A 115,343-nucleotide genomic window follows, 5' to 3' on the forward strand; every position below is an offset into this window, starting at 1 on the left:
ACTCAACGTCTAAACCCTTACCTGTTACTTTTTTTAGCAGTTCCAGTCCACACTTTGCACTGTATATATTTTGAGGTAACCAACTGATAAGTAAACTAAAATCTCCTTTTATTATAGCACTTAATGATTCGTAATGATTCTTTTTAACGAAAGAGAAAATCTGCACAGCAGCAATTAAAGCAATAATTTTTATAGGAAAGTAGCCCATAACACCGCTTGCCCAATATTCATCTTGAAAATAAGTGTCCAGCTCATTTTTAGCTTTTACTGGAATTTTATAGTGCTTCATACCTTCCAGCCACGCATCGTGCAGATCCTTAACTTCCAGTGTACCATTTATTATATCCTGTTCTAACCTAGTTCTCAACATAATATGAGCTAACAGACTAAATTCATCTGCGTTCTTTAAAGAAGAGGAAAGGTTTATTTCATTGAAAACCAAGTGCAAATTTTCAACACTGCTATTAGTTTTGCCTTTTATAGCAAATTTCTCTTTTATGTGTGGTTGAATGAACTCAATAAATTCTCTGGATGTTCCAATCATCCTTTCCATGAATAACCCTTGAGTTTCATACATAACATGTCTCGTAATTGGGCTACTTATAGAATTTTGCGCTAAACATTTTTGATAAATCGCATAACCACTATGCCGTAAAAGTGAAAATAAACCATAACAAAAATCAGATTCATCATAATCTATAGGGTAGTAATAAGAAGTACGAATCTCATTTAGTGCAATACCCATTTGCTGTAAACATAACGAGCCAAGTTCAATCTGCTTCTGAGTAGCAACTCTTTGTATATTAGTAACCTTATCCTTTTTCTGCTTTTCAATGATTTCATCCACATTTTCGCTAAAAAATTTGCCTACCTTGGGGAATACTTCCCTTATATTCTTTTCTGTGATATCAGAGTCATAGTCAGCAAGCAGTGAGTCGTATTTTGAGCATTTTAATTGCTGCGATTTTATAGAAGCTACTTCGCGAATGAGTGTGATTAAATCAGTAAAACGTTCTTTTAGTTTTTCTAAGTTACTGGTTTCAGAATGAGATAGTTTCCATAAATTTTGGCATTCAACCTTAGCTTTGGATAAAGACTTTACTAAATCAATAGGAACAGCACTGTTGCTTTTATGTATTCTCTCTATTAACTTTAGCTGCTGAGTATTTGCACTTTTTTTGTTACCAAGAGCATCTGCTAATGATTCCTTTATTGCATCATGAGAGATAATTTCATGTCTTATTTCTTCTAGAAGACTCATTTGTTCAACTTTGTCCTCTATATTCAATTGGCTTTGGTTTAGTACTTTTAGCGTATTTTCGATATTCTTTACCCTATATAATACTTCCTCTAAAAACTTATAAGATTTCATAATTTGTTCATTGTTTTAGAAAACATCTCTTTAATATCGTAATAGATTAATAATAAAGTTAAAAGTATATTTGCTTAAAGTACAATAAAAAATTGTACTTTTTATTCCTTTATTGGATTTTTCTACTCAGAGTCCAGCATATTATAAGAAAATTAATTGTAAGGGTGTAGAAAAAGTATTTAGTATTTTATTTCTCTTGACTATATTACAATATGGAGAGATTATTAGCTACTGAAATTAAAGTTACGCACTATTTTAAAATTTATGGAGGTTTAGTAATGTGGAGTAGACTGGTTATAATGTGCTGTTTTTGTTTGCTACTTACTGGTGTAAGTTCTTGCCCAAAAAAAGGAGCAAATACAACAAATAAAATGAATTCTGTTGTTAAGCAGATAGGTGATAAAAGAGTTTTCTTTGGTTATGATGAATCTAGTATTACTGAAGTAAGCGCAGATGCATTACTTAACGTAATGGAGGTGTTACAAGATAACCCTGACGCGAAGGTTACTTTAACTGGTCATACTGACAACCGTGGTTCTCATGAATATAATCTTGCGCTAGGCGCTAGAAGGGCAGATGCAGCTAAAAAATTTATGGTTAGTTGTGCACCCTACATAGAAAACAGAATAAAAACTGCTTCTAAGGGTGAAACTGAGCCTTTGGTTAATGTAAAAGATGATTCTAGAAATTCTAAATATGAAAAAGAGCATGCTAAAAATCGTAGAGTGGAATTTTCATTTTCTGGAATAAAGAAATAGTTTCTTGCATTAAAACCTGGATCCCAGTGTCAAGCACTGGGATGACAAAAGAGAGCAATTCCGCTGCTTGTTAGTGGGATCTATATATACCACAAATAAGTCGCTGTATGACGTAGAGACTATCTTGCCATCAAGAAACATAATGAAATTAGAGTTATTATTTCAAAATATAGCTAATAGCTTTGCTTTCTATAACCAAATCGCAGTTGCAGTATCAGGTGGTGTAGATAGTATAGTCTTACTGCACTTAATGACTAACTGGGCAAAAAAAAACAAGCTTTCACTTCCTATAGTATTAACAGTAAATCATGGGTTACGTTCAGAGTCTCAAAAAGAAGCTGATTTTGTTACAAGTTATGCAAAAGAACTTGGAGCAAAGGAATCGTTCATATTAAATTGGGAGAAGCAAAATATTAAAGGTAATATTCAATTACAGGCACGAAAAGCACGATATAAGTTACTAGCAGAGTGTTGTAAAAACAATAATGTTAAATGTTTGCTCGTTGCTCATCACAAAGATGATCAAGCAGAAACGTTCTTATTAAGATTGGAGCGAGGTAGTGGCTTAGATGGATTATCATCAATGGATTACAAATCTTTCTTAAATGGTATTTATATATTTAGGCCATTGTTAAATTTTAGTCGTAGTGAAATAGAAAAGTACGCTAAGCTTCATCGGTTAAAATGGATCGAAGATAGAAGCAACTATAACTTAAAATACAGGCGAACTTTATACCGTAGCTTACTTAAAGCAAGTGACAATCAAGAGATTTTAACAGAGCGAATATGCCTCACAGCCCTCCATATGAAAAGAGCTGCAAAAGCGTTGATGCACTACACACGCCTTGCATTTAATGACTGTGTTAATGTTCATGATCTTGGTTATATTGAAATTAAACTAAGTGAATTTTATCAATTGCCAGAGGAAATAGCCTTGAGGCTTCTTCTTTACTCTATAATGGCAATTGACAGTAAACATTATAAACCAAGGTACAATAGCCTTATTGCGATATTTAATAAAATATTGCAAAAGGATAGTAATGTTAACTGTACACTTTCTGGATGCAAAATAAGAAAATATGGAGAAAATATCTTAATAATTAGAGAATCGTCAAAGATACAAGAAATTACCGTAAACCTACCTTTAAATGAACCTACTCAATGGGATAACAGATTTAGCTGCACAATACTCGGAAATCAAGAGTATCCAGTTATCATCGCTCCATTAAAAAAAACACAAAAAGTTCCTGAATTTCTGAAGGATTACAACTGCTGCCCTGAAGTTTTCTATTCTTTGCCTACAGTACAAAAAGATGGAAAGGTGCTTGCTTATCCTGATGTAAATTATAACGAAAAAAATACCAATGACGATAAGGTTCAATGCATTATTAATAGCACGATAAAACAAAATTTGGTAAGCTTGATTAGTACTTAGTTAGAAATGGAAATGAAAAAATTTTTAGAAGGCTTATTGATCTGGTTAGTAATTATTGTTCTTATTTCAGTTGTTTATATTCAGTTCAGCGGAAATGTAGGTAGAAGTAAAACAACCATACCTTTTTCGGAATTTTTAACTAGACTAGAAGACAATGATGTAGAAAATATTGTCATAAAAAACCAGAGCATTGAGGGCAAGTTTAGGGATGGTTCAAGTTTCAACTCAAGCGGTGTTATATATAGCGACCTAATAAAAAATTTACATGATAGAAAAGTGAGATTCTCCTTTTCAACTGGAGATTCTGCCATGAGCGTAATTGGTGGATTACTTATCTCATGGGTCCCAACATTTATCTTTATTGGCTTTTTGCTATTCTTTCTTAAACAAACACAAGCGGGGGGCAACAGAACTATAAGCTTTGGCAAGTCAAGGGCTAGACTCATGACTAGTGGGAAAAAAGTAACATTTGATGATGTTGCCGGAATTGATGAAGCAAAAGAAGAGCTAGTAGAAATCGTTGATTTCCTTAAACAAAGGCAAAAATTTCAAATATTAGGTGGAAAAATACCAAAAGGGTGCCTTTTAATTGGCTCTCCTGGAACTGGTAAAACTTTACTTGCTCGTGCAATTGCAGGAGAAGCTAATGTGCCATTCTTTAGCATTTCTGGATCTGATTTTGTTGAGATGTTTGTTGGTGTTGGTGCGAGCCGTGTTCGTGATATGTTTGATCAAGGCAAGAAAAATGCTCCTTGTATAATTTTTATAGATGAGATAGATGCGGTGGGTAGACATCGTGGCATTGGTCTTGGTGGTGGTAATGACGAAAGAGAACAAACATTAAATCAGTTATTAGTTGAGATGGATGGCTTTGAGTCTAATGAGGGCGTAATAATAATTGCTGCGACTAACCGTCCGGATGTCTTAGATCCAGCACTGCTTAGGCCTGGTCGTTTTGACCGGCAGATTACTATTTCTTTACCCGATATAAATGGGCGCGAAAAAATATTAAATACGCATATAAAGAAAATATCAATGGCCCCTGATGTAAATGTGAAAACAGTTGCAAGAGGAACACCTGGTTTTTCAGGGGCTGATTTAGCAAATTTAGTGAACGAATCTGCGCTTATTGCTGCAAGAAGAAACAAGAAGATTGTTACCATGGATGATTTCGAATATGCACGTGATAAAGTGATGATGGGTGTGGAAAGGCGATCTCTCATTATGACAGAAGAGGAAAAGAGACTGACTGCATACCATGAAGCTGGCCATGCGATGATTGCTGTTAATATGCCTGCTTCTGATCCTATACACAAAGCAACAATTATTCCACGCGGTAGGGCACTCGGTTTAGTTATGAGACTACCAGAAACAGATAGAGTGTCCCTCACAAGAGAAAAGATTCTAGCAGATATAACTGTTGCAATGGGTGGACGTGTGGCAGAAGAGCTAATTTTTGGCTATGATAAAGTCACAAGCGGCGCATCTTCAGATATAAAACTAGCATCAGATTTATCACGTTCTATGGTAACAAAATGGGGAATGAGCGACAAAATAGGTCCGATCTATCACAATCGCGAACAAACTATGCATGGTTCTGAGATAATTTCTGAAGATACATTAAAACTTATAGATGAAGAAGTGAAGAAAGTTGTGTCTTCTTGCTATGAAAAAGCGAAAGACATTTTGACCAAGCATAAGAAAGGCTTAGATCTCATTGCCGAAAATCTACTGGAGTTTGAAACTTTAACAGGAGGTGAAATAAAGGACATATTAAGCGGAAAAAAAATTGTTAGAGAGGAAAATGAGAAGAATGAGAAAATAAAAAAATCCTCTCTCTATTAGATCTGACCCTAGCTTAAAATGCTAATCAGCTAACGCTGCAATAAAACATTCAGAATTGTAACTGTCAATATAAATTGTATTAGAATATTCATAATGTTGCATTTTCATCACGATAATGCTATCATTCAGTTAGTATTACTGTTTAATGAGGTATGAGTAATGGTTGACGTAGCTTCTATTGGTGTAAATGCAGTCATTGATCATAAGTATAAAAAAAGAGCGCAATTAACTTTATTAGGGCTATTTCTTGTTGTATCAGCAGCAACTGCTGTCTGGTTTATCTTTCCTGTATCACAAAATGTACTAGTGCCATTTTTGCTCCCAGCCGTATTCTTGTTCTTTACTCTATCTATGGGTTATTACATGTTCATATTTAGTTGTGAAAAAAAATCTTTGGTAAAGAATGTTCTTGGTATGGTTGAACCAGCTGAATCAGTAAAGAGAGTGCATTGCCAAGAAAATATTAAATCCTTATTAGCAGAAGTGAGAAGTACTACGAGAGATAGGTTTTGCAACGCGCTTGTTAATCTTTGTTTTGAAGATCGTAGTAAAGCACACAACCTTGCATTATCTGTGAAAGAAATTGACGATATTGTGTCTTCAATAAAAAATAAAGACCTCTTAGACCATTTTGATCAATTTTTTACTATTACTGAAGTAAGTAATAAAAAAAATAGAAGTGAATTAATGAACCTCACAAGGGCATATAAGATAATAAGTGAAGAAGATCCAGACAAAATACAGGATTTTTTAGCTACTCAAACAAAAAGTTATTCATGTGAAATAATGTTACCTAAAATTAATAATTTTCTATCACAAGTTAAAGGTTCGGTTTAAATTAGTAGAGGTTAAATAAATATAGTTAAGTCTTTGCAATAGTGATTTTATCAATAATCTTAGTGTGTACTTGATTATCATTTTTTGTTTCAATTTCAGTGATGACATGGCACCTAACGGGCTCTTTTATGGCGATTTCTTTAAACCCTTTTCCAACTTTATTATAAAAATTAACATCCATTTCTTCATATTTATTCTTGTCTTTCGCTCTACTTAACCCAACTTTAACATCAATATCTAGAATAAATGTAATATCTGGATATCTAACTCCAGCCAACCTGTGCAAATCTTCTATTAGTTTTAAATCAACTCCAAACCCATATCCTTGGTATGCAATGGTTGAATCAATAAACCGATCACAAATCACTATTTTCCCTTCTGCAAGAGCTGGTAATATTAATTTTTTCATATGTTCGTGCCTCATCGAGATAAGTAGCAAGAGTTCAGAAATAGGATCAATATTATTTGTTAACAACACTTCTCTTATCTTTTCTGCAAAATTAGTGCCACCTGGTTCTCGAGTCGACACTACATTATTTTCGCCGTGAATTTGCTTAAAATGATTTGCAAGTAGCTTAGATTGTATTGTTTTACCAGAGCCGTCTATTCCTTCGAAAGTTATGAACATAAGTTTTATAATACTAAAAAAGAATATGCAAACAGTATACATAGAAACCGTTTGACATTTAAATAATAAGACCGTAAATTACATATGGTATAATAATAGTCTATGGTTGCTCTGAATACTCCTAAAGTCGATTTTAGTTTTACTGCAAAAGATTTTAATCTTTTGGGAGTAGACAATAAATACTATACATTAAGTGACTGTTGTGGAAAAAATGGTCTTATTGTAATGTTTATATGCAATCACTGTCCTTACGTTCAGTCAATTATTAGCAATCTGGTAAGCGATGTTGATCAATTGAAAAAAGATTATCAGGTAAACACTGTTGCAATTATGTCAAATGATGTAAATGAATATCCAGAAGATTCCTTTGAAAATATGATTAATTTTGCCAAGGAAAATAAGTTTACATTTCCATATTTAATTGATAGTACACAGAAAATAGCTAAAGAATACGGGGCTGTTTGCACTCCTGACTTTTTTGGCTTTAATTCCAATTTAAACCTTTGCTATCGTGGACGTTTTAATGACACAAAAAAAGAAAAGGTTCAAAGCTATGAAGTAGTAAGTAGTGACTTATTTCAAGCTATGAAATTTATTGCAGAAACTGGTAATTCTCCAATTGACCAAAAATCAAGTATTGGCTGCTCAATTAAATGGTCTAATTCTACAGGTTAAATATCATGCACAGTGGCTCTCAGCATTTGTTTGATATTATAATTTTACTTTCTGCTGCTGTGTTTATAGTCATAGCGTTCTGGAAAATGAATATTAGTCCAGTGCTCGGTTACTTCGTTGCAGGTGCAGTTATTGGTTCTCATGGATTTAATCTGATACACTCAGCTGAAGCAATGGATAATCTTGCAGAATTTGGTGTAGTTTTCCTATTATTCATTATAGGCCTTGAATTGACATTTGAACGCCTGATCGCTATGCGTATTCATGTATTTGGGTTCGGTTCTCTTCAAGTTATAGTTACCATGGTAGCAATATGGTGCATCGCTCTTGCTTTCGGAGTGAATACGAGTATAGCAACAGTTATTGGTGGTGGGCTTGCGCTATCCTCAACAGCAATAGTGTTGCAGGTTCTGCAAGAAAAAGGTTCTCAAGCAAGTCAGGTTGGTAGGTTGTCAATAGCAGTACTATTAATGCAAGATTTTGCAGTGGTACCATTAATAGTATTGGTACCTTTACTTGCTGGCAATTCTGAGCACAGCCTGATAAGCTCATTGGCAGGTTCATTGGTGCAAGCAGCTATTGCATTAGTGCTGATATTTATAACTGGTAGATTATTGCTTAGACCTTTATTTGCGGTTATTGCTAAAATGGAAAGTAATGAGGTCTTTATATCAACAACGCTTTTAATAGTATTAGGAGCAGCATTTATTACTGAGCAATTCCATTTATCGTTGGCATTAGGTGCATTTGTCGCTGGATTGTTAGTTGCAGAAACAGAATACAGACACTCAGTAGAACACGCAGTATTGCCATTTAAAGATTTGTTTCTTGGCTTATTTTTCATGACTGTTGGTATGTCTATCAATACCGAACTTTTACTCAATAAGTTACCACTAATTACTTTATTATCGATTATCCTTATCGTTTTAAAAACATCTATCATATATATATTGTGTAGATTTTTTGGGTTTAAGAGTGCACCTGCTATACAAGCTGGGTTACTGCTTTCACAAGGCGGTGAATTTGCGTTTATTTTATTTCGCTTAGCAGATGAGCTAAATGTGCTACCAAGTGAAATTGCTCAAGTACTTATGATGGTAACTACAGTAACCATGGCTTTCACTCCTCTTTTATCGGGGCTTGGAGATTGGATAGCAAACTCATTTAGCACTGAGAAAATAATATTAGATGATGAAGCTGTTGAAACAGATACACAAGATCTTTATAACCATGTAATAGTTGCTGGATTTGGTAGAGTGGGATATATGGTAACAAAAATGCTTACTGCAGAGCATTTAAGTTACGTTGTTGTAGATATTCAATCAAAAATAGTCAAAGAAGGAAAAAGTGATAGTTTTCCTATATATCTTGGAGATGTTACAAGATGTGAAATTTTAAAATCAGTAGGAATAGAAAGAGCTCAAGCTCTCGTTATTTCAATAAAGAATGAAGTTACTATAAAAAAAGTTGTTTCCTTAGTTGCTGCAAATTTTCCGCATGTAAATATTGTAATACGCTTACCAGATCTGAGTAATGTGGAGGTTTATAGAGATCTAGGAGCTAGTAAAATTATTCCTGAAACATCTGAGATAGGATTGCAGCTAGGTGGAGCTGCACTGAGCCTCAGTGGTATTAGCGAAAATGGAGTTACGTCTTTAAAAAGTAGATTTAGAAAAGGCAATTACAGTATGTTAAAAGACCTTGGTAGTGATAAAGATGAATAACTACTTTTCTAATTTTATGTACAGAAAGCTTCAAGCTTTATTGAGGTTTTGCCTATAGTAAATTACGCACATAATTAACCAAGTTAAGGAAAGTGCAAACCAAGTGATTGCATATTCCAAATGCTTCATTGGCTGTATAGCTACTTTGCTGCCAAAATTGTTCGGCCACAATACACACTTCTCTAGCTTAATACCTAACTCATTGGAAATTTCCTCTGTACTCAGGGTAAACCATGTATTCGAAGCAGTATCGTTTTTGATGAACCAATTTTTGCTTTTATTGCTATCGCAATATAAAGTTCCATCTGCAACTACTTTTTCAATTTTTACTTTTTTCTCCTTTTTTTCTCTGACTATTCCTTTATTCACCAACATGTAACGTCCAGTGGTGAGCAACATAGGAGACAGCACGTGATAGCCGTGTTGCCCTGCAAAAACATATAGTTCTATGTCACTTAGAATCCCATCGATCTTGACATGCCTATAGTTAAATTTTTCAAGGTCGTTATTGGGCAATAGATGAACAACTGGAAGACTCATACTTTTAATAATATTATTCTTCCAGTTCAATCTGAATACTTGCCATAATCCTAATAAAAAAAGAAGCAAGCAAGGTATAATTAAAATAAATACTGTTTTTTTTAACACTCTATATTTGTGTTCTTAAATAGTTTTCAACACCCATTAGTTCAATAAGGTCAATCTGTTTCTCAATCCAATGGAAGTGCTCTTCTTCATTTTTTAACATCTCTTCTAATAACATTACACTAACAAAATCTTTTTCTTTCTCAGCGATAGAAATCGTTTCTTTGATATCCTTAATACCTTTTCCCTCTAATTTCAAATTAGCTTCTAAGATTTTCCGTATTGTGTCTTTTGTAAATTTTCCATCATGCTTTGATATTTCGTTTGTATCCTGAAAATTTGGAACTCCTTTGAATAACAAAATTCTTTCTGCCAACTTGTTTGCATGTTCAAGTTCTTCGTTAAGCTCATTTTTTACCTTTTCTGCAAGTCTATTAATTCCATTGTTTTTGAGAACCGCAAAATGCAAAAGATACTGACGTACAGAAGTCAGCTCATTGGTCAATAATTTGTTCAAATGTTTTACTATCTCTTCATTCATAATCTTCCCTTAGTTCAATTTATCAGCATAATTTATATGATAACGATGATTATAGCAACTCATTTAATAGTTCCTTTGATAACAACCGTATTAAATAGCATGTCGTGGTATGTCTGTTTCTTTTTAGAAAAACAAGCAACTAGATACCAGCAGAGAGTGAGCAGCATTATAATTACTTTCAATGCACTCAAGACATTCACTAATACCTCCTGATCTTGCAAAAATTCAGTAAGGACAACTACTACACTGTTTAACAAAGGAAGAAAAAACTGGGAAGTGCTTCTGTCAAACGCTAAATTCAAGTCTATTTTAGAATTATCTAAATTGATAGTACATATATTCATTAACTGTTGACCTGGAGTTGCTTGGGCCTTTGAAGATATAAAATATGTGAAGTAACTACAATTTACACACATGTATGATAGATGTAAGATCAACGGAGAATCCTCTAATAGCAGTATAATTAATAAAGTTGGAATTAATAAAATTGCTACATCTATTAAATATGCGCAAAAGCGTCTTATTATACTGGCAATCTCTGTAACAGCGGTCATTACCTATCTTCCAAATATTTTATTATGAAATCTGTAAGCTTATCAAAATGTTGAAAACATAACAAATCTTCATAACCGCTTATTGATTGACCGTATATAATAGGTAAACAATTGGCATTTTGTGCACACAGAACATCTGTGATGCTATCACCAACGAAAAACACATTTTCTCTATTTATAGGCAACGTACTCTCTTCTAGTGCAAATAGCAGTGGGGTTGCAGATGGTTTATCTTCCGCGGTATCGCATGACCCAACCACTCTTTCAAAGTAAGAATCCAGTTTAAAATAGGTAACTTCTTCACGTAAATTAGTATTTTTCTTATTACTTACTATTGCTAGATAAATATTGTGGCTTTTTAGTGTCTGCAACATTTTCTCTACTCCTTGATTCAGAGCAATGTTTTGCAATAGTGCATCGTCTAAATATTGTTGATATATCTGGTTCGCTTTTTTCCACTGATCGCCAAATAAATTGACCATATAGCTCTTTCTCGACTCATGGGAATTTCTATCAGCAGCTTTATTACTATACTCCATTGAGTTTATGGTATGCTTAATAGCATTAAAAATGTTATCTTGAGTGTCAACTAAGGTATTATCCCAATCGAATACTACTGCTAATGGGCTATCTTTCATCTCTTATATAATTATACATTTTAACTTAAGTAAGTAAATAGCATTTTAATAAAAAAAATATAAATAGGACGCTCTTACTCTTTACCACAAGTTATGTTAACTGTTTTTTATATAATTAGCTAATATACTGGTTATATGATATGTTTTAATAGGTAACAGGTATGGCCCAGACATCTAAAGAAAGTGTTGAAAAAAAGTTTAAAGGTGTCTTTGAACGTTCTCCAGGTGCTTTTCCAGAAGGCACCTCATTAGAAGAGAAGGTTAATTATATTGCAAAAGGAACCAAGGCTCTAAAAGCTGTAAAAAGTAAGGAGCTTGAGAACAAAATGGAAAACGTTGCAGAATTGAATCAGAAATTTGAAAGTCAAAAAAGGCGTACAGATGAAAAAATACGTCAAGATTTTGAAAGAATTGCTGAGCTTGAACAACAATATAAAGGGAAGGGCATCTTCACAAGTGAAAAAGTTGCAGAATCAAAAAATGACAAAAAATTTCAAGAAGCAGCCAACACTCTTAGAGAAACTACAGCAGAAGGTAAAAGCGTTGAACAGAGTGGACAAAAAAAGACTTCTGAGGCTTCTGTACAAACAGATACACAGCCATCAAAGCATGATGTTAGTCCCTCAGTGAGCAAGAGTTCTGTAAAAGAGAAGCTCAACACTGAGCCAGGCAAAAAAGATAACACACCTCAACCACAAGAAAATCAAAAAGAAGAAGGGTTTTTGAGTCTTCTGAAGCGCTTTGTTAAGAAAATATTAGAAAAACTTTTAGGTGAGGATGAAAAGAGTGTGGAAAATGCTCGTGGCATAAAAGAAGATGCTCAAAGAGATACGTCAAATAACGAAGAGCAACAAAAGAGTAAGCACTTTGATAAAATTTTAAATCAGGACCAAAGTATAAGCAAGGGCTTAGAGCAAGCAACACAACTTGAAAACCCAACGATAACACCTGTTAATACTCCTGAAGTAAATACAGGTCGTGAAAGGTGATCCGCTTTCAAGCTTCATTATACCGCCACGAATCATCATACCGCCGCGGTATCTCATCCGCTAACAAGCAGCGGAATGACGATTGTCAGGGTGTCATCCCAGCGCCTCTATGATGTCATCCCAGTGCCTCCTTCTCCTGTCATTCCAGTGCTCCTTTTTTTGTCATCCGAGTAGCCCCTATGATGTCATTCCAGTGCTCCTTTCTCGTCATCCCAGTGCCTATTTCTTTGTCATCCCAGTGCCCAGACACTGGGATCCAGGAAGAAGAATGATGTCATGCAAGTAGCCCCTATGATGTCATTCCAGTCTGGAATCCAGCTTTTGATCGAAAATGTTGTATAGTACATAATCAATTTTTCTGGATCCCAGTGTCACGCACTGGGATGACACCCTACTAGCAGAAGTTACTCTCAAATGTTTGTTCATGTTGCTATAAATATTAAGAAATTTACCAAATAAAAAAAAGGCAAAAGAAGCCCCGAGTAGCGAGTTTTGACTCTATATTACTGTAAGTGGCGCTGTAATAATGTTCTGACGCTTGGTTTAAGCGCGATTTGGCTGAATGTAGAAAAAATTTAAAAGACATGCAGCCGCTATAATTTTATGTAATCCGCCAATAAATACTCTGAGTTTTTTACTGAATTTTTTGATTGAACCTGCAGGTCAAAAACAAGTTTTGAGTCATAAATACCCTTAGTACTACAGTAAGGGGGCTGGCGGAGTTTGTCAAGGAATTTTTATGCAAGAGATCCCATAAATTGGGTGTCATAATATGGCAGCTACATTAATTTTGGCGTGCGTGACCTTGAAAGATTGCAGTGCAATACTTAGATTATTAGGGTAGTAGGCAAATAATGGAGCTCAAAATGCATAACGTACAAGAAACTGAAAATTTAAAATTTGACGCTGAAGTAGGGAAAGTACTGAATATAGTGATTCATTCACTTTATACTAATAAGGACATTTTTCTGCGTGAGTTAATATCAAATGCATCGGATGCATGTGATAAATTGCGCTATGAATCTCAATCTAATTCAAATTTGCTAGATTCAAGTGATGAGTTAAAAATCACTATTAGCTCCAATAAAGATAAGAACGAGCTATATATCACTGATAATGGCATCGGAATGAACAGACAAGATTTAATAGATAACCTTGGTACAATTGCAAGCTCTGGTACGCAAAAGTTCTTAGATGCGATTAAAAATAGCAAGGATTCAAGCCAAGCTGTGGAGCTGATTGGGAAGTTTGGTGTTGGTTTTTACTCAAGCTTTATGGTTGCATCAGAAGTAATAGTAGAGTCAAGAAAAGCTGGAGAGGAGGAGTCTTGGGTCTGGAAATCCAAGGGAAATGGAGAGTATTCGATAAGTAAACTAGATAATCAAATTTCTCGTGGAACTAAAATTACACTCATTATGCGTCCTGAAGAGAATGAGTTTTTAGATAAATTTCGTGTTGAAAACATTGTCACTACTTACTCTGATCACATAAATTTTCCTGTTGAATTCATAAATGAAGAAGGAAAAAGTGAAAAGTTAAACAGTAAGGCTGCAATTTGGACTAAGCCAAAAAATGATGTTACTCAAGAGGAACACAATGATTTTTTCCGCAGTGTTGCTCACGTTGGCGGGAAGCCTTGGATGATATTGCATAATAAAAATGAAGGTGCAATAGAATATACAAATTTGCTTTATGTTCCTTCCATTAAACCTTTTGATTTATTCCATCCAGATAGACGTTGCTCTGTTAAGTTATATGTAAATAAAGTATTTATCACTGAAGATAATGTACAGATCATACCGCAGTATTTACGTTTTCTGAAAGGTATTGTTGATTCACCGGATTTGCCTCTTAACATCAGCAGAGAAACGCTGCAGAATAATCGTGTTGTTGAGCAAATCAGAAAATCCTTAACTAAACGCGCGATATCAGAGCTCGGTAAAAAGGCAAAAGAGAATTTGGAAGAGTACACAAAATTCTGGACCAATTTTGGTGCAGTATTAAAAGAGGGTCTTTGTGAAGCTATGCCAACTGATGAGAGAGAGGCACTGCTCTCGATTTGCAGATTTCATAGCACTGGTGATGAGAAATTAGTCAGCATTGATGACTATATAAGCAGAATGAAGCCTGAGCAGGAGCATATCTATTATCTCACCGGAAATAGCCTCGATTCAGTGAAAAACAGTCCGCAACTTGAGGGATTCGTCAGTAAAGGACTAGAAGTGCTCCTATTTGTTGATCCAGTTGATGATTTCTGGACTAGCGTGATTCATGAATATAAAGATCAAAAATTTAAGTCCGTGACCCGCGCTGATGTTGATTTGGAAAAATTCTCTTCAGAAGAAGATAAAAAAGATGAGGAAAATAAGCAAGATGAAGAAAAGACTGAAGAAAATACGGACTCTATACTGCAATATTTCACCAAGGTTCTTGGCAATTCAGTGAAAAGCGTGAAAATCTCAAAAAAACTGACTGACAGCCCTGTATGTCTAGCAGTTGATGAAGGTGCTATGGATCTTCGCATGGAGCGTTTTTTGCGTGAACAAAAGCAGCTAAATTACCGCACGCCAAAGGTACTGGAAATTAACACTAAGCATCCTGTAATAAAAAGCATAATGAAATCTCACGCTGAAAATGGTGAAAACCCAACATTGGAAGACATGATTCATTTATTATTTTACCAAGCTTGCATCGTGGAAGGTGAAGAGATGGATGATGTAAGTCTGTTTGCTAAGAGAGTTAATAATTTGCTTGGCAAGATTGTTGTCTAATACTATACTAGATTAGTTATTTATGTGAGGTAATATATAATTAATCTACTTAGAAAACCTATTCCACAAACAGCAGGTGTTACAGGAAAAGGTAAAAGCAGGAATAATTCTAGGAATCTAACTAAAATTGCAGGATTTAACCAAAAGAAGTTATTAGAGATGATCAACTTCGCTATGGTAGGCTATTATGTTAGTAATTGTGGTTGTAAAAACAATGAGTTTGTTAAGCTAAAGAAAGGAGGATATAAAACTCCTGCTCAACTTGAGAAAGAGGGTTACAAAGTTGTTCAATTTCATGGCATTATTTCTGACCAAGAAGTTCGACATACTGGTTATGTTTTCATAAGGGGTAAGGAAGTAACTATAGCATACCGCGGTACTTGTAATTCTTATGACTTCAAGAGAGATGTTGAAATACCTTTAATTCGCCAATATGAACTTCTGCCCAAAGGTGGTAAAATTCACCTAGGCTTCTACTCCGTATTTGAAAATTCCTGGGAGAGCCTTTACGGGATATTAAAAGGATATGCTAACGATCAAGGATTAGAAATCAGAGATTTAAAAATTAATCTTACAGGTCACAGCATGGGAGGTGCTGTCGCTAACATAGCTGCTCTATGTTTAAGTGTAACAGAGGATGCAAAAGATTTGCATATTGCAACTTTTGGTGCACCAAGGGTTTTTAACCGTAATGCTGCTAAAGTCTGTAATGAGCTCTTCGGAAGAAAGACTATTAGAGTAGTTGATCGATCAGATTCCATACCTTCATTACCACCTAATTTTATGGGCTATAAACATGTAGGCAAACAATTAAAAATAGGAAGACATTCCGTGCCGGCGCTACATGACCACAAATTGGAAGTTTATCATGATCTTATTTTAAAAATAAAGCCAAAAAATTTTAAGTCGGATAATAATACATCTGCAACATGCTACATCCTTTCCCGGACTGCTAGGGAAGTGTATGATGTACTAACTGTACCCAGTTGTCTTATTCCAAGCACCCATTCAAGTAGCGATAAACAATATTTTGAACGAGTGAAAGATCAACATAAGAATGCTTCATTCTCTGAAATAATTAATAGATATTCTGAGCTCAGCAATAGAAATGATAAATTTCTTGACAGAGATAGAAGAAATGGTATTATGGGTGACATAAGGGCTTCAATAAAGAAGCCCAGAGGCAATTATAATAAGGAGGGTGTAATGACCAAATTTAAAGAACAAAGTGAAAAGTCAGTCAGTTTGGGAGGAGGACTTCCTAATATTGACAATCTGACCAACTTGAAAGAAAGATCAGTTGGTAAAATGACCAATTTTGAAGAGCAAAATAGAGGGAATATGACTGGTTTGGCAGAATCGTTTGAAAACTGGGACGATTTGGGAGAAATTCCTGATATTGGCAGTCCGAATAATCTTGAAGAAGGTGAAAAGACTGTGGTTGAACGTGTAGAATATTTTAACAAGTATTTGAACAATCCTAAACCTAGTAAGCACAACCGTCTAGGAGTACCTACTATGGGTGTCAATCAGGTCCATTTAAAACAAAGTAAAAAGAAGTCAGTCAGTTTGGCAGAAGGACTTCCCGATGTTAATATTTTGACCAATTCGGGAATAGAAACTCCTGATGCTGACAAGTCGACCAACTCTAAAGAGGAGAGACAAAGTAAAAAGGGGTCGGTTCGGAAAAGACTTTCTCATTTTTTCCGTCCTAAAAAAAAGACACAAAGTAATGAAAGGTCGACCAGTTTGAGAGAACTTTTTACTCTTCGAGAAACGATAAATGAGGCCGAGGCAGAAATTAATGGTTTGCAGGGCGAGGAAAAGAATCAACAAGAAAGCAAACTTAAAGAAATTAAGGAATTGTTTCCGTTTTCTGGGATTCAAACTAACCAAGGAAAGGCCATAGAAGAAATTCTTTATGTAATTCAAAATGATCATGCATAATCAGTAAGTGATGAGCTAGATTCTTCAAGTAAAGATGTTAGTGATACTACAGGTACTCTTGCTAATCAGTCTACTGAATACATAACACTACAAACAAGTGATACGCCAGATTCCTCAAGTGATGAGGAGGATAATCACCAGCGTGAAAGTGAAGATAATCCACAACCAGAAACTTTATTTAACGATACAAACACATTGGATGATAATGCTAGTCTCTCAAGCAGTGATGAGCATAGCAGCACCTCTTCAAATGCTGGCGATGTGTCTACAACTGAAGATATTACTGACAATGAAGGGCCTCTGGTAACTACAACAGATAGTAAAGAGGGTAATGATCAACCTACAGGTAAAGGTGATTCACAAGGTCCGCAGATTATTGTCATCGATAATTCTAATAACGTAGTTGTTGAAGATAACGATGTTGAAACGCACCCACAAAGTACAAAAAGTAGTAAGCTGCCTGTTATAGCTGCTTTTGCACTAGCACTAGCTGGAGTTGCTTCGGGAGCGGCTATTGTAGTTTGCCTAGAGATGTTAGCAGTGGGAATAGCAGTTGGAGCTTGTTGTCTGGTTGCATCTGCAATTACATACTATTGTAATAGGCCTTCAAATTCACTTGAGGGTGGTAATGTTGAACCTGTAGCTAACAGAAAGTTTGTTGAACAACAGTAAGTTGAAGAATAAATATTGTAGTTTACCATTTAATAATTTATTATAATTGTATTAATTATTAGTGAATAAAAACTTGGTAAACTACGAAGAAATATTCTTAAACAAAATCAAAGATATAAAAGATGAGGGGCGCTACCGTGAATTTACGCACTTTGCGTCATTGCCAGGTAGGCTCCCCCACATTATGGACTATGAAAGAAATAGGGAAGTAATAGTCTGGTGCAGTAATAACTATTTAGGAATGTCACAAAATGAGAAAGTTATTGCCGCTATTCAAAATTCATCAATTGGTGCGGGGGGAACAAGAAATATATCTGGTACAACAAAAGAGGTTGTCGAACTGGAAAAATCCTTAGCTTGTTTGCATAAAAAAGAGGCTGCTTTAACTTTTGCTTGTGGCTACCTTGCTAACCAGACAACACTTAGCACTTTATCGTCTATTATTCCAAATGTAGTAATTTTTTCAGACGAGAAGAACCATTCTTCAATGATAGAAGGCATAAAATCAGGAAAAAGACCAAAACATATATTTAAACACAATGATGTTGATCACTTAGAGCAGTTGTTAAAGTCCTTAGACACAAAAACACCAAAGATAATAGCACTTGAATCCGTATATTCAATGGATGGCGATATAGCGCCGCTTGAAGCGATATGCGATCTTGCAGATCAACATAATGCAATCACCTATTTGGACGAGGTGCACGCAGTTGGCATGTATGGTTCACATGGTGGCGGAATTGCAGAAAGAGAAGGCCTGATGGATAGAATAACCGTCATTCAAGGTACACTATCGAAGGCTTTTGGAGTGATGGGTGGGTATATAGCGTCTTCAAAGAGCTTGGTAGATGTAATAAGAAGTTCCGCTCCAGGATTTATTTTCACCACTGCTATGTCGCCTGTTTTAGCAGCGGCAGCAAAGGCAAGCGTTGAACACCTAAAATCGAGCAACATTGAAAGGGAAAAGCAAAAGCAAGTCGTTGAAAAAGTAAAAAACTCACTGAGAAATACAGGAATTAACTTCATTCCAACAGAAACTCATATAATTCCAATAATAATTGGCGACCCAGAGTTATCCAAAGGAGCATCAAAATTATTATTTGATGAGCATGGAATATACGTTCAACATATAAATTATCCAACAGTGCCAAGAGGAACTGAGCGTTTCCGTATTACCCCTACACCTTATCATACTGATGAAATGATAGAACATTTAACAGAATCTCTTATAAAAGTTTTCGAAAAGTTGTCTATCTCTGTAGCCTGTTTATCCTAATTTAATATCGCCAGCAATAATCAATCCGTTGTCTTCCGTTAGCCTTCCACCGCTTTCTTGCAGAAAAAGTCTACCGAGCAAGGCTTTATATTTGTTAACTCCAGAGTAAACTGCTCCTCTGTGCCTTCCTGCTGCAAGGTACGCAAAGCCTAAAATTGTTGAACCGATGGAGCGTACATTACTATTGCCAGGCAGCAATTTATTTAATAAATTACCACTTACATCTATTAGACCCCCTTCACGGCTTTTCACCCGCATTTTTATATGACGAGATCTAAAATCCTCAAGAAAAGCACCTTTCTTTTCTTCTGCCCAAAAAGTTTCTCTAAGAGCCGGAGCATCAATTACAGCTGCCACAACTTTATTTTTATGAATGAGACAGACTGATACTGCAAAATAAACCATGCAACTAGAAAAGTTCTCCCTGCCCTCTATAGGCATAATAAACCAAGTGCAACCGTTATCTTTTATTTCTTGGTCAGTATCATCTTCGGAAATAAACCCATAGTCTCGTTTGTAGTCGTGCAAGCAATCGTATATGGTTTGCTTGGATTTTGAATAAGTTTTATTAATGAAGTCTGCTGATTTAACATTAGAAATTTGCAATTCATTAAAATCGCGCATAAGCTGCCTGGAAGCACTACGCACAGAATCAAGCATCACATTAATTCGTGGTGATGAGATGGACATTCTTCCTTTTACTCTTTCACTCTTTCATAATAGCTGTCATCTGGAGTATATACTACAATTTTATCCTCTTCTTTTATAAACTGAGGCACGTTAACGCGCATTCCGTTTTCTAAAATTGCAGGCTTATAAGAAGCAGTAGCAGTTTGTCCTTTAATAACAGACTCTGTTTCTTTCACAGCAAGTGTAACATAATCAGGTACATGCGCAGAAATTATTTTGTCTTGATAAGTTACTATTTTAACTTTCATATTATCCTGTAGATAAATCTTTTTTTCTCCCAATAAGTCCAAATTTATAGTGATTTGCTCGTAATTACTTGGATGCATAAGATTTACAATGTTTCCTTCAGTGAAAAGGTAAACATACTCCTCTTCATCTAAAATTGCCCTTCTGATTGTTGCATCAGAGCGAAATCTTTCATAGTGTTTTGCTCCGGTTTTAATGTTTTTCATTTCGGCTTGTATGTATGCACCACCTTTACCAGGTTGAGTATGCATAATACCTACAACCAAAAATAATCCGCCGTTATGTTCCAACACCTGACCTGGTCTGATATCGTTAGCTCTTTCTGCCATAATTACATTTTCAGTTCGATCTTACAATTATAAATAGCTTTATATAAATATCAAAGTCTTTATTAGTCAATAAATTCTGGCATATTGAGCACCATATACCTCTCCTTCATGTTTATGTGCGGAAACATTTCTTTGGTAAAAGACAGCATAATGCGTTTTTTTGTGCTGATAACTAAAATTTCTAATATATCCCCTGAGCCGAAATTATACACAGATTTTACATGGCCATATAATTCATCACTTTTCAACCTTACTTCCATATCTACAAGGTCACTTTGGTAAAATTCATCCTCATCATTTAGCTCTGGTAACTTGCTTCTTTCTATATATAGCTTCTTATTCCTTAAAAGCTCTGCTTCATTACGGGAATTTACTCCGCTGATTGTAGCTATTACTAGATTATCACCTATGACGGATACTAAGTCTATTTTATAATTCTCATCACCACTTATTAGCTCACCATATAAGGAGATATTTTCAGGTTTTTCGGTAAAAGTTTTTAATTTAACAGCTCCTTTAATTCCGTGAGGAGAAGTAATCATTCCGAGGCATACCAGATTGTCGTTCATATTAAGATGATAACTAATGTTGGATTTTTTGTCTATAAGGCATAAAATACCTAAAATGTTTATTGTAATTCTATCAATACAATGTATTATGGAATACATTGTATTGATAGTGGGAAGATATGAGTCAATGTATTACTAATCAAATAAAAGAGCTTATCCCTCATTTAAAGGAAGTTCATAGTAAGCTACAAGGTGAATCTATAAAGCTCTTCAGTGACAAAGAATCTATAATAGTAGAACGTCGTAAACCTGTTGTTGAAGAGATGCTAAAGCATCTAGAAAGTTCTTCCATCACTAACTGTAATACTATGATTGATGCAGAAACTGGGTTTGGCAAGACTTATGATATTGGATTGTGGAGTCATGCGCTAGCTCAAGCAGGATATCACCATTTAGTTGCAGTGCCAAATGGTAATTTAGTTGAACAAGCTAAGAAAATGATAGATGGTGCATTTACTGTAGATGTTAAAACACCTAAAACTGTGCAAGAAATTAAAGATGCGCTGAAAGTCACTGAACCTACAACAATTATAGTAACACATGATCTGCTTTTACAGCAAGAGAATGATCGAAAATTTGAAGAGCAAAACGGTGAAAAGCCTAAATTGTGGGTTAGTGTTGATGAAGCAGATAGCATTAACAAGCAGCAGGCCTTTGAAAATATGTGCAAACTTGATGCGGAATATCCTACGACTTACCTAACCGCAACACCAAAGAAAAGGATCTTAAACAGATGTGGAAAAATTATCAGTCCTACAAGATCAAGTAGACGCTGCATTGCAGACACTATCAAAACAGTAAATGTTATTGCAAAAACTAATGAAAGAGAAAAATTCAATCGAGCATTCGTGGTGAATGTTGCTGCTACCATAATACCTTTAATTACATTATTCCCTATTATAAATAGTAATGTTGCTGCAATAATTGGTCTAACTTCAGATTATTGGCTGTATTCCGCTTTAATTGAGAATCTATATTGTATAGTTTCTATGTTTATATTTAGTATAGTAATGTTGCCAATTTGGTGGGTATTGACCAAAATAACTGGAGTAGAATCAAAAGAACTGCTCCTTAGGTTTGCTGCTAACGTGCGCAGCTTATTTACTAGGGAAAAGTCTAGTCCAGCTCATGAATATGTTGAAGAATGTGAAGAAGTTTTTAATTACAATAAACTTGTTGACTCTGATAATCTGCTGGAATCTGTAAGGTGGAACGTACAAAGCCCAATTGGGGAAAATGCTCTTATTCTAGTTGATGATGTGAATAGCATAATTAACCTTAGCTTTGCATTGCAAGGTAAGAATAATTTGGTATATGAAGATGGTACGCGTTATGAAGTTTATAATAAATTTCAGCCTGAAGGGATGTCGTACTAAGATTACAGACTCAAATTACGTCAATCAAACTTTATAAACTGCATTAAAAAGCAACACCCCGTTCTAACGGAAGAACAGATATCTGAATTGAAAGACAAGGTAGATTTTAGCGATACTGTTAAGTATCTAGAATACAGAGTAATGCATTCAATGATCGATCTTACACTCTCGTATTTAATGGGATGCGATAACACCGCTTTGGATAAACAAAGAAGAGACGATTTAGGTGGATTAATAGAAGGTGTTAAAGATAAGGTTAGTACTGCTAATAATGGCAGCATTATAGCTTTCCTAGAGGAAAAAGGTTTTAGTGAGCAATTCGCTAAGGATAAGCTTTTACCACAGGTAAATACAGTTATTAGTGCACTGAAAACAAGCAACGATGATCAAAGTAGATTAATAGTAGACAATTGGCACTTAAGTCAAAAGCTACATGATCTTATAGAAGGTGCACTACGCAATCTCAGCGATTTCTGTGAAAAAAATAAATGTATTTTTGCAGGACTTGGAAAAAATGATCTTGGTATTGAGACAAATAAACCTTTTTTTAAAATAACACGTAATGACGAAGGTGAATATGAAGTTGACTATTGTAATTATGACCAAGGTGATTTAAGTACATTGGCTAAATATGCGTTGATAACAATTATAGACGAGTCAAAAGGCCGTGGTTTCGATAGTGAGTATAATCACGTTGCATCAATATTTAGAGATTCAACTAGTCAGTTCAACAATCCAGCAGAAGCTTTGCAGAATTTGGGAAGAAATAGAGAACGCAATCCTAACAGGCAACCTTGGTTTTTTGCTGCTGGAGGTGAAAAAATTGAGTTATTTGTAGATAAAGTTTTAGCAAAATTAAAAAGCGCACCGCAGGATTTTTGTCAAAAGGTTTTATTTCCAGCCACTGATAGGTACAATAAACTAATAAAAAATAGAATGGGAATAGAGCTTGGAGAAAAAATAGAGATCTATATTAGCGAAAACATGGATGCACTAGGAAATATCGATGACGCAGCTCTGAAAAAATTTTCAAAGGATTTGATAAAAGAGGTGTATGAAAAAGTACATGATATAAATGATTTTGACGTAGGAAAGACAGAAGAAGATTTACGTAAGATTTTAAAAAGCACAGAAAAATATCTTTGTTCATATGAAGACAGAATTAAAAACAACGGTAAATTATCTTACACACGCTCAGTTCTATTTTCTGTGGGAAGTGCTATTGTAAAGTCCATGTATTATCTATGGGCAGGATTTGACTATTTAGTCTTTTTAGCTAAAGCGTATAATGTAGGTAAGTCTGAAAATGCTGATGCAAAGGCATATGTGCACATAATCAGAAACTGCTACTTTGAAAGTAGTGTGAAGGCTAAAAATGTATTAGGTCATGTATTAAAAATTGCCGGAGAAAATGATGATAGTTTTACACAAAATAGTTTGTACGAAGGCAATGGAGATAGGTGTAAAGAAAAAATCATCTCATATTTTCAATCCAAACAATATATACACGCATTAGATAAAACAGTTGCTTGCATTGAAAATGAGCATTTAGCAACAGTTTTGAAAGCCGTAGGTTACGGAGATGATGCTAATAAAACAGCACAAGAAATTAAAGACTTTTTGTGTGATTTAAAGAATTTAAGCTGCACAGACTTTAGAAAAAAGCATTATTGTGGATGTTCATATAAAATGAGCAATTTATACAAGATCAATAATCAAATTAGTATGGTAATTGATGATATTGTAAGTTGCCATAAATGGTGTTATGAAGTAATTTCAGAGTGGGAAAATTTTCTTGACCAGAGCTTAGAGAAAATTTTGATTTAGGACTTAAATTAAAAACTAACCATAATATTTTTAAAGTAAAAGTTAACAATGACTTTTCTGAATTGTGGCGCAAGAACTTGACAGAACGTTCTGGACAAAGGATGGTCTTGGGTACAGCTATGCTATTCATCGGACTTATAGTTTCAGTGAAGCTTATATATGAAATATCATTAGGCTATACTATGCTATTGCCATCACTTTGCGGTTCCATAGCATTTGGACCGCTAGCATTTTTGTGTGGTGCATTATTATGTGGAGTAACGACCTATTTAGTGAAAGGAACATTTTTTCTTTTTGGAATACCAATCCTGTTAGGGGAGTTGTCAAAATGCGTTTTTAGAAACGATTTAGTACAGGATTTATTAGACATAACATTGTCGCTTGGTAATAACGCTTTTTTCTATACTCCGACAAGCATCATACAATCATTTATATTTGAGGATGCAACAAAGTTTGACTCACTAAGTGATATGAATGAGCTTACACTGATAAGAGAGCAGGATAAGGTAAAATACATGAACGAGATGGCTGATGCTATAGCTACTGACCTATCTTCAGTCCTGATACAGCCAATACCTCATGAAGAGAAATCTCCTTATGTGTCTGCATCTGCTTGATACGTAGCACTTAATCAGAAGATTTTTCAGATAAGTATTGTCTAAGAATCTCAATTCCTTCATCAATCTCATTTTCAGTGATAATTAGTGGAGGTAGAATTCTCACAACGTTATCTGATGTTACTCCAACAGTGAGTAAACCACGATGACTTAACTCTTCTGCAAACTTTTGATTGTCTGCTTTCACTTTTATTCCAAGCATTAACCCCTTTCCTCTTACTTCTTCTATTATTGGAAATTTACTTGCTAAGTCTTCTAATTTATTTTTTAAATACTTACCTCTAATTTCAACATTTTTCAAAAAGCCAGGACTGAGCAATTCTTCGAGCACAGCATTACCTACTGAGGTTGCAAGCGGATTGCCACCAAAAGTGGAACCGTGAATACCGACCGCCATATACTTAGCAGCCCTTTCAGTTGCAAGACAAGCCCCTAGCGGAAAGCCTCCTCCTATTCCCTTTGCAAGAGCACATATATCAGGTTCCACTCCTATATGTTCGTATGCGAATAATTTTCCTGTCCTACCAGCACCGCATTGTACGCAATCAAAAAATAACAATATGTCATTTTCATCACACAGCTTTCTTAGTTCTTTCATAAAGACTTCATTCATTACTTTGATACCACCTTGACCTTGTATTGGTTCTACTAATATAACGCCTATACCACTTGAAATTGCTTTCTTTGCGCTCTCAATATTGGGCTCGATATTATCACACCAATCAATACAGGGACTCAGTAATTCAGAAAATTTCTGTTTATCGTTTGCAGCACAAGTTAGGAAGGTTCTTCCATGAAATGCACCATGGAATGTTAAAATTCTGTGAAGGTTTTTATTGCCTTTTCCGTTTTGATAGACCCTAGCAATCTTAAGCCCACATTCTACTGCCTCTGATCCAGAATTTGAGAAAAATACAGTGTCAGCGAAACTGTTGTTTATTAATTTTTCTGCAAAATTATTGGCAGCAGGTATATTATAGGTATTTGATATATGCCATAATTCTTCTCCTTGCAATTTTAGAGCACTAATTAATCGCGAATTGGTGTGACCTAAGCTACTAACGGCTATTCCAGAGTGAAAATCTACGTAGCGCTTACCGTCAATATCATACAAGTAAATACCTTTACCATAAGAAAAATTTATGTTAACAGGAGAATAAACTGGCAAAATAGGAGAAATTGTCATAAAATATTATATGCTAAATTTTATTATTAATAACATAAAAACCGTTGTTTCACAATAAGAAGAATATGTATAAGCTAGGTAAATCAATGTTTTCTGCGCTGGAGAAAAACAAATACACAAAAGTTATTGCATTACTCTCATCGATCTTTATGATTTTATTCAGTGTGATATATTGTAATTATTTACTAAGGAGTAATTTCCTTTCTTCTTACCGTGATTCAAGTGTAAACTTAAAAAGTATACTGGAAAATGGCATAATAAAAAAATACCATTATTTACTAATAGAAAAGCATCACATTAAATACAAAAATTTTGACTACATAAACCAACTGGTAAAACTGCGTGCTGAATTATTACAATCAGTGAGCAAAGTAAAGGATTTCAGCTTAATACTGTATGATCAAAACAGCAGAATAATATTCAGTAATTTTAACACTCAAGATTATGATTATGAACAGTTACTTACAAACGATGAAATTGATGAACTATTAAGTAACCAAGAAATATTTTATACTACAGGAAATACATTAACTTCTATTTTTCCTATATTCCATGAAAATATCGTTAAACCTTCGTTTTTTTTGAAGATTCTTCGAAACTACAATAATTCTTATGTTATAGCATATGGCCTATTTTTAACATTTTTGGGCTTATTATTAATAATTTTAATATTAATAATGTTCTATTTGCAATTTTCTAATACCCAAATGCTAGCCAAGCAACATAAAACTAACATTGAATTACAGCAGATAAAAGAGGCATTAGAGCAAGAAAATGCAAATAAGCTAAAATTTTTTGCAAGCGTTACACATGAATTACGCACACCTCTTAATGCTATTATTGGATTTGCGGAGTTGATCAAAAATGAAACTTTAGGTTCAATGGATAACTCTCAATACAAGGAGTATGCAGACGATATATATAATGCAGGAACACACTTACTTACCTTAATTAATGATATGTTAGATTTTTCAAAAGCTGAATCAAGTAGTTTAACAGTAGAAAAAGTGAAGTTTAACCTGAACAAAATAATAGATTCATGCGTAAATATGCTATTACCTAAATTAAAAGAAGCCGGGATTAATTTAAAAAAAGAGACGACTAATAAACAATTATTAGTCATTGCAGATCCTAAGAGAATGAAACAAGTTATAATAAATTTATTATCAAACTCAATCAAGTTTACTCCCAAAGATGGTTTAATAAGAATGGTGATAAAAGAAAATATAGAAAAAAACTTATTAACTATTGAGTTTCATGACAATGGAATAGGAATAATGCAGCAGGATATATATAAAGTTATGTCTGTTTTTGGCCAAGCAGATTCGGGATATAGAAATGAAGGTACGGGCATCGGATTACCGCTAAGCAAGAAATTAGTAGAGTTAATGGGTGGAACTTTCGACATTAAAAGTGAAGCAAAACTTGGTACTACGATAACATTGAACTTCTTTTATGAAGAACAAACATGTGAAGATTCGATTGATTTTTAATAGGATCTATTTGATATTGTCTTGAAAACCACACTTTATCAAAAGCAGCAAGCCGAGAAGGTAGATACCTTCTGGCTAGTCAACAAGAAAATTATAAAAATTGAATCTCAAGCTGTATTGTAAAATCAAAAAATACTTCTAACTGTGTAGCGGTATACAGATTATAGTTAGTGGATATGTTGATAAGTAAATTAGTTATACCAATTCCCGCTATACAAGCAACGGATAGACAATAATGAAAAAAAAGCCATACTGAAGTAAGTAAAATAGCGAGGTTTAAATGGCATTAAGATCAAAATTATTGGATGAAAAAGTGAGCAAAAGAAATGCTGAAGAAAGTAAGAAATAACACATATGTTGCAAAAAAACTAAATGCTGTAATTGCAGCAAAAAAGCATAGTATAACAGCCGTAGCAAAGATATGTTGCATTTCAAGAAAGGCACTTACTGCATGACCTAAAATTTGGCAGAGAAGAAAAATTATTTGCTCCACCTCAACGCCGTAGAAAAACTATATTGAACCAAAGCCAACTTGAACAAGTTGAAGCATGGATACAAGAAAATCCCAACATTACCATTAAAGAAACGAGAATAAGAATTCAGGAAAAGTTTGGTTTAGCAAGTCTACAGTACACCGTAATATGCAAAGAATGAAATTCTCATATATCACACCAAGACCAGTGCATAACGGACAAGATAAAAGTAAACAAGAGGAGTTTAAAAAAAAATCTTAATGAAACTATTGTCATGTATCCTGAAAAAGAGCTGTTTTTCTTCGATGAATCGCGGTTTGGCACACATTCAAAGATTGGACACGGGTGGTTTAAAAAAGGCATTAGGACACAGGTTAAGGTAAAACTAGGTAGGAAAATTTTTATCTCTATAGTGCACCAGAAATGGAGAGAGTTCTGGCTCAAACGTCAATACTGATTGTATGAATATATTCCTTGAGCAGATGTCACAATATTTAGGAACAAGGGAAGCATTTCTTATCATGGATTGTGCTAGTTGGCATAAGTCAAAAAATTTAAAGGTGCCTAAAAATATTGACATTATATACCTACCTCCATATTCACCTGACTGTTGAGAGGTTTTGGTTATACATAAAACAGAACATTTTGCGCAATAAAATCTATGATACAATTGCTCTGCTTGAGAGCGCTTTGTGCAAATTTATTGCCTCTCTTTCTCACTCCACAATTAAACAACTCTGCAATGCCTCTTATTTGATTCACTAATAATGAGAATTGGTATTAGAACAATTGGGGAGAAATCTTGATAGGTTAAAAGAACAAAACCCTATACCACGAACTTTTGTAGGAAAACCAGTTGTATCTCAAGTTATTGATACTTTACATAAAGTCACTAAAAGCTAGGCTGCTGGCTAGCGCCATTATTGACAACAACTTCATAGAGCTTGCTTGATATCATGTAAGCACCAGCTCCCACTATTAACGCAGATACAACTATTGCCAAAATGGGTAGTTGAACTGAATAACAGACCAAAGCTGTTGCTAGTGCAGCAGCAATACCAACAGCAATTGCAATTTTTTGTTTTCTAGAAAATATTGGTGGCTCTTTTTGAGAATAAACCCCAGAATTAACAGGAGGATGTCCCATTACTGTTTTCTCACTAGCTGCCTTCTCCCTTTTTTCTTTGCTATCAGAATCACCTCCTGTTTTTTTCTTACCGTGCTGTTTTACAGTACCTTTATCAGGCTCTTTTTGTGCAACATGCTGTTTTGTTACATTACCTTCCTCTTTTTTTGTTTCAGTTGATGCTCTTGGTTCACCCCAAAGCTCTCGCTTTATAACATGCAGGTTATCTCTGATATAGCGAAATACCTCATACATTAGATCTTCTTCTTTCCGCTTTTCTACTTCTTGCTCCTTTCTTCTTAGCTGTTCTATAAAACCACACAGCTTTTGTTTTATAGGCACAAGTTCATTATTGAGTTCTGTATAACTGCTTTTAACCGTTTCTTTTTCTAGCGTAATTTCTAGCATTCCTACAAACGTCTGAAGGCCTGACGTTATAGCGTACAGACTACTGTAGTATTCATCATTTAGCGTTTTTTTAAGACTGTTAAGATTACTGAGCTCTTGTTTCAGGTTATTAAAGAATTTCTTATCTGACGTTTCTTTAAAGTTTTCACAAAGCTCTTGCATAGTGACCAGTGTAGACATTAGTTCCTTCGGTGGGCTACAAAATCGTACATGTAGTTTACCGATTACAGGGTTTCCTGGAAATGCAGCAATGATCTTGTCAAATAAATTGTAATATTTAATAAGAGGATTACCTTCAATCTCAATAACAGGCCCTTGAGAAAACTCTTGTTCAACTTCACCGTCAACAATAGTACCTTTAACGGCAAGCTTTATACCTGATATTCCAAGTATTTGAGGTATCGCTTTACTGCAAACTTGAAGGCCCCTTGTACTGATTAGGCCATTTCCTCTTATGATACTAACAAGTGACTCAAGGTCCTTATTCTTATCTACCAACTCAAGTAACTTTCTGTGGTACTCTATTGAATCCTTTTGCTTCTTTAAAAGTTCTTGTATAGAAGTCAAGAACTCTTTATCTCTCACGCTATAGGTACGAAGTTGATTTTCAATATCACTTTCAGGAGTGTAGCCACCAGTGTTCTGAGCATAAATATTAGCCCCATATTTTATAAAAAATTCTATTAAATCAATAAGTTGTTCTTTGAAAGCTTGTTCTCTATCTAATATTTCAAATGACTGACGAATAAGCTGATGTAAAACAGTATTTCCTCTATTATCCACCACTTCATTAATGTTTGCTCCACTTTCTAGTAGAAGTTTTGCTGACTCTGCGTTGAGACTTTCATCAGAATAACGGCATGCTCTGGATAATAGAGTTTTTAAATCATGGACATTATCATCATCATTCATTGCATTTGGATCTGCCCCTGCGTCTAATAATAATTTTACTACTTCTTTATTCTTATCTTCTTCGGTGTAAACAGCTCTACTTAACGGAGTCTGATTATTGCTATCTCTTATATTAATGTCAGCTCACTTTTCCAATAAACATTGAATTAGTAGTATACATGCAGGCTCTTTTTCTCTGCATTCAATTGCCCTATGTAGTAGCGTTGTTTCTTTAACTCTATTTAAACTACTGTATAACTTGAACTTAAAACTTGGATTAAAATTACTATTTTTCCACTCTTCATATACAGTACTAAAATTTTCTCTTAACTGATTTTTTATTTCCTCATAAATTCCAGTATAACTAACCTTACCAGAGTCAATATTATTACTTATTCTTGCAAATATATTCCTAAACTTTTTTAATTGAGACTCACGTGGTGCCATATTACTCTAACCCTAAAATTATTTAATTGTACAATAAAGCTAAAGGAAGTCAAGTCCAGCACTTATTCAGGAAACAATAGCTTAAAAAGAGACTTAGTGTTAAATTTCTAATAGATTACTTATAAAAATAAATCTTATGGAAAGCAGAGCTAAGGCTTGGTTCATTTGGCTGATCAGTAACTTGGTTGTTATATTCAGCAATATTCAGATAGTTTATACTTTTATAAGTGTGAATCTTGAAAAAGAACTTGGACTTACAATCGCGCAAGTTGCGCTAGCTAACTCAGTATATACTTGGACTTTTGCTATCTTACAATTTTTTAGTGGGGCAACGTTTAATGTTTTTTCCAGTAAAAAAATTTATTTTTTCTCATTATCAACTATGATCTTGGGGTTTTTTGTCCTTATTAATAGTGACAATTTTTCCCATTTGATTTTATCTCAAGTATTGATTGCAACTGGAGCATCATTTGGTTTTATTGGTGCTGCTCATACAAGTAGCATATGTTTTTCCGTTGCCCAATTTGGATTAATGTTTTCACTAGTGCAGACAATTTCAAGTCTTTCCGCTTTGGTGATTCAAATGTTGTTCTCTAGCTTGCTTGCCGAAGGTGCAGATTGGAAGAATCTGATTGTATGCATAATACTATTTGGTGTGTTGATATTTGTACTTACGCTTTTTTGTCCAAACACACTTCCAGAAAGCAGTTCAGAAGAATGCACAATAAAAAGCTCTATAAGAACAGTAATGTGCTCTGTACTCACATTGCTAAAATTAAGAGATATCTGGATAACTTCAGTGGTGGGTGCTATTACTTTTGGAACATTTTTAGCACTGAATACCTTGTGGGCTCCAAGGTTACTGAGCAACTCAGAACTTGATGCAGTGGAGTCAGGTGTAGCAACCGCAATATTATGGCTTGGTCTTGCAGTTGGTGCTCCAATTGCAGATCGAATCTCAAATCTATTTAAAAATAGAAGGCATGTAATCTCTGCTTTTGCTCTGTTACAAGGTATTTCAATGATTATTTTGTTGTGCAGCCACTTAACAGTCCACGTTGTGTACTTTTGTATGTTAATGTTCGGGTTTTTTGCGGGAGGACATATGGTTAATTTTACTGTCGGCAGCGAGATTGTGAAACGAAAATACATTAGCACATCATCATCCATTATCAATGGGTTTATGTTTATTGTCAGCGGAATTATAGTGTCAATGCTAGCACTTTTTACAGATCATCAAATGGCGCTTTTTGCAATATTTGTAATGTTGGCAGTTGCTAGTATTTTAAATTATGCTACAGAAGAGACATACCCTAAAAAATAAAGTAGCTGAATCTCGAGTCGATTGCTATATTATATTTACGTATTGTAATATTTATCAATAATGGATCACGTTACAACAAAAGACACAACAGTAACTAAGGCAACGATAGCTGAAAATATAAACCAAGAAATAGGATTATCAAAGGAAGACTCTGCTTCGATAATAGATGATATATTGAACGAAATAAAGACAAGCTTGGCAAAGGATGGAATAGTAAAAATATCGTCATTTGGAACATTCTTGGTTAAGAAAAAGAAGGAAAGACCAGGGAATATACCAAATACATCAGAGAAAGTGATGATTCAGGCAAGAAATTCAATTTCTTTTAGGCCTTCAAAAGTTATAAAAAAATTAATCAATAATTAATGAATAAGGAAAAATTATTTTATACGATTGGGGAAGTAGCTGAAGAGCTACATTTGGAACAGCATGTTTTAAGATTTTGGGAAGGTCAATTTCATCAAATTAAGCCTACAAAGCGTAAAGGAAGAAGGCTATATGATCTTAAGTGTATAGAGGCCATAAAGAAAGTAAAATACATGCTATATGATAAAGGATATACAATAAAAGGAGTGCAAAAAGAATTTGGTAATGATATAAAAGTCAATCGTGATCCAAAGAATTTGTTGCAAGAACTTACCGATTTGAGGGATTATTTAACTAGTAAAATAAATAACGAGGAAAGTAACGAACAGGCGTGAAACACTACGTCTCGCTAAAATTTTGGAGTTTTGTGAGAGTTGATATATCTAAAATGTGGCATATAGCTTCATTTCTTATATTATTAGCAATATTAATAGGCTGTGGCCTGCAAAAACCTGCACCTGTGCTGCTTAAAGGCGAAGAATTTTACGGAAAAAGAGAGCTGGAATATACAAGAGAGTACCATTTAATTAGGGAGCCTTTAATAAAAAAAGAAAATAGAAAAGCCATCATAAACAGGATATACAAAGATAACAATAATGCACAAAACGTGGGGGTAAATTGCAAATTTGTAATGCCAGTTAAAGGTACAGTTATTTCAGCTACCTCTTCTGATGAAATGTGTAAGGATGGCATAAAAATTGCTGCTCAAAATGGAACGAATGTAGTTGCCTCTGCACCCGGCAAAGTGGTATATGTAGGCAAAGGGCTGAGATGGTATGGAAATTTAATTATAGTAGAACACAAAGATAATTACATGACTGTGTACTCCTATTTAAAAAACATACATGTTGAAATTGGTGATAAAGTAAAGCAAGGTCAAGTGATTGGATCTGCAGGTAAATCAAGCACACAAGATAAAGATCCACAGATGTGTTTCACAATACGGCATAATGGCCAAGCGGTTGATCCTTTGATGCATGTGAACTGTAATTGAATTTGGATTTATATGAAATATGATTTTAAAAGTGTTGAAAAATTTTATCAAGATAAATGGGATTTTTCTGTAAGCAAGAATAGTGAACAAGAGAAATGTTACGTATTGGAGATGTTTCCATATCCATCCGGTAAAATTCATATGGGGCACTTACGTAACTATGCAATAGGGGATGTGATAGCGCGTTACAAGAGAGCTCGTGGATTTGAGGTTTTGCATCCAATTGGCTGGGATGCGTTTGGATTACCAGCTGAAAATGCAGCAAGGGACAATAATATTAGCCCTGAAACATGGACAAAAGAGAATATAGATAATATGCGTACACAGTTGAAATCTATAGGTCTTTCTTATAATTGGGAGCGTGAACTCTCCACATGTGAGCCTGATTACTACAAACACGAACAAAAATTTTTCCTGGATTTTTTAAAGCATGGGCTTGCCTATCGAAAAGAGTCATGGGTTAACTGGGATCCAGTGGACCAAACAGTGCTTGCAAATGAACAGGTAGTTGATGGAAAAGGGTGGCGATCAGGTGCAGTTGTTGAAAAACGTAAGTTGTCCCAATGGTTTTTAAAGATTACTGATTTCGCTGAAGACTTACTCAAGTGCCTGCAAAGTTTGAAAAATTGGCCAGAAAAAGTCAAAACAATGCAGGAGCGTTGGATAGGAAAATCTGAAGGAGCAACTATAGAGTTTGAAGTAGTTGGCTTAAATAAGAAATTGAAGGTTTTTACAACTTATCCTCATACTTTATTTGGGGCTTCTTTTTGTGCAGTGGCAGCAGAGCACCCTATTGTGCAGGATTTAAAAAATAAAGAAATACAGGACTTTATCGATAACATAAAAACAAATGGGGAGAATGATGAAAAAATAGGAGTTTACACCGGATTAAACGTTAAGCATCCATTTCTTGATAAGGAATTGCCGCTTTACATAGCGAATTTTGTGTTGATGGAATATGGGGAAGGCGCGATTTTTGGTTGCCCTGCACATGATCAGCGTGATTTTGAATTTGTACAGAAATATAATTTGCCGATTATTCCCGTAGTTCGTGAAGAGGGTGCACAAACTATAGAGACCTTGAAGGTCGTTGATGAGATAATGTTTAACTCTGAGTTCTTAAACGGATTAACGGTAAGTAGAGCAAAGGAAGTAATCATTAAAAAGCTCAAAGAAAAAGGGATAGGTGAGAAAACAACAAACTATCGTTTACATGATTGGGGAATTTCGAGACAACGTTATTGGGGATGCCCTATACCTATAATATATTGTAAAGATTGTGGAACTGTGCAAGTGCCAGAAAAAGACCTTCCTGTAGTTCTACCTGCAGATGTAGAATTTACAAGTGGTGGCAATCCGCTGGATAAGCACCCAACTTGGAAGTTCGTTGATTGCCCAAAATGTGGAAAGCAAGCAGAGCGTGAAACTGATACATTCGACACCTTTTTTGAGTCTTCCTGGTATTTTGCTGCATTCTGTAGTGAAGATAAATCAATAGACAAAGATACATGTAATCGTTTTATGCCTGTTGATTATTATATAGGTGGGATAGAACATGCAATTCTGCATTTGCTTTACTCACGATTTTTCTGCCGTGCTTTAACCAAATGTGGCTATTTTGCTATTAAAGAGCCTTTCTCTACTTTAATCACTCAAGGAATGGTCTGCCATGCAACTTATAAAGACGAAAATGGTAAGTGGCTATTTCCCGCAGAAGCAAAAGAGTTGATTGCACAAGGAGCTAAGGTTCAAGTGGGCAAAGTTGAAAAAATGAGCAAGTCGAAAAAGAACACAGTTGATCCAAATTTTATCATAGAAAAGTATGGTGCTGATACTGCTCGCTTGTTTGTGTTGTCCGACACTCCTCCAGGAAAAGATATGGAATGGTCCGATGATGGCGTGGAAGGTTGTTCTCGTTATGTAAATAAATTGTGGCGTATGGTCATGCAGCTGAGACCTGTAAATATACACTATGATAATGAAAGTATTACGGGTGGACTTCTAGAGTACAGAAAAAAAATTCATAAACTCTTACACGGACTTACAGATGACTTGGAAAACTGCAGATTAAACTGTGTAGTGGCAAAATTTCGTGAGATGACGAACTTAATAGCTGAAATAGATGTAAAAACTGGAAAATCTCTTATTGATGAAGGTATATGTATATTAATCAGAGTAATCGAACCATTCATACCACATCTAGCTGAAAGCCTATGGCAAGAAATAGGAGATCAACCTTGGCCAAAAGCTGATGAATCATTATTAGTTGACGATACGGTAACTATAGCAGTGCAAATCAATGGAAAATTACGCACAACAATAAAGGTAGCAATTAACTTACCTCAAGAAGAATTGAAGAAAATAGCGATAGACTCTGTGTCCAGTAAGATCGGTCAAAGCAAAGTTCGCACTGTATATGCTGTACCAAATAAGATAGTAAATATAGTTATATAAAAAATCCGAGTGTATCTGTTCAGGCAATGGCGTCAACTTAAGGGAAAATATCAGTGATAGTGTATAAAATTTCTCTCTAAAATTTTTACTATTAAATTACCCAAAAGCTGCAATAAACAGCACTTTTGTTTCTGTTTTATAGTATTTTCAAAAGCGAATGATAAAGGTATAATATATTCTATACCGAGAATATGCACAAGCTCCAAGAGGAGAAAAAATATATGCTGATGTTCCAGGAAAAAAGCGGGAAAGAGTGAGTATAATAGGTGGATGGATTGAAAAGAAGTTTATTACACCAATGACCTTCACAGGAGGGTGTAATAATGTATGGTTAGAGCGAACCACAATTGCAGCGTAATACAACCATAGTTATGGATAATGCTACATTCCATAAAACTCCCAAAACAAAGTCATTAATAGAGTCTTTTGGCTGTCATTTGCTTTATCTTCCAACATATTCACCTGATCTAAATCCGATAGAGCATTGTTGGCACACCATCAAAAGTCGCCTCAGACCTCTAATGCATCAATGTACAGACTTACACCTTTTAGTTGGTAATACCATTTTAGACGTTTATCATTCGTTTTAGAAAATACTATAACTGCTAACATTGTTTGCTTTTATGCCTTGCCTCAGGCAACATATCTTTGCTTAGAAAGAAAGCAATAGCTCTTGCATCATGCTTGTCTGTTTTGTGTATAGAGCGGCGCACAACTTCAAACTGTCCGGGAGCGACTATTACCACACGCTTAACGTAAGGTGAAACTGCATCATAAAAGAAACAGTTATTGCCTGTTGCTTCTATAGCCACTTTATCTGTTTCTTGAAGATTTTCGATAAAATTATCCAAGTCTTTTAAGCAAAACGTTTGAATATACTCTGGCTTCCCTTCTTGCAGATAACAAGCAGTAAAGCTATTAGTATAACTCCAATGTGACGCATTTTTTCCTCCAATTGCATATTTCAATATATCAGAGTACCGGTTGTTCCAAACTCCTATACGAGGTCATCACATTTTGTGAGCCTCGCCGGTGGCAGAATCTGGGTCACGAGGTCTTCTTCCTACACTCCATGTAAGAGCAGAAAGTGCCTCAAAAGAAGTACCAACCTGCCACCTATTCACTCTGAAAAGTTATTATCTTCTCTTGCTTTCAACCAAGCAATACTTATTCATATCACCTGGGTAAGGTCACAGTCATATAATAAAAGACCAAGGACGTAAGTATTTCTTTCCTTTTGCAGAAGAATATTGTCACTTATTTACTTAACAATTCAAAAAACTTGAAAGAATAAAGATAGCTATTGAAATTATCTTGATTTACATCAGTTATCCAAGTTTGACATTGAATACTTAACACTTCCTCTATTAACGCCTTTCTGTAATGTTTATCCAGATGAGACATTATATCATCAAGTAGAAGAAGTGGTGCCTTATTGTAATGAATACACCTTGCTTTTACACTGGATAAAATAATAGAAAGCAGTAATAACTTTTGTTCTCCAGTGGAGCACAGATTTATTGGTACGTTTCTTTTTTGACAAAAAACCCGAAAATTATCGTTATGCACACCAAGGGTTACTCTACCAGTCAATGAATCTTTTTCTCTGTTTTCCTTTAGACGATTCTGAAAATATTCTGCAGTATCGTCCAAAGTTAGCTGGCTGCTGAATTTCAAACTTGCCTTCGGAAAAAGCTTACTGGAATGGTTATCAATTGTATCTTGTAATATTTTTAAAACAGACGATCGCATATGTAAAATACTAACTGCATTAACGGCCATTATGTTTTCAAGACTAGAGAACCAGTTTTTGTTCAAAATGTTCTCCCTCAATAGTTTACTTCGCTCATGTTTAGCTTTTCTATATTTCATGTAGCAGCAAGTGTAATTTTCTTCAAACAGTGAAACTATACGGTCTAAAAATTTTAATCTGTCACTTGGAGAATTAAGAAGAACATAGTCCATTTGTGGAATCAGCCATATTACATTGGATATCTTATACAGAAATGAATAACTTGATTGCGTTTTTCCATCAATTTGTATTAGTTTCTTATCAAAACTCTTTGCGATACCAATTGAATTAAAATCCGTTCCATTAAAAAAATCATAGTGCACTACCCAATCTTCATTACTGAATCTATTTTGTATCTCACTGGCTTTTGCTTTTTTCATTCCATTGCTTTTAGCAAGCAACGAGATTGCTTCAAGTATATTAGTTTTACCAATACCATTTTCGCCAGTTATTACAACTGAGCTATCATCTGAATCCAGTTCAAAGTTTGAGTGGCTACGAAAATTATGTAATTTCAGCTTTTTTATGTAGCAATGGGTAGCCATTAACCTATTCTTTAGTTTACATTCTCCTTACTTCTTCCAGAACCTCATCAACATGCCCACTAACTTTTACATTTTTCCAGATCTTCACTACTTTACCTTTTTTATCTATTAAAAAAGTAGTGCGCTCTATTCCCATATACTTTTTGCCAAACATACTTTTCTCTACCCAAACACCATATTTTTCCAACATTTCAGCATTCTCATCAGAAACTAAGGAAAATGGCAGAGAATATTTTGCTTTGAAGTTAGCGTGGCGCTTAACACTATCTTTTGATACACCAATTATCACTGTGTCAAGGGAAGAAAAATCATCTATTTTATCTCTAAAGCCTTTTGCCTCCATCCTACAACCCGGAGTATCGTCTTTAGGATAAAAATAAAGAACTACATTTTTTTTATCAAAAAATTCACTCAATGATAAATTTTCACCAGAATCTGTTGGTAAGCTAAAATCAGGTGCATTATTTCCTACTGCTAATTCCATACCTTGCTCCATTAATAACACTTTTATGGTATTATAGTAATATGGTGCATTATTTCCTACTGCTAATTCCATACCTCGCTCCATTAATACCACTTCTGTGGTATTATAGTAGTATGGTACATTATTTCCTACTGTTAATTCCATACTTTGCTCCATTGATAACACTTTTATCTATAGTAGTATATTGTAGTCAGAGTATCAAATTTTATATATAGCTAACAGATAAGATTCTTGATGGGGGCTTATTGATAAGTTTCTGCCTTGTATCTTGTAAAAAGCATCTAATGCTTTAAGCTTAAGCATTGTAAGTCATGCTCATTAGTTTCCTCATCTCTTATAGTATGGCTAGATATATAATTGGATTTCTTAGGAAACAAAATACAATTTGAAATCGCAATAAAGAAGACCTTCTTTAAATTAGTGTATCTGCCAGACTGTCTTGAGTAAACTTTACCAGCATATGCTTGTGCGCGTTTTTCAAAGCCCTTGTCGCGAGCGAGCTGGATTTCGACCACAAATACAGCCTTGTAGAGAGGAGTATCATCACCATTGGTCTTAGCATTAATATCAGCCCCTTTTTCTACAAAATATTTCACTGCATTTAAATTACCTTGCTTGGCAGCTAAGTGTAAAGATGTGTTGCTATATTCCTCTATAACTTGCTCTTCACCTGGCTCAGGAGACAGAATTTGTTTGAGACCATCTAGAAAATCTAGAAAATCTTCTATATCTTCTATATCACCTAAAAGCTCCCTGGCTGTTTCTAGAGTTTTCTCCTGTCCACGTTTTGTACCTAAGTACCGATTGACTACCTGTAAACCACGCTTCCAACCCAGTTTATCTACCAGCCGATATGCACGATACATAAAGATTACTGAGTAATATATACCTCTTCCTATATCTCGCTTTGAACGACGAAGTTCACCCGTATTATCTTCGCTTAAACTTATAATATCATTTATTAATCTGCTTATTTCTTCATGACTAATTTTATCATTAAGATTTCTTTGCTTTAAAACACCAGACTGTAATAGCTGAAGAATAATGTCTTTTTTAGTAGTACTACTTGATTGTTGTTGATTAATATGCATTCCACCCCCTTAAGTATAACTAAAAATTACCCTCACCGTAAAACCAAATGGTTGTAAACAATTTATGTAAATATCAAATATAGCTTACTTGTAACACAGGTATTTTTAGTGTCAATAGTCTTTTTAATAAATTTTATGCAGATTAGAATTTGAATAGAAAAAAAGTAAGTATAAACCCACAACTGGAGAAGAAATCAGCTTGAAGGCTTATAATCTATTGCCACTGTCTTTGCAATTTTATCATGAAAAAACTGCTTTCGTTTGTCAAATATTGCAGATGTAAAAATTAGTATTATAGCTATAAAGGTTAAGCTTGATAAAGGGTCAAACCACCACTCAGAAGTATACTTATCAAGAGCATCAAAAAATATATTCATAATTAATATAGAAATCAATATGAAGTTAATAACTTCAAACAAAACACACCTAATTATTGTTTGTATTAGAGTAGGATTTTTAAGTGTATTTATATCTTTAATGCAAATATAGCATAACAATTGCCCTAAAGTGCCACTAAGTCTTCTTGTTATAAATGTTCCTAACACTATTGGTAGGAAAAAAAATAAATAAAAGTATATGATTAATATTTGAGATTTATCAGGGTGGAAAGTTGTTTTTACAAGAGAAACACAAAACAAAGAGGCTCCAATAATAATAGAACGATCAATAATATATGCTATAACACGCCTAGTTATTCCCACATAGTTTAAATCTAAGTGATGTTTTTCAGGTTTGTAATCAATTACCACTGTTTTTACAATTTTATCATAAAAAGTCTGTTTATGTCGATCAAGTATTGCAAATATTAAAACTAAAATTGGTAAAATATAGAACCAGTCAGAAATATAGCTAGGTAACAACACAAGCTCTTTAAGAGTACTCCTTATCGCTGCTTGCATTAAAGTAACGTTTTTAAGTGTATTTGCATCTTTTATGTATATGCCAAATAGCAGTTTTCCAGGAGTCCAGCCAAACTTTGTTATCGTTAATGTTTCTAGTGCTATAAACGGTAATGTTCCTAATATTTCCCATTGAACTGACATAGAAGTTGTATCGTTATCAGAAAAGATATAATTAAAAAGTTCAGTAAAGAGTTCATCTGATGATATGAATAAAATGAATAAGCAAAGGACTAGAAATATTATTTGATCAACTACATATGCTGCAACACGTTTAGTAATTCCTGCATAGTTATCCATTCTTGTACCTAACACGATTGCCTAACATACCAGACTAGCAGTTAAATAATAGTAAAATTGTTTGGATTAACCTGCTCCTTTCCTTGTCTTCTCTTGCTTACAACCGAGCAACCTGGGTAAGTTGATCTATTTCATTTATTGGCACAAGTTTAACTTTTGCGTGTCTGCTGACCTGTATAACCCCTTAGCTGTTTGAGAGAGTTCACAGAAATATCGTATATTTTTAAAGAAATCACTCTGAAGCGTGCTTAATTTCAATAGCATCCACCCCATTCTGCTAGTACTCATGTCCTACGATGCCCTACTTGCCTTGAGTGCGTGCTTTTAACCCGAATTCTAGATTAGAAACAGTTTTTAGTTTGAAATCAAATCCTCATATTGCTTGCTAAGCTTGTATTTTCTTCCTCTGTTGGAAAAGTCTACAACCTCAATAAATCCCATTTCTACCCACTTTTTACAAAGCTGAGCACTGGTGCGAGGCTTAAAATTAAATAATTTGCCTACTTGACTAGCTGTAATCATGGAAAATTCTCCAAAGAGCTCAAGAGCCCTACGCTGTTTAGGATCAAGTTTACGTATAAGATCAGTCTGGTCAGTTCTGTGCCCTTCCTCGTTTATACGCTGTAAAACATTCTCAAATGCAATTGCCACACCTTCCACGAAATAATCTATCCACTTGGTAATATCTGCTTCAGCTCTTCCCATGTAATAGTTGTGCGATGGACCTATACTGATTGCTTCATAATACGCTCCTAGATTCTTGGCATAATATTCTTCCAATGAATAAAGTCCTTTTAGGTCATATCCACCAAGGTGTAAAATTAATGTAGTCAACAATCTTGCAGTACGACCATTACCGTCATAGTAAGGGTGAATTGTTACAAATTGATAATGCGCAATACCTGCAATAATTGGGCAAGGCACTTGCTCACTGTCACGAATCCAATCAATCATACTGCTCATGAGCTTTGGTACATCCTTTGCTTCAGGTGGCATATAAATTATTGCACGTGTACGGCTATCACGAATAACGTTTTGACCATCACGATAAGGTGTTGGTTTTATTTTAGATTTTCCACTTGCTATTACTAGAGCATGTAGTGTTTGAACAGCTTTCTCAGTAATGGGTATTCTCCTTGCTGCCCATTGTTCAATTCGAGTTAAGGCTGCATAATATCCTTTAACCTCATTTTCATCTCTCTTATACCTTGGGAAGTGACCTTTATGCTTTAAAATCTCTTCAATCTGTTTAGGTTCAAGTCGATTTCCTTCAATCATAGTAGAGTAGTGTGTTGTATAGAGCCTTGCAGTTTCACGAAGAGATGAAAGCATTGATACAGTGAGTGGTAAATGTAACACTTTTTCCTTTGCTGCTTCAATCCTCATAAGACAACCAGCGATTTTGGAGGTAATTGTATAATTTGGTGTAAATTTTATCGGCATAATATCTGCATTACATTACTTCTATATTATGCTGATAAAATGCAGATAATGCAACATTTGCAAATCTAAATACTGTAGATTACTTTCTGGATAGTTGATCTATTTCATTTATTGGCATAAGTTTAACTTTTGCGTGTCTGCTGACCTGTATAGATTAAATACCCCTTAGCTGTTTGAGAGAGTTCACAGAAATACTGTACATTTTTAATAAAATCACTCCGAAACGTGCTTAATTTCAATAGCATCCACCCCATTCTGCTAATAAATTTGAGCACTTTTCTTCAAAAGGGAAGGAAGAAAGTTTAAGCTAATCAAGTAAGGTTTCTGTTATTCCAGTGTGTAACATTGGAATAACAAGATTTGACATTAACCGTTGATAATCGGAATATTAGTAGAGTAGAATTACTCAAAAAAGCATGCATAAATATGACGTAGTAGTAGTAGGTGGTGGTCATGCAGGGTGCGAAGCTGCTGCTGCGGCAGCTCGCCTTGGTGCAAACACGCTGCTTATAACTCATAAAATTTCAACTATAGGAGAAATGTCCTGCAATCCAGCAATTGGAGGAGTTGCAAAGGGTGTTGTAGTTAGGGAAGTTGACGCTCTTGATGGAATAATGGGAAGAGCAATCGATCAAGCAAGCATACACTCAGTCATTTTAAATAGCAGCAGAGGTGCAGCAGTATGGGGACCACGTGCACAGGCAGACCGAAAATTATATAAGCAGGCAATACAGGAAATTATTCTAAATTATAACAATTTGACGGTAAAAGAAGAGTCAGTTGACAATTTTCTTATAGAAAGTAATGGCAATGGAGAACCGTGCATTAAAGCTGTAATGATAAGCTCAGGTGAACGTATATCAACAAGTAAAGTCGTTCTAACTACAGGGACTTTTCTGCGGGGTGTGATTCATATAGGAGAGCAAACAACTCCTTCAGGAAGAATGGGAGATAAGTCTGCAGTAGAACTTGCAAATACGTTGAAGAAGTATGATTTTAGATTAGGTAGACTGCGTACCGGAACTCCACCAAGGCTTGATCGTAATACTATAAACTGGTCAATATTGCAAGAACAAGTGGGTGATAACCCACCTGTGCCGTTTTCTTATCTCACAGAAAAAATTAACCAACCTCAGGTATCATGCTTTATTACCCATACTAATGAAAATACGCATAAAATAATTAGAGAAAATCTTCATAGGTCAGCTTCTTCGTATTTGGATGACATTGTTGCACCAAGATACTGCCCATCCATTGAAGTTAAAGTTAATAAATTTGCAGAAAAAAGTAGTCACCAAATATTTTTAGAACCAGAAGGGCTGGATGATGATACTGTATACCCAAACGGAATTTCAAATTCATTGCCTGTTGAAGTGCAAAATGAAATGATAAAGAGTATCAAAGGACTTGAAAACGCAGAAATATTGAGGTCTGGATATGCAGTTGAGTATGACTATATTGATCCACGAGAACTAAGCCATACTCTTGAAACTAAGAAAATTAAAGGTCTATATTTTGCTGGCCAAATTAATGGCACCACTGGATATGAAGAAGCAGCAGGGCAAGGAATTATCGCCGGAATTAATGCAGCACTCTCTGCATCTGAAAAAAAAGAAAGCTTTGTTCTTCACCGCACAGATTCATATATCGGTGTAATGATAGATGATTTGGTCACCAAAGGGGTGATCGAGCCTTATAGATTATTTACCTCACGTGCAGAATATAGGCTAGCTATCAGGTCAGACAATGCGGATAGAAGATTAACACAAAAAGGTTATGATATTTCCCTTGTTTCGCATGAGAGATACTCTGTTTTACAGAATAAACTTAAATCCATTAAGCAGCTTGAAGAGAAGTTAGGGAGTCTGACGATTACTCCTGAGCAGCTTAGGTCTTATGGTATTAAAATATCTTATGATGGGATAAGAAAAACGGCACTAGATTTACTCAGCTATCCAAACATCGACTGGAATAAATTACAAGAAATATGGCCGGAGTTAAGCAGCATCACGCGCTGCACAACGGATACTGGATCCTCTTCCGTCATCTCAGGACACTCTCATATCATCCGAGTAGCTGACACTAGGATCCAGGAAAAAAGCAGCGTTACGCGCTGGAATGACGCCGCAATGGGTAGCATAACTAAGAATGAAATATGCGAAGCAGTTGAAATTGAAGCAAAATACAAACCTTATCTAATAAGACAAGAAGCAGATATGAAGTTTTTACGAGAGGAAATTAACACTCAAATTCCAATTGATTTTAACTATTCACAAGTTAAAGGCCTGTCAAGTGAAGTAATAGAAAAGTTGCAGACGATAAAACCAGCGACGATTGGCATTGCAAAGCAAATACAAGGCATCACTCCCGCAGCGATAGTGAGCATATTAGTGTACCTTAGGAATAAGAAAACGAAAGTAGCTGCTAGTTTTGCGTGAGGTATATGTCAAAAATCGAAGAATTTCGTTCTTTTATGTGTGAAACAAATGTTGACGCATTTATGTTGCATACTAAAGATGAATATTTAAATGATTATTCAGAGGAGCTAACAAAGCTGTGTGGCTTTACAGGAACAAATGGGCTACTTATCGTTACAAAAGACAACAAGTGCCCATTTTTTACGGATGGACGCTATATCACACAAGCTCGCAATCAGCTCGATCGGGGCAATTTTCAAGTATATAATATACAAGAAGAGGATCCACGCGAATGGGTAAAAGCAAACTTAACATTGACCACCTCACTAGGTTACTATTTGCAATATTTTACCATAGAAGATATAAGAAAGTATGAGAATATCTGTAAATTAATACCCTGTTTAGCTGGAAAAAAAAGTGACTATCGAAAACAAGCAGTGGTTTTACATTCTATTAAATATGCTGGTGAAAGTAGCAAGAATAAATGTGAAAAAGTCGCTAAAAGCATAGATAAAGAAGCTGAAGCAGTGCTTTTAACTGATCCAAATTCAATTTCATGGCTATTAAATTTAAGAAATGAAAATGCCAAATATACTCCATGTATATTTGGCCGTGCTATATTGTATAAAAGCGGTAATGTTGATTTGTTTATTCAAGATAAAGAACATTCAACTATAGAAGCAAATTTAGGCAATCATATAAATATTTTTGATATTAGTGAGCTAGAAAATTCGCTGCACAAGATAAATTCAATAGTCATAGATCCAAACACAACTCCAATGAGTATCATGGCTGTAATAAAAGATAAACAGGTAGCTGAAAGAGAAGATCCTTGTCTAATTTATAAAGCAGTAAAAAACCAAACTGAAATAGCTGGGGCTATAAATGCGCATATCAGAGATGGAGTGGCAGTTACAAACTTTCTACATTGGCTTGAAAGTAATGTTGGTACAGAACTTGAAGCTGAAGAAAAGATTTTAGAATACAGAAAAGAACAGAATTTGTTTAAGCAACCAAGTTTTCCAACAATTTCCGCATTTAATGAAAATGGTGCAATAATTCACTATCGTGCAAGCAGTAAGACGAATAAGGTAATTCAGAAAAGTGGACTATATTTGATTGACTCTGGTGGCCAATACCTTAATGGCACAACTGATGTGACAAGAACTGTAGTCGTTGGTAATCCGACTAGTGAGCAAATAACCCACTATACAATAGTATTGAAAGCTCACATTGCTGTAGCAAGTGTCATCTTTCCTTCTGGCACTACTGGTGGAGAATTGGATATATTGGCACGTACGCATTTATGGAAATTTGGAATGGACTATATGCATGGTACAGGGCATGGAGTAGGAAGTTACCTATCAGTACATGAAGGACCACAAGCAATATCAAAGGGCAATAAAGTGAAACTCACGCCAGGAATGATACTTTCCAACGAACCTGGTTATTACATTCCGGGAGAGTATGGAATAAGAATTGAAAATCTGATGTATGTCGACAGACAAGAAAATAGCTTTTTACATTTCAAACAACTGACCTTCATTCCATATGATAGAAGGCTAATAGATGTGCAAATGCTTACTAAAGATGAAATTGAATGGATAAATAGCTATCATCAATTTGTCTATGAAAACTTAGAAAATAGCGTAAAAGATAAGGAATGGTTAAAGAAGGTATGTGACCATTTGTAAGCAAAGGAGCATTTTTTATTGTTTAAAAAGTATTAATGCAATTGTGATAGGTATTTTGTATTGTTTTTAATTTAAAAACGATATATAATAAAGAGTACGTATTTTTAGGTAGACATATTATGATAGACAAAGGACAAGAAGATGAATTTATGAAGCAGTATATGGATACTTGCAAAGAGCAAATAGAAAAATTAGCCAAGGATCCTGAATTGCTTAATCAGACTTTAAAACCATTTATGCAAATGTCCCAGCAGCTTATGGCTGGCGGTATGTTAGAAGGGGCTATGCCTGGCATGGTACCTGATTTGGGTAGTATGGATGTTAACAAGATGATTGCTCAGATGAAGGAAATGATTGACTACATAAGAGGTAACTATAAGGAACTAATGAAAGAGCATAGCTCGCAGATTCAAGAGCTTGATGAATCCAGTAAAAAGCTAAGAGGCTCAGTTAAAAAATTGATAGAAAAGATCGAAAGTAAATAAACAATATCTAACGCAAGTCTCTTCTGTCATTCTATGCACAGCTGCATAAGTGTCTAGTGGCCTTACCCAGAAAAAGTAGAGAGAAAGTTAAGACGTTTTTTCAAAATATGGCAAATAGAAGCAGCAGGATTCAAATTAGAAGCTGTTAAGCTGGTTAAAGAAACAGAAGTAAAAAAATAGCAAAAGATCTAGGCATAGATGGCAGTATGTTAAGTAAATGGGTAAGAAAATATGATGGAAAAATGTCAGAAGCATACGCATTTCCAGACAAAGGCTCCTTATGACAAAGAAAGATTTGATCTAAAAAAAGAACTAGCAAGAGTAACAAGAGAAAGAGACATTTAAAAAAAAGCCCTGACCAAACAAAAAGAGTAAAGTATTCTTTTATATAGAAATTGCTATAAAATACAGGAACTATGTAGGGTTTTAGACATATCTGCTGGTGGTTATTATAAATGGGTTGCTAAGGGAAAAAGCAGTAAGGAATTAGCAAAAGATGGGCTTCTAGAAGATATTCAAAAAAAGCATCCAAATGCAGATCCCTAAAATTCACGCTGAATTAAAAGCTTTAGGCAAAAATTAAAACAGTACAAAGTGTTATGCAGAAAAATGGTATTCGGGCTATATTGAGAAGAAAATTTAAAACTAAGAAGCAACAAAAGGACAATAGAGTCGTAGCTCTCAATATATTAGACCAAAACTTTATTGTCGATCAACCAAATAAAATATGGGATTACTTATATAAAAACCAAAGAAGGATGGCTATATTTGGCAGGATCTATATTCACGCATGGTAGTTAATGAGCAGTTCAATAAATAAACAATTGGTTATTGACTCTTTATTGATGGCCGTTAATAAGCGCAAACCCGATAAAAATCTGCTGTTACATAGCGATCAAGGGTCACAGTATACCTCTCAAAATTACCAATTTCTATTGAATACAAAAAACATCATTTCCAGCATGAGCCATAAGGGATGTTGTTACGATAACTCTGTTGCAGAAAAGTTCACTCAAAAGGGAGCTGCTTATTGATACTTCTCGCTCAACAAACCAGAACTGCCATATTTGAATACATAGAAATCTTTTATAACAAACAACGTAGGCATTCTACTATTAATTATTGCATTCCTGCACAATTTGATGCATCATTCTCATGACAAAAACGTCTTAACTTTCTCTCTACTTTTTCTGGGTAAGGTCAGTCTGAAAGAACGAGAAAATTAATAGAAAGTGTTGGATGTAAAGTTTTATTTTTGCCGCCATACTCGCCTGATTTAAATCCAATTGAGAAGTTCTGGTTTGCCATCAAGCATGCCATAAAAAAAAGCGCTGCCAAGCTTTTGGCCCGATATCAATTCGGCTATTGATTTTGTTTTTCAGCACTCGGGGAAACCTTACTTAGGTTAGCTATATACAGCATATTTATAAGTATAATAAGATTATATTAAAATTTACTTACTTATTGATATGCTTAATTAGGTATAGACAAAATGTCATATGAGATGGCTTTGTTAGCTGCTTTAGGTGGTGATAAATGGATAGTCAAGCAAAATTACATTTGTAACTTTACTTGACTTGTCCGTTTTTTTATATCTTTATTACAATCATAACCTCTAGCCCTAAATTACACCTCTTGCTGTATTAGATGGACGTAGAACAGGACCCAATTTTGCGTTTAGTTGTTCTGGAAGACTTTCTAAAAGATCCATAACTAGTTTTGGCTGCTCAGGCTCAGCAGAATCAAGATTACTGCTTGGTTGTGAATCTTTCGGTTGCACGGTAGAGCAAGCTTCTTCGTATGATGGTGGTTGTTGTACTTCTGAAAGATTTGGGTACAATCTTGGCTGCTTAGGTCCATCGTATGGTGGTGCCGAAGGTTTTTTACCATAATCGCCTACTTCTGTTTCTTCTTGTTCTAATTTCTTCACATCTTCAGTATTAGTTGCTTTATCTACATATTTTGGTCCTTCTATAAAGTCTTGCATTTCTTTTGCAAAACTATGCTCTAGATAACAACTTGCTAAGTAAGCTACACCTGCTATTATAAGCGTTAATGCCATAACAATGAAAGGTGAAACTTCTATATACCTAAAAACCGTTACTTCATGCATACTCATATGAGTGGGTGGGTTAATGGCTATTATTATTGGGAGAAAGAAGAATACAGAAGTAAGCATTAATATTATAGCAGTGATACCTAAACATCCTAAAGCTACTTCTTTTAATAATCCTCCGTTTTTCTTTTTATTATTAAGGCTTTGATATATTTCATGAATGTTAGTGTTGTTAGTATAGTCTTCTAGTTCTTTTGAAATCTCAGCCTTTAATTCTTTAACCTCATTTTCTAGTATAGAATAGTATTTTTGCTTCAATTGATCACTCAATACTGATTTACCGCCACTAAGAACATTTAAAATGTCTTGTTTGCATACCTCAATTTTTTTAGAAATTTTAGAATTGCTTTGTAGCTCCGCTTCTTGTATATCTTGATCCATTTTGGCCTGTAATTTTTTACTGATCTCATCAAAATCTTTAGATAAATTCCTGTGAACAAGGTATTTTAATATAATAGGTAAAGCTAGTGCATTTCCTCTATAAAGTGAAGATAAAAGCTGCAAAGCGAAAGAATTAGGTATTGCTTCTCTTGGTAGAGTTAAAGTTTCATTGTATCCATGTTCGATAACTAACTTTACTGAAGGTTCTTTGAACCTTTTTCTATCATCTATATGAAATACCCCTTTAGCAAAGAAGTTTTCTAATTCCTCAAAAGGACAACAGTTTTTCTCTAATTTTACTTTTATAATACTGCTTAACATTGCAACCTCACTAATTATTTTATGCACACAGTTTAACACTATTTTAATTACTTCTCAAAAGAGTGTAATTATTAACTATAATATTTAATTAATAAGGCTTTGTTTTTTTAATAAGAAGCAATCTAAGATAGACGGCTGCTATAGCTAAAGTGGCTTAGGTTTACCAACGATTTGAAAAACCGTCATTCCGCTACTAGTTAGCGCCGCGGCGGTATGACGTAGGAAAACCTTTCTTGGGTTAGGTGTGCCATAGAGACACAAAGAATGTTCAAGTAAGAGCAAACTAAGTGCAAAAGCTACGCAATAGATGAGGGTGGGCCCCTCGGAGCCGGTTTACAAGAGCAGGCTTCAAACAACTATAAGCTGCTTTGGCAAGGTAGTGAGCGTTATGGAAAAGGCATAATTATATGTCATGTAAGGAATGGAGAGATGAACGAAAGTGAACCACTGATGAAGTGTCGAAACCTTTTAAATGACGTCAAAACCAGGGGTCTAACCTAACCTGGGATAAATCTATCGGGAGCTTGTTTACCGGATAGGTGGCGTCCGGCATAGAGGTGGCGTGAATCTATTTTGGGCTATTGCGTGGAACTGCGGGAACCTGTCGTTTCGATGATAAGGGAGAAATCCAAGGAGCTAAACTCCAAGGGTGAGAGTACCGATGCGAAAAACAGGGGCGCGTAGTAGTGAAGAAGTTTCTGTAATGGAAATGGAGCGAAGGGATTTAGTTTTAATTGTTTTGTCAACCAGAAATAGGATGAGCAATTGATTAAAACAGAGTCCTTGATTATGCTATAATTAGTAGCAAGGGCCGAATAATGGGAGCTGTGTGAGTCGAGAGGTTCATGCACAGTTCTGTGAGAGACTGGCGGGGAAGGTCCGCTCGTCTACTCTCCCTATATTTCAGAGTGCTCCTGTTATGAGCTGATGTCCAACTGTCATTTTACAGCTTAGCTTGCTTAGGTAATGCAGAAATAAGAGGTGCCCAATATAAACCAGCCTAAATCAACTTTAATGTCTGGATATCGTACTATTTTACATAACATGCCATTATGAATATATATTTTTATGATTGCGTTATCATTTATTTAACAAAGTATTAGTATAATCTATCTACTGGATTAAATGGAGAAAGCTGAATGAGTAAATTACCGAACAATGCAAAAATAGGTAAATCCCAGGTTACTCAGTGGGAGGTAATAAAAAATTGTGAATATGCTGATAATTGCTTATCAAAAATAGTAACTTTATACGTTATTAGAATAACTCAGCTATCAGATTTTTATACAAATGACGAAACTGAAATTAACACTGTTTTAGCAAGAATAAGCGTGACAAGTGAAAATGTATTTTTAAACAAGGCTACTACTATTGAAGTTATGGAAGGTATTTTTCCGTATAAATTCAACAGCAAGAAGAGAAATAACATACTAAGGTTAGAAGATTTACATAATTATTTATGTTCTATTGTTAACAATAGCCTTCCAAAAGAGATGCTTGAAAGTCTTGTAAGGGAATATAAGGATGCTGTTAACTTATTTAAAGCAATTACTTAACTGAACGTAGTATTTTTAAGATTTTATTTTCTATTTCAGAAATGCCGCTTTCAAGATCTTTATCTATCAGATACATGGTAGAGAAATATGTTTTCTGCTTACTTTCAACATTGATAGTTAAAGTTCCAGGAGTGATTGTAACCGAATTGGCAAATAACGCAATGCTTTCATCATTATGCCCTTTGCATTTTCTTAGGATAATGATTGGCTCAAGCTTAGATTTGAGTCGTAGCACCTTTTTTGTTACATAAACACTTGATAAAATGATTTGGTACATTAACCATGGTATATAACTTACTAACTTATAAAACGACAGTCTACTCGTACCATTTAAAATCTTGCTAAGAGCTCTTTCAGCGTTTATCAACCTTCTAAAGATAAATAATGTGAATGTAGAGGAAAACACTCCACAAAAAATAAAAAATGGCTCAAAATAACCAGACAATACAGTCCATAGAGAAAATAAAATTACAAATGATAGAGAAAAAAACTTGATTTTTTGCCTAAGGTTCATGGTTTGCAGTATAACTTAAATGATTTTTTAAGGAAAGATATATTATGAATTAAGTCAAAAACTCTGTAATATATTGAAGCTTAAAGATATCTTTAGATATGGAAGTTATTGCAGAAAATAGGAAAGCAAGGTTTGAATATTTCATCTTAGAAGAATTTGAAGCGGGTATGGTCTTATTAAGCAGTGAAGTTAAATCGCTAAGAGAAAGAAAAGTAAATATTTCCGACACCTACGTTATCGAAAAGAATAGCGAAATATGGCTGCACAATATGCATATTGCAGAATATAAAGCTGCAAACCGAAAAAATCATAAACCAAAAAGGGAACGTAAACTGCTTTTACATAAAAAAGAGATAAACAAACTAATTGGTCAAATCAAAACCGCTGGGATAACTGTTGTGACGCTTTCGATCTATTTTAATGATAAAGGATTTGCAAAAACTAAAATTGCCATTGTAAAAGGAAAAAAACTCTACGATAAGAGAGCAACCATAAAACAGAGAGAGTGGGATCGTGAAAAAAGTAGATTGTCTAAGAATAATTTATAGCAAAATATGTCTTTAAATCCAGTAATTTTCAGCATCGGTCCTGTTTCTATATATTGGTATTCCTTAGCTTACGTTTTGGGTATAGTGTCTGCATATTGGTATTTACACAAGCTAGACGACCAAAAAATATTTACTAAGAATTTTTACGATTCGTTATTAACAGCCACTATTATAGGCATTATCCTTGGAGGTAGACTTGGCTACGTATTGATATATGATCCAGTTCTTTATATAAGCAACCCTATCGAGATATTGAAGACCTGGGAAGGAGGAATGTCATTTCATGGTGGTGCTATAGGAGTTTTGCTTGCAGTAATAATTTCGTGTAAAAGACATAACATTCCTATATTTTATGCACTGGACCTAGTTTCTTGCGGAGTTTCCATAGGTTTATTTTTAGGTCGCATAGGCAATTTTATAAACGGAGAGTTATTTGGCAGAGTTACAACTATGCCATGGGGTATGGTATTTCCAGAAAGTGGTGATAATTTGCTGCGTCATCCAAGCCAGCTTTATGAGGCACTTTTTGAAGGACTGCTACTTTTTGCAGTTGCAAATTCACTGTTTTTCTTGACTAGAATAAGACTGTATCACGGTGCGTTAACTGGTATTGCAGTTATGTGGTATGGAATAGCACGTTTTTTCGTTGAGTTTTTTCGCGAACCAGACTATCAAATTGGCTATTTGTGGCTTGATTTAACTATGGGGCAGTTGCTTTCTATACCTATGGTTTTGCTAGGAATGCTTGTATATCTAGGCGCATTAAATTTAAAATTTAATACGAAATCTGTTACATAGAGGAAAGGTGAGTTTAATAGAAAAATGTAGCCAGAAACCCTACATCATGCACAATTGTACGAATTTTCTGCGTTGCAGTAGAATGAATGTGAGATCCGGTGTCATTCCAGCGTGTGACGCTAGGCCATAAAACTTGCTTGACAAACTCCGCCAGCCCCCTTATTATGACAATAAGGGTATTTATGACTCAAAACTTGTTTTTGACCTGCAGGCTCAATGACAAAATTCAGTAAAAAACTCAGGGTATTTATTGGCGGATTACATAAAATTATAGCGGCTGCATGTCTTTTTTATTTTTTCTACATTCAGCCAAATCGCGCTTATTTTAAGCGTTAGCACATTATTACAGCGCCACTTACAGTAATATAGAGTCAAAACTCGCACCACGGGGCTTCTTTTGCCTTTTTTTTATTTGGTAAATTTCTTAAATATCTTCTTAAATTTTATAGCTAATCAGTACTGGGATGACAAGAAAGGAGCACTGCTATTATAGAGTGAAATGAGATCCCAGTGTCAGCTACTCGGATGACATTATAGGAGCACTGGGATGACATTATAGGGGCGCTGGAATGACACCCTGACAATCGTCATCCCGCTACTTGTTAGCGGGATCTCTTGTTAGCGGATGAGATACCGCGGCGGTATGACAATTAAGCAATTCGTCATCCCGCTACTTATTAGCGGGATCTATGCCAAGAGATACCGTGAATAAATCACGGTATGACGTCTCGCTTGCAACCTATAGCCTTGTCATTCCAGTGCTCCTATAATGTCACCCCAGCGTCACGCGCTGGTTTCAACATTATATCATGGACAAAATAAACTTTCTAAAATTCATTGAACTGTGCTTTCAAACGGTGGTACCGGGGTGTGAGTATAATGATTATCAGTATATAAAAGTCATAGCAGACAGACTTGAAGCGGCAAACGTTGGCAAAATGTGTCAAGGAAGTTTTTCGTTTCTATGAGCTACTTGGCTCTCTGTTATAATGTTCGTTTGCTTGACCTAAGATCCAGGAGTATTTAAACTGAACCCTATACAGTGCTAAAAATGATAGGAAATCTAAGCGGAATAGTTGATGAAGTGCGCAGTGATCACATAATCCTGAATGTGAATGATGTTGGCTATATGGTGTATCTCTCAGCCAAAACTTTAAATGCATGTTCCATCGGAAGTAGAGTTAAATTACTTATCGAAACCTATGCAAATAACAGAGAAAATGTCGCTCAGCTATATGGTTTTATAAGCAAAGAAGAACAGCAGTGCTTGAGGTTGCTTGTTAAAGTAAGTGGTGTTAGCTATAAAACTGCAATGTCAATTTTGAGTAAATTAACTCCAGAACAGCTGTTTTTGGCAATTATGAATGAAGATAAAGTAGCACTCAAGATGAGTGGACTTGGCATGAAACTCATAAATCGAATCATCACTGAATTAAGTGGCAAAGTGAGTAAATTAGAAATAAATAACAATAATTTTCATCCAATCAATGAAGATGCCCTTTCAGCATTGATCAATCTTGGGTATGAAAAAATGAAAGCTTATGATACGATAAAAAAAATACAAGACGAATCGTCAAATCTGGACACCAAGGATATTATTCGCATGGCGCTTAAGGAGCTCTCAACATTATGAAATCAATATCGTGCGATAAAGAATATACTGAAGATGCGCGCAATATCAACATCAGGCCTGAGCAACTTGATGATTTTGTCGGGCAAAAAGACTTAATACAAAATTTAAAAGTGTTTATAAATGCTGCACAGACAAGAACTGAAGCCTTAGATCACGTTTTATTGTATGGTCCCCCAGGACTTGGCAAAACAACTTTAGCACAAATTGTTTCTAAAGAATTAAGGGTCAGCTTCCGCGCAACTTCTGGTCCTTTACTTAGTAAAGCTGGGGACTTGGCTGCAGTGCTTACCACTTTAAATGCAAAAGATGTTCTATTTATCGACGAAATCCATAGATTAAATCGCAGCATCGAAGAAGTTTTATATACTGCTATGGAAGATTTTTGCTTGGACATATTAGTAGGTGAAGGTCCATCTACTCGCACTTTAAGGATAGATCTACCACCATTTACGTTAATCGGAGCAACTACACGGCTTGGATTACTTTCTGCGCCACTCAGAGATCGTTTTGGCATTCCCTTGCATCTTGAGTTTTATTCTTTTGAAGAACTGGTTAATATTATAAAAAGAGGCGCAAGAGTTCTTTCTACTGAAATTGAAGAAAATGCAGCACGGGAAATTGCCTGCCGTGCACGTGGCACTCCAAGAATTGCTTTGAGGTTACTCAGAAGAATAAGGGATTTTGTTGAAGTGAAAGATGATAAAAAAATCACTTATGAAGTCGCTGATTCTGTATTGCTAAAATTGGGTGTAGACAAAATGGGACTCAATAAACTTGATATGCATTATCTAAGATTTTTATTCAACACCTCAGGACCTGTTGGAATTGACACCATATCTATTGCGCTATCCGAGGATGTTGGCAATATTGAAGAAACAGTAGAACCTTATTTAATCAAAATTAGTTTTGTAAAGCGCACACCAAGGGGGCGCGTTCTAACTGATCAAGCAAAGGAGTATTTGAGCTTTCAACATTAAACATCATAATTTATATTGACTAATCGGCATGGTATCTATATGCTAACATCTATATATCAAGAATAATGGAGGGTATATGTTAGGTAAGGTTAAAGAATTCCTAAAAACTATTCTATTTTTCCACAATGAGGATAAAGTTAAAAATCCTCATGTGCCTATGGTGGAGGAACTTCCTTCTGATGATACAACTTTAAAACCGGATAAGAAAAAGCCAGAAGAGCATCTTACCCTTCTAAGTAATAAAGCAAAGGAGAGCGGTAATTCTGATAAAACAAAAGGACTTCCTAGCGATTTGAGCACTCAGGATATACCTAAATCAACACCAGACAAGAATAAGCGTAAATATGTCGAGTTAGAAAGCGATGAAGAATGGAATAAGTTCTTTGCATTACAGAACAACCCTTCTACCAATACCACAAACCAAAAACCTTTTTCTCCAAAGAAAGGAGAATCTCAGTATCACGGCAAAGAGATTGTAGGCAAAATTGCTGACCAAATTAAATCAGAGATATCTGAAGGTATGAAAAATAATACCATAGGGTCCATAATGATAAAAGAAGGCAAAAGGGAAGGGAATGTTGTTTACCCTTCCGTGAGAGTTGTGTTGAATGTTAGTAAAGAAGGAGTAGATATAGCTAAACTTCTGAGTGGTAATATATGTAAAAAGTACAATGTAAAAACAATTACATTTTGTCATTATTAATGATAAAGGGGAAAGAGTTTATGAAATAATTAGTGGATTATATGAAATGACTTTAAAGTGGTATGTTGATGGAAAAGAATGTAAAATTAAAATTAATATTGATGATAAGAATGGTGTAAAGCTCCTTGAAAGCAACGGTGTTACTGAAGAACAGTTACGTGCAAACAAAGAAGTAAAAGTAGGCAAGAGACGTGAACCAAAGTCTTTACATGAAGCATTAGCATCACAATTGCCACAAACACAATTACAACAAAGCTCTGAAGAAGTAAAATTTTTGGAGCAGCCTTCAACAAATGTAGAAGACTTGAGCGGCGCACCACAAAAGCATCAAGCTTCTGCTGCTCAAAATAGGTAAAGTAGTGAAAATTCAGTATAAGTTGCTTGCATTTGCAAGTAACTTATACTCTTATAATGAGCAACATAATACTACCAAGAAATTTCTACGAGCGGCCGACCTTAACTGTAGCTGGAGAGTTATTGGGAAAAGTCCTCAAATTTTCTAACTTTAGTGGAATAATAACCGAAGTTGAAGCCTATATAGGAATGAATGACCCAGCTTGTCACGCGGCAAGAGGCTATACTAACCGAACCTCAGTAATGTTTGGTATGCCGGGGTTTTCATACGTGTATTTTATATATGGAATGTATTACTGTTTAAATATTGTAACAGAAGCAGAAGGGTTCCCAGCAGCAGTGTTAATACGGGGATTAAAGCTCATTGAACCGCTTGAAGCAAACTTAGGCGGACCAGGAATATTGTGCAAAAGATTAAACATTACAAAAGAACACAATAAACTGGACCTTACTATAAGCCACAAATTTTGTATTTATGAATCTCACCTCAACCCGGATTATGTGTGCACTCCGAGAATCGGAATTAGTAAAGGCCAAGAGAAATTTTGGCGGTTTAAGATTTTCTAAACTTAAGATCTTGCGTAGACTATTTGCCAATCGAATAATCACCAGTGAAACAAGCATCGCAATATTGTGGTGTAGCATTGTTACGCACCTCTCCTTTAACAGCCTGATATAGTCCATCAATACTCAAGAAGGCTAGGCTATCTACTCCTATAACTTCCTTAATTTCCTCTACAGATTTATTTGCAGCAATTAAATCTTTGCACTCTGGCGTATCTATTCCATAAAAACAAGAATGCTTAATTGGTGGGCTTGAAATTTTGAGGTGAATCTCTTTTACTCCTGCATCCTTTAGCATAACTATTATATTTCTGAGCGTACTACCACGCACTATACTATCATCTATTAAAATTATGTTTTTACCTTTCAAAGTGTGCTTATTAGCATTGAATTTTAATTTTATTCTAACTTTACGTACTTCAGCGGTTGGTTGTATAAAAGTTCTTCCTATGTAATGATTACGAATTATCCCCAGTTCCATAGGTAATCCTGAATGCTTTGCATATCCAATAGCTGCAGGTATTCCAGAATCAGGTATTGGTACAACCATATTTACATTGTTTTTTGGTGGGCTCTCTTCTGCAAGTATTCTTCCTATTTCTTTTCTTATATCATATATGGACCTATTCTCCATTATGCTGTCTGGTCTCGAAAAGTAAACGTATTCAAAAATACAAAAACTTGATTTTTGCTGTGGGAAAGGAAACATTGAGGCTAGCTTACTATCCGAACTGATGGTAACTAATTCGCCTGGTTCTATTTCTCTAACAAACTCTGCATTTATTATATCAAGAGCACAAGTTTCAGATGCAAGAACGTAAGAACCGTTTAACTTTCCTAAAACAAGAGGCCTGATTCCAGATGGATCACGTACTCCAATAACTACTTCTTGGTTGATTGCCACAAAAGAATAAGCACCTTGTATTTGCTTTAATGCATATATAAAACTCTCTAAAAAGCTATCTTTTTCACCGCTTGCTGTCAGATGCACTACTACTTCTGTATCAATATCTGACTGAAAAACGCACTCTTGTTTAATTAATTGTTCGCGTATCGGAGAAATATTAATTAAATTACCATTATGTGCTATGGCAAAATCCCCAAATTTGCCACTTTTGCCAAGCATGGGCTGCACTCCAAATTTACTACCACTTGTTGAGTATCGAACGTGACCTATTGCACAATCTCCAGGTAAGGATTTCTTTATTTCATCTATATCATCAAATACGCTGCTCACTTGACCTTGAAAGTGATAAGAGTGCAGCTTATCGTTGTTACTGGTTACTACGCCAAAAGACTCTTGACCTCTATGCTGCAAAGCGTGGAGAGCAAGTATAGAGTTAAATGCAGCATCGTTATTGCAGCTTATACCAAATACTCCACATTCCTCACGCATTTCATCTAGCATAAAAACTATTAAGTAAAGTTTAATTTTACTTTAGCATAGGTGAAATACAAGCATTTTGTTGTTCATCTGCTTTTATTGCCAGCAATAATCCTATGCATATCAAGCTTGCAGCAGTTGTACTTCCTCCATAGGAAAGAAATGGCAGTGGATCGCCTATCACAGGCAAGAGGCCTATTGACATTCCAATGTTTATAAAAAAATGAGCGCCAAAAAAAGCAAAAATCCCGATAGATACTAACTTAGAAAAATAATTTTTCGACCTATAAGCGATAGAGAAAATTATGCCAAGTAATGAGGTATAAAGCAAAATTAAAGCCATGCTACCTAAAAAGCCCCACTCCTCACTCAGCGCTGCAAAAGCAAAATCCGTACGTTTCTCCGGCAAAAATCCAAGTTGAGTTTGACTTCCGTTAACAAAGCCCTTACCAAGCAAACCTCCTGAACCAATAGCTATCTGAGATTGCTGCGCATTATAACCTATTCCAAGTGGATCCACTGATGAATCCAAAAACGACAATATCCTTTGCTTGTGATAAGGACGTAAAAAAGGCCAAATAGCCGGTACTGCAAAAATGCCAAGCGTCCCACAAATTACTAAATGAGCTCTTTTTATTACTGCTGTGAATATAATTGATGCTCCTATAAACAACATTATCACAGCTGTGCCTAAATTAGGTTGCTTTAACACCAAGAATACAGGCAAGAAAATAATTATTACCGCCTTAAGCAATCTTTTAAATTCCATCATTTTATACACACTTTGCTTATCAAAATAACGAGCAAGCGCAAGTATTAAGCCTACTTTTGCAAATTCTGATGGTTGCAAACTAATTGACCCAATTCTTATCCACCTCGTCGCACCCATTATGTGCGAGCCAAAAAAATTTACTGCTAATAGCGAAATCGCTGCTGCTATATAAAAAAAGTAGGCGTGCTTCAAATAAAAATCTAGCTCTATGAATGACATAGCTATAGCGAGTAGGAAAAAGAAGGAAAATATGACTATTTGGTGAATTGCAAATGGTACCCACTTTCCTCCAGCAGAAGAGTATTGAACAGCAATGCCAACGCAAAACAGCACTATCACGTTAATGACTAATAACCAATGAATCTTCTTCAGCCTATCCACACTTATAACCTTAAAGTATAGTAAAATATGAAACAAAGATAAAAATCAAAAAACCAACTTCTCAACTACTAACCGAATTGGAGTGCTATATATTCCAGTTACTATTGTTAAAGCTGCCATAAACAATAGACAGAAAAGCATAGGAAATGGCACATCATTAATTTTGTCCGGTGTCATTCCAGCGCTTGATGCTGCACTATTTTCAAAATACATTTTCTCTACCATCTTCCACATGTATATTAGTGCAAGAAAAGAACCGGCAGCAAAAGCTATCAGGGAAATCCACGCGCGAGATTCTATAACTGCTTTCATTATATACCATTTGCTTACAAAGCCATTTGTTAGCGGCACACCGACTAATGCTAAACTAAGTAGAGTAAACGCAAGTGCTGTATAAGGCATTGATTTCTTGAGTCCCGATAAATTCTCTATTTTTGTTGTATCAAATTTGTAAGAAATACATCCTGCAGCCATGAATAAAGATGTTTTTATTATGCTGTGGTTTACTATGTGAAGAATTGCTGCAAATACACCTGTTTTTGAGTTAAAACTCAGTGCTAAAATTATATAACCAATTTGGCTGACACTAGAATTAGCAAGCAGTCTTCTTATATCTTTTGCAGTTATTGCAGATATTGACCCAAATATAACAGCGCAAAGTGCGAGGATAATTATCACGTTGCTTAGTGATGGTTTAAATAAGAAGAAATTCTGATGGAAAACAGTATAGAAGATCCTAATGAAAACATATATCATCACTTTTGTCACTGTGCCTGAAAAGAATATGCTAATGAAACTTGGTGCCTCACTATATGCATTAATCAGCCACCTGCTTAATGGAAAAAGTGCCATTTTAATTGAGAGACCAACAAAAATGAACAATGTGCCAAGTTTTATGATGTTGTTATCGTATAATGGAACTATTCTTTCAGCCATGTCAGACATATTGAGCGTTCCTGTCATGGAGTACAAAAGCCCAACACCAAACAAGTAAAACGTTGCCCCTATAGTGCCACTAATTAGATATTCAAATGCTGCAACCAAGGCTTTTTTATCCCTTCCCATTGAAACTAATACATAAGAAGAAAGAGATGAAATTTCCAAAAAAACATAAAGATTGAATATGTCGTTTGTTACTAGAATCCCGAGCAGTCCGCTTAAGCACAGTAGAAATAGAGAGTAAAAACCAGTGATTTTGTTTTTGCTAATTTCTTTTTCGTTAATATAAAAGCTATAAAGCACGCTAATCAGCGCTATAAAATTCACCAAAGTTAGAATCAAGGAGTTTAACACGTCGATTCTTAACTCTATTCCATGCGGAGGAGCCCAATTTCCAAGGTGATAAGTTATAATCTCGCCTCTATATGTTTTTATGAGTAGTATTGATGAAATGATAAGAGTGATTGTTGTTGCAATAAAAGAAATAAACCAAGATACCTTGTGTTTCTTGGTAAGAAAGCAAAACATTGATGCAATTATTGGTATAATAACTTGTAAAATTGGTAATTGCATTAAATTGTTGTTAATATATCGTTAAAGTATTAGTATATATAATACTTTTTGTTTTAATACTCTTATGTTATCTAAAATTTGTAACGCAATAAAACGCCTATTACGAAGAGAAGGTAAATTTGTAGGAAGAGATGAAAATGGAAATTCTTACTATGAATCAAGTAAAGGGAAAAGGTGGATTATGTATAGCAGTGTTTCTGAGCCTACAACAGTGCCTCCGGAATGGCATATATGGCTTCACTATACTGATAATGTAGTACCAGTTAATAATAAAAAAAGAAAAGTAAAACATACTCCTAATTTAACGGGTACAAAAGATGCATACTATCCAAACCAAAAAGTGAAAAATTACTATAAAAGCTGGAGTCCTGATAACTAAAGATGCGAAGGTCAAATATACTTGAAATAACCGCTGGATTATTTGTATTAGTTTTCACTATTTTTCTGATTTTCTTTGCTATTGATAAGCTATCTTACATAAAGAAAAACTATAAGGATTGCTATAAAATATATGGTCTTTTTGCTAACGCTAACGGTATAGGAGTTGGTGATAGTGTCAAGATCTCTGGTGTGGACGTTGGAAGCATAACTGGTGTGTCACTTGACAAAGCTACCTACATAGCACGAATCGATATGTGCGTAAGCCGAGATATAAAGTTGCCAGTTGATAGCTCAGCTCTGATCACTAGCAGTGGAGTTGTTGGCAGTAAATTTGTTAATATATCACCTGGATCAGATATTAAACTAATCTTGCACGGTGGTAAAATAGAGTATACTCAAGCTGAAGCAAATATGGGTGGAATAATGGACAGAATTCTTGGTATGTTTACGAAGTGAAAATGGCAGGATTCCAAGTATATCCGTTCAGGTGAAGCCTCCTATAGTTCTAAAGTATTTAAGGAGTTTGCCTTATTTCTTGTCTTTTCTACCCCTTGCTAACCTATAATTGGGGTTTATAGTACAGCTTAACAGTTGCAGTGCATGTCTATCAATGATAAAATGAAGATTAATTTATTTTGATATTATGATTGGTTTACTGTTTGCCGTACTGTTGTTTTTTTGTGGTAGTGATGCACTTGCAAAACAGGAGCCACGTTCAATAGCTGGAGATAATCACATAAAGGTAATAAATTATAACCCACAAGCTATACATAAGTATACGGGTTTTTATGGTTATCAATCCAGCATATTGTTTGAACCAGGGGAGGTAATACAAAACCTTTCAATGGGTGATTCAACTGGTTGGCAACTCCTTCCTCAAGGTAACAGATTGTTTATTAAGCCTATAGATGATATTGCCGATACTAACGCAACTATAATTACCAATAAAAGAGTTTATTACTTTGAACTTCATGCTGAAGAAGCAACTGGACTAGATGATCCAAAATTAGCATATGAAGTAAGGTTTCTTTATCCATTATTTAGCAGTGATGAGATTTACACAACAAATAACGGCGATATCTTCGAACAAGCTAGTCATACCATTATTCCTGATATAAACGACATTGAAGTTGTAAAGAAGGGCTTAAATTTTAATTATTCCATCTCGCACGTTAAAGGCAGTCAGTCAATAATACCAATTAAGGTTTTTGATGACGGAAAATTTACATATCTACAATTCAATAAAATAAACTCTGATTTCCCGGCAGTTTTTATGGTTGATTCTGCAGGGTATGAGTCTTTAGTAAACTTCCGTACAGCTGACAACTACCTGATAATCGAAAGGGTGAGTTCAGTGTTTACCTTAAGGAATGGATCAAGTACAGTTTGCCTATTTAATGAAAACATGCCTTTCAAAAAAGGTAAGTGATTACTATCTAAAGGCTATAATGCCCGAGATATGGGTGCAAAGTTTTTTCTATGATGTTCTGTAATTCCATAAAGGCCAATAGCGTTAAGGTGCTCTTTTGTCCCATATCCTTTATTTTTATACCAATTATATTCAGGATGCTTATTGTGCAATTCTTGCATAAGCCGATCTCTCGTAACTTTTGCAACGATTGAAGCTGCTGCAATTGATGTACTCAAATTATCACCATTTACTATGGATTTCACTTGCCATTTCACTTCAGGTGGTTGATTACCATCAACTAGCACATAATCTAATTCTAGGTCCAGGTCTATCAACGCACGTTTCATTGAAAGTTTTGTTGCTTGCAAGATATTGTATGAATTTATTTCTTCTACGCTTGCCATTCCTATACCAAATTTTGCAACGGATGTTATTTTTTCATATAGGACTTGCCTACATTGAGGAGTCAACTTTTTCGAGTCGTTGATTCCATCAATAATTGTATTTCTATCAATAAACACTACGGCTGCGGATATTACTGGACCAGCTAGCGGACCTCTTCCAACTTCATCCACTCCTGCTATCACTCCTGATAATTTATTTTCTAATGTAAAGTCTGGGTATTTCATAGGTTTTTATAATAAGAAAGTTATAGTAAAAACTGAACAGATAATAGAAATTATCCAAAATTTCATAACGATTACATTTTCTGACCATCCCTTCTTCTCAAAGTGATGATGTATTGGTGCCATAAGAAAAACTCTTTTTCCTTCTCCATATTTAAACTTTGTATATTTAAAATATGATATCTGAATAATCACAGATAGAGTCTCTATTACAAAGATTATTCCAATAACGGCAAAAAGCATTTCTCTCTTCATTAAAACGCTAGTTAACCCTAAAGCTGCACCAATTGACAGGCTTCCAACATCACCCATAAATATTTTTGCTGGATGTGTGTTAAACCACAAGAAACTTAAAATAGCTCCTATAAATGCAATGCAGAATAAAGTAATATTCATATCTGCTTGAGTTATATATGCAATTAGCCCCAAAAAAGCAAAGGAAGTGATGACTTGAGTTGCAGCAAGGCCATCCAAACCATCTGTGAGATTCACAGCATTAGCAGAGCCGACAATTACAAACGCAGCAAACGGAACATATAGATAGCCAAAGTCGATTATTACTCCTTTAAATAGAGACGTTTTTGTAAAACCTTCAGCAGAGTATAGCTTAAGTATAGACATACTAACCAGAGTTACAATAAACTGAATAAGTATTTTGGTTTTTGCACTTAAACCTCGATAGTGATTTGTCTTCAATTTTAAATAATCATCAATAAATCCAAGTAGAGCAAAAAATAGAGTTATCAATATCAGCAGCAAGATTTCTTGTGTTAACTGAGCCCAGAGTAAAATTGGTAATAAAGAAGAAATCAGTATTATTATTCCGCCCATAGGTGGTACATTCTTTTTTGTTATTAAATGACTTTCTGGTCCACATGATCTAATTGGTTGCCCATCTTTACTTATTTTTTTTAGAAGCTTTATAAAATAGGGAAAAAGAATAAACCCAAAAACAAATGAGGTAAAAAATACTTTTGTAGCTAAGATCATCTGCTTACTTAAATTGACTAAGTATCATACCACCTATAGCTAATAAAGCCAACTTCTGTCATCCTATAGCCTATTCCTCTTTTACTTCATTTTTTCCTAACTTGGTGCGTATAATTACAATAACTCTGGAATGGTGTGAAGAATTATATTGTCGTTTTCTATTTCATCGTCTCCTGTAAGGTAAAACTCGCTATTTGCATCTGTTGCTGTGTATTTTTTATTAATTTTAGAAGGATCATAAACACCATACTCTGCTTTTGTATGGTAATCGCAATAGTAAAACTTATTATCTTTATCAAAATAACCAAATTCATCAATCAATTTAGCCATTTTCCTACCTTTTTTACCACTTATGAATTCGAGCACGGCAACTGAATAGTGACCTGGAGAGCCTGGTTCAGGAGATTCTTCTGTAATAAAAAACAATGGTCGATGACTAAATAATTCCCAAGGATTCGGATTACATTCTTTTTTCGCACAATTTAAACTGATGAATTTATATTCATCTGAAACGTTCGAATACTGTGGATCGTATTTTTTGTATTCAAAGAATTCATTACCTAAAAAATTACAAAACGTTAATTTATAATCATCATTATTAAATTTAACAACTTTTAAATAGTGAAAATCCCTTGGGACAATTACCTCCTCTTTCGTAACATGATTACGCATGACCAATTGATCATCGAGCATGTAGTAACCTATTTTTGGTAAAGTAGCTATGGGCTTATCATTCAAGGCAACATTTGCTTCATAGATGTTATCCGATAACTCTTCCCCTTTTTGCAAAGTGAATTTCTGCTTTTCGTTGTTAGTCTCGGTTAAATTGCCTATTATTGTTGATACATCACTTATTGTTAATACATCACATTTATCTTTTGTGTATTGATATTTATAGCAACCAACATCTTTACACACTGAAAGACACTTTCCATTTTTGTCTGATATATAGATATAATCACCTTCTATTGTAAAATAAAGTCCACCATTTTCTCCTTTGATCTTCTGTAGTACTGGATCATTTTCATCATTAAAATTGATGAAGTTTAGTACTTCAGTTGTTGTACTGTGTCTAGAAATGGGTAATTTAGCACCAAAATATGGAATATCTTCTATGTGGTAAAGCGAAATCTCTATTGGTTTTGATCTAAGCTTTTCTATAATATTGTCCCTGTTTGCACTTATGATATCTTCTTGCTGTATAATAAGATTCTCTTCTTCACCATCTTTATTTTTCACTTTCAGAGGTGATTTTCCCTTATATAAAACTATTTTATCACCCAGCTTCTGTAACTTTAAATCACTAATAGTATCACCCAACTCAGCCGTACCAATGTGTGAACGAATAGTATACTTGTTGTTATTAATCTCTAACCTGTAATATGCAGTAGGAAGTTTAATCAGCTTCTTATAGAGCGGATCTTTATTATCTATTCTAAATGTATTTCCCATACTATTACCTTAAACAATTAACAGCCTTCAGATCAATCGCCTTGAAACTACTTGGAGGAGTGACATCGCTCATAAAACTCCTTGGCTGCTCGTTATCTGTTGCTGTTTTCTCAATATTAACAAACCCCCTTTGTTGCTCATTATTTTCTAATGTTCTTTCCATACGATCTTTGAAAGTAGTCAAAAATCTATCAGTTTGTTTGTAATTTGGACATGATTTTTTTGCAGATAAATATAAGAGTTTTAACAGCTCATTACGACTTTCATCATTAAATAATGACCTATCTAGAATGGTTGACTGTAGTTTTACTGGATCAAAATTTAGGCTTTTCTTTAGAATGCCGCATTTTGAAGCTGTTTCTTCTAATACTTTTTCAAATTTTATAGCAATATCTGCTGCATCTATTATTTTTACCACTTGATTAAGCTCTTGTATTTTATTCTCTATTTTATATTCATCTTGTTTTATAAAAGGATAAAAGAAATTTATTACTTGAGATATAAATGAAGTTGGTCTACCTGCTCCACTTGTCACTGGCAGATTGTCTGAATTTTTAATTTCCCTCTTCTTTATACGTGCAGTACAAACTTGATCTGTAGGTTTTGTTTCACAAAATATATCCTTTACCTTACTATAAAGTGCTTGAGTATTTTGTTCTGATTGAAATGCTTTATCAGCAAAATTGTCAGCCTCTTCTTTAAAATCTTTAGCTTCTTTGGCAGATTTTTCAGAAGCGCTTTTAGCTACCTCTGCTGCTTTCTGAGCATTCTGAATTTCAATTTTTGTTTGATTCATCTTGCGCAGAAACTGATCAGCAACTGCAGCACCTATTCCATCTTCTCCCTTTGAGCCTTTAGGACCAGGCGCTCCTGTGTTGCCTTTAGGACCTACTAGACCTTGAGCACCTTTTTCTCCTTGCGTGCCATTAAAGCCTTGTAGACCTGGCAATCCATCCATTCCTGGTGCTCCAATTTCACCTCTATCTCCCTTGAGACCAAGATCACCTTTTATTCCAGGCATCCCTGGTAATCCATCTACTCCTTTGTCACCTTTTAATCCATCTGTACCTGGCACTCCGGTATCTCCTTTATCACCCATATCGCCTTTTGGACCAGCATCCCCTTTATTACCAGACACACCTGGCGCTCCATCTACTCCTTGAGGACCTACTGGACCTGAATCTCCTTTATCACCTTTAGGACCTACTAGACCTTGAGCACCTTTTTCTCCTTGCGTGCCATTAAAGCCTTGTAGACCTGGCAATCCATCCATTCCTGGTGCTCCAATTTCACCTCTATCTCCCTTGAGACCAAGATCACCTTTTTCTCCTTGTACACCTTGCGTACCATTAAAGCCTCTTGGACCTACTGGACCTCTAAGACCAGGAGCTCCATCTGCTCCTTTAGAACCCGGGGTTCCATCTTTACCAGCTTTACCTTGCGCTCCCTTTGCTCCACTTGGACCTTTAGCACCTTTTTCTCCTTGCGTGCCATTAAAGCCTCTTGGACCTACTGGACCTCTAAGACCAGGAGCTCCATCTAGTCCTTTAGGACCAGGGGTTCCGTCTCTACCATCTTGACCTGGATAACCTTTCTCACCTCTTAGACCTTTAGGACCTACTGGACCTGGAGAACCAACTTCTCCTCTTAATCCTTGATCGCCCTTTTCACCCTTTATACTTTTTTTTAAGTTTTTATTATTTGCAATTTCCTTCGGCAGGTCTTGAGTAACATAGTTATTAAGTGTTTTACCTTTTAATTCAGTTATAGGTGTATTAAACAGCGCTTTTTCGAATCTTTCTAGTTCACTTGATAATAAAATAGCTGCCACATCCTCGGGCTTTGCATCCATTCCAGGATTACCTTTTTCACCTTTAATGCCTGGAACAACTTTCTCACCCTTTGGACCTGGCCCACCATAACCTGGAACACCTCTATCTCCTTTCTATCCTGAAGGACCTGGCTCACTTCGAAAACCATCATAACCTGGTTCACCCTTTCGGCCTGGAAAACCTGGCTCACCTGGAAGACCATCATAACCTGGAACACCTGGATCACCCTTTGGACCCGGAGGTCCTGTCATTCCTTTTACTTTGTCCTGCAGAGTCTCAATCACGTTTATTAAACATTCAACTTTTGCTTCTAAGCTTCTAGATTTTTCACATTCTTCAAGATTCATATCAACCTCTAAACCATTACTTACTTTTACTTTAGCAGCCACATGATAACCTGTGCCACAGGTATTACATCTCCCGTTTCTAATTCAAAACGCACTTTTGCCACCACTTTGTAACCTATACTCCAAATACAGTTAATTCACAAGTATTAATTATTGATTAATAATTATAATATGTAAATATAGTTATAAAATAATTGTTACACTTGAATTTCTTCCTGGTTTCTGTTGTCATCATAACATTAAAAACACTTTAAGAAAGCTGCTTAGTTAAATTAACTTGGACAAGTAAATAGCAGTTTTGCAGCCTGTTTTTATGAATGAAGATAAAATGTTGTAGCCAAATGCGCTTTCAGCATTGTGCTGAATTGCAATATCTCTGTGTTCTAGCTCCTCATCGCGGAATTTACTTATAGTTTCTCTTAATTCCCCATCTTCTAAATGTGAAACTTGCTCTTTGTAGTGCTCCCCTATAACTTCTTCAACTGCAGCAGTGCAAGCCATAGCAGCTTTTTTGCCCATAATGGCAGTTGCAACGCCAAGTGACACTCCTAAAACACGCCAAACTGGCAACAAAACAGTAGGACGAACTTTTTGCTCTTTGATTTTCTCATTAAAATAGTGAAAATGCTTTTTTTCCTGCTCTTCCATTTCAATTATTTCATTGATTATAGAAGATTTTTTAAGAATAAATTTTTGACCAGAATAAATGCAAATAGCTCCATATTCCCCAGCATGATTTACTCTAATTGCCTGTTGCAAGAACTGATTGTTGCTGTACCTTAAATTATTTAGATTTCTTTCTTTCTCCACAATACACCTTACCTGATACGAACAGAGCTGCTATGAGATAAATTAAATTCCATGTTGCTAAGGAAACACCTAGAACGTAATGAGGTCTGTCACAAGATGGAGAGTAATTAGGATTTAGTAGATTATTTCTGAGCTCTTCTATACTAACGTTACCACTTGCTTGCTCTGTACAACCTAAAACATCATGAAATAAGTGGAGTTCAAGACCTACATGATAAAAAGATATTACTGCACCTATGAGGTAGCTGCAAAACATTGCATAGATTAGAATTTTGTTGTCTTTAAGCATGCATACTACTGCAAGTAACCCTGCAACATAGTAAACTACCCGCTCGTATGTACATAACTTGCATGGCAGCATGTTGAAAAAATATTCTAGCACATATGCAAAAATTAGAGCAAAAGCACTTGATAGCAGAAAGATTGTAGGAATTCTGGAGTTATTACACACGACTTTAAGTAAATTATTATAAAGACCCCTGAAAGTATAAAGCAGAGTATTCATTTTGCATAGGGATTTTTATTTTTTTTCAAAAGTAATCTGACTGGCACACCATCTACGAAGAAATTTTTTCTAAGATCATTAATTAAATAGCGTTTGTAACTTTCATCAACACTTTCAGGTATGTTACATATCAAAGAAAAAGCTGGAGGTTTAGTACCAATTTGAGCGATATACTTCATTTTAACTGCTTTACCTTTTACAAGCGGGTGAGAGTGCCTATCTAAAGCATCAATTAGCCACTTATTCAGTTTTGCAGTGCTGACTTTCTTGTTCAAAGATTCACTCACTTCAAGACACTTATCTATCACATCGCCGCAGCGCATGCCTTTCAATGCAGAAATTGTTACAGTTGGCACTTCCAAGAATAACCGAGTCACTTCCTGTTGTTTGACAAATTTTATTAACTTACTTCTGTCATCCTTAACTATTAAATCCCACTTATTTAAAACAACAATAATCCCTTTCCCTCCCTTAATTGCAGCTTCACCAATTGATAAATCCTGCTGCTCAATACCAACTAGGGAGTCTAGCATTAAAACTACCAGATGAGAGCGCTTGATTGATTCTAAGCTTTTTTCAACAAATCTTGATTCTAAGTCATCTATAACATTCGCCTTTCTGCGGATTCCTGCAGTATCAATGAGAGTAATTAGCTCCCCATTATGATCATATACAATATCTACAGAATCACGTGTGGTGCCTGGCTCTGAATTCACTATTACTCTGTTTTCTGTAAGCAAGCTATTTAAAAAAGTTGATTTTCCGACATTTGGGCGACCGATGATTGCAATTCTAAGTTTACTGGACTCATTGCCCAATAGATCAGTGTTTTCGTTCAAATTTTCAATAACATCAGCTAATGCATCATAAAGATCAACCATGCCAAGATTATGTTCGGCAGAGATATACACCGGGCCAAGAAAATCAAAAAACTGCAAATAATCAACATTTTCAGACTTATGACTCTCGCATTTATTTGCTATCAGTATCACAGGTTTATTTATTTTTCTCTTCAGCCACTTTGCAAATTCTTTGTTTTGCTCATTTTGCACTTTTGCATCAACAAGAAAGAAAATGATGTTTGAATTGGATAGAGAAAATTTTATTTGTTCAATAACTTGTAGTGAAAAATTAGTTTGGTCGTTCCATCCTCCTGTATCTATAACTTTAAACTCTAAATCGCTAATTCTGCCTATTCCTTCTCTTCTATCTCGTGTAACCCCTGGAATATTGCTGACCACCGCTGCTTTTCTTCCCACCAATCTATTAAAAAGAGTTGATTTACCAGCATTTGGTAGGCCTACTATAGCGATTTTTAGCATAATTTAAGAGCACCTTCTATACACAGTAAATTATAACCGAAATCTTGCAATGTAACTATTGACTTTGTAGGTTATATCAATATTCTCAAGTCAAGATATTTTATCTTAACTTTATTATGTGAAATGGAGGAGTTATGTTAGGGCTAGAGCAAATAGAAAGTGTAGGTAATGGAAAATTAGAACAACAAGGGTCACAAAAGCATTCATATAAAATAAAGCGTCCAGAAAAGACGGATGAATTCCTATTAAGTAGGACATATAAACAAATTGAGAGAGAGAAGCGGAAAAAGATCCTAAAGCAAGTAGAAGATATAGAAGAAAAATATAAAGTGCTTTCTGATAGTCAGACTGCGGAAAAAATGGTTGACGAATTACTAGAAATTGTAAAGCTTGCATATCAGGACCAAATTATGTTTGGTATGCCGTATGGTTTGGTGCATGGTATACTATCTAATGAAGAAAAAGAACGAGCAGCAAAAGAAATATCACTGATAGGGCACTTGATAAAAAATATAGACCTAATCAAAAGACAAAATTTAAGCCTTGAAAATAGTGAAAAAGAAAAGTTGGATTCTCTTTGCTCAAAGATAACTGATTTAATTTCAACAGGCACGTATGTGAGTAAAGAAATCTTGGACTTGTGTTGCAACAATATACCAATAGATTCGGCTCTAGAAGAAAAGCGTAACAGCTACTTATTGAGCCTAGAGAAAGCTGTGTGTGACAGTATTGAAAATGACAAAAAAGAAGGAATTGTAGTAGAAAGAGATAATAAATTTTATTGTGTAAAATGTCCAGAAGAAAGTGTGATCACTCCTGCAAAGTTTATGAATTCTCCGGAATTTAAGGATTTAGAATATGGTGCATTGCTAATGGGAGAAGGAGATAATATAATTCGGACACGAAATGGGCAATATCATGATATGAAAGGTAGAATAAAAATGACTTTTAAACTTGGTAATGAGAAGCTCGAGATGTCTTTATTCTCTAAAAAAGCTCATGAACCTGAAAACAACGCATTAAATTTTGGCACAATAATGGTGCATATGGATGATAAAAGTTGTGAAGTTTTCTTAAAACATTATGAAACTCTAAAAAAGCAACCACGTATAGAAAAGATCATTGGTAGAGCCAAAAGTTTTGTCGAAGAGAAAAACGGAAAACAAAGTGAGCCATTTAGTGTTCTGGAAGAAGTTAGTGCATTCAAGTGCGCTCACTGTAATCATCATCTTTAGGTTAAAGTTTTAATGGTTAACATGTACATACACTGTTGCATATAGCAATAGTGTATGTGTATAGTTAATAGGGTTTGTAAACTTAATAAAGTCTACAACTAATTTGAAAACTACTTTATTGTATGCAAGACTTTGAAATACTAGAAAATCTAAAAACCAAAGCAATAGAAGCTGAAAAAGGAGGCGGTTCTAACAGAATCAATAAACAACACGAAAAAGGGAAATTAACTGCTAGAGAAAGGCTCAGTATATTGCTTGATGAAAATTCGTTCGAAGAATACGATAAATTCGTGAAGCATAACGCAACTGATTTTGGCATGCAAAATGCTAATTTTTTAGGTGATGGAGTAGTGATTGGTCATGGTACTATCTTAGGCAAGAAAGTTTTTGTTTATTCTCAGGACTTTACTGTCTTTGGTGGATCACTTGGTGCGTCACATGCAAAAAAAATATGCAAAATTATGGATATGGCAATTAATGCCAGGGTTCCAATTATCGGACTAAATGATTCTGGTGGAGCCAGAATTCAAGAAGGAGTAAATTCCCTTGCTGGTTATGGAGAAATTTTCCAAAGAAACGTAAATGCATCGGGCGTTATACCACAAATCTCTTTAATTATGGGTCCATGTGCAGGAGGGGCTGTTTATTCTCCAGCATTAACTGACTTTATTTTCATGGTAAAGAATAGTTCATACATGTTTATAACCGGACCAGATGTAGTAAAAAAGGTTACCTATGAAGATGTAAGCTTCGAAGACCTCGGTGGAGCAAAAATTCATACAAGCAAAACAGGAGTGGCAGATTTTGCATTCAATAATGATGTTGAAATGCTGCTAAAAATGCGTGAATTCTTTACTTTCTTACCAGCAAATAATCAAGAATCACCGAAATCTGTACCAACCCGTAATGATGTTAATGAGATTGATGAATCCTTAAACACTCTGATTCCTACCAATCCTAACACTCCTTATGATATGTATGAACTCATTGAAAAAGTTTGTGATGAGAAGAAATTCTTTGAACTAAAACCTGATTTTGCTCGTAATATTATAATTGGTTTTAGTAGAATTGGAGGAAATACTGTCGGTATTGTTGCAAATCAACCTATGCACCTTGCAGGATGTTTGGATATTGATTCTTCAAGAAAAGCTGCAAGGTTTGTAAGATTCTGTGACGCATTTAACATTCCTATCATCACACTTATTGATGTTCCAGGGTTTTTACCTGGTACAAATCAAGAATACAATAATATAATACAACACGGAGCAAAGTTGCTTTACGCTTACGCTGAAGCGACCGTGCCGAAAATTAGCCTTATCACTAGAAAAGCGTATGGTGGTGCATATATCGTTATGAACTCGAAACATTTAAAAGGTGACATAAATTATGCTTGGCCAACTGCTGAAATAGCTGTAATGGGCCCTGAAAGTGCAGTTGAAATTATATTTAGGCATGAAAAAGACCAGCAAACGTTAATCAAAGAATATAAAGAGAAATTTGCTAATCCATTTTTTGCTGCATCATATGGATACATTGATGACATTATAGTGCCAAGTAAAACAAGGCATTACTTTTGTAAAGCATTAGAGCTACTCAAAAACAAGAAAGTAGAAAGGATATGGAAAAAGCATGACAACTTACCTCTGTAACTTTCTTCTAAGCCTTGCTTACAAGTTATGCAATATTATAAGTGTAATCAGTGTGCCGTTACCAAGACTCGAACTTGGGACCTCGTCATTACCAATGACGTACTCTACCACCTGAGCTACAACGGCAAGTTTATATATTATGATAATGAATAATACAAAAAGGAATAAGGAAAAAGAAGAGGAGAAAAAAAGATTAGCGAAAGCTTTAAAGCAAAATATTTTGAAAAGAAAAAAGCAGCAACAGAGTAGACAAAGCAGACCCCTTTCAAAATTTGTTTGTGGTGAGGAATTTTTAGGAAGAAGCGCCGCAGAATACCCAAACGTATTTGAGGAAGCTTTAACGACAAAATTACCATCAGAAACTTAAGTTTTGAAGGAGGTATCATGCCAGAACTACCAGAAATAGAAGTAATCTCTAACTTCTTGCTTGATAAAATTAAAAACAAGCAAATTAGTAATGTTATAGTTAATAATTGGAATTTACGTGCCCCAATAACAAAAAATATTGATGATATGCTAAAGGGCAAAGTCATACGCAACATCAAGCGTAGAGGTAAGTATACGATCTGGAATACAGATGGTAGTATGGCTGTAATCATACATCTTGGCATGAGCGGAAAGCTTATATATGCTGACCATGATCAAGTGCGGAATAAGCACGATCACGTGGTATTTTTATTTTCCGATAATACTTCAATAATCTTTAATGATCCAAGAAGATTTGGATTAGTTATTATTTTAAGCAAAGAACAAGAAATAAATTTTTTTGATGGTTTTGGAATAGAGCCCCTCACGGATGAATTCGGTGGAGACTATTTACAGGAGTTGCTGAAAAACAAAAAAGTGAATATCAAATCAGCATTAATGGACAATAAATTAATAGTTGGCGTAGGCAATATATATGCTTCTGAAAGTTTGTTTAGAGCCCGCATATCACCACTCAGGTCAGCAAAAGACTTGACCTATAGAGAGTGCGAAAAACTTGCTGCTGAAATAAAAAATACTCTGAGTGATGCAATTGCTGCAGGCGGTTCAACACTGAAAGATTATGCACAGCCATCTGGATCTGCTGGATACTTTCAAAATAACTTTTACGTATATGGTAAAGTTCAAAAACCTTGCAAAATCTGCAACAATATCATAACACTTATACGACAAAATGGCCGTAGCACTTATTTCTGCAACGTATGTCAGAATTAAGATTTTATTTTTGAATATGACATTTTTACCTGAAAAAGATCCGATTAACTTGTTTTCAAAGTGGTATGAAGAAGTACTTAATTCTCCGTGTAAACAACCAACTGCAATGATGCTAGCAACTTGTAGCAAAGACTGCATTCCATCTGCAAGAGTAGTATTACTAAAGGAATACAGCAAAGAAGGTTTTGTGTTCTTCACTAACATAAATAGTAGAAAAGGAAAAGAATTGACCGAGAACCCTAAAGCTGCATTAGTGTTTCACTGGATAGAATTTGCTAGGCAGGTAAGAATTGAAGGAGAGGTTAAACTCCTAAACGATGAAAGAACTGACAAATACTTCTCTTCTCGAGCGCGCGATAGTCAAATTAGCGCATGGTGCTCAAAACAATCGAGCATTCTGAAAGATTGGCAAGATTTTGATCAAGCTATAAAATTGAAGGAGAAAGAATTTTACAATACACAAGTTTCTCGTCCTGACTTTTGGGTGGGATTTTGCGTAATCCCAAAAGTAATTGAATTTTGGCAAGAAGGTAAATATAGGAGACACGCTAGGTTTAGATATACTCTTGTTGAGGGAAGCGATTGGAAAATAGAGCAATTATCTCCCTAGCTACATTCGTTGTTGCAGACCCTTCTTAATTTACCATTGAGAATTGGATGACACCCTACTAATCCGAATTCTGGATTAAGGATAAAAAAGAGCAAATAACTTATAATTTTATAGCTAAAGTGACTTAGGTTTACCGATAATTTGAAAAACAACAAATTCGTCATCCCGCTACTTGTTAGCGGAATCTATCCTTGGCGGTATGACGTAGGGAAACCTTTCTTGGGTTAGTTATAGAAGGTTAAGGACTGCAAATTTTTCATTGGACAGGCTTCTTATACTTTTGGTGAGGTTAAATTTTGAAGTGAAAATTTTAATAAACAGCAAATAAACAAGTTTATCAAAAAAAGAGTTAAATGTTAGGATTTTAAATAATACAGCATTCCGGACAATTTAAAATCAACCTGGGATGGAGGAAGTTAGTGGCGGTCACATACTCTTTCATCACAATGATAAAGAAGCTTACCTTTATCTCTGACGTATTTTAAAGGAATTTTGGGATTATTGATGTCTTTACCACCAGTATCATGCCATTTCTTTTCCCATGTAATATAATATGGTTCAAGGTCTTGCGGCGTTAATTTATATATTTCTTTTAGCTCTATTCCTTCATAAATAGCAAATACCCAATCCACCTTTCGGTATTTTGCAATTATTGTAGGATTCATATGATGATGAGTAGAAAAGCTTTTTGTAAGAAGAGCATTTACTGATTTAAGCTCATATTCATTACCATACTCATCAATGGCATCATTTCCCTCGCGTGCTGGAAGAATAGTGAGTCCAGTTAGTAATAAGACTTGTAGGATTTTTCCGCCGTTGTCCTGAAAGATATCATTTATACCATGCTTAACAGCAAACTCTTGATACTTCCGTATATGAGGAAATATATCTTTCAGACATTTTCTGTCTTGATCCTGATTTAGAAGTGCAGTAGGTTCAACACCAAGGGCATCTGCTATGCGCTCAACATTATCTATAGAGATATTTCTCTCACCACGTTCAACGGAGCCTATATATGTTCTGTGTAATTCACATAAATCAGCAAGAGTTTCTTGGGAAAGCCCTTTTATATTTCTTATCTTTCGTATATTCTGGGAAAGAAGTAACCGCAAAGATTGTTTTTTTATTTTTGTCATCTTTGTAAGATAATAGTTGACAATTATAAGTCTACAGACTATAAGTATCTTTCATATGGCACATATATTGGAAAAATTTAAATTTAATAATAAACCCACATATACTACAGACAGGGGAGCTGCATATTGTGGAGACTCTCTTAACCTATTGCCGCAATTACCAGATAATAGCTTAGATCTCGTAATAACCAGCCCACCGTTTGCTTTGCAAAGAAAAAAAGAATACGGAAATGAATCCCAAGCCGAATATGTTGCCTGGCTTAGTCAATTTGCAAAATTAGTACATAGCAAACTCAAAGATACAGGCAGTTTTGTACTTGATCTAGGTGGGGCTTATGAAAAAGGCGTGCCATCCAGAAGTTTATATAATTTTAGAGTGCTTATACATTTCTGTGATGACATAGGCTTCTTCCTTGCAGAAGATTTCTATTGGTATAATCCTTCTAAATTGCCAAGTCCAATTGAATGGGTAAATAAGAGAAAAATCAGAGCAAAAGATTCTGTTAATACAGTATGGTGGTTCAGCAAAACTGAGTGGCCTAAAGCAGATGTCACAAAGGTGCTAGTAGAATACAGTGGCCGCATGAAAAAACTTATCGAGAACCCAAAGGCTTATTATACTCCAAAAGAACGACCATCAGGACATAATATTGGTAGTAGCTTTGGTAAAGATAATGGAGGAGCTATTCCATCAAATCTTTTGCAGATCCCCAATTCAGAATCTAACAGCCAGTATCTTGCTGCATGTAAGGAACTAGGTGTAAAAGAGCATCCAGCTCGATTCCCTGCTAAATTACCTCAATTTTTTATTCAGTTTCTAACACAACCAGGAGATGTTGTTTTAGATATTTTTGCTGGTTCTAACACAACAGGTTTTGTATGTGAGCAAGAAGACCGTTACTGGTTAGCATTTGAAGAAAATAGAGAATATCTTGCTGCATCTGCTTTTAGGTTCTTAAAAAAAGAATGCTCAAAAGAAACTATTTATCAACGCATTGTTCATGGTGAAGAGCAAGTGTTAAAGGCTAAGCAGTCTGTATTGGATCTTAAGTTCACTCAGCAGTCATTAGTAGTTTAGTTATGCTCTTTGTTCATGGTTTTCCCGTTTTTAGCAATAATTTTTTATATAAGCATTTTTGTTGCCTATCCTCAACACTTTCCACATTAGCGTTACTAGTAGAAGTTACTCTTAAATATTTGTTCATGTTAGCTATAAACATTAAGAAATTTACCAAATGAAAAAAAAGGCAAAAGAAGCCCCGGTTAACATCTATTTAAAAACATTGGCGTTTTTTTATGTTTTAAACGTTTAATAACCGCGACTCAGCTGCTTTTAAATGCAACTCACCTTAGTTTAAATGTTTAAGAAATTTACTAAGCGGAAAAAAAGGCAAAAGAAACCTCGTGTTAGCTAGTTGTCACTCTCTAATCCTGCAAATCGGCGTTCTATACTGTCTTAAACGACTTATAAGCGCGTTTCAGCTTGTGTAGGTAAAAACCCAGAAATGTTGTGAAGACATAAGGTGCACATAGTGCAAAAAATTAAAAATAAGACGCCAACTACGTTGTTTTTTGCTGTTTAATCTGCACAGATGAAGATAACTGAATACCTTCAGTATCATGATAAGGGGACTGGGGGAATTTGTCAAGTAGTTTCTACCTGAAACCACAATATTCGCACAGTTGGAAAATGGTTGCGGGAGTAGGATTTGAACCTACGGCCTTCAGGTTATGAGCCTGATGAGCTACCGAGCTGCTCCATCCCGCGTCGTTGTTTATTTAGCTATTATACTTGCAATTATAGGATATACAAGGATAAAATCCGCTATGGGTCGTATATTAGTATATTTATTAACTTTTTTTTGACATAATAGTGAGCTATATACGTCATAACCTACGTAATGAAAAATATAACTTGATACTGTGGTTTCCTGTGTGCCAGTGTGTAGGGATTTTAACCTATTTTTCCCTAAGTTTTGAACCAAGCTGCATTTTCACTATATCTATTTTTCTTTTGCTTCCACCTACACTAACTCTGATTGCGATACTGCACAAAAGGTACACAATACTATGCATTGCTTTAATTGCAGTGCTCATAGGATTTACAGCTAGTAAATTAAGAACAGCTTTAGTTGATACTCAAATTCTTGATAAAGAGAGATACGTAAAAGATATAATTGCCACAGTGAAGGACATTAATGACAGGGGCTCATACAAACAATTTCTGCTTTCTGTCTCTACTATCTCAAAATCCTCTCCTGTCATCCCAGCACCCCCTTTTGTCATCCCAGTACTTGATACTGGGATCCAGAAAAAAAAGATATGGATTCCAGCGTTACGCGCTGGAATGAAACCGGATAGAGCTCTAGATAACATCAGAATATCAGTTAGAACCAAAGTGGAAAAAGGCATTAAAATAGGCGATCAAGTAAAATTATCAGCAAAACTCTTCCCTCTAAAGATTGCGCCCTCGGAGCATGCATATGATTTTGCAAGAATGGCATATTATCAGAAAATAAGTGCAACAGGTTTTGCAACAAGCAAAATAGCTTTGCACAAAAAGGCTGAAGCAAGGAAATTTCAAGAATATATAGAATCTTTCCGTCAATACATTTATGAAAACCTGCAGCAAAATATTAAAAAACCACATGCAGACATAATTTCTGCATTACTAATCGGCAAAAAGGACGGAATAGACCAAAAAACTATGGATGCGATAAGAGATTCAGGTATAGCACATTTGTTTGCCATATCTGGTTTGCATTTATCATTTGTTGCTGGCCTGTTTTTTATGGTGTTTCGTAATTTATTCGCAATATCTGAAACTTTGACTCTTAAGTATAACACCAAGAAAATATCTGCATTCCTTACTATCTTGCCAACCACGTTTTATTTGTTGATTACCGGTATGCAAATTTCTGCTCAGCGTGCCTACATCATGGTGATTTTAGTACTCGTTGCAATAATGATAGAGAGAAAATATCGAGGGTTAATAGCAATTGCGTTTGCTGCTGCAGTGATACTCTCAGTAGAACCAGAAGCAATTTTAAAGCCAGGCTTTCAGATGTCATTTTCTGCGGTTTTGGCACTGGTTGCCAGTTATCAAATTAATGCTAATAAATTGTTCAAAATAAAAATAATGAAATATTTTGTGTCGATAATGATCAGCTCAGTAATAGCAAGTTTAGCAACTGTTCCGTACACGATATACAATTTTAATTATTTTTCAATTAGTGGTATTATCACAAATTTAGTTGCTATACCAATAGTTACATTAATTATTATTCCACTTGGAATAATTTATGTCTTATTGATTCCTTTAGGTATTGAATGGATTATAGCGCCATTTATAGAGCGCCCAATTGACAGTATCTTGTATATAACAAATGCAATCGCTAGTCTTCAGTATTTGGTTATTCCCATTCGTACTTTTCCTGCCTCATCAATTATTATCATAACACTTGGTTTATTGTGGCTGTGCTTGTGGGAAAGAAATTAGCGTTTCTTCGGAATTTTCTTTATTGTACTAGGTATTTGCTTTAGCACCGCATATAAAACCCCCGACATCCTAATAAATGCTGATAATGTTGCTGCAAAGGAGAGTGATAACTTACTATATTCTCTCACCAGAAAAAATAGGAACTTTGTTGTCAAAACATGGGCGAAACAAAATGGGCAGAACCAAATTTTGAATCATACAAAATATAGCAATCCAGATAAAAGACTAAAGTGCAACGATTATGGCTGTATATATAATAAAGGAAATAATAAATCAGTACTGCTTGCTTATAAAAAAGAAGATATTTCAGAAAATTGTGATAAAGTTGATTTAATAATTCAATTAAGTGAATTCGACTATTCAGTTTGTAATACTAGAACTATTAAGTACACCAATCTAAAAACATATGGCACACATTCAATTTGGTTAACAAATCGTTACGTAAAGATTAATACAGTGCGCTCTAACCGGCCTTGGCATAAGTTAAAAAGCTTGATTTTAAAGTGTTGTTAACAATAATTAATTAAATTTAAATGTAAGGAAATTTATGTATTTAGGTACTCAAGAAGGAAATTCTTTAAACCTCAACCTAACTCATGATCATAATGTAGCCAGAATAAATGATGCCATTGGTTTTCTCCCTAAAGCATGGCACGCAGCAAAAAAATATTCTGTAAATAATACCCTACCTATAGCAGTTGTGAACACTTGGCTTCAATTTTCTCTAGCCTACATAACTGCAATGGTAATAACCCTTAACGATTTAAGCTTTATTGCTACTTTTAACCCAACATTAATGCCAACTTACTTTCTGGTTTCTGTTATTTTTGGAGTAGTTTTATTAACCTCTCTTGCTCTAAGATATATATACAAGCAAGAAATAAAAGATGAGAAATCAAAAGATGGTGATAGCCCAATAGATATAAAGATTAAAGGTGGAAAAAGTGATGAAATAAATGAGATTGCTCAAAATGCATTAACAATAGAAATTGTTCCTGATTTGGTCGATAAAAAGCAAGGTTTTTCAATAATTTTACCAATCTCTGAAAAACAGGGAGAAATATTAGAAAACAAAAGACAAGAGAATAGAAATAAAGTTATTTTGCTTACTGTGCCATATGTGCTGAGCGGTCTAATTGTAGCTGGTGCATTGATACAAAATAAATTTAGCTTTGCCAATGTTCATGGTTGGGAAGAATGGGGTTTCATTGCATTCGTGAGTGCTGTCTTCATTGTTGGAATATGTATAGCATTGAGTAAATTAAAAAGTAATGAAGTAAATAACGCATGCAATATTGTTAAAAAATTCAATAACTTAGATATTCTACTTCCATGTAGAAAAGGCACGATTGTATCGGTAATGGAAAAGAAGACAAAAGATGAGGAAAAAAATGATCCCATATCTCGATTGATAAAATTACTTGATAAGCACTTCAATGAATTCACAGATAAAATAAGTGATTTATTCGATAAGTTCTTAGTTGAAGCTAACACATCTATTGATAAAAAACTTTTAAAACCTGCAAATGCTAACATTGAGAAAACGCTTAATGATATAAGAGGTGATTTAAAAGTTTTACTCAATAATTTAGAAGAGATTATAGAGAAAGATATAGATAAAGTGAAAAAGAACGCTAATAGAAAGATAACTACGTGTTTGAAAGGTATTAGTAAAAGTATAGGTGAGTCATTGAAAGAGATACGTACTGAATTGAAAGAAAAACTTAACCAACTTCAGCCTTCAGGAATGGGAAGTTATCTTGTTAAACTTGTGCCAACTACAAGCAACAGACAAGCTGGCGATACTGGAGATTCTCATGATCAAGATCACTCTTTGAAAGAGGAAGATAAAAAAGAAATAATTCAAGAAGTATGTAAAATAACAAATAACGTGGTACAGAATAAGATTAAGTCGATACAAGAACAGATTGCAACGTTGCAAGCAAACGGCAGTCCTGATAGCGCTTTAGGATCTGAAGATGTAGATAATATTGACCAATTAACATTAGAAGATATAGTAAAAGCACAACGTCAAGCAGTAAGAAATTTGGAACTAGAAGAAGAAAACAATAGGCTGATAAAAAAAGAGCAGAAGTTAACACAAAGAAAATCTGAACAAAAAGAAACAGATGAATGGGAAAAAAAAATCAACGGCAAACCAAGTGACTTTCTATATTATTTATTAGAATCTATTAAGCTAGAAGAAAAAGATAATAAAGAAAAAAAGGTTGAGGCAACATTACGAAATTTTGATAATAAAATAATAATTCACTGGAAAGATAGCTCTAAGACAACTTGCCATATTAAAAAACAAGGTGATCTTCCTAGTACAAGATTAGATTTTATAGACAAAGACACTCACGCAGCATTTAAAGTAGCGTGTGCAGGATAGATATAACCTTAAACATTAATAGTGATGAGAAAAAATTAAGGTTAGACACCTATATAGCTGAAAAATGCAACATATCGCGCAGTAAAGCTCAAAGATTGATACAGAATGAGCAGGTGAAATTACTTGGCACACCGATAATTAATAATGACCACATAGTAAAACCAGATGAAGAGTATGTGGTGCATCTCGTTCAACCTGACATATCCACATCAATTGAGCCTAATTATGACATAAAACTTGATATCGTCTATGAAGATGAGGACATTATAGTTCTGAGTAAACAAAGTGGATTAACAGTGCACTCTGGTGCTGGGACAAACAATGATACGCTCTTGAACGCAGTTATCGCTTACCTTGATGTAAGACCAAGAATTGTTCATAGACTCGATAAAGATACCAGTGGGCTGATGGTAATTGCAAAAAATGAGGAAGCCCATAGTTTTTTGTCTGAGTTGTTATCAAATCGTAAAGTAAAGCGGGAATACTTAGCAGTAGTTTGGGGAACATTGTCTACTCAACAAGGAACGATAAAGACTAATATTGCTCCAAAGCGTGTTAATAAAGAAATGATGTGTGTAACAAAAATCGCAGGCAAATTAGCAATCACTCACTATTTAGTGCAGAAAATTATAGGACAAGCAAGCCTGGTTAAATGCACTTTAGAGACAGGCAGAACACACCAAATTCGAGTCCACATGAGCCACATAGGACATTCCATAGTTGGTGATCAAGTTTACGGAAAAAATAGTAGTAAAAGCACAAAATATGCTAAAAACTCTAGTTTTATTCGTAATTTCAATAGGCAAGCACTACATGCTTACAAATTAGGATTACACCACCCAAAAAGTAAGGAATACATGGAATTTGTCTCTGATTTACCGCAAGATATAAAAACTTTAATTGGTGAGTTTGAAAATATACCTAAGAAAGGTTTACCTGATTTTTGAAGTATAAACCGACAATTTGAAAAACCGTCATTCCGCTATTAGTTAGCGGATGAGATACCGCGGGTGTTGCTTGGGTCAGCATAAATTGGCTATAACATTTTTATCATTTGTTCACCCTATTGGTTTTGAAATTAAGATTTATTGCAACTACAATTAGTACTCTTATCATCACATTTTGGTGTTAAGTCGGGATAGAACGTGAGTATAGCATCATTCTTTCTTACAAACACTGATTGATAATTGTCATCTTCCATTTCATATAGGCACATTCCATCTTTTCCTAATTCCTTGAACGCCTTAGTTGCAGAAATTAAAATATCATCGGCATGAAGGTTATATGCGTATCCATTTGGGCATTTAACTTTCACTTCCCCATCCTTACCCAAATATTTCATTCCAAATGTATAAAATGGTGGCTTAATATCTGATTTATTGCATAGGGACTTATCATTCCAAATTGCACCTGCCCATTTATCTTCTTGAGCTTCAACATATCTACCTACAAAATGCATACCACCTAATTTATCGTTTGGCTCACCACAAAAAATATGTCCAAACCCTATAGTTTCTTTTTCACTTTCACTATTTGTAAACCAAATGTTAGCCAGTTCATCTTTAAATAACTCCAAATCCGCATCTGGCGTAATCACTTGATGATCAAGCTTATCATATATTCCTTTCACTACTTCTTGATGCTGCGGACAACTAAGTAAAATTTTGAAATCTTCTTTATCTGGATGTGCTCCCCAATCTCCACAAACTTTCAACACTCCTCTATCGAAGTCAGTTAATTCTGGAAACGGTGGTATATAACCTGGTTGTGAACTGAAAAATGGTTCAAAATTGACCTTAACATTTTCTTCTACATAACTGGTGTGAAAATAATGATCCCTAATATAAAAAATAAATCCTATTATTGGTATTATTAAACACAAAATTAGTTTAACTGTCTTCGACATAATCACGTTCACAAAAAAGCTAGCTTATAAGAAACAATTTAAAAAAGTTTTAATCTAATCATTTTTGCAGAGCAGCAACTCCCGGCATTTCATCACCACCCAGCCAACTTAAAAACGCTCCTCCACCAGTGGAAGCATATGTAAAATCCTTATCGGTAAGGCCTGCAGCGCTTATTGCAGATAGACTATCACCTCCCCCTATTATGCTGGTTAACTTTCCTTTGTGCGTTAAGTCACTTACGACTTTCATTACCCCTATTGTACCACTTGCAAAAGCTGAATGTTCAAAAACACCAATAGGTCCATTCCACAGCAGAGTCTTACTGCTTGATATTATACTGCTTATTGTACTCAAAGTTTGTGGTCCGATATCCAAAATTATATCACCGTCCAAAATGGACTCAGTTCTTCTTGAAATACTAGTGCTGTAATCAGAGTTTACTGCAACCAGAACGTCTTCTGGCACAACTATTTTGCAATTGTTTTTATTTGCTGTTTCAACAATATTATGTAGAAGGTCGTCAACACCATTTTGAAAGAAAGATTTTCCTATATTTACTTTGCTAAATAACAAAAAATTATTAGCAATTGCACCTCCGAGAACTAGGTAATCAACCTTTTCTGTTAGCTTTATAAGCATTTTTATCTTAGTTGACATTTTGGCTCCCCCAACTATCGCAGTAATAGGTTTAGCTTTAAACGATACAGCTTTTTCAAGATACTTTAGCTCATCTTGTAAGCAAAATCCCGCGTAGGAAGGTAAAAACTCTGTAATGCGTGAAATAGAAGCGTGAGCTCTGTGAGAGCAAGAAAATGCATCATTTACATATATATCCGCTAGAGATGCTAGTTGTTTGGCAAAATTTGAGTCACTCTGCTCTTCCTCTTTATAAAATCTTAGATTCTCTAGTAATATTATATCTCTTGCATCCATAGCACTCACTGCTTTTTGCACTTTTTCACCAACGCAATCATCAATGAATTTCACTTTTTTATTTAGTAACTGCGATAAAGTGTCAATTACATTTTTTAGCGACAGATTATTGTCTCTGGCCTTTGGGCGTCCGAAATGCGATATAATAATAATCTTTGCACTTGCATTCACTAAATACTCAATAGTAGGCAATGCTCTCAAAATACGAGTGACGTCACGAATTTCTCCATCTTTTATAGGAACATTGAAGTCAACTCTGAGTAAGACGGTTTTATTGTGAAGATCACAATTTTCTATACTAGGTATATTCATTGTAAAACTAAAGCTATAAAGCCACTATACAGCAGTTTGACCTAAAGTAAAGTTTTAAGTTTACGAACGTTTAAGGAAATTTGCATCCAGATGGTGTCATGAAAGTAGCTGACACTGGTTCACTCTATAATGGTGTCATCCAAGTAGCCGACACTGGGATCCAGGTTGCTTACAAGCAAATTAGCATAGAAAGTGGTTACAACGTTTTCGATGAGATTGCAGGAACCAGTGTCAGCTACTCGGATGACACCATTCTTTTTTCTGGATCTCAGTGTCAGCTACTTTCATCTGCCACCTGCAAATTGCAATGTTCGTACAGTTATGTGTCACGCTACTTGGATGACACCGTTGAAAGAAATGAACCGCCTTTTCAAAATTATTTTGAATAGAGGAATAACATTCACAAGTAAAATTTCATATTACCATTTTTTAATTTATGTATTATAATAAGCTTAATCTATAAGAAAAACAAAGTTGGAAAAGTTGGAAGAACTAAGCAAAAACTGGGTGATAAGAACGGGAAGATTTTTATCTTCATTGTTTTTTTTACTGTTGATTGCGCTATCAATACGTAGTTTTTTATTCGAGCCATTTCATATACCTTCTGGTTCAATGAAAAGCACCCTACTTGAAGGGGATTACATTTTTACTAGTAAATATTCATACGGTTACAGTAAACACTCATTTCCATTTTCTCCAAACATTTTTAGCGGCAGGATTTTTTATACCCCTCCAAAGCGTGGCGACATAGTAGTTTTCAAACCCACAAGAAATGACAGCATCAGGTTTGTTAAGCGAGTAATAGGAACACCAGGTGACAAAGTGCAAATGATAGAGGGAGAATTATACCTAAATGATCAGAAAGTAGAGCGAAGGCAAATTGAAAGTTTTTTTGATTATGAGTCAAATCGTAACATACCAAGATATATAGAAACGCTTTTAAGTGGCAAGGAGCATGAGATTTTGGTAGATAACATTTCTAATAAGCTATCATATAACACTACGGTTTATTATGTACCTAACGATCAATTTTTTGTTATGGGAGATAATAGAAATAATTCTTTGGATAGCAGGTTTCCTGAAGTTGGTTTTGTACCAATGGAAAATATCATTGGGCGTGTAAGTATAGTTGGTTTATCGTTTAAATTGGGGAAGGTCGATTGGTTACCATTTAATTTCAGGTTACCTGTTGCTCTGAGATTTGACAGGATATTGCATAAAGTTGTGTAAACTCTACCTATCTGTTAATTCACACAACTCTAAAGAAGAATTTTCTAACTCGGCGATAGCGTTGTTAATTTCATTCAAGTCATTGCCTTGTAAAGCGTTTTTTGCGTTTTGTAATAGGTTTTTCAACTTTTGATCAGTGGAAACATTTTCAACTAGATGTATGAGCTTGTTACCGTTAATTTTAGCCTCTGCAAGGGAACGAGCCTTCATATCTTCATCAAAGCTGTTTATTGACTGGTTAACCATATTTTGAACATCAGCTTCACTCAAGCCAAAATTTGAATTTACTTCAACTGTCTGCTCAATTCCAGTAGCTTTTTCTCTTGCAGTAACAGTCAAGATTCCGTCAACGTTAACTGTAAATTCTATTTCAACTCTTGCAGAACCTGCAGGTAGTGGTGGTATACCTTTTAGTTCAAACTGTGCTAGAGATTTGTTATCCTCGATCATTTCACGTTCTCCCTGACAAACGTGAATTTTCATTGCTGGTTGCCCATCAACATAAGTTGTAAACTCTTTTATCTCTGAAACTGGTAGTGGTGTATTTCTTGGTATGATTTTTTCAACTATGCCTCCCATAGTTTCTATGCCAAGTGATAAAGGTAAAACATCCAGGAGAATATTCCTATCTTTTGAGCTCGAAGTTAAATCATGAGCCTGCAGAGCTGCCCCAATGGCAACTGCTTTATCCGGATCCACGTCATTCAGTACTTTATTTCCAAAGAGCTTGACTAGTGAATTTTGAACCAATGGTGTTCTAGTTGCACCACCAACTAAAATTACTCCTTTTATATCATCAATTTTAAGATCTATGTCGCTTATAGTACGAGTGACTATATTGATAGTCTTATTAACTAAAGGACTTATTGCCTGTTCGAACTTCTCTCTAGTTATTTCACATTCAAATGGCTTGCCGTTAATGTTAAAGCCAAAAGTGCCTGATACATTTTCACTTAAGTATTCTTTCGCGGTACGGATATTGCAGGTTCCAGCGTTATGTGTTGGAATGACATTAAGGTGTGTTGTCGACTCCTTGTTTAAACCTACTTTTTCTCTATACTTATCAAGTACAATTGAACTTAGTAGGTGATCAAAATCATCACCGCCGAGTTTGGTATCACCACCAACCGCAAGGACTTGAAACACTCCTTGATGTAATTTCAATATTGAAATATCAAATGTTCCTCCACCAAGGTCGTAAACTGCATATATTCCGCTGCTGTTGTTCTTTTCAATGGAGTAAGAAAGTGCAGCAGCAGTTGGTTCATTAACGAGACGAAGAACTTCTATGCCAGCTAATTTTGCTGCATATTTAGTTGTGTTACGTGCTGAATCGTCAAAGTAAGCTGGCACAGTGATCACTGCTTTTTTTACTTCCATTCCTGTAGACTTTTTCACCCTCTCGCATAAAGCTTTTAATATCTCAGCAGAAATCTCAACAGGAGTAAGATACTTTTCCTCTGAGCATTTTACTCTAATAACTTTTTCACTTTCGTTATCTATTTCAAAATTGAGGCCTTCTTTATTTAATTCTTCAACACTTTCACCCATTAAACGCTTTATTGAGTAGATTGCATTTTGACCGACGTCACAGCCAGTTTTCAATGTATTATTTTCATACGAAATAACAGAAGGCAGTAGCTCTCTTCCCTGCTCATCTTTAAATATCTCCACGTTGCCAGCTTTATTTACCATGGCAATTAAAGAGTTAGTAGTGCCAAGATCTATACCAAAAACTACTTCACTTGAATTTGGTTCAGAAATTTGAATTGGTTGCATTCTTTTTCACCTCCTCAAATGACTTATATAAATATTTCAATCTTAAGACTTGTGTAGCAGCTCCATCAAAATTCTTTACAGCAAAAGTGTTAATTAGGTTTTTAACGCAATCTTTTATTTTTTCATCAACCATCCTACTTGCAAATTGTAGATCATCGCAGTCCAGCAAATATTCTCTTATTTCCATTGATTCATTTAGTATTTCAGAATTTAGATGATCCTTTTGGCTTTTCATACCAAAAAGATTCAACAAATGCTCGGCACGTTTTAGAGGTGACTTTAGCACCTGATAAGCTTTGTTAATATTAATTATATTTTTAGATTGTCCTTCGTTTATATCAGTCCTGCTTAGCTCAATATATTTTTTCTCTAACTCATCAAAGCTGATATTGAAAGTTGGTTCAATTTCAAACAATGCAAAATAGTTGCTAGACATGAAAACTCTCTCCACAACCACATTTTCCTTTCACATTAGGATTTTTGAAAACAAAACCCGATGAAAATTTTTCTTCTACATAATCCATTTCAGAGCCAAGAATAAACATGACAGATTTTGGATCGATCAACACTTTAACTTTTTGGTCATCACTGCAGTTTTCCTCAATTATCGACTCTAAAGGACGAGTATCATATGCATATTCAATATCATATTTTAAACCAGAACATCCTTTTTGTTTAATTAGCACTCTTATTCCTATTGCTTCTTCCGGTTTCTCAAGGTTAGTATGCTTCTTTTGGTCCAATAGATACCTTATCCTTTCTACTGCTTTCGCAGTTATAGTAATAAGTTTTTTATCTTTCTTTATAGCGTTTACTCCTTGATATTCACTCATGCTTTAGTTCTCAATGTCCACCTTTACTTTGTTTGCTTTGATAATCATGAATAGCAGCCTTTATAGCATCTTCAGCAAGCACCGAACAGTGTATCTTCACTGGAGGTAAAGACAACTCTTCCACTATTTGAGTATTCTTTATCTGTGTAACGTCACTGATGGTTCTTCCCTTTATCATCTCTGTTAACAAGGAACTTGAAGCAATGGCAGAACCACAACCAAAAGTTTTAAATTTTGCATCTTCAATAACACCTTTGTCATTGACCTTTATCTGCAATTTCATTACATCACCGCACGATGGTGCACCAACTAAACCAGTACCAACATTTGGATCATTTTTATCCAGAGAACCAACATTCCTTGGATTTTCGTAATGATCCAAAATTTTCTCATTATAACTCATAGAATTACCCGTAAACCATTACTTACATTATAACATATTTAGGTTAAAAACTAAAGTAAAATACACTAGCAAGCGGTATATTTTACTCACAAAATATATGGGTTACGAGTGTATTTACTTTACAAATACATATAGTGCATGTCATTCTTTATATGGTAATTTTAGAAGGAGTATTTCTTGAGTTTGTTCAGTAATCTTTATCAAGGACTATTAAAAACCTCCTCTCGCTTTAGTGATGGAGTAAAAAATATTTTTTCTGGCAAAAAAAAATTAGATCAGTCGCTTTTAGATGAGCTGGAGGAGCTGCTAATCAGCATGGACATAGGTCATAAAACTTCTAGACTGCTTATTGACAGGCTCACAAGCATCAAGTTTGACAAGGAAGTTGAACATAACATTATCACACAGCAGTTAATGAACGAAATAGAAGCTATATTAAACCCTGTCGTGCAACCGTTAATTTTAAACAGAAAACCACATATAATAATGGTATGTGGAGTAAATGGTAATGGTAAAACCACAACTATAGGTAAGCTCGCATATAAATATAAGGAGATGGGAAAGTCCGTTATGCTTGTTGCATGTGATACATTTAGAGCTGCTGCTAGTGAACAATTAAACATTTGGGCAGAACGTTCTGATTGCTTGATTGTTACTGGAGAGCATGGTAGCGATTCTGCGAGTGTGGCATATAGAGCTGTAAGTCAAGCTATAAAAGATAACGTTGATGTTGTTCTAATTGACACAGCAGGAAGGCTGCAAAATAATGTGAACCTTATGGAGGAGTTATCAAAAATATATAGAACGATAAAGAAATTGGATGACACTGCCCCTCATGATGTTATTTTAGTTCTTGACGCAACTACCGGCCAAAATGCTTATAGCCAATTAGAGGCATTTAGTAAGATGGTTAGTGTTACAGGGTTAATCATAACAAAGCTAGATGGCACTGCTAAGGGCGGAGTAGTAATTGGACTTGCAGAAGCTTATAAGGTAAAGTTACATGCTATAGGAATTGGTGAAAGTATAGAGGACTTAAAGGAGTTTACTAGTAAAGAGTTTGCTGAAGCATTATTTAATTGTAATTAAAAATTTCTCTTAATTCCCTTACGTGACCAAGCTTGATTATCTCAATATCATGAGAAGAGTAATTACCATTTTTAGGCATAATTGCTTTTTTGAATCCTAACTTTTGTGCTTCTTTTAGTCTAAGATCAGCATGCGAGACATTCCTAATTTCTCCAGAAAGTGCAACTTCACCGCAGATTATTGAAGAAGTTGGCAGCGGTAAATTTACTACACTTGAAATAAGGGAAGCAGCAACAGCAAGATCAGCCGATGGTTCCTGTATTTTGAGTCCCCCTGCAATGTTTAGGTATACCTCTTTATCATGCAAAAACATTTTACAGCGAGCATTTAGCACCGCGATGATCATAGCCAATCGATTAATATCCCACCCAACTACTGCCCTTCTTGGGGTTGCCATATTAGTCCCTGCTATTAACGCTTGAACTTCCATTAAAATTGGTCTTGAACCTTCAATTCCTGCAAATACAGCGCTGCCAACTACTTCTCTGTCATGGGCCATCAGAAACAATGATGATGGATTATCAACAGGCACAAGTCCTGCTTCAGACATCTCAAAAACACCAATTTCATTTGCAGGGCCAAATCTATTTTTAATAGTACGCAAAATACGGTATTGATTGCTATTTTCATCTTCAAAATATAATACCGTATCTACCATATGCTCCAAAGTTTTAGGTCCAGCTATTTTCCCATCCTTAGTTATATGACCAACTATTAAAAGAGAAACACCATATTGTTTCGCAAGAATGGTTAATTCATGGGCACAAGTACGAACCTGAGTTACAGTTCCTGGTGCCGATGTAATTCTGCTATCATACATTGTTTGTATAGAGTCAATTACTAAAAATTTAATACTTTTATTTTCCTTTATTGTTGCTACTACATCAGTTAAAGACACTGTAGATAAAAGCTTAATTTTAGGTTCATTTATCTTAAGACGCTTTGCTCTGAGGCTCACCTGCTCTAAAGATTCCTCGCCAGATACATAAAGACATTCAAAAGAGGAAAGTTGCACGACATTAGCTGCAATTCTAAGCAAAAGGGTAGATTTTCCAATACCAGGTTCGCCTCCAATTAGAATGCTAGCACCTTGAACGATACCTCCACCAAAAACTCTATCTAATTCTTCTACTCCTGTTAGAAAACGACTTGGAGTGATAATTTCGCTACCCGATAACGCCTTTATTAAAATTGGCGCAGATATACTTCTTTTGCCCGTTTTTACTGCTATTTCTTCAACAACTGTATCCCAATTGTCACATGCAATGCACTTTCCTACCCACCTACCAGTGCTATGACCACAGGATTGACATACATATACAGTTTTCATCAAAGCCAAAATTATTTTGTTATAATTGTAATAAAAATTAGCTGAATAGGCGAAGTAAATCTAACCACTGAGTCTCACAAACGTTTTGGTGCGAAGATAATTGTCATAAGTTGTGCCATTTAAATTCATGCACAATAATTGCACGAACGCTTCCCTCTAGGATCCAAGTAGCCCATTCTCCTGTCATTCCAGTAGCATCCTTTTTTTGTCATCCGAGCAGCCCCTTTTTTGTCATCCCAGTGCCCCGACACTGGGATCCAGAAAAGTTTGCTTGTAAGCAAGCAAACTAGCATAGAAAGTGGTTACAACATTTTCGATGAGATTATATGGAAAACTGGATCCCAGTGTCTGGGCACTGGGATGACAGCAGTCCTACGTCATACCGCGATTCATTCGCGGTATCTCTTAACATAGATCCCGCTAACAAGCAGCGGGATGACACCTCTCTTGGGCTCTTTTAGCTACAAACGTTAAGAAATTTACCAAACGAAAAAAAAGGCAAAAGAAGCTCTAGTCATTGTCTATTTTCAGTATTGGCGTTTTTTAAGTCTTAAACACTTCAATTTAGCTGCTTTTAAATGCAACTCACCTTAGTTTAAATGTTTAAGAAATTTACTAAGCAGAAAAAAAGGCAAAAGAAACCCCGTGTTAGCTAGTTGTCACTCTCTAATCCTGCAAATTGGCGTACTATACTGTCTTAAACGACTTATAAGCGCGTTTCAGCTTATATAGGTAAAAACCCAGAAATGTTGTGAAGACATAAGGTGCACATAGTGCAAAAAATTAAAAATAAGACGCCAACTACGTTGTTTTCTTGCTGTTTAATCTGCACAGATGAAGATAACTGAATACCTTCACTATCATAATAAGTGGGGCTGGCGGAGTTTGTCAAGGAAGTTTTTTCGTTTCTAACGGTTGTTGCCAAAAACTATACAAAAAGTCTAATGAGTTAACTTCCATATATCCTGAGTAGTTCTTGTGCATTAGCTTTGATTAGGATAGGGCATTTTCTGTCATTTAATAGGGAACGCAATATTTCAGTTGCACCTTTAATGTCGTTATTATGTATCTTTACTACAGCGATAGCTTCTTGGCTTGAATAAGGATACACTGCACTTGATTCTAAATTATCAATTTTATCTTTATTTATTTTTTCACCGTTGGAGTGAAGTAAGCTCATTACCTCTAAGTATTGTGCTAACTCACGCAAAACATTAGGAGCATCTTTATCATCTGCCAAATCATTATAAATAGATGCTGTGTTTGTTGGCATTGAATCTGAGATATGATTGAATGCGTGTTCAAAATTTGCTAAATACCCCCAATTTGAATCTATTTCTTCTAGCAGCGGCTTATTATCTTTTTTAAAGAATAATACTTCGTAAAACTTGTCACCCGCAGTTATAGATTGTTTTGTGTTATCAATGTTGCGCAATAAGTATAATGTGATGCCAACTAACATTGGTGCGAGTGCAAGCAGAAAGATGTATTTTTTCATGGTAATATTCCAAATAGTTATATATTTATACATTAATGCTTTTGATTTGCAAAAACATATTGACATAGTGATTATATCACATAATAATATTCTCAAAGTTGTTTGAATAGTTGGAGATTAAAATATTTCTAAAGTAGAAATAAAGACAGCAGTATTAAGCTAAATTATTTTTTGTCGGATTTATCCGATGTACCCTCAACCTTTTATAGGTTGAAGTCTAAATTTGAGAGTTTGATCCTGGCTCAGAATGAACGCTGGCGGCAGGCCTAACACATGCAAGTCGAACGGAGTTATATTGTAGCTTGCTATGGTATAACTTAGTGGCAGACGGGTGAGTAATATATAGGAATCTACCTAGTAGTACGGAATAATTGTTGGAAACTGCAACTAATACCGTATACGCCCTACGGGGGAAAAATTTATTGCTATTAGATGAGCCTATATTAGATTAGCTAGTTGGTGGGGTAATAGCCTACCAAGGCAATGATCTATAGCTGATCTGAGAGGATGATCAGCCACACTGGAACTGAGATACGGTCCAGACTCCTACGGGAGGCAGCAGTGGGGAATATTGGACAATGGGCGAAAGCCTGATCCAGCCATGCCGCATGAGTGAAGAAGGCCTTTGGGTTGTAAAGCTCTTTTAGTGAGGAAGATAATGACGGTACTCACAGAAGAAGTCCTGGCTAACTCCGTGCCAGCAGCCGCGGTAATACGGAGAGGGCTAGCGTTATTCGGAATTATTGGGCGTAAAGGGCGCGTAGGCTGGTTAGTAAGTTAAAAGTGAAATCCCGAGGCTTAACCTTGGAACTACTTTTAAAACTGCTAACCTAGAGATTGAAAGAGGATAGAGGAATTCCTAGTGTAGAGGTGAAATTCGTAAATATTAGGAGGAACACCAGTGGCGAAGGCGTCTATCTGGTTCAAATCTGACGCTGAGGCGCGAAGGCGTGGGGAGCAAACAGGATTAGATACCCTGGTAGTCCACGCTGTAAACGATGAATGTTAAATATGGGAAGTTTACTTTCTGTATTACAGCTAACGCGTTAAACATTCCGCCTGGGGACTACGGTCGCAAGATTAAAACTCAAAGGAATTGACGGGGACCCGCACAAGCGGTGGAGCATGTGGTTTAATTCGATGCAACGCGAAAAACCTTACCACTCCTTGACATGGAAATTATACCTATTCGAAGGGATAGGGTCGGTTCGGCCGGATTTTACACAGGTGTTGCATGGCTGTCGTCAGCTCGTGTCGTGAGATGTTGGGTTAAGTCCCGCAACGAGCGCAACCCTCATCCTTAGTTACCATCAGGTAATGCTGGGGACTTTAAGGAAACTGCCAGTGATAAACTGGAGGAAGGTGGGGATGATGTCAAGTCATCATGGCCCTTATGGAGTGGGCTACACACGTGCTACAATGGTGGCTACAATGGGCTGCAAAGTCGCGAGGCTAAGCTAATCCCTTAAAAGCCATCTCAGTTCGGATTGTACTCTGCAACTCGAGTACATGAAGTTGGAATCGCTAGTAATCGTGGATCAGCATGCCACGGTGAATACGTTCTCGGGTCTTGTACACACTGCCCGTCACGCCATGGGAATTGGTTTCACTCGAAGCTAACGACCTAACCGCAAGGAGGGAGTTATTTAAAGTGGGATCGGTGACTGGGGTGAAGTCGTAACAAGGTAGCAGTAGGGGAATCTGCAGCTGGATTACCTCCTTGGGCTTTGCGCATAACTTACCATTTTTAATGATGGTGTTGTTATGTGCTATACTGCTGTCTTTACTTCTACTTTATTTTAATTTCCCAATAACGGAATTTTATGAGTGATAGGCCTCTTTCTCCACATTTACAAATATATAAAGTACAAGTTACTAGTTTTTTCTCTATTATGCACAGATTGACTGGTATCTTGCTATTCCTTTTATTAATGATACTTTCTTGGTATTTCATATTATATGTTTACTTTCCTGAGTTACTTATAGTAAGGTACTTAAATGCATTATTATTCACTCCTGTTGCTAAATTAGCTTATGTCTTATGTTTTATAAGTTTTGTATATCATTTTCTTAATGGTATTCGTCATTTATTTTGGGATGTTGGGCTTAATTTAGAAATTACTGGCGTTTCAAGGAGTGCTATACTGCTGACAGTAACGCTACTTCTTTCTACTATGGCTTTTTTATTTATGTTTATATGAGTCAATCTGGAAATTCAGTACATCATTGGTGGGTCCAGCGTGTTTCTGCGGTAATTTTACTATTCCTGTTTCCTTGGTTTATCTATTCATTTTCTTGCGCATTTTATACTGATAGCTCTTTATCTTTTAGTGAAAAATTTATTAATCACCCTCTAGAGCTTTTATTTTTTGTTGTATTGTTGTTTTGCATTTTTTGGCACGCAGTTCTTGGAATGCAGGTAGTGTGTGAAGATTATATACACAGCGTATCTCTAAGGATTTTCACAATTACATGCATAAAGTACTTATCAAGCATTACTTATATAACCCTCGCTTTTACAATCTTTGTCTTCTACAGGCATATTTTCTTGTAGAATTGCCAATTCTGTGTTAATATATTATTAGTGTACTAGTTTTATCATTGAACTATAGCGATTTTGGTTTAGCAATATGTTAGAGACATTGAAAAAGTGGGGAATAGACCTTACGCTAAAGGTGAAGGATCTATTTAGTTCATCTGATTCTCAAGTTTATGTCAAAGACCTTAGAAAGGTAATGATATATGAGGATGGACGAAAGTGTCAATATCCAAAAAATTATGATCAGATTGTAGATTCTGGGAGAGTTGTAAAAAATAAAGACGGAAATCCAGAGTACCAGCTTATATATAATGAATACAAATTTGATCTAGCCTTGGTTAAGGAAATTGATAAAAAATCTTACTTTACTATTGACTTTTTAGTTAGTAAAGGTAGGCGTGAGGTTAATGATTATAGTAAATTTTATAAGCCATTTAAGTTTTCAAAAATAGATCTTGAAAAACACTTGCCGGTCTTTGAGGTTGATACTAAGTTACTTAGATTAACTAATTCTTCTTTTCTTGCTAAAAAAGGTTGCTTCATCAATGATGACACGGGAGAAGTTGATGAGAAAGATAGAGATGAAAAAGGAAGAAATGGAAAATTACTATACGCTAGTGATTACAAGAAGCTAAGCACCCATTTTTCAGAAATTAGAGATCAGGATGGTAATCTAGAGCTAGATAAAAGTCTTATATCTGTTCCTATCGTTTTTGCTACAAGCTTGGCTAAAGTTTGTACTAAATTGTTGACCTCTCTTCCTATAAAGTTAGGGGAGTATTTAATAAGCGAACAAAACCCAATTGCAAAGTCTTTTGGCTATCTTTTGTTCACCCCTGCAATGGCAGTAAAAAATTTAGTGAATATGGGAGCTACCATACTTAAGGCTCCAATTTTATTATTTGTAGCAGGTAAGAAGAAGTATGGTGATGCTTACTTCACTATGTGGAAACACCAATTGAAAGGATGTTGGGAAGAAGCAAAAAGTGACTTTAATGTTATTAAAGGTGGAGAAAGGCTAAAGCCAGGGCAAAAGGATCATAAGCCACTTAGTATAGTGGGCACATGGGATGAGCTTAATGCTAGAAGGCCAGGTATTGAAAAAGACTTAGAGAAGCCGTCAAATAAAAGTAGTGAAAGTATAGATAAATCTAGAGAACCAGATATTCGAAAAAGCTTAAAGAAGGAGAAGTTGCAAAACAAAAGTAATGAGAAAATAGCTGCGTCTAAAAAAGCAGATGTTGAAAAAGTGAGTGATACTCCTCATGTTAATGAAGTACTAAGCAGACGGAGTTCATTGCAAGACGAAAAATTTCAATTACCTCCTCGCTAACCGGCCACTACTTTAAATTAACATTTACTTTCTTTATTAACTATTCCACAACAAAAACTTGCATGCATTTTACTATTAGTATAAGGTATTAATTATTTAATTAATTTTCTTAACTATATGCGCCCTGTAATACTATGTGGTGGTAGTGGCAGCAGACTTTGGCCTTTATCGAAGCCAAAGCAATTTCAAAAAATATTTAGCCATAACACTATGTTTCAGAACACTTTATTGAGGCTAAAAAGTGGTTATATGCCACCCATAATTGCCACAAATATACAGTACGAGTCGTTAGTGAAGAAGGAGTTGCATGCGCTGCGAGAATATAAAGTGATTTTCGAACCAGTGAAAATTGGAACAGCAGCAGCGATATTAATTGCTGCGCTTCTCTGCAATGAAAACGAGATAATGTTAATTCTGCCTTCAGACCATTTTATAGGTGATTTGAATAATTTTTATGCTTCTGCTCACAAAGCATCTCAGCTAGCTTCTGAAACTAACTCTATAGTTACGTTTGGAGTTAAGCCTCATGAATTCAATTCTGAATACGGCTATATAAATGCAGTTTATGATCATAAGGAAAAGTATCATATAGTAAAGGATTTCATAGAGAAACCTGAGCATGTATTAAGTAATGATTATTATTGGAATTCTGGAATATTTGTGTTCAAAGCAAAACGCTATATAGATGAGATCAAAAAATCTGCCCCGACTATTTATAATTTATGTTTTGCAAGTGTGAAACATTTCACACCGCAAGAGAGATTTCTGTATTTAAAACAACGAGATTTTGCAGGAATTGAAGGCGTCTCTATTGATTACTTGGTAATGGAAAAAGCAAAAAACGTTGCAATGATAGAAGCTAATTTCGATTGGCTGGATGTTGGAACTTGGAATTCAGTTTTAGAATTGAGTGAGAAGTTTACGTCGTCATTCCGACATGTAACAAAAAAAAGAGAGCCAGTTTTGACGACAGAAAGTGATACAAGAAATTTACTAAGTAGAGTTTATAAACAGCCAAATAAGAGCCTAATTGCATTTGTTAATAAAGTTAGAAAAGCAAAAGTGATGAGAAAGGAAGTCAAGCCATGGGGATTTTGTAGTATAATTTTAATGAGCGAAAATTTTCTTATAAAATATCTTTTTATAAATCCATTAAGCTCCACTTCTAAGCAATTCCATCACTATAGAGATGAATACCATATAGTACTATCGGGAGTTGGGTATGTTAGTTTAGGCGACAAAGAATATGCTATAGTAAAAGACCATATGATAGAAATCCCAAGGGAAATTTCCCATAGGATTGAAAATAGAAGCACAAGCTCTCCACTTGAAATAGTTGAATTTCAGATAGGAGAGCATTTATCTGATAATGATATAGTGAGATTGGATGATGTATATGGAAGATTTTGAAATTCTAATGTTAAAGATACTCTATAAGTCTGCTAAATTTAAAGGAGTAAAAATATCTAGTTTTCAAATAAAGAAAAGTCTACAATTATACGAAGTTTCAAGAATATAATGTTTAACCTCAAAATATTTTGTAATGTCCATTGCCTTTGAAATTACTATGGCTGCTTGCTATTTGCGAGCGAAAAATGCCAGATTTTGCTCTATAATGACTTTGTTCTCTATTATCGGCATTGCCCTTGGAGTTGCAACACTAATAGTGGTGATGTCTGTGATGAACGGATTCAGAGCAAAGTTGCTTGACTCAATACTTGGCATTGATGGCCATATTAATGTTTATTTTGATAGGAACATAAATTCAGATTACTGCACAGTTTCGAAATCTATTGAGAAAATTCCTGGTATATTAAAAGCTACTCCTATGACCAATGATCAAGTTATTATTGTAGCAAATGGTAAAATTGCAGGTAGCGTAGTGCGAGGTGTGTCAACTAAAGATTTGCTTGATAGTACTACCATTACAAATAATGTAATTATAGGTGATGTAAAAAAATTTGATGAAGGGATAATAATAGGAGCACGATTGGCAGAAGCTTTGAACGTTGACTATGGCGACAAAATTACGTTTATATCATCTGAAGAATTTGATGCATTACTTGGTGAAATGCCGCGAATGAAAAAATATAAAGTTATAGCAATATTTGATATGGGTATGTTTGAGTATGATAATACCTTGATATATATGCCTCTAAAATCAGCACAAGCCTTTTTTAATTATGAAAATAGCATAAAAAATATAGAAGTACTTGTAGACGACGTTACTAGAGCTGATAAGCTGGCAGATGCTATAGAAAAAGAAATAGGAATGAAAGCTGAAAGTTGGCAATCACAGCAAAGCCATTATTTTAGTGCTTTAAAAACTGAAAGAAATGTGATGTTTTTAATTCTTACTTTGATTATAGTTGTAGCAGCGTTTAATATTATCTCAAATTTAATGATGATAGTGCAAGAAAAGAAATCCGCGATTGCAATTATGCGTACATTTGGTGCAACAAGTGGAAGCATTATGCGCATATTTTGCGCTTGTGGTCTATTAATCGGTTTTACGGGAACTTGTCTTGGCTGTATTATAGGTGTCGTTTTTTCTCTCAATATCGAAAGTATTAGAGTGTTTTTAGAAAACATTACTAACGTCAAGCTGTTTGATCCTATGATATACTTTTTTTCAAGTTTACCGGTGATATTAGTCCCTCAAGATGTAGTAAGTATTTCTGCACTTACGTTACTCTTATCATTTTTAGCGACAATTGCTCCTGCATTGCAGGCATCTGCACAAGATCCTGCGGAGATACTACGTTATGAATGATACTCAGCAAAAGTACATAGGTTGGTTCTTAATTGTATTGTTATTTACCGGTTACATCACAATAAATAACATAATCTTTTTAAAAATAAGTCAGCAAGAAAGCGAAGACAATATAAATGTTTTAACGGAAAAAATAGATGAATTCAGAATGTCACTTGAAGTTAATCAATCCAGGGTAGAAAAAAAGATATTTGACTTAAAGAGAGGTCTGCACACTCAATGTGAGCAAGGTGATGGTAGCTCAAGGTATAAGAACCTCGCAAGATTGCTGCTACTTGTAGTTAAAATGAAGAATTCGTTATTGCGAGAAGCAAAATTTGATAATCATATAAATTCAATAAAGCCTTTGATATCAGAGCTTGATGATCCAGAGATAGAAAATGCAGTAAATGAATTGGAAAGTTTGAAAGAGGTAGATACTTTACGTGAGTTGAAGTTATCTTTTGAGAAGACCATTGCTGTTATTAACTACAATAAAAGTACATTGTCTAAAAAAATCATTTCAAACTGGATTAGAATACAAGATAAAAATGACCCATTAAGGGCAAAATTCGCAGAAATTGAGGAGTCAATAAACGATAATGATTGGCAAAATATAACTGTTACAGTAAGCAATTTAACGCATTCAGAATTCAAGCCATGGCTGAATAAATTGAATGGTTTTATTGTAGCTTCTAAGAATATTTCAACAATATATCATCACTTATTACAATATATCTCATGATTTATTTTATAATTTTCGCTCTTTCGTTTTTATTTGGCATATGGGTCAAGGTAAGTGGTGAAGTAATAAAATTGGAATTAGGCAATTACACTATAAGTATTGATCTATATTTCATTATTTTTACTTGTGTAGTTTTATTATTTTTATTAATTACACTTGTACGCTTTTTTTCCTCCATTTTATCAACATTTGCCAACATAAGAAATAGAAGAAGGGATAGGGAAGAATTGCTTCTCTTTGAAGCTTTCTTTAGCATAGACTTAAACAATATAGAGAATGCCCAAAAGGTAGTTAAAAGTCTAAATGAGAAGAGCGATAGGTTGTCTTTAATAAAGCTCTTTAACTCAGGTAAGACGGGAAATTACAGCTTTTTCAGTAACGGTTTAACAAATATTGCAAATAAAAATCGTAACTTAGCTCTACTTCTGGCCAATAAGCTGATTGTTCACCTCAAACAAGAAAAAGTAGTCTTTCAAAAATTTATAGAATATTGCTCTAGTTCAATTAATGATAAAATGCTATCTATTCCCTTTCAAATAGAGCATTGCATATTGAAAGAAGATTGGATTAATGCAATTTTGAAGTTGAGGGAAGCAGTTAAGTTCAATATTTTTCTTCCCTTTGACCATAAAGAAATGTTTGCAGTTTTTTATTGTGCTTTGGCAAAACAATATGAAAGTAAAGGGGATTTTAAAGGGGCTATAAAGTCTTTACTCAGAGCACAAAGTTATTATGCAACTTTTCGGCCCATTAATTATTTAAAGGCAGAATTATATATTAAACTTGGAAAAATCAGAAAAGCTTCTGCAGTGCTAGAGGCAGAATATGCAGTAAATCCTACTCCTCAGTCAGCTAAAATGTACATCAATTTAAATAGTAAAGGTGCTGAAAGACTATACAACTTACGCCCTGATTATTATTTTAGTTACTGTTTACTTGCTTTGTCCTCAATGAGTTCAGGTAAATATGATCTTGCAAGTCAATATTTAGACACTGCTATGAAAAAGGCTAATTACATGTCAATCTACTTTATTGTAATACAACTTAAGGTTAAATTGCAAGAACACGACAAGGTAATTTATTGGCTAAACAAGATGGGCTCAGAAGCTTTGCCTGATCCGGGCTGGAAGTGTAAAAATTGTAACAGAGAACTAAAGCAATGGGATCATAAATGTTCAAATTGCAATAGTTTTAATTGCGTTTATTATATATTATAAGGTTCCACAAAGTGTGATGATAATAATATATGGGAAATTACCATCAAAGACCTCTATTGAACAATTTTTGGAGTAGATCTCTTAATATAACCCTTATTTCAAAATAATAAACCTGCAAGTTTTTTAGTTAGACTTGGTTCTAATGTCAAAAAAACTTGCTTTTAGACACTAACAATTATATATTTTAATAAATCAGGGTTGTATACAAAATGAAGAGCTTAAAGGAATTATCCTTAAGAATTAAGAATATTAGGTCTGTACAGAAAACCACGAAAATAATGCAAATGGTTTCTGCAGCAAAGTTATTACAAAGCCAAAAGAAATTATCAAATTCAAAATTATATGTATCTAAGCTGCATAGCATTATTTCTTCATTAATGCTATCAGTTGATCAAGAATTACTGGCAAAAATTCTAAATGTCAGTAACGACGGTTCTTACCTAGTATTCATTGTTGCGTCTGATCGTGGCTTGTGCGGCAACTTTAACTCTTCTATTGTCAAATTTAGTCAAGAGCGTGTAAATAAGTCAATCGCAAATGGCAAAAAAGTAGATATTGTATTTCTTGGTAAAAAAGCTTTTGATGTAGGTAAAAATAGGTTTGACTCTAAAAGTATCTTAAAAATTGAAAATAGTAAGGGGATCACGTTAAAGCACGTAGAAGCTTTGGTTGATGGTATAGATTTAAGTAAATACGATAAAGTTAAAGTTTTTTATAGTAAATTCTATAATACCTTCACGCAAAAACCAATGTTGGAAACAATAAAACCATGGAGTGAAGACTCATCCTTGATTGACAACTCTCTGGCTGGTCCAACAACAGATTACGGCTATGAGTATGAACCACAAAATATTGAATTTATTTTAAAATCTTTGGTTCAAGATTACGTTGTAATTGCTCTTTACTCTGCTTTGCTTGAAAGTGCAACAAGTGAGAATAGTGCTAGGATGGTTGCTATGGAATCAGCAAACAGAAACACTAAAGAGATGCTGAACAAACTAGCATTGCTTTATAATCGTTCTCGTCAAGCAGCAATTACAACTGATTTAATTGAAGTTATAGGTGGTGCAGAGTCTTTATAAAAATCTAAGGAATAGAAAATGAATATATTAAATATTGCAGCAGATATCACTAAATTAATAAAAAAGCAGAATCAAGATGCGGAAGTTACAATATATGAAACTAATAAGACTTCAGTTTCTCAGCGTCTATCAAAAATTGAGCAAATATCACAATCTAAAAATTGCACTGTAGGAATCAGAGCTATAGCAGGTAAAAACAAAGCTGCGTATATTTCTACAAACGATTTGAATAATCTTAGTGATACGGTAAGCCAAGTGGTAGAAATGGCAAAGAATGCGCCAGAAGATCCTTGCATTAATTTTGCTGTAAATGGTAGTAATTATATCTCTTCTGCAGATTTAAGTATCTCAGATAATAATGTTGTAACCGTTGATAACCTAAAAGAAATTGCTGAAGCTGCAGAAAATTCAGCCCTTGCACATAAGAGTATCACTAATTCTGAAGGAGCCTCTTCTTCATACGCTTTAGTGAATACAGTATTATCGACTGTTTCTGGTTTTATTGGCTCGTTTAGTAAATCAACCTTTGCTAATCAGGTCTCTGTTGTTGCTGGAAGAGAAAGTGAAATGAAGGTTGGTTACGATTATGATATAGCATGTAATTTTAGTGATTTAAAGTTGCCAGAGTTAATGGGAAAAGAAGCAGCAAAAAGAGCAGTTGATCAATTGAATTCACGTACAATTAAAACTGGTAAATTTCCAGTTATTTTTGAAAAAAGAGCAGCAAAAGGGCTAGTAAAAAGTTTTGCTTCTGCTATAAATGGGAGCAGTATTATAAGCAACAGTTCTTTCTTGAGGGGTAGTTTAAACGCTCAGATTTTCAACGATAGAATTAATATTATTGATGATCCATTGTTGCCAAGAGGCATAGCATCGAGACCATTTGATGGAGAAGGGATAACTAGCAAGAAAAATATATTTGTAAAAAACGGAATATTACAAAATTGGATTTTAGACTTATACTCGGCTAGAAAATTAGACTCAGAAACAACCGGAAGTGCAACTCGTGCAAGTAATGCTGCAGTTATTCCTGCAGCTAGTAACCTCTACATTGAGAATGGTAATGTATCGTTTGAAGAATTAATTCAGGAAGTGAAAGAGGGAATATATGTAACTGATTTATTTGGTTTTGGTGTTAATTTAATCAATGGCGGTTACAGCCAAGGCGCTTCCGGATTTTTTATAGAAAATGGAAAAATAACGTATCCAATACATGAGATTACCATTGCTAGCAATTTAAAGGATATGTTTAGCAATTTAGTCGTTGCAGATGATCTAACTTTTTGTGGGCAATTTAATTCACCAACGATTAAAGTTAGCGAAATGAAGGTTGCAGGTTCGCTTAACGATTAAAAAATTTATTTGCATTAAGTACAACAATTGTGTATTATTGTCATGTAATGTTAAGAATAGACTATGGAGTATAAAGGTTTAGTTTCAATAGCTAAGCTTAAAGCATTCTCAATCGTAATTTCAAAGTTTTTCATCACATTAGTAATGTTAATTAATAATTTAGGAGTTGTTTAAATGGAATTTGGTAATGTAAAATGGTTTAATGCCGAAAAAGGCTATGGTTTCATCAAGCCAGAAGGTAAAGGGGGTGACGTTTTTGTACATATTAGCACGTTGGAACGTTCAGGAATAAGGCCTGAGACACTTAAAGGAGAGAATAAAGAGAAGGGGATAAAAGGAGAAAGGGTGAGTTATGAGGTTAAAGAGGAGCGCGGTAGAAACGGAGAAGATAAAAAATCTGCAATAAATTTAAGATTGGAAGATTAATCTATTATGAAGTCTTTTAATAGGGTTAACGTATTGTGAATAATTTTTATGAGATGGGTCTCCCAGCTTCGCTTACACAAGCTCTAGATAAAAATAATCTTTTCGTTCCAACTCCGATTCAAATACAAGCGATTCCCTTAGCGCTACAAGGTAAAGATATTCTTGGGTCTGCTCAAACGGGAACTGGAAAAACTTTGGCATTTGCTATTCCGTTGGTTGCTAAGTTGCTGAATGAGCCTAACACTGGTTCAGCTTTAGTCATCGTGCCAACCAGGGAGCTTGCGCATCAGGTAACAAATGAGATAAGAAAACTCTTATTTCAAAATTCTGCACTAAGGGTCGCTTTATTGATTGGTGGCGAGCCTATTTTTAGGCAGCTAAATCAGCTTCAGAAAAAACCACAAATTGTAATAGGTACTCCTGGTCGTATTATAGACCATATTGAGCGTAAAACTTTGATTACTCGCAATGTTAGCGTTCTTGTGCTTGATGAAACGGATCGTATGTTTGATATGGGCTTTGGAATTCAAATTGAAGGGATCATGAAATATCTGCCAAAAATACGGCAGACTCTTATGTTTTCTGCAACTCTTCCTAGTGATATAGTTAAACTTACTGAGAAGTACCTTAATCGACCAGAACGTATTTCTGTTGATTGTGAGACTACAACTTCTGTAAAAATTAAGCAAGAGATTGTTTATGCATCAGAATCAGAAAAATATGAAAAGCTTGTTACACAACTATGTCAGCGCGAAGGATCAATCATTATCTTTGTCAAAACAAAGCAAGGAGCGGATCAGCTAGCTAGCAGATTGCACAAAGATGACTATAGCGCTTTAGCAATTCATGGTGATTTAAGGCAGCACAAGCGCGAAAGGGTCATTAATTCTTTTCGTCGTGGCCGCAATCAAATCATGGTTGCAACAGATGTTGCTTCTCGCGGCCTTGATATTCCCCACATTCAACATGTTATCAATTATGATGCACCACAATCGCAAGCTGACTATATTCATCGTATAGGCAGAACTGCACGTGCTGGAGCTGAAGGGCATGCGCTATCTTTTGTTACACCTCAAGATAAGAGAAGACTGCCTGCATTGGCAGACAAAGAAGGAGAGCCAAATTTTGATTGTAGTGTGCAATTTAAAAAACGTAATAGCAAAAAGGTCTTTAAAAGGCCAAGTACGTTAAAGACTAAATACGGTAGAAAAAAGATCAATGCATTTAAGAAGAAAAGCAGAGTACTAGAAAAAGCGTATTAAATAGGATTTACCTACAACTTGATAAGCGTAAAACTCGTCATTCCGCTACTCATTAGTGGAATCTATGTTGAGATATCGTGGTGCTATGACGTAGATCCAGAGTGGGGATTCAAATTGGCTACAGCGAACTGCTGGATTTCAATTTTTTTAATAATTGTGTGCTATTCATTATATATGAGTTCCCACTTTTAAAGAGAATAGGAGATGATTTCCAAAAACTTAGAGGCAAGTTTGAATAGAGCGCTACTCATTGCTTCTAATTTTAATCTAAAATATGCGAAAGTAGAACATTTATTGCTGGCGTTAACTAAAGACGTGGATGTAAATTACGTTTTATCAAGATGTAATATCAGAGCCGATGAAATCATCAATATGGATAACATTCTATCAAGATGCAATATTAAGGCTAATGATTATAATAATAATATAAAAGGGTTTTTACAAAGCAGTTCTGAATTGATTATCAGTGGAGTTAAACCTAGCTCAATGTTTCAATGCATAATACACAGAGCAATAATACGGGCTCATAGCTTGGGGAAAAAAGAAATAAATGGAGCAAGTGTTCTAGTAGAAATTTTGTCTGGGCAAGATTTATACGTTGAAGATCTATTGCAGAAACAAAGTGTGAAAGATTCCAATTTGATTTACCATATATCTAATATGAAATACTTGAGCGATATAGATGAATACACCACCAATCATAAAGTAAAACTTGATAAAAATAATGACGCTCCTACTACAGTAAATAAAGGTGAGCTACTAAAAGATGAGGAAATTCTACAAAGTTATTGTAAAAATTTAAATGACTATGCAAGAAGCGAAAAAATAGATTATGTTATTGGTCGTGATTATGAATTAAATCGCACTATAGAAATATTATTGAGGCGTAGAAAAAACAACCCTTTATATGTTGGAGACCCAGGTGTTGGCAAAACAACAATAGTTGAGGGTTTGGTACTCAAGATCATTGAAGGCAGTGTTCCGAGTGCGCTCAGGTCCAGTATAATTTATGCTTTGGATTTAGGATCACTCCTTGCAGGGACACGCTACAGAGGTGATTTTGAAGAGAGAATAAAATCTATAATAAAAGCGATTGAGGTAAAACCAGGTGCTATCCTTTTTATTGACGAAATACACACTATCATTGGAGCAGGTTCTACAAGTGGTAGCTTTCTTGATGCAGGTAACCTACTCAAACCTGCGCTTGCAAGAGGTACACTACGTTGTATAGGTGCAACTACATATAGAGAATACAGCACTAGTTTTGAAAAAGATAAAGCACTAGCAAGAAGGTTTCAAAAAATTAATGTTAAAGAATCTTCTGTTAATGAAACGATAAAGATACTAGATGGCATAAAGCACTACTATGAAGGGTATCATGGAGTATATTATACAAAGAATGCCATTAGGTCTGCGGCTGAACTTTCGCATAAGTATATTACTGGGCGAATATTACCTGATAAAGCGGTTGATGTTATTGATGAGGCAGGGGCATATTGTAAATTGCTAAGAAACAGGGGTAAAATTGTAAATAGTAGAGATATTAAGAATACCATTACTAGAATTACAAATGTGCCTTGCGGATCTGAATCTGATGATTTGCAGAAAGTAAAGTCTTTAAAAGCTAATCTAGAAAAGGTGATTTTTGGCCAAGAGCAGGCAATAGAATCTCTTGTTAATTCTATTAAAATTGCTAAATCTGGGTTGAGAAATTACAATAAGCCTTTAGCAAATTATCTTTTTGCAGGGCCAACCGGTGTTGGTAAAACCGAGCTAGCAAAACAATTAGCAGAAAGCATGGGCATGAATCTTATACGCTTTGATATGTCCGAATATATTGAATCTCATACGATATCAAGGATGATTGGTTCTCCTCCTGGATATGTAGGTTATGATCAGGGTGGATTACTCACAGAGTCTGTATCTAACAATCAATATAGTGTTGTGCTGCTTGATGAAATTGAAAAGGCCCATAGCGATATCTATAATATATTGCTACAAATTATGGATTATGGTTGTGTTACAGACACTTACGGGCGTAAAGTTAACTTTTCCAATATAATTTTAATTATGACAACTAATGCAGGAGCAGTTGAACGCAGCAAAAGTTTTGTTGGCTTTGGGCATAAAAATTTTAACATTGGTGATAGCGAAAAAGCAATAGAACAGGTTTTTAGCCCTGAATTTCGTAATCGTCTTGATGCGATTATTTCTTTTTCTGACTTAAGTACGGATGTGATTTTGCATATTGTGGATAAATTTGTCCTAGAACTGAAAAAGCAACTGACGCAAAAAGGCATAAACTGCTTGGTAGAGGATGAAGTGAAATCTTATCTTGTACAAATGGGTTATAGTAAGGAAATGGGAGCACGTCCGATAGAGAGACTTATTGAAAAAGAGATAAAAAGTTACTTAGCGGAAGAAATACTGAATCGTAAATTAATAAAAGGAAAGAAATTAAGAATCTATATGAATAAAGTAGAAAATAAAATTGCTTTTAATATAGTTTAAAATCCTTGTATTGAACTTCATCTTTGTTACAATTTATAACTTAAATTTAATTTGAATTATAGTGATAAGTGATAAAGTAAAACAAGTCCTAAGCTACTACGAAAGTGAAAACCCCGGGGTAAAAGCAAATCTTACTCGTATTCTCATGCATGGAAAGCTTGGCGGTACTGGCAAGTTAGTGATTCTGCCAGTAGATCAAGGATTTGAGCACGGGCCAATAAAAAGCTTTGAAGTTAACCCTGATGCTTATGACCCACATTATCATTTTCAGCTTGCAGTTGATTCGGGAGTAAGTGCATATGCTGCTCCACTTGGTATGATTGAAGCTGGTGCTTCAACTTATGCTGGAATGCTCCCACTTATTTTGAAACTTAATAGTTCCAACTCCTTACATTCAAAAAATCTGACTTCTGATCAAGCAATAACCTCTTCTGTGAAAGATGCACTGCGTTTGGGCTGCTTGGCTGTTGGATTTACTATATATCCTGGTTCTGCTAAGTGTTTTGATATGATGGAAGAAGCCCGTGAAATCGTAGCTGAAGCCAAATCTTATGGGCTTGCAGTAGTGCTATGGTCTTATCCACGTGGTGAAGGAATTTCCAAAGAAGGTGAAACAGCAGTTGATGTTATTGCCTATGCTGCGCACATAGCAGCTTTACTTGGCGCTAATATAATCAAAGTAAAACTTCCAACTAAATATTTGGAAAGGGAGAAAATAGAAACAGAAAATATTGAATCATTATCTAAAAGAATTGAATATGTTAAAAGATCTTGTTTTGCAGGGAAAAGAATAGTAGTTTTTTCTGGTGGCGAATCGAAATCAGTGAATGACATATGCAATGAAGCGAAAGAAATTAAGCAGGGTGGTGGTAATGGTTCAATCATTGGACGTAACACTTTTCAACGCAAAAGGGAGGAAGCTTTATCTATGCTAAAAGATATAATGGATATCTACACATAAAAAATGGCTGGGTGGCAGAATGGCTTATGCGGAGGACTGCAAATCCTTTTATACCGGTTCAATTCCGGTCCCGGCCTCTTTCATTTTCTATATCTTGTAAAAGTTGCTCAATTCAACAGTAGCTTTAAGTGTGTAACCTATAGAGAAAGCTTATCCATTATTTATTCATAAGTAAAATCAATAGACTTCTTGCATAACCCAAACTAAGTAGAAAAAAGGTGTCATCCCAGTGCCCAGACACTGGGATCCAGAAAACTTAACTTTAAATAAGTGGCTGCATAATAAAGACTAGATTCCAGCGTCACGCGCTGGAATGACACCATTTTCAGTCTCTTAAATTGCTTTAGCTACAAACATTAAGAAATTTACCAAATAAAAAAAAAGGCAAAAGAAGCCCCGAGTAGCGAGTTTTGACTCTATATTACTGTAAGTGGCGCTGTAATAATGTGCTAACGCTTAAAATAAGCGCGATTTGGCTGAATGTAGAAAAAATAAAAAAGACATGCAGCCGCTATAATTTTATGTAATCCGCCAAAAAATACCCTAAGTTTTTTACTGAATTTTGTCATTGAGCCTGCAGGTCAAAAACAAGTTTTGAGTCATAAATACCCTTATTGTCATAATAAGGGGGCTGGCGAAGCTTGTCAAGTAAGTTTTTTGTTTCTATTTCCAATAAAAGTTCGTTATATGGTTATGCAAGAAGTCTAATTTCTTTTCAAGTTATGGTTATACTCTTATAGCGTTTCATGGTAAAAAATAAACTAAAAATAAGCAAAGTGTTTTACAAAATGATATTACGTAATTTATTGTTTTTACTGCCGACTGAAGTTGCTCACTCTTTGGCAATCATGGCATTAAAGAAAATACCTTATAAGAATCCTATAGAGCTACCAGAATCTTTGAGTGTGAATTTTTTTGGTAATAAGCTCAGAAGCCCCGTGGGCCTGGCTGCAGGTTTTGACAAGAATGCAGAAGTTATAAGGCCTATGCTTTCATTTGGTTTTGGGTTTATTGAAACTGGTACTGTAACTCATAATCCACAATATGGAAACAAAAAACCAAGAATTTTTCGGTTAATTAAAGATCAAGGGGTAATTAACAGATTGGGATTTAACAATAAAGGAATAGACTATTTTCTTAAACAAATAGATGAAACCAAGCTTGATGACTGCATTTTTGGCATAAATATAGGAAAAAATAGTGCATCGAAAGACCAAATTAGTGATTATGTTGATTTAATAAAGATGGTATATGGAAAAAGCAATTATATAGTGCTGAACATCTCATCCCCAAACACGCCTAATTTACGCAATCTGCACAATAAGCAAGAATTATCGGAATTGTTGAAATCCATAACTCTAACCCGGAAATCAATTGATAATTCCGCAATAATATTAAAAATCTCACCAGATATAGATCAGCAAACGAAAGAAAATATCGCTGAGCTTGCGTTGGAATATAAGATTGACGGATTAACAGTAAGCAACACTACGGTAAGTAGAGATAATCTGCATTCCCACCACAACGAAAGTGGCGGATTGAGTGGCAAACCACTGTTCAAACTTTCAACCGAGTTATTGGGCGATATGTACAAATTTACTAAGGGCAAAATATTATTGATAGGGTGCGGAGGAATCTCAAGTGGTGCTGATGCATATAAAAAAATAAAGGCAGGAGCCTCTTTGGTGCAGTTGTACACTGCTCTCATATATCACGGACCTCAAGTTGTAAACAAAATTAATCTAGAACTTGCAGAACTAATAAGGAGAGATGGATTTAGTAACATTAGTGAGGTGGTGGGTTGTATACATTAATTTTGGAAGTTGGTGGTATTATTTTAATAAAATAAGACTAATTCTCTGGTATAAAGGTGGTAGAAAGTGCTTTTCTTTTAAATAATGGGTATGAAGAGTTTGAATGATGCAATATCTAAGATCATTGATTATAAATTTACAAATTATGCAATATTAGAAGAGGCACTAACTCACCCAAGCGTAAATAAAAGGAATAGCAAAAACCAGATTGTAAGCTACGAAAGACTAGAGTTTTTGGGCGATAGTGTTTTGAATATGGTCGTATCTGCCATACTGTTTAAACTATTTCCTGAGGAAAAAGAAGGAGCATTGGCAAAAAGAAAGACGGATTTAGTTTGTGGCAACACCATTGCTAATGTTGCTAAAGAAATAAAATTAGGCAGCTTTATCATCATGAATAATAGTGAACGCTGCAATGGAGGGAGATGTAATCTAAAAAATTTAGAAAACTCGCTTGAAGCACTAATAGGTGCAATTTATATTGATGGCGGACTTGAAAATGTTGAAAAATTTATTACCCAATATTGGGAAAAGCTAGCTAAAAGCATGCTTGACCCCCCTCAAGATCCTAAAACCTCACTGCAAGAGTGGACTCAGAAAAACAAATTGCCTTTACCAGAGTATGAGCTTGTAAAACAAACTGGACCAGCACACAATCCTGAATTTACTATATCAGTTTGCATAGAAGATTATGGTAAAGTTTCTGCATGTGCTTCTAGTAAAAAGATTGCTGAACAAAAAGCTGCTGAGTTGATGCTAGAAAAAATTGGAAAAGACGCTTCAGTTTAGGCAAAATAGGCATTAATAGACTTCTTTCAAAATTCATATAAGGAGCTCAAAATTGTGGATAGCAGCAATCAAATTAAATCTTAAACCAAAACGTTTTCGTCGGTTTCTATGTCTATCGGAAATGATTTTAAACCTTTTCAATTACGTTTTCAACTATTGCCCTTTGGATCATAAGTGTTCTGTTCTCTTTTTTTTGTTCTTTGCTTAACGGATTCTTTTTCGTTTTCCTGTGCGGTAATACAACATTTTTGTGTATCTTCTGCATTTCCCTGTAGCCGGCATCAGCTAAGATTTTAGTTTGTGGCAATGCTGCTACCTTTGATTTTCTAAACATCCGAAAATCATGTTTTCTACCATTCGCTCAAATGTTGCTTTTTTTACCCCTGTTAAACGTCAAAACTTTTCTCCTTCTAACTTTTCTATTTCCTTATATTTCATGCTTTCAAATACTTGATCTTACACTCCCTCTAACAATTTTGAAAGAAGTCTAGTGAATGGTCACGTTAAAACATGTTTTTAAATTTTTGCCAAAATCCTGGTTTATTATCATTAACCTTTGTAAATATTATATTTAAACTGTATTTCGGATCATTTGGCACGTCGTATTTTATGCTAAATGTTGAAACTTTATCGTTATTGTAAATATGTACATTATCATATGATAGCTTTGTTGTGTAACACTTTACATGCTTTTGCTTATCATACACTAAATCACCTGACTCCCTTTCTAGTTCCACAAATTTCGTTTTTTTCTGACATTCCTTCATTTTTATTAAATCCTTATCTAGTGATATTGAAACTGGCAACGTATTTCCAGCATATTCTTTAGCTAAAAGTTCACTTTGAGGATACATTTTTATTTCCCTGCCAAAATGTGAGTCTATGAAATTATTACTCCAAAATTTATCGCCAGAATGCACGTACTCATCAGTAGCATACGGCACCCCACCATAACTGCATTGAACTTTGTAATCTCCAACACCGTTGTTTTGAAAAAAATCATGAATGGCAGTGTAGCTACCGGCAGCATCATTTATGTAATCCATTACTTTATTCCTTAAACTTTTAGTTCATTATATCATAATCATTATGCCAATCAATCAAAAAAGCTCTCTCTTGCTGTTTTTAGAACTGATTTTAAGCAAGCGCTCTCGATTAGTTGGGAGCGTATTTATAAGATTGTGACATTCGTGCCTCCCAGTTTTTCACATACTGCTGAATCAATTCAGGATAATCTGTAATAATTAATAAATTTTCAGCATTTCCTTTTTTAGCTGTCTTACTAAGGTTAAATGACCCTGTGATGACTTTTTGATTGTCAACAATCATTATCTTATTATGAGCAATCTTTGGCTTATCATCGATCCAAATTGGTACTCCACCTGAAAATAATTCATTTATAACACTATATTTTGAGTAGAGTTGCGATTTATCTAAGATGACTTTAACATCAACACCGCGTTCTTTAGCATTAATCAAAGATTTTGCAACTGTTCCAAGAGTAAATGTATATTCTTGAACTAAGATAGATTTCTTAGACTGATCTATTACGCTGATTATCGGTACAGCACAATCTTCTCCAGGTGAAAAGCAAACCGTAGCTTTTGGGCAGGGCGAAAATATAAAACCCGCATAGTAATACAGAGAAAAACACATTAACAAGAATAAAAAGTGAAAAAGCCTCACAACAACCCACCCCCGGATATACGGCGATAGGCTACATCATAATTTAATCACCTGTCAATCCATATTCTTCCCACTTCTCCGTGACTTTTCTTACTATTTCCTCACTCATTTTAATTTTCTCTCCCCATTCTCGTTTGGTTTCAGGCGGGATTTTATTTGTTGCATCAAATCCCATCTTACCTCCCAGGCCACTTTCAGGGGAAGCAAAGTCTAAATAATCAATAGGTGTATTTTCTATCATGATTGTATCACGCACAGGGTCCATTCTCGTTGATATTGCCCACATCACTTCCTTCCAATCACGTACATTTATATCATCATCAACAACGATAATAAACTTCGTGTATAAAAATTGCTTTAGAAAGGAAAGTATGCCCATAACAATTCTTTTTGCCTGCCCTGGATAAGACTTTTTTATCGATATCACCGCTATTC

General features: G+C 35.0%; 107 protein-coding genes, 3 tRNA genes, 1 rRNA gene and 8 pseudogenes (2 of these 119 running past the window's edge). 70 read left to right on the forward strand and 49 right to left on the reverse strand.

Annotated elements, in window-relative coordinates; all coding sequences use genetic code 11:
- A protein-coding gene (locus ABWU50_RS04665; RefSeq protein ID WP_353275500.1) for a carboxypeptidase crosses the window boundary here: on the reverse strand, positions 1-1,372 show its 5' portion. The gene continues 44 nt to the left of window position 1, outside the view; only the first 1,372 of its 1,416 coding nucleotides appear in the window; its start codon is at positions 1,370-1,372; its stop codon lies beyond the left edge, outside the window.
- Positions 1,373-1,650: 278 nt separating this feature from the next.
- On the opposite strand from ABWU50_RS04665, the gene ABWU50_RS04670 reads away from it, so the two are divergent.
- From ABWU50_RS04670 to ABWU50_RS04685, 4 genes are all read left to right on the forward strand, one after another.
- Positions 1,651-2,130 carry an OmpA family protein gene (locus ABWU50_RS04670; protein ID WP_265016724.1) on the forward strand — a complete coding sequence of 160 codons (480 nt, stop codon included), beginning with the start codon at positions 1,651-1,653 and terminating at the stop codon, positions 2,128-2,130.
- 142 nt (positions 2,131-2,272) lie between these two features.
- A complete protein-coding gene (tilS, locus tag ABWU50_RS04675) occupies positions 2,273-3,565 on the forward strand; it encodes a tRNA lysidine(34) synthetase TilS (RefSeq protein ID WP_353275502.1) in 1,293 nt (430 codons plus the stop codon).
- A 12-nt stretch (positions 3,566-3,577) separates the two neighbouring features.
- A complete protein-coding gene (gene ftsH / locus ABWU50_RS04680) occupies positions 3,578-5,410 on the forward strand; it encodes an ATP-dependent zinc metalloprotease FtsH (RefSeq protein WP_353275504.1) in 1,833 nt (610 codons plus the stop codon).
- Between the two features lie 159 nt (positions 5,411-5,569).
- Complete coding sequence (locus tag ABWU50_RS04685) at positions 5,570-6,247, forward strand: hypothetical protein (RefSeq protein ID WP_353275505.1); 678 nt, start codon at positions 5,570-5,572, stop codon at positions 6,245-6,247.
- A gap of 25 nt (positions 6,248-6,272) precedes the next feature.
- Here the strand turns inward: ABWU50_RS04685 and tmk are convergent, their stop codons facing one another.
- The gene (gene tmk, locus ABWU50_RS04690; RefSeq protein ID WP_353275507.1) at positions 6,273-6,875 is read right to left on the reverse strand and encodes a dTMP kinase; all 603 of its coding nucleotides are present in this window, start codon (positions 6,873-6,875) and stop codon (positions 6,273-6,275) included.
- A gap of 102 nt (positions 6,876-6,977) precedes the next feature.
- Between tmk and ABWU50_RS04695 the strand changes: the two genes are divergently transcribed.
- Together ABWU50_RS04695 and ABWU50_RS04700 are read left to right on the forward strand one after the other, a co-directional pair.
- On the forward strand, positions 6,978-7,550 hold the full coding sequence (locus ABWU50_RS04695; protein ID WP_353275508.1) for a thioredoxin family protein: 573 nt from the start codon (positions 6,978-6,980) through the stop codon (positions 7,548-7,550).
- 5 nt (positions 7,551-7,555) lie between these two features.
- Positions 7,556-9,274, forward strand: a complete 1,719-nt coding sequence (locus ABWU50_RS04700; protein WP_353275510.1) for a monovalent cation:proton antiporter-2 (CPA2) family protein — start codon at positions 7,556-7,558, stop codon at positions 9,272-9,274.
- Positions 9,275-9,304: 30 nt separating this feature from the next.
- Here ABWU50_RS04700 and ABWU50_RS04705 read toward each other — a convergent pair whose 3' ends face one another.
- From ABWU50_RS04705 to ABWU50_RS04720, 4 genes are read right to left on the reverse strand one after another with little or no spacing between them, the layout of a single operon-like run.
- Positions 9,305-9,922: an SURF1 family protein gene (locus ABWU50_RS04705; protein WP_253309892.1), complete on the reverse strand. Its 618-nt coding sequence runs from the start codon at positions 9,920-9,922 to the stop codon at positions 9,305-9,307.
- A 1-nt stretch (position 9,923) separates the two neighbouring features.
- On the reverse strand, positions 9,924-10,400 hold the full coding sequence (bfr, locus tag ABWU50_RS04710) for a bacterioferritin (RefSeq protein WP_155969303.1): 477 nt from the start codon (positions 10,398-10,400) through the stop codon (positions 9,924-9,926).
- A gap of 59 nt (positions 10,401-10,459) precedes the next feature.
- Complete coding sequence (locus ABWU50_RS04715) at positions 10,460-10,954, reverse strand: RDD family protein (RefSeq protein WP_264736268.1); 495 nt, start codon at positions 10,952-10,954, stop codon at positions 10,460-10,462.
- Entirely contained in the window at positions 10,954-11,592 is a 639-nt protein-coding gene (locus ABWU50_RS04720; protein WP_353275512.1) for an HAD family hydrolase, read from the reverse strand. The genes ABWU50_RS04715 and ABWU50_RS04720 overlap by 1 nt, the downstream gene beginning before the upstream one ends.
- Before the next feature lie 161 nt (positions 11,593-11,753).
- Here ABWU50_RS04720 and ABWU50_RS04725 point away from each other — a divergent pair, with 161 nt between their 5' ends.
- Positions 11,754-12,581, forward strand: a complete 828-nt coding sequence (locus ABWU50_RS04725) for a hypothetical protein (RefSeq protein WP_353275515.1) — start codon at positions 11,754-11,756, stop codon at positions 12,579-12,581.
- Positions 12,582-12,878: 297 nt separating this feature from the next.
- Here ABWU50_RS04725 and ABWU50_RS04730 read toward each other — a convergent pair whose 3' ends face one another.
- Positions 12,879-13,007 (reverse strand): hypothetical protein, encoded by a 129-nt coding sequence (locus tag ABWU50_RS04730; RefSeq protein ID WP_353275517.1) that lies wholly within the window; start codon positions 13,005-13,007, stop codon positions 12,879-12,881.
- Positions 13,008-13,447: 440 nt separating this feature from the next.
- Between ABWU50_RS04730 and htpG the strand changes: the two genes are divergently transcribed.
- The 4 genes from htpG (at position 13,448) to hemA (ending at position 19,247) form a co-directional block, all read left to right on the forward strand.
- Complete coding sequence (gene htpG, locus ABWU50_RS04735) at positions 13,448-15,352, forward strand: molecular chaperone HtpG (protein WP_353275518.1); 1,905 nt, start codon at positions 13,448-13,450, stop codon at positions 15,350-15,352.
- Positions 15,353-15,511: 159 nt separating this feature from the next.
- The gene (locus ABWU50_RS04740) at positions 15,512-17,299 is read left to right on the forward strand and encodes a lipase family protein (RefSeq protein WP_353275519.1); all 1,788 of its coding nucleotides are present in this window, start codon (positions 15,512-15,514) and stop codon (positions 17,297-17,299) included.
- Positions 17,300-17,494: 195 nt separating this feature from the next.
- Positions 17,495-17,971, forward strand: a complete 477-nt coding sequence (locus ABWU50_RS04745; protein ID WP_353275521.1) for a hypothetical protein — start codon at positions 17,495-17,497, stop codon at positions 17,969-17,971.
- Between the two features lie 73 nt (positions 17,972-18,044).
- The gene (gene hemA, locus ABWU50_RS04750) at positions 18,045-19,247 is read left to right on the forward strand and encodes a 5-aminolevulinate synthase (RefSeq protein ID WP_353276368.1); all 1,203 of its coding nucleotides are present in this window, start codon (positions 18,045-18,047) and stop codon (positions 19,245-19,247) included.
- Here hemA and ABWU50_RS04755 read toward each other — a convergent pair.
- From ABWU50_RS04755 to rimM, 3 genes are all read right to left on the reverse strand, one after another.
- Complete coding sequence (locus ABWU50_RS04755) at positions 19,239-19,937, reverse strand: inositol monophosphatase family protein (protein WP_353275522.1); 699 nt, start codon at positions 19,935-19,937, stop codon at positions 19,239-19,241. The genes hemA and ABWU50_RS04755 overlap by 9 nt on opposite strands.
- A gap of 8 nt (positions 19,938-19,945) precedes the next feature.
- Positions 19,946-20,512, reverse strand: coding sequence for an elongation factor P (gene efp, locus ABWU50_RS04760; protein ID WP_187297399.1), 567 nt, complete (start codon positions 20,510-20,512; stop codon positions 19,946-19,948).
- Between the two features lie 62 nt (positions 20,513-20,574).
- The gene (rimM, locus tag ABWU50_RS04765) at positions 20,575-21,081 is read right to left on the reverse strand and encodes a ribosome maturation factor RimM (RefSeq protein ID WP_353275523.1); all 507 of its coding nucleotides are present in this window, start codon (positions 21,079-21,081) and stop codon (positions 20,575-20,577) included.
- Positions 21,082-21,200: 119 nt separating this feature from the next.
- Between rimM and ABWU50_RS04770 the strand changes: the two genes are divergently transcribed.
- The 3 genes from ABWU50_RS04770 (at position 21,201) to ABWU50_RS04780 (ending at position 24,901) form a co-directional block, all read left to right on the forward strand.
- The gene (locus ABWU50_RS04770) at positions 21,201-22,457 is read left to right on the forward strand and encodes a DEAD/DEAH box helicase family protein (protein ID WP_353275524.1); all 1,257 of its coding nucleotides are present in this window, start codon (positions 21,201-21,203) and stop codon (positions 22,455-22,457) included.
- 87 nt (positions 22,458-22,544) lie between these two features.
- A complete protein-coding gene (locus tag ABWU50_RS04775) occupies positions 22,545-24,284 on the forward strand; it encodes a hypothetical protein (RefSeq protein ID WP_353275525.1) in 1,740 nt (579 codons plus the stop codon).
- Positions 24,285-24,403: 119 nt separating this feature from the next.
- Positions 24,404-24,901, forward strand: coding sequence for a hypothetical protein (locus tag ABWU50_RS04780; RefSeq protein WP_353275527.1), 498 nt, complete (start codon positions 24,404-24,406; stop codon positions 24,899-24,901).
- A gap of 10 nt (positions 24,902-24,911) precedes the next feature.
- On the opposite strand, the gene ABWU50_RS04785 is transcribed toward ABWU50_RS04780, so the two are convergent.
- Positions 24,912-26,087, reverse strand: a complete 1,176-nt coding sequence (locus ABWU50_RS04785) for an aspartate aminotransferase family protein (RefSeq protein ID WP_353275529.1) — start codon at positions 26,085-26,087, stop codon at positions 24,912-24,914.
- A gap of 65 nt (positions 26,088-26,152) precedes the next feature.
- Here ABWU50_RS04785 and ABWU50_RS04790 point away from each other — a divergent pair, with 65 nt between their 5' ends.
- Both ABWU50_RS04790 and ABWU50_RS04795 read left to right on the forward strand, forming a co-directional pair.
- The gene (locus ABWU50_RS04790) at positions 26,153-27,580 is read left to right on the forward strand and encodes a sensor histidine kinase (RefSeq protein WP_353275531.1); all 1,428 of its coding nucleotides are present in this window, start codon (positions 26,153-26,155) and stop codon (positions 27,578-27,580) included.
- Positions 27,581-27,860: 280 nt separating this feature from the next.
- Positions 27,861-28,818: pseudogene (locus ABWU50_RS04795) on the forward strand (IS630 family transposase).
- Positions 28,819-28,945: 127 nt separating this feature from the next.
- Here the strand turns inward: ABWU50_RS04795 and ABWU50_RS04800 are convergent.
- The 3 genes and pseudogenes from ABWU50_RS04800 to ABWU50_RS04810 form a co-directional block, all read right to left on the reverse strand.
- Positions 28,946-30,499: an ankyrin repeat domain-containing protein gene (locus tag ABWU50_RS04800; RefSeq protein ID WP_353275533.1), complete on the reverse strand. Its 1,554-nt coding sequence runs from the start codon at positions 30,497-30,499 to the stop codon at positions 28,946-28,948.
- Between the two features lie 36 nt (positions 30,500-30,535).
- Positions 30,536-30,616 (reverse strand): annotated as a pseudogene (locus tag ABWU50_RS04805) (hypothetical protein); the annotation flags it as partial.
- A 6-nt stretch (positions 30,617-30,622) separates the two neighbouring features.
- Complete coding sequence (locus ABWU50_RS04810) at positions 30,623-30,925, reverse strand: hypothetical protein (protein ID WP_353275534.1); 303 nt, start codon at positions 30,923-30,925, stop codon at positions 30,623-30,625.
- Positions 30,926-31,061: 136 nt separating this feature from the next.
- Between ABWU50_RS04810 and ABWU50_RS04815 the strand changes: the two genes are divergently transcribed.
- The 6 genes from ABWU50_RS04815 (at position 31,062) to ABWU50_RS04840 (ending at position 36,653) form a co-directional block, all read left to right on the forward strand.
- Positions 31,062-32,249 (forward strand): MFS transporter, encoded by a 1,188-nt coding sequence (locus ABWU50_RS04815; protein WP_353275535.1) that lies wholly within the window; start codon positions 31,062-31,064, stop codon positions 32,247-32,249.
- A gap of 60 nt (positions 32,250-32,309) precedes the next feature.
- Positions 32,310-32,615, forward strand: coding sequence for an integration host factor subunit alpha (locus ABWU50_RS04820; protein ID WP_353275536.1), 306 nt, complete (start codon positions 32,310-32,312; stop codon positions 32,613-32,615).
- The gene (locus ABWU50_RS04825; RefSeq protein ID WP_264732147.1) at positions 32,615-32,950 is read left to right on the forward strand and encodes a MerR family transcriptional regulator; all 336 of its coding nucleotides are present in this window, start codon (positions 32,615-32,617) and stop codon (positions 32,948-32,950) included. Before ABWU50_RS04820 ends, ABWU50_RS04825 begins: the two co-directional genes overlap by 1 nt.
- 53 nt (positions 32,951-33,003) lie before the next feature.
- Entirely contained in the window at positions 33,004-33,609 is a 606-nt protein-coding gene (locus ABWU50_RS04830; RefSeq protein ID WP_253310003.1) for a murein hydrolase activator EnvC family protein, read from the forward strand.
- A 12-nt stretch (positions 33,610-33,621) separates the two neighbouring features.
- Positions 33,622-36,063: a leucine--tRNA ligase gene (leuS, locus tag ABWU50_RS04835; protein WP_353275537.1), complete on the forward strand. Its 2,442-nt coding sequence runs from the start codon at positions 33,622-33,624 to the stop codon at positions 36,061-36,063.
- Between the two features lie 371 nt (positions 36,064-36,434).
- Positions 36,435-36,653 (forward strand): transposase, encoded by a 219-nt coding sequence (locus tag ABWU50_RS04840; RefSeq protein ID WP_264736254.1) that lies wholly within the window; start codon positions 36,435-36,437, stop codon positions 36,651-36,653.
- Between the two features lie 18 nt (positions 36,654-36,671).
- On the opposite strand, the pseudogene ABWU50_RS04845 reads toward ABWU50_RS04840, so the two are convergent.
- The 7 genes and pseudogenes from ABWU50_RS04845 to ABWU50_RS04875 form a co-directional block, all read right to left on the reverse strand.
- Positions 36,672-37,019 (reverse strand): annotated as a pseudogene (locus ABWU50_RS04845) (IS110 family transposase); the annotation flags it as partial.
- A 301-nt stretch (positions 37,020-37,320) separates the two neighbouring features.
- Positions 37,321-38,400 (reverse strand): DNA replication/repair protein RecF, encoded by a 1,080-nt coding sequence (gene recF, locus ABWU50_RS04850; RefSeq protein WP_353275539.1) that lies wholly within the window; start codon positions 38,398-38,400, stop codon positions 37,321-37,323.
- Between the two features lie 16 nt (positions 38,401-38,416).
- Positions 38,417-38,884, reverse strand: coding sequence for a thioredoxin-dependent thiol peroxidase (gene bcp / locus ABWU50_RS04855; RefSeq protein WP_264688477.1), 468 nt, complete (start codon positions 38,882-38,884; stop codon positions 38,417-38,419).
- A 302-nt stretch (positions 38,885-39,186) separates the two neighbouring features.
- Positions 39,187-39,402, reverse strand: a pseudogene (locus ABWU50_RS04860) (PD-(D/E)XK nuclease family transposase); the annotation flags it as partial.
- 54 nt (positions 39,403-39,456) lie between these two features.
- Positions 39,457-39,975 (reverse strand): annotated as a pseudogene (locus ABWU50_RS04865) (hypothetical protein); the annotation flags it as partial.
- Between the two features lie 194 nt (positions 39,976-40,169).
- Positions 40,170-41,189 carry an RDD family protein gene (locus ABWU50_RS04870; RefSeq protein ID WP_353275541.1) on the reverse strand — a complete coding sequence of 340 codons (1,020 nt, stop codon included), beginning with the start codon at positions 41,187-41,189 and terminating at the stop codon, positions 40,170-40,172.
- Between the two features lie 339 nt (positions 41,190-41,528).
- Positions 41,529-42,617, reverse strand: a complete 1,089-nt coding sequence (locus ABWU50_RS04875) for a Fic family protein (protein WP_264732138.1) — start codon at positions 42,615-42,617, stop codon at positions 41,529-41,531.
- A gap of 416 nt (positions 42,618-43,033) precedes the next feature.
- Between ABWU50_RS04875 and mnmG the strand changes: the two genes are divergently transcribed.
- The 7 genes and pseudogenes from mnmG to ABWU50_RS04910 form a co-directional block, all read left to right on the forward strand.
- Complete coding sequence (mnmG, locus tag ABWU50_RS04880) at positions 43,034-45,055, forward strand: tRNA uridine-5-carboxymethylaminomethyl(34) synthesis enzyme MnmG (protein WP_264732136.1); 2,022 nt, start codon at positions 43,034-43,036, stop codon at positions 45,053-45,055.
- A gap of 5 nt (positions 45,056-45,060) precedes the next feature.
- A complete protein-coding gene (locus tag ABWU50_RS04885; protein ID WP_353275544.1) occupies positions 45,061-46,728 on the forward strand; it encodes an aminopeptidase P family protein in 1,668 nt (555 codons plus the stop codon).
- A gap of 119 nt (positions 46,729-46,847) precedes the next feature.
- Positions 46,848-47,213, forward strand: a complete 366-nt coding sequence (locus ABWU50_RS04890) for a hypothetical protein (RefSeq protein WP_353275546.1) — start codon at positions 46,848-46,850, stop codon at positions 47,211-47,213.
- A gap of 599 nt (positions 47,214-47,812) precedes the next feature.
- Positions 47,813-48,010, forward strand: a complete 198-nt coding sequence (locus tag ABWU50_RS04895; RefSeq protein WP_353275465.1) for a transposase — start codon at positions 47,813-47,815, stop codon at positions 48,008-48,010.
- Between the two features lie 3 nt (positions 48,011-48,013).
- Positions 48,014-48,247: a DDE-type integrase/transposase/recombinase gene (locus tag ABWU50_RS04900; RefSeq protein WP_341822668.1), complete on the forward strand. Its 234-nt coding sequence runs from the start codon at positions 48,014-48,016 to the stop codon at positions 48,245-48,247.
- On the forward strand, positions 48,244-48,372 hold the full coding sequence (locus ABWU50_RS04905) for an IS3 family transposase (protein ID WP_353270857.1): 129 nt from the start codon (positions 48,244-48,246) through the stop codon (positions 48,370-48,372). Before ABWU50_RS04900 ends, ABWU50_RS04905 begins: the two co-directional genes overlap by 4 nt.
- A gap of 63 nt (positions 48,373-48,435) precedes the next feature.
- Positions 48,436-48,582, forward strand: a pseudogene (locus ABWU50_RS04910) (transposase); the annotation flags it as partial.
- 252 nt (positions 48,583-48,834) lie between these two features.
- Here ABWU50_RS04910 and ABWU50_RS04915 read toward each other — a convergent pair.
- Positions 48,835-50,031, reverse strand: a complete 1,197-nt coding sequence (locus ABWU50_RS04915; protein WP_353275548.1) for a hypothetical protein — start codon at positions 50,029-50,031, stop codon at positions 48,835-48,837.
- Positions 50,032-51,170: 1,139 nt separating this feature from the next.
- Here ABWU50_RS04915 and ABWU50_RS04920 point away from each other — a divergent pair.
- Positions 51,171-51,587 carry a hypothetical protein gene (locus ABWU50_RS04920; protein WP_353275550.1) on the forward strand — a complete coding sequence of 139 codons (417 nt, stop codon included), beginning with the start codon at positions 51,171-51,173 and terminating at the stop codon, positions 51,585-51,587.
- On the opposite strand, the gene ABWU50_RS04925 is transcribed toward ABWU50_RS04920, so the two are convergent.
- Positions 51,580-52,101 (reverse strand): Na+/H+ antiporter subunit E, encoded by a 522-nt coding sequence (locus ABWU50_RS04925; RefSeq protein ID WP_353275552.1) that lies wholly within the window; start codon positions 52,099-52,101, stop codon positions 51,580-51,582. The genes ABWU50_RS04920 and ABWU50_RS04925 overlap by 8 nt on opposite strands.
- A gap of 98 nt (positions 52,102-52,199) precedes the next feature.
- On the opposite strand from ABWU50_RS04925, the gene smpB reads away from it, so the two are divergent.
- The 7 genes from smpB (at position 52,200) to ABWU50_RS04960 (ending at position 57,681) form a co-directional block, all read left to right on the forward strand.
- Entirely contained in the window at positions 52,200-52,649 is a 450-nt protein-coding gene (smpB, locus tag ABWU50_RS04930; RefSeq protein ID WP_353275554.1) for an SsrA-binding protein SmpB, read from the forward strand.
- Positions 52,650-52,655: 6 nt separating this feature from the next.
- Positions 52,656-53,447, forward strand: a complete 792-nt coding sequence (gene lgt, locus ABWU50_RS04935) for a prolipoprotein diacylglyceryl transferase (protein WP_341822686.1) — start codon at positions 52,656-52,658, stop codon at positions 53,445-53,447.
- Positions 53,448-54,498: 1,051 nt separating this feature from the next.
- Positions 54,499-55,080, forward strand: coding sequence for a Holliday junction branch migration protein RuvA (gene ruvA / locus ABWU50_RS04940; RefSeq protein WP_264735388.1), 582 nt, complete (start codon positions 54,499-54,501; stop codon positions 55,078-55,080).
- Positions 55,077-56,057, forward strand: coding sequence for a Holliday junction branch migration DNA helicase RuvB (gene ruvB / locus ABWU50_RS04945; protein WP_341822689.1), 981 nt, complete (start codon positions 55,077-55,079; stop codon positions 56,055-56,057). The genes ruvA and ruvB overlap by 4 nt, the downstream gene beginning before the upstream one ends.
- Before the next feature lie 76 nt (positions 56,058-56,133).
- Positions 56,134-56,760: a hypothetical protein gene (locus ABWU50_RS04950; protein WP_353275557.1), complete on the forward strand. Its 627-nt coding sequence runs from the start codon at positions 56,134-56,136 to the stop codon at positions 56,758-56,760.
- Between the two features lie 46 nt (positions 56,761-56,806).
- The gene (locus ABWU50_RS04955) at positions 56,807-57,115 is read left to right on the forward strand and encodes a hypothetical protein (RefSeq protein ID WP_353275559.1); all 309 of its coding nucleotides are present in this window, start codon (positions 56,807-56,809) and stop codon (positions 57,113-57,115) included.
- A gap of 56 nt (positions 57,116-57,171) precedes the next feature.
- Positions 57,172-57,681 (forward strand): DNA-3-methyladenine glycosylase, encoded by a 510-nt coding sequence (locus ABWU50_RS04960; RefSeq protein ID WP_264731736.1) that lies wholly within the window; start codon positions 57,172-57,174, stop codon positions 57,679-57,681.
- Between the two features lie 19 nt (positions 57,682-57,700).
- Here ABWU50_RS04960 and purF read toward each other — a convergent pair whose 3' ends face one another.
- Genes purF through ABWU50_RS04975 form a run of 3 tightly spaced genes read right to left on the reverse strand, consistent with a single transcriptional unit; the run spans position 57,701 to position 61,727 of the window.
- Positions 57,701-59,086 (reverse strand): amidophosphoribosyltransferase, encoded by a 1,386-nt coding sequence (purF, locus tag ABWU50_RS04965; RefSeq protein ID WP_353275560.1) that lies wholly within the window; start codon positions 59,084-59,086, stop codon positions 57,701-57,703.
- A gap of 25 nt (positions 59,087-59,111) precedes the next feature.
- Positions 59,112-60,215, reverse strand: coding sequence for a rod shape-determining protein RodA (rodA, locus tag ABWU50_RS04970; RefSeq protein WP_353275562.1), 1,104 nt, complete (start codon positions 60,213-60,215; stop codon positions 59,112-59,114).
- A gap of 45 nt (positions 60,216-60,260) precedes the next feature.
- Complete coding sequence (locus tag ABWU50_RS04975) at positions 60,261-61,727, reverse strand: proton-conducting transporter membrane subunit (protein WP_341822693.1); 1,467 nt, start codon at positions 61,725-61,727, stop codon at positions 60,261-60,263.
- Between the two features lie 64 nt (positions 61,728-61,791).
- On the opposite strand from ABWU50_RS04975, the gene ABWU50_RS04980 reads away from it, so the two are divergent.
- The 3 genes from ABWU50_RS04980 (at position 61,792) to virB9 (ending at position 63,537) form a co-directional block, all read left to right on the forward strand.
- Entirely contained in the window at positions 61,792-62,106 is a 315-nt protein-coding gene (locus ABWU50_RS04980) for an NADH-ubiquinone oxidoreductase subunit NDUFA12 family protein (protein ID WP_353275563.1), read from the forward strand.
- A gap of 2 nt (positions 62,107-62,108) precedes the next feature.
- Positions 62,109-62,564, forward strand: a complete 456-nt coding sequence (gene mlaD / locus ABWU50_RS04985; RefSeq protein WP_182184055.1) for an outer membrane lipid asymmetry maintenance protein MlaD — start codon at positions 62,109-62,111, stop codon at positions 62,562-62,564.
- A 187-nt stretch (positions 62,565-62,751) separates the two neighbouring features.
- Positions 62,752-63,537 carry a P-type conjugative transfer protein VirB9 gene (virB9, locus tag ABWU50_RS04990; protein WP_253309562.1) on the forward strand — a complete coding sequence of 262 codons (786 nt, stop codon included), beginning with the start codon at positions 62,752-62,754 and terminating at the stop codon, positions 63,535-63,537.
- Positions 63,538-63,551: 14 nt separating this feature from the next.
- On the opposite strand, the gene ABWU50_RS04995 is transcribed toward virB9, so the two are convergent.
- The 8 genes from ABWU50_RS04995 to der form a co-directional block, all read right to left on the reverse strand.
- On the reverse strand, positions 63,552-64,148 hold the full coding sequence (locus ABWU50_RS04995) for a ribonuclease HII (RefSeq protein ID WP_010082329.1): 597 nt from the start codon (positions 64,146-64,148) through the stop codon (positions 63,552-63,554).
- A gap of 6 nt (positions 64,149-64,154) precedes the next feature.
- Positions 64,155-65,135 carry a phospho-N-acetylmuramoyl-pentapeptide-transferase gene (mraY, locus tag ABWU50_RS05000; protein ID WP_353275565.1) on the reverse strand — a complete coding sequence of 327 codons (981 nt, stop codon included), beginning with the start codon at positions 65,133-65,135 and terminating at the stop codon, positions 64,155-64,157.
- Positions 65,136-65,249: 114 nt separating this feature from the next.
- Positions 65,250-66,587: a hypothetical protein gene (locus ABWU50_RS05005; RefSeq protein WP_353275567.1), complete on the reverse strand. Its 1,338-nt coding sequence runs from the start codon at positions 66,585-66,587 to the stop codon at positions 65,250-65,252.
- A 4-nt stretch (positions 66,588-66,591) separates the two neighbouring features.
- Complete coding sequence (locus ABWU50_RS05010) at positions 66,592-68,439, reverse strand: hypothetical protein (RefSeq protein ID WP_353275569.1); 1,848 nt, start codon at positions 68,437-68,439, stop codon at positions 66,592-66,594.
- Positions 68,440-68,532: 93 nt separating this feature from the next.
- A complete protein-coding gene (locus ABWU50_RS05015) occupies positions 68,533-68,808 on the reverse strand; it encodes a collagen-like protein (RefSeq protein ID WP_353275571.1) in 276 nt (91 codons plus the stop codon).
- Between the two features lie 225 nt (positions 68,809-69,033).
- Entirely contained in the window at positions 69,034-69,576 is a 543-nt protein-coding gene (locus ABWU50_RS05020; protein ID WP_253302799.1) for a demethoxyubiquinone hydroxylase family protein, read from the reverse strand.
- On the reverse strand, positions 69,551-70,081 hold the full coding sequence (locus ABWU50_RS05025; protein WP_353275574.1) for a disulfide bond formation protein B: 531 nt from the start codon (positions 70,079-70,081) through the stop codon (positions 69,551-69,553). Before ABWU50_RS05025 ends, ABWU50_RS05020 begins: the two co-directional genes overlap by 26 nt.
- The gene (der, locus tag ABWU50_RS05030; RefSeq protein ID WP_353275576.1) at positions 70,078-71,403 is read right to left on the reverse strand and encodes a ribosome biogenesis GTPase Der; all 1,326 of its coding nucleotides are present in this window, start codon (positions 71,401-71,403) and stop codon (positions 70,078-70,080) included. The genes ABWU50_RS05025 and der overlap by 4 nt, the downstream gene beginning before the upstream one ends.
- A gap of 134 nt (positions 71,404-71,537) precedes the next feature.
- Here der and ABWU50_RS05035 point away from each other — a divergent pair, with 134 nt between their 5' ends.
- Positions 71,538-72,638, forward strand: a complete 1,101-nt coding sequence (locus ABWU50_RS05035) for a hypothetical protein (RefSeq protein WP_353275577.1) — start codon at positions 71,538-71,540, stop codon at positions 72,636-72,638.
- A gap of 122 nt (positions 72,639-72,760) precedes the next feature.
- Positions 72,761-74,287: an acyl-CoA carboxylase subunit beta gene (locus ABWU50_RS05040; protein WP_353275578.1), complete on the forward strand. Its 1,527-nt coding sequence runs from the start codon at positions 72,761-72,763 to the stop codon at positions 74,285-74,287.
- Between the two features lie 53 nt (positions 74,288-74,340).
- Here ABWU50_RS05040 and ABWU50_RS05045 read toward each other — a convergent pair.
- Positions 74,341-74,413, reverse strand: a tRNA-Thr gene (locus ABWU50_RS05045).
- 19 nt (positions 74,414-74,432) lie between these two features.
- Between ABWU50_RS05045 and ABWU50_RS05050 the strand changes: the two genes are divergently transcribed.
- Genes ABWU50_RS05050 through pdxH form a run of 3 tightly spaced genes read left to right on the forward strand, consistent with a single transcriptional unit; the run spans position 74,433 to position 76,097 of the window.
- Entirely contained in the window at positions 74,433-74,654 is a 222-nt protein-coding gene (locus tag ABWU50_RS05050) for a hypothetical protein (protein WP_264735403.1), read from the forward strand.
- A 17-nt stretch (positions 74,655-74,671) separates the two neighbouring features.
- Entirely contained in the window at positions 74,672-75,487 is an 816-nt protein-coding gene (gene mutM / locus ABWU50_RS05055) for a bifunctional DNA-formamidopyrimidine glycosylase/DNA-(apurinic or apyrimidinic site) lyase (RefSeq protein WP_353275579.1), read from the forward strand.
- A 16-nt stretch (positions 75,488-75,503) separates the two neighbouring features.
- Positions 75,504-76,097 (forward strand): pyridoxamine 5'-phosphate oxidase, encoded by a 594-nt coding sequence (gene pdxH / locus ABWU50_RS05060; RefSeq protein ID WP_353275581.1) that lies wholly within the window; start codon positions 75,504-75,506, stop codon positions 76,095-76,097.
- A 416-nt stretch (positions 76,098-76,513) separates the two neighbouring features.
- Here pdxH and ABWU50_RS05065 read toward each other — a convergent pair whose 3' ends face one another.
- Positions 76,514-77,233 carry a helix-turn-helix domain-containing protein gene (locus ABWU50_RS05065; RefSeq protein WP_353275583.1) on the reverse strand — a complete coding sequence of 240 codons (720 nt, stop codon included), beginning with the start codon at positions 77,231-77,233 and terminating at the stop codon, positions 76,514-76,516.
- Between the two features lie 67 nt (positions 77,234-77,300).
- On the opposite strand from ABWU50_RS05065, the gene ABWU50_RS05070 reads away from it, so the two are divergent.
- Entirely contained in the window at positions 77,301-78,311 is a 1,011-nt protein-coding gene (locus ABWU50_RS05070) for a DNA-methyltransferase (RefSeq protein WP_353275585.1), read from the forward strand.
- A 613-nt stretch (positions 78,312-78,924) separates the two neighbouring features.
- On the opposite strand, the gene ABWU50_RS05075 is transcribed toward ABWU50_RS05070, so the two are convergent.
- A tRNA-Met gene (locus ABWU50_RS05075) sits at positions 78,925-79,001 on the reverse strand.
- 99 nt (positions 79,002-79,100) lie between these two features.
- Here ABWU50_RS05075 and ABWU50_RS05080 point away from each other — a divergent pair.
- The 3 genes and pseudogenes from ABWU50_RS05080 (at position 79,101) to ABWU50_RS05090 (ending at position 84,071) form a co-directional block, all read left to right on the forward strand.
- Positions 79,101-81,245, forward strand: a pseudogene (locus tag ABWU50_RS05080) (ComEC/Rec2 family competence protein).
- A gap of 34 nt (positions 81,246-81,279) precedes the next feature.
- The gene (locus ABWU50_RS05085) at positions 81,280-83,124 is read left to right on the forward strand and encodes a hypothetical protein (RefSeq protein ID WP_353275587.1); all 1,845 of its coding nucleotides are present in this window, start codon (positions 81,280-81,282) and stop codon (positions 83,122-83,124) included.
- A gap of 53 nt (positions 83,125-83,177) precedes the next feature.
- Entirely contained in the window at positions 83,178-84,071 is an 894-nt protein-coding gene (locus ABWU50_RS05090; protein WP_410542070.1) for an RluA family pseudouridine synthase, read from the forward strand.
- 131 nt (positions 84,072-84,202) lie between these two features.
- Here the strand turns inward: ABWU50_RS05090 and ABWU50_RS05095 are convergent, their stop codons facing one another.
- Both ABWU50_RS05095 and ABWU50_RS05100 read right to left on the reverse strand, forming a co-directional pair.
- Positions 84,203-85,030: an EndoU domain-containing protein gene (locus ABWU50_RS05095; protein WP_353275588.1), complete on the reverse strand. Its 828-nt coding sequence runs from the start codon at positions 85,028-85,030 to the stop codon at positions 84,203-84,205.
- Between the two features lie 58 nt (positions 85,031-85,088).
- Entirely contained in the window at positions 85,089-86,276 is a 1,188-nt protein-coding gene (locus ABWU50_RS05100) for a phosphoglycerate kinase (protein ID WP_353275590.1), read from the reverse strand.
- A gap of 80 nt (positions 86,277-86,356) precedes the next feature.
- On the opposite strand from ABWU50_RS05100, the gene ABWU50_RS05105 reads away from it, so the two are divergent.
- Both ABWU50_RS05105 and lepB read left to right on the forward strand, forming a co-directional pair.
- Entirely contained in the window at positions 86,357-86,665 is a 309-nt protein-coding gene (locus tag ABWU50_RS05105) for a hypothetical protein (RefSeq protein WP_353275592.1), read from the forward strand.
- 94 nt (positions 86,666-86,759) lie between these two features.
- Positions 86,760-87,506: a signal peptidase I gene (gene lepB, locus ABWU50_RS05110; RefSeq protein ID WP_264732601.1), complete on the forward strand. Its 747-nt coding sequence runs from the start codon at positions 86,760-86,762 to the stop codon at positions 87,504-87,506.
- A gap of 3 nt (positions 87,507-87,509) precedes the next feature.
- Here the strand turns inward: lepB and hscA are convergent, their stop codons facing one another.
- Genes hscA through iscU form a run of 4 tightly spaced genes read right to left on the reverse strand, consistent with a single transcriptional unit; the run spans position 87,510 to position 90,521 of the window.
- Positions 87,510-89,285, reverse strand: coding sequence for a Fe-S protein assembly chaperone HscA (hscA, locus tag ABWU50_RS05115; RefSeq protein WP_353275593.1), 1,776 nt, complete (start codon positions 89,283-89,285; stop codon positions 87,510-87,512).
- Complete coding sequence (locus tag ABWU50_RS05120; RefSeq protein ID WP_264328898.1) at positions 89,263-89,721, reverse strand: iron-sulfur cluster co-chaperone HscB C-terminal domain-containing protein; 459 nt, start codon at positions 89,719-89,721, stop codon at positions 89,263-89,265. Before ABWU50_RS05120 ends, hscA begins: the two co-directional genes overlap by 23 nt.
- Positions 89,714-90,118, reverse strand: a complete 405-nt coding sequence (locus tag ABWU50_RS05125; RefSeq protein WP_353275596.1) for a HesB/IscA family protein — start codon at positions 90,116-90,118, stop codon at positions 89,714-89,716. The genes ABWU50_RS05120 and ABWU50_RS05125 overlap by 8 nt, the downstream gene beginning before the upstream one ends.
- A 10-nt stretch (positions 90,119-90,128) precedes the next feature.
- On the reverse strand, positions 90,129-90,521 hold the full coding sequence (gene iscU, locus ABWU50_RS05130) for a Fe-S cluster assembly scaffold IscU (protein WP_114516867.1): 393 nt from the start codon (positions 90,519-90,521) through the stop codon (positions 90,129-90,131).
- A gap of 177 nt (positions 90,522-90,698) precedes the next feature.
- Between iscU and ftsY the strand changes: the two genes are divergently transcribed.
- The gene (gene ftsY / locus ABWU50_RS05135; RefSeq protein WP_353275598.1) at positions 90,699-91,610 is read left to right on the forward strand and encodes a signal recognition particle-docking protein FtsY; all 912 of its coding nucleotides are present in this window, start codon (positions 90,699-90,701) and stop codon (positions 91,608-91,610) included.
- Here ftsY and radA read toward each other — a convergent pair.
- Positions 91,597-92,940, reverse strand: coding sequence for a DNA repair protein RadA (radA, locus tag ABWU50_RS05140; RefSeq protein ID WP_353275600.1), 1,344 nt, complete (start codon positions 92,938-92,940; stop codon positions 91,597-91,599). The genes ftsY and radA overlap by 14 nt on opposite strands.
- A 228-nt stretch (positions 92,941-93,168) precedes the next feature.
- On the opposite strand from radA, the gene ABWU50_RS05145 reads away from it, so the two are divergent.
- Positions 93,169-93,354, forward strand: a complete 186-nt coding sequence (locus ABWU50_RS05145; RefSeq protein WP_264732356.1) for a hypothetical protein — start codon at positions 93,169-93,171, stop codon at positions 93,352-93,354.
- A 535-nt stretch (positions 93,355-93,889) separates the two neighbouring features.
- Here ABWU50_RS05145 and ABWU50_RS05150 read toward each other — a convergent pair.
- Positions 93,890-94,504: a hypothetical protein gene (locus ABWU50_RS05150; RefSeq protein WP_253309859.1), complete on the reverse strand. Its 615-nt coding sequence runs from the start codon at positions 94,502-94,504 to the stop codon at positions 93,890-93,892.
- A 153-nt stretch (positions 94,505-94,657) separates the two neighbouring features.
- On the opposite strand from ABWU50_RS05150, the gene ABWU50_RS05155 reads away from it, so the two are divergent.
- The 17 genes from ABWU50_RS05155 to rnc all read left to right on the forward strand — a co-directional run bounded on the left by ABWU50_RS05155 (position 94,658) and on the right by rnc (position 113,222).
- Positions 94,658-96,161, forward strand: a 16S ribosomal RNA gene (locus tag ABWU50_RS05155).
- A gap of 100 nt (positions 96,162-96,261) precedes the next feature.
- Positions 96,262-96,639 carry a succinate dehydrogenase, cytochrome b556 subunit gene (sdhC, locus tag ABWU50_RS05160; protein WP_353275602.1) on the forward strand — a complete coding sequence of 126 codons (378 nt, stop codon included), beginning with the start codon at positions 96,262-96,264 and terminating at the stop codon, positions 96,637-96,639.
- Positions 96,636-96,992: a succinate dehydrogenase, hydrophobic membrane anchor protein gene (gene sdhD / locus ABWU50_RS05165; protein WP_353275603.1), complete on the forward strand. Its 357-nt coding sequence runs from the start codon at positions 96,636-96,638 to the stop codon at positions 96,990-96,992. The genes sdhC and sdhD overlap by 4 nt, the downstream gene beginning before the upstream one ends.
- Positions 96,993-97,068: 76 nt before the next feature.
- Complete coding sequence (locus ABWU50_RS05170; RefSeq protein ID WP_353275605.1) at positions 97,069-98,310, forward strand: hypothetical protein; 1,242 nt, start codon at positions 97,069-97,071, stop codon at positions 98,308-98,310.
- A 117-nt stretch (positions 98,311-98,427) separates the two neighbouring features.
- Positions 98,428-99,720, forward strand: coding sequence for a sugar phosphate nucleotidyltransferase (locus ABWU50_RS05175; RefSeq protein ID WP_353275606.1), 1,293 nt, complete (start codon positions 98,428-98,430; stop codon positions 99,718-99,720).
- A 133-nt stretch (positions 99,721-99,853) separates the two neighbouring features.
- Positions 99,854-101,083: a lipoprotein-releasing ABC transporter permease subunit gene (locus tag ABWU50_RS05180; protein WP_353275607.1), complete on the forward strand. Its 1,230-nt coding sequence runs from the start codon at positions 99,854-99,856 to the stop codon at positions 101,081-101,083.
- On the forward strand, positions 101,076-101,807 hold the full coding sequence (locus ABWU50_RS05185; protein ID WP_341821325.1) for a hypothetical protein: 732 nt from the start codon (positions 101,076-101,078) through the stop codon (positions 101,805-101,807). Before ABWU50_RS05180 ends, ABWU50_RS05185 begins: the two co-directional genes overlap by 8 nt.
- A complete protein-coding gene (locus tag ABWU50_RS05190) occupies positions 101,804-103,024 on the forward strand; it encodes a heme biosynthesis protein HemY (protein ID WP_353275609.1) in 1,221 nt (406 codons plus the stop codon). The genes ABWU50_RS05185 and ABWU50_RS05190 overlap by 4 nt, the downstream gene beginning before the upstream one ends.
- A 209-nt stretch (positions 103,025-103,233) precedes the next feature.
- Positions 103,234-104,106 carry an ATP synthase F1 subunit gamma gene (gene atpG / locus ABWU50_RS05195; protein WP_353275611.1) on the forward strand — a complete coding sequence of 291 codons (873 nt, stop codon included), beginning with the start codon at positions 103,234-103,236 and terminating at the stop codon, positions 104,104-104,106.
- An 18-nt stretch (positions 104,107-104,124) separates the two neighbouring features.
- Positions 104,125-105,459 (forward strand): TldD/PmbA family protein, encoded by a 1,335-nt coding sequence (locus ABWU50_RS05200; RefSeq protein ID WP_353275613.1) that lies wholly within the window; start codon positions 104,125-104,127, stop codon positions 105,457-105,459.
- A 174-nt stretch (positions 105,460-105,633) separates the two neighbouring features.
- Positions 105,634-105,885, forward strand: a complete 252-nt coding sequence (locus tag ABWU50_RS05205; protein ID WP_064124857.1) for a cold-shock protein — start codon at positions 105,634-105,636, stop codon at positions 105,883-105,885.
- A gap of 35 nt (positions 105,886-105,920) precedes the next feature.
- On the forward strand, positions 105,921-107,147 hold the full coding sequence (locus ABWU50_RS05210) for a DEAD/DEAH box helicase (RefSeq protein ID WP_253309848.1): 1,227 nt from the start codon (positions 105,921-105,923) through the stop codon (positions 107,145-107,147).
- 204 nt (positions 107,148-107,351) lie between these two features.
- Positions 107,352-109,658, forward strand: a complete 2,307-nt coding sequence (locus ABWU50_RS05215; protein ID WP_353275615.1) for an AAA family ATPase — start codon at positions 107,352-107,354, stop codon at positions 109,656-109,658.
- 64 nt (positions 109,659-109,722) lie between these two features.
- The gene (locus ABWU50_RS05220; RefSeq protein WP_264329045.1) at positions 109,723-110,619 is read left to right on the forward strand and encodes a class I fructose-bisphosphate aldolase; all 897 of its coding nucleotides are present in this window, start codon (positions 109,723-109,725) and stop codon (positions 110,617-110,619) included.
- Between the two features lie 5 nt (positions 110,620-110,624).
- Positions 110,625-110,696 (forward strand) — tRNA-Cys (locus ABWU50_RS05225).
- A gap of 669 nt (positions 110,697-111,365) precedes the next feature.
- Positions 111,366-112,433 (forward strand): quinone-dependent dihydroorotate dehydrogenase, encoded by a 1,068-nt coding sequence (locus tag ABWU50_RS05235; RefSeq protein ID WP_353275617.1) that lies wholly within the window; start codon positions 111,366-111,368, stop codon positions 112,431-112,433.
- Positions 112,434-112,523: 90 nt separating this feature from the next.
- On the forward strand, positions 112,524-113,222 hold the full coding sequence (rnc, locus tag ABWU50_RS05240) for a ribonuclease III (RefSeq protein WP_253309845.1): 699 nt from the start codon (positions 112,524-112,526) through the stop codon (positions 113,220-113,222).
- A 33-nt stretch (positions 113,223-113,255) separates the two neighbouring features.
- Here rnc and ABWU50_RS05245 read toward each other — a convergent pair.
- The 4 genes and pseudogenes from ABWU50_RS05245 to ABWU50_RS05260 all read right to left on the reverse strand — a co-directional run.
- A pseudogene (locus ABWU50_RS05245) lies at positions 113,256-113,583 on the reverse strand (transposase family protein); the annotation flags it as partial.
- A gap of 142 nt (positions 113,584-113,725) precedes the next feature.
- Positions 113,726-114,268 (reverse strand): hypothetical protein, encoded by a 543-nt coding sequence (locus ABWU50_RS05250; protein ID WP_353275618.1) that lies wholly within the window; start codon positions 114,266-114,268, stop codon positions 113,726-113,728.
- 109 nt (positions 114,269-114,377) lie between these two features.
- Positions 114,378-114,908 (reverse strand): phospholipase D family protein, encoded by a 531-nt coding sequence (locus ABWU50_RS05255; RefSeq protein WP_253309843.1) that lies wholly within the window; start codon positions 114,906-114,908, stop codon positions 114,378-114,380.
- Between the two features lie 43 nt (positions 114,909-114,951).
- A protein-coding gene (locus ABWU50_RS05260; RefSeq protein WP_353275620.1) for a UbiD family decarboxylase crosses the window boundary here: on the reverse strand, positions 114,952-115,343 show its end. The gene runs 1,096 nt beyond the window's last position; only the last 392 of its 1,488 coding nucleotides appear in the window; its start codon lies beyond the right edge, outside the window — the gene reads right to left on this strand; the stop codon is at positions 114,952-114,954.

The organism is Wolbachia endosymbiont (group A) of Pipizella viduata, from assembly GCF_964028555.1.
Classification (GTDB): domain Bacteria; phylum Pseudomonadota; class Alphaproteobacteria; order Rickettsiales; family Anaplasmataceae; genus Wolbachia.

Coding starts and splice junctions, on each gene's coding strand:
- bfr (WP_155969303.1), bottom strand. CDS start 10,400: ATGAATGAAGAGATAGTAAAACATTTGAACAAATTATTGACCAATGAG.
- ABWU50_RS05180 (WP_353275607.1), top strand. CDS start 99,854: ATGTCCATTGCCTTTGAAATTACTATGGCTGCTTGCTATTTGCGAGCG.
- ABWU50_RS04685 (WP_353275505.1), top strand. CDS start 5,570: ATGGTTGACGTAGCTTCTATTGGTGTAAATGCAGTCATTGATCATAAG.
- ABWU50_RS05050 (WP_264735403.1), top strand. CDS start 74,433: ATGAATAATACAAAAAGGAATAAGGAAAAAGAAGAGGAGAAAAAAAGA.
- lgt (WP_341822686.1), top strand. CDS start 52,656: ATGTCTTTAAATCCAGTAATTTTCAGCATCGGTCCTGTTTCTATATAT.
- ABWU50_RS04895 (WP_353275465.1), top strand. CDS start 47,813: ATGCAGAAAAATGGTATTCGGGCTATATTGAGAAGAAAATTTAAAACT.
- ruvA (WP_264735388.1), top strand. CDS start 54,499: ATGATAGGAAATCTAAGCGGAATAGTTGATGAAGTGCGCAGTGATCAC.
- ABWU50_RS04955 (WP_353275559.1), top strand. CDS start 56,807: ATGACTTTAAAGTGGTATGTTGATGGAAAAGAATGTAAAATTAAAATT.
- ABWU50_RS05200 (WP_353275613.1), top strand. CDS start 104,125: ATGAATATATTAAATATTGCAGCAGATATCACTAAATTAATAAAAAAG.
- ABWU50_RS04790 (WP_353275531.1), top strand. CDS start 26,153: ATGTATAAGCTAGGTAAATCAATGTTTTCTGCGCTGGAGAAAAACAAA.
- ABWU50_RS04830 (WP_253310003.1), top strand. CDS start 33,004: ATGTGGCATATAGCTTCATTTCTTATATTATTAGCAATATTAATAGGC.
- ABWU50_RS04920 (WP_353275550.1), top strand. CDS start 51,171: ATGAGTAAATTACCGAACAATGCAAAAATAGGTAAATCCCAGGTTACT.
- ABWU50_RS05065 (WP_353275583.1), bottom strand. CDS start 77,233: ATGACAAAAATAAAAAAACAATCTTTGCGGTTACTTCTTTCCCAGAAT.
- ABWU50_RS04725 (WP_353275515.1), top strand. CDS start 11,754: ATGGCCCAGACATCTAAAGAAAGTGTTGAAAAAAAGTTTAAAGGTGTC.
- ABWU50_RS04815 (WP_353275535.1), top strand. CDS start 31,062: ATGGAAAGCAGAGCTAAGGCTTGGTTCATTTGGCTGATCAGTAACTTG.
- ABWU50_RS04785 (WP_353275529.1), bottom strand. CDS start 26,087: ATGACAATTTCTCCTATTTTGCCAGTTTATTCTCCTGTTAACATAAAT.
- pdxH (WP_353275581.1), top strand. CDS start 75,504: ATGACATTTTTACCTGAAAAAGATCCGATTAACTTGTTTTCAAAGTGG.
- ABWU50_RS05005 (WP_353275567.1), bottom strand. CDS start 66,587: ATGGGAAATACATTTAGAATAGATAATAAAGATCCGCTCTATAAGAAG.
- ftsH (WP_353275504.1), top strand. CDS start 3,578: ATGAAAAAATTTTTAGAAGGCTTATTGATCTGGTTAGTAATTATTGTT.
- atpG (WP_353275611.1), top strand. CDS start 103,234: ATGAAGAGCTTAAAGGAATTATCCTTAAGAATTAAGAATATTAGGTCT.
- ABWU50_RS04950 (WP_353275557.1), top strand. CDS start 56,134: ATGTTAGGTAAGGTTAAAGAATTCCTAAAAACTATTCTATTTTTCCAC.
- ABWU50_RS04670 (WP_265016724.1), top strand. CDS start 1,651: ATGTGGAGTAGACTGGTTATAATGTGCTGTTTTTGTTTGCTACTTACT.
- leuS (WP_353275537.1), top strand. CDS start 33,622: ATGAAATATGATTTTAAAAGTGTTGAAAAATTTTATCAAGATAAATGG.
- ABWU50_RS05215 (WP_353275615.1), top strand. CDS start 107,352: ATGATTTCCAAAAACTTAGAGGCAAGTTTGAATAGAGCGCTACTCATT.
- ABWU50_RS04975 (WP_341822693.1), bottom strand. CDS start 61,727: ATGCAATTACCAATTTTACAAGTTATTATACCAATAATTGCATCAATG.
- ABWU50_RS05250 (WP_353275618.1), bottom strand. CDS start 114,268: ATGGATTACATAAATGATGCTGCCGGTAGCTACACTGCCATTCATGAT.
- virB9 (WP_253309562.1), top strand. CDS start 62,752: ATGATTGGTTTACTGTTTGCCGTACTGTTGTTTTTTTGTGGTAGTGAT.
- ABWU50_RS04900 (WP_341822668.1), top strand. CDS start 48,014: ATGAGCAGTTCAATAAATAAACAATTGGTTATTGACTCTTTATTGATG.
- ABWU50_RS04890 (WP_353275546.1), top strand. CDS start 46,848: ATGATAGACAAAGGACAAGAAGATGAATTTATGAAGCAGTATATGGAT.
- rnc (WP_253309845.1), top strand. CDS start 112,524: ATGAAGAGTTTGAATGATGCAATATCTAAGATCATTGATTATAAATTT.
- sdhD (WP_353275603.1), top strand. CDS start 96,636: ATGAGTCAATCTGGAAATTCAGTACATCATTGGTGGGTCCAGCGTGTT.
- ABWU50_RS05205 (WP_064124857.1), top strand. CDS start 105,634: ATGGAATTTGGTAATGTAAAATGGTTTAATGCCGAAAAAGGCTATGGT.
- sdhC (WP_353275602.1), top strand. CDS start 96,262: ATGAGTGATAGGCCTCTTTCTCCACATTTACAAATATATAAAGTACAA.
- ABWU50_RS05035 (WP_353275577.1), top strand. CDS start 71,538: ATGTTAGGGCTAGAGCAAATAGAAAGTGTAGGTAATGGAAAATTAGAA.
- ABWU50_RS04800 (WP_353275533.1), bottom strand. CDS start 30,499: ATGAATGATGATGATAATGTCCATGATTTAAAAACTCTATTATCCAGA.
- ABWU50_RS05100 (WP_353275590.1), bottom strand. CDS start 86,276: ATGAATATACCTAGTATAGAAAATTGTGATCTTCACAATAAAACCGTC.
- mraY (WP_353275565.1), bottom strand. CDS start 65,135: ATGATCTTAGCTACAAAAGTATTTTTTACCTCATTTGTTTTTGGGTTT.
- der (WP_353275576.1), bottom strand. CDS start 71,403: ATGCTAAAAATCGCTATAGTAGGCCTACCAAATGCTGGTAAATCAACT.
- purF (WP_353275560.1), bottom strand. CDS start 59,086: ATGCTAGATGAAATGCGTGAGGAATGTGGAGTATTTGGTATAAGCTGC.
- ABWU50_RS04730 (WP_353275517.1), bottom strand. CDS start 13,007: ATGAACAAACATTTGAGAGTAACTTCTGCTAGTAGGGTGTCATCCCAG.
- ABWU50_RS05125 (WP_353275596.1), bottom strand. CDS start 90,118: ATGAGTGAATATCAAGGAGTAAACGCTATAAAGAAAGATAAAAAACTT.
- mutM (WP_353275579.1), top strand. CDS start 74,672: ATGCCAGAACTACCAGAAATAGAAGTAATCTCTAACTTCTTGCTTGAT.
- ABWU50_RS05025 (WP_353275574.1), bottom strand. CDS start 70,081: ATGAATACTCTGCTTTATACTTTCAGGGGTCTTTATAATAATTTACTT.
- ABWU50_RS04980 (WP_353275563.1), top strand. CDS start 61,792: ATGTTATCTAAAATTTGTAACGCAATAAAACGCCTATTACGAAGAGAA.
- ABWU50_RS05120 (WP_264328898.1), bottom strand. CDS start 89,721: ATGTCTAGCAACTATTTTGCATTGTTTGAAATTGAACCAACTTTCAAT.
- ABWU50_RS05095 (WP_353275588.1), bottom strand. CDS start 85,030: ATGTCGAAGACAGTTAAACTAATTTTGTGTTTAATAATACCAATAATA.
- mnmG (WP_264732136.1), top strand. CDS start 43,034: ATGCATAAATATGACGTAGTAGTAGTAGGTGGTGGTCATGCAGGGTGC.
- ABWU50_RS05175 (WP_353275606.1), top strand. CDS start 98,428: ATGCGCCCTGTAATACTATGTGGTGGTAGTGGCAGCAGACTTTGGCCT.
- bcp (WP_264688477.1), bottom strand. CDS start 38,884: ATGGAATTAGCAGTAGGAAATAATGCACCTGATTTTAGCTTACCAACA.
- ABWU50_RS04770 (WP_353275524.1), top strand. CDS start 21,201: ATGAGTCAATGTATTACTAATCAAATAAAAGAGCTTATCCCTCATTTA.
- efp (WP_187297399.1), bottom strand. CDS start 20,512: ATGGCAGAAAGAGCTAACGATATCAGACCAGGTCAGGTGTTGGAACAT.
- smpB (WP_353275554.1), top strand. CDS start 52,200: ATGGAAGTTATTGCAGAAAATAGGAAAGCAAGGTTTGAATATTTCATC.
- ABWU50_RS04755 (WP_353275522.1), bottom strand. CDS start 19,937: ATGTCCATCTCATCACCACGAATTAATGTGATGCTTGATTCTGTGCGT.
- rimM (WP_353275523.1), bottom strand. CDS start 21,081: ATGAACGACAATCTGGTATGCCTCGGAATGATTACTTCTCCTCACGGA.
- ABWU50_RS04885 (WP_353275544.1), top strand. CDS start 45,061: ATGTCAAAAATCGAAGAATTTCGTTCTTTTATGTGTGAAACAAATGTT.
- ABWU50_RS04740 (WP_353275519.1), top strand. CDS start 15,512: ATGATCAACTTCGCTATGGTAGGCTATTATGTTAGTAATTGTGGTTGT.
- hscA (WP_353275593.1), bottom strand. CDS start 89,285: ATGCAACCAATTCAAATTTCTGAACCAAATTCAAGTGAAGTAGTTTTT.
- ABWU50_RS05190 (WP_353275609.1), top strand. CDS start 101,804: ATGATTTATTTTATAATTTTCGCTCTTTCGTTTTTATTTGGCATATGG.
- tmk (WP_353275507.1), bottom strand. CDS start 6,875: ATGTTCATAACTTTCGAAGGAATAGACGGCTCTGGTAAAACAATACAA.
- htpG (WP_353275518.1), top strand. CDS start 13,448: ATGCATAACGTACAAGAAACTGAAAATTTAAAATTTGACGCTGAAGTA.
- ABWU50_RS04720 (WP_353275512.1), bottom strand. CDS start 11,592: ATGAAAGATAGCCCATTAGCAGTAGTATTCGATTGGGATAATACCTTA.
- ABWU50_RS04825 (WP_264732147.1), top strand. CDS start 32,615: ATGAATAAGGAAAAATTATTTTATACGATTGGGGAAGTAGCTGAAGAG.
- recF (WP_353275539.1), bottom strand. CDS start 38,400: ATGGCTACCCATTGCTACATAAAAAAGCTGAAATTACATAATTTTCGT.
- ABWU50_RS04960 (WP_264731736.1), top strand. CDS start 57,172: ATGAGCAACATAATACTACCAAGAAATTTCTACGAGCGGCCGACCTTA.
- ABWU50_RS04695 (WP_353275508.1), top strand. CDS start 6,978: ATGGTTGCTCTGAATACTCCTAAAGTCGATTTTAGTTTTACTGCAAAA.
- ABWU50_RS05085 (WP_353275587.1), top strand. CDS start 81,280: ATGTATTTAGGTACTCAAGAAGGAAATTCTTTAAACCTCAACCTAACT.
- ABWU50_RS05150 (WP_253309859.1), bottom strand. CDS start 94,504: ATGTCAATATGTTTTTGCAAATCAAAAGCATTAATGTATAAATATATA.
- ABWU50_RS04915 (WP_353275548.1), bottom strand. CDS start 50,031: ATGTTAAGCAGTATTATAAAAGTAAAATTAGAGAAAAACTGTTGTCCT.
- ABWU50_RS04820 (WP_353275536.1), top strand. CDS start 32,310: ATGGATCACGTTACAACAAAAGACACAACAGTAACTAAGGCAACGATA.
- ABWU50_RS05185 (WP_341821325.1), top strand. CDS start 101,076: ATGAATGATACTCAGCAAAAGTACATAGGTTGGTTCTTAATTGTATTG.
- iscU (WP_114516867.1), bottom strand. CDS start 90,521: ATGAGTTATAATGAGAAAATTTTGGATCATTACGAAAATCCAAGGAAT.
- ABWU50_RS04715 (WP_264736268.1), bottom strand. CDS start 10,954: ATGACCGCTGTTACAGAGATTGCCAGTATAATAAGACGCTTTTGCGCA.
- ABWU50_RS04925 (WP_353275552.1), bottom strand. CDS start 52,101: ATGAACCTTAGGCAAAAAATCAAGTTTTTTTCTCTATCATTTGTAATT.
- ABWU50_RS05040 (WP_353275578.1), top strand. CDS start 72,761: ATGCAAGACTTTGAAATACTAGAAAATCTAAAAACCAAAGCAATAGAA.
- ABWU50_RS05170 (WP_353275605.1), top strand. CDS start 97,069: ATGTTAGAGACATTGAAAAAGTGGGGAATAGACCTTACGCTAAAGGTG.
- ABWU50_RS04780 (WP_353275527.1), top strand. CDS start 24,404: ATGCTATTCATCGGACTTATAGTTTCAGTGAAGCTTATATATGAAATA.
- tilS (WP_353275502.1), top strand. CDS start 2,273: ATGAAATTAGAGTTATTATTTCAAAATATAGCTAATAGCTTTGCTTTC.
- ABWU50_RS04700 (WP_353275510.1), top strand. CDS start 7,556: ATGCACAGTGGCTCTCAGCATTTGTTTGATATTATAATTTTACTTTCT.
- ABWU50_RS04840 (WP_264736254.1), top strand. CDS start 36,435: ATGGATAATGCTACATTCCATAAAACTCCCAAAACAAAGTCATTAATA.
- radA (WP_353275600.1), bottom strand. CDS start 92,940: ATGAAAACTGTATATGTATGTCAATCCTGTGGTCATAGCACTGGTAGG.
- ABWU50_RS04995 (WP_010082329.1), bottom strand. CDS start 64,148: ATGAAATACCCAGACTTTACATTAGAAAATAAATTATCAGGAGTGATA.
- ABWU50_RS04810 (WP_353275534.1), bottom strand. CDS start 30,925: ATGGCACCACGTGAGTCTCAATTAAAAAAGTTTAGGAATATATTTGCA.
- ruvB (WP_341822689.1), top strand. CDS start 55,077: ATGAAATCAATATCGTGCGATAAAGAATATACTGAAGATGCGCGCAAT.
- ABWU50_RS04875 (WP_264732138.1), bottom strand. CDS start 42,617: ATGCCGATAAAATTTACACCAAATTATACAATTACCTCCAAAATCGCT.
- mlaD (WP_182184055.1), top strand. CDS start 62,109: ATGCGAAGGTCAAATATACTTGAAATAACCGCTGGATTATTTGTATTA.
- ABWU50_RS05235 (WP_353275617.1), top strand. CDS start 111,366: ATGGTAAAAAATAAACTAAAAATAAGCAAAGTGTTTTACAAAATGATA.
- ABWU50_RS05010 (WP_353275569.1), bottom strand. CDS start 68,439: ATGGATGCAAAGCCCGAGGATGTGGCAGCTATTTTATTATCAAGTGAA.